This is a genomic window from Streptomyces specialis (genome assembly GCF_001493375.1).
In the GTDB taxonomy this organism is placed as follows: domain Bacteria; phylum Actinomycetota; class Actinomycetes; order Streptomycetales; family Streptomycetaceae; genus Streptomyces; species Streptomyces specialis.
Genome location: NZ_LN929897.1, coordinates 55,697 through 165,077, shown reverse-complemented (window position 1 = coordinate 165,077; position 109,381 = coordinate 55,697). Strand labels below are relative to the sequence as shown.

Sequence of the window (109,381 nt, the reverse complement as noted above, 5' to 3'; positions counted from 1 at the left end):
GTTGTTAGTGTTGGTGTGGTGAGTGGGTGGTTCGAAATAACATTGTTGGGTTAGTAAATTAATGAATGTGCCGACACGTCATAAATCTATACAAGCCACTTCGGGGTGAGCGTCAGATGTTGATAAGAGACTCGCAGCGACCAGCGGGCCGCGGCGGCCAGCGCCCCCAGCACCATCACGGAGAACCAGGTGCCCGCGCCCTGGTTGCCCAGCGACGCCAGCAGCAGTCCGCAGCCCGCCACGATGAACAGCAGCGCCGTCAGCCCCGGCCCCTCCACCCGCCCGGACAGCAGCCGGCGGCCCTCGTTCTCCTCCTCGCCCTCGAAGGGGATGAGCAGCCAGGCCAGACCGTAGGCGACGAACCCGAGACCGCCGATGACGGACAGCACCGCGAGCGGGACCCGGAAGATCACCGGGTCGAGGTTGCAGTACCGGCCGAATCCGCCGCAGACACCACCGATCACCTTGTGGCGCCGGCTGCGGGTCGGCCCGGCCCCGGACGGCGCCCGCCGCTCCGCGACGGGCTCGGTGGTGAGGTCGTCGGTCATGCCCCCCATGGTGACGCAGCTGCGCCGCGCGGGAATCGGGGTCCGACCCCGACCGTTCCCTGAGCCCGCCGTCAGGGAACAACCCTGATGTGCCGCGCCGGGCCCGCGTGTGACGATCGGGGGCATGACCACCGCCACTCCGGCCGGCGCCGTCCTGGACGAGGCGCCGCCGCGCAAGCTGTACCGCAGCGCCGACGGCCGCTGGCTCGGCGGCGTGGCGCGCGGCCTGGCCGGGCATCTGGCGCTGCCGGTGTCGTGGGTGCGGATCGTGTTCTTCGCGCTGCTGCTGGCCAACGGCCTGGGCGTGCTGCTGTACGGCATCTTCTGGTTCGTCGTCCCGCTCGGCGCCCCCCGGCGGACCGACGCCGCGCCGGTTGCGCGGCCGTGGCGCGGCCGGCTGCTGCGGCGCCCGCACAAGCGGCGGCTGTTCGCGTTCCTGGTGCTGGCCTGCGCCCTGGGCGTGCTCGGCGCCAACGTCCAGTTCCCCATCAGCGACGGGTACTTGTGGCCGCTGCTGATCATCGGCGTCGGCGCGGCCGTCGTCTGGCGGCAGGCGGACAACTCGCGCCGCGCCCACTGGGCCGCGGCCACCCGCGACAGCCGCTGGCTGCCGCTGCTGCGCAGCGCGGCCGGCGCGGTGCTGGTCTGCCTGGGCGTGGGCAGCTTCGTGGTCGGTCAGCACCCGGACGAGGCGACGCAGAGCCTCAGCCTGGTCTTCCAGGCGTCGGTCGCCGTCGTGGTGGGCATCGCGCTGCTGGCCGGCCCGTATCTGGTGCGGATCGTGCAGGACCTGTCCGAGGAGCGCACCATGCGCATCCGCGCCCAGGAGCGCGCCGAGGTGGCGGCCCACATCCACGACTCGGTGCTGCACACCCTCACCCTGATCCAGCGCAACGCGGAGAGCCCGCGCGAGGTCGCCCGGCTGGCCCGCGCGCAGGAACGCGACTTGCGGGCCTGGCTGTACAAGCCGGCCGAGACCCCGGGTGACGCCGAGGAGGACGACAAACCGGCGACGCTCGCGGACTCCGTCCGCGCCACGGCCGCCGAGGTCGAGGACCACCACGGCGTCCCGATCGAGGTGGTGTGCGTGGGCGACTGCCCGCTCGACGAGCGCCTGGCGGCGCAGCTCCAGGCGGCCCGCGAGGCGATGGTGAACGCGGCCAAGTACGGTGGCGAGGGCGGACCGGTGCGGGTCTTCGCCGAAGTCGAGGGGCGGACCGTCTTCGTGTCGGTCCGCGACCGCGGCCCGGGCTTCGACCCGGAGGCGGTACCGGCGGACCGGATGGGCGTGCGGGAGTCCATCATCGGCCGCATGCAGCGCAACGGCGGCTCCGCGCGGGTACGGTCGGCGTCGGGTGAGGGCACAGAGGTGGAGCTGACGATGGAGCGAACCGAATGAACGCGATCGGGACCGGGGAACTGCCGGGCGGACGCGGGGCCCGCGTCGTCCTGGTCGACGACCACCGCATGTTCCGCGCCGGGGTGCGGGCGGAGATCGGCCGCACCGAGGAGACGGGCGTGGAGGTCGTCGGCGAGGCGGGCGACGCGGACCAGGCGGTGAGCGTGATCAAGTCCGTCCGGCCCGATGTGGTCCTGCTCGACGTGCACCTGCCGGGCGGCGGCGGGGTGGAGGTGCTGCGCCGCTGCGCGGAGCTGCTCTCCGCGCCGGAGCGGCCGGTGCGTTTCCTGGCCCTGTCGGTGTCGGACGCCGCCGAGGACGTGATCGGCGTGATCCGGGGCGGCGCCCGCGGCTATGTCACCAAGACGATCACCGGCGCCGATCTGGTGGACGCGATCTTCCGGGTCGCGGACGGCGACGCGGTGTTCTCGCCGCGGCTGGCCGGGTTCGTGCTCGACGCCTTCGCCTCCTCCGAGGCGGCGCCGGTGGACGAGGACCTGGACCGGCTCACCCAGCGGGAGCGCGAGGTGCTGCGCCTGATCGCGCGCGGGTACGCGTACAAGGAGGTCGGCAAGGAGCTGTTCATCTCGGTCAAGACGGTCGAGAGCCATGTCTCGGCGGTCCTGCGCAAGCTCCAGCTCTCCAACCGCCACGAACTGACCCGCTGGGCCACGGCCCGCCGCCTGGTCTGACCCGGCCGCCGCCAGCAGACTGGCGGAATGTTCGGATTCGCGGTGCTTGCCGCCCAGCTCGTGGCCGCCGTGCGCCGGGCGTGGCGGGACGCGGCGTTCCGGGGCCTCGCGGTGTCCCTGGTGGTGACCGTGGTCACGGCCGTCGTCTTCTACCGGCTGCACGAGGGATGGACCTGGCTGGACAGCGTGTACTTCTCGGTGACGACGGGGCTGACCATCGGCTACGGCGACCTGGCCCCGAGCACGGCCCTGTCCAAGATGTTCACCATGGCGTACGCGCTGAGCGCCGTCAGCCTCTTCGTCTCCGTCGCCGGACTGCTGACCGAGGCCGCCGGCCGGTCGCGGCGGGAGCGGCCACGGCGGTAGGCCACCGGGGCATCCGCTCGTCGCGCTCCGCCCCGAGGGTGACGAGCCGCATGACGACCGCCAAGGACGGACCGGCACGGCCGGTCGGGCTCCGCGCCGCCCTCGCCGCGTCCGGCGAGGTCCAGGCCCCGCGCGGCGCCGCCCGCGTCAACGCCTACGGCGCCCGCGTCGCCACGGTGCGCGGCGACTTCGTGCGGCACACCCACGACCGCGCCGACGACGGCGAGCCGGCGATCGCGCCGCGCGAGAACGGCGCCGAGCGCACCGTGCCCCTCCCGCGCGGCGCGGTGTTCACCGTGCCGCGCGGAACGGAGCACAAGCCGTCCTCGGACGGCGGCGCCGCCATCCTGATGTTCGAACCGACCGGCACGGTGAACACCGGCAACGGCCCCGACCGGGCGGCCCTCCCCGACCACATCACCTCGACCACCGGCCACGCCTTGGACCAGGGCCGGAAGCGGTGCGTCACTCCCACTCGATGGTCCCCGGCGGCTTGCTCGTGATGTCCAGCGTCACGCGGTTGACGTCGGGGACCTCGTTGGTGATCCGGGTCGAGATCCGCGCCAGCAGGTCGTACGGCAGCCGGGACCAGTCCGCCGTCATGGCGTCCTCGGAGGAGACCGGGCGCAGCACGATCGGGTGGCCGTAGGTGCGGCCGTCGCCCTGGACACCGACGCTGCGGACGTCGGCCAGCAGCACCACCGGGCACTGCCAGATGTCCCGGTCCAGCCCCGCGGCCGTCAGCTCCTCGCGGACGATCGCGTCGGCCTCGCGCAGGATGTCCAGCCGCTCGCGGGTGACCTCGCCGACGATCCGGATGCCGAGCCCGGGGCCGGGGAACGGCTGCCGCTGGACGATCTCCTCGGGCAGGCCCAGCTCCTGCCCGACCATCCGGACCTCGTCCTTGAACAGCTTCCGCAGCGGCTCGACCAGCTCGAACTCCAGGTCCTCCGGGAGCCCGCCCACGTTGTGGTGCGACTTGATGTTGGCCGTCCCGGTGCCGCCGCCGGACTCGACCACGTCCGGGTAGAGGGTGCCCTGCACCAGGAACGCCACGTCCTCGCCCGCGGCGCCCGCCGCGGCCACCAGCTCGGCCTGGGCCTGCTCGAAGACCCGGATGAACTCCCGGCCGATGATCTTCCGCTTCTGCTCGGGGTCGCTGACCCCGGCCAGCGCCTCCAGGAAACGGTCGGCGGCGTCCACGACCTTCAGCCGCACGCCGGTCGCGGCCACGAAGTCCTTCTCGACCTGCTCGGTCTCGCCCTTGCGCATCAGCCCGTGGTCCACGTACACGCAGGTGAGCTGGTCACCGATGGCGCGGTTCACCAGCGCCGCGGCCACCGCCGAGTCCACCCCGCCGGAGAGCGCGCAGATCGCGCGCCGGCCGCCGACCTGGGCGCGGATCGCGGCGACCTGCTCCTCGACGATGCTGCCGGCCGTCCAGGACGGGCTGATGCCCGCGCCCCGGTACAGGAAGTGCTCCATCACCTGCTGCCCGTAGGTGGAGTGCATGACCTCCGGGTGGTGCTGGACGCCGTAGAGCCGCCGCTCGTCGTTCTCGAACGCGGCCACCGGGACGGTGCCGGTCGAGGCGGTGACGGTGAAGCCCTCGGGGGCGGCGGAGCAGGCGTCGCCGTGCGACATCCACACCTGCTGCTCGTCCGGCGTGCCCTCGAAGAGGGTGGAGCCGGACCGGCTGACGGTCAGCGCCGTCCGCCCGTACTCGCGGGCGCCGGTGTTGTCGACCCGTCCGCCGAGGGCCTGCGCCATGAGCTGGAAGCCGTAGCACATCCCGAGGACGGGCACCCCGGCCTCGAAGACGGCGGGGTCTATCCCGGGCGCGTCCTCGGCGTAGACCGAGGAGGGCCCGCCGGAGAGGATGATCGCGCGCGGCTTTCTGGCGAGCATCTCGGCCACCGGCATGGTGGAGGGGACGACCTCGCTGTAGACCCGCGCCTCGCGCACGCGACGGGCGATGAGCTGCGCGTACTGGGCGCCGAAGTCCACCACGAGGACGGTGTCGGTGTCCGTGTCTGCCACGAAGTTGCTGCCTTTCTCGCCTTCCCCCCGAATGCCCCCGAGTCTACCGACGGGCCGCGCCCGCCGGATCCGGTACGGGGTTGGCCCGCGCGGGAGAGGCTGGCATACTCGCGGACGTGCTTCGCTTCGCGCGCTTCCGCTCCTTTACCTATGGCACCGGCCCGGCCGGACGCCACGAGGAGCGCTGCGCACAGCACTGACAGTCTGACAGCGACGTCCTTCGCGCCCCGGGCCCATCAACGGCGGTCCGGGGCGTTCTCGTCGGCCGGGCGGCGGCCGGGAAGGAACCGGGGTCCCGACCTCACCGATCGAGGAGACCCCATGAACAGCACCGACAGCGGCACCACCGACCTCGTCGCCGAGGGGCGCGAGCGCCTCGACGCGCTCGACGCCGGCATCATCGCGCTCGTCAAGGAGCGCGTCACCGTCTCCGAACAGGTCCAGGCGGCCCGTATCGCCGCGGGCGAGCGGCGGGTGAACCTGACCCGCGAGATGGAGATCCTGCGCCGCTACCGCGACGAACTCGGCCGCCAGGGCACGCAGCTCGCGATGACCCTCCTCGAACTGAGCCGCGGCCGGGCCTGAACGTCCGGGCGAGCGAGTCACCCGTACGGAGCGTGACCGGCCCGGTCCGGGGGTCGTTGAACGGTTCGTTCCCGGGGCGATGAGACGCCCTGGCCCCCGCGGTGTGGCGGGGGCCGCGCGTCGTGGGCCCTCGCTCCGGGGCGGTGGCCGGGCAGCAGGGGACAGCAGACCGGTCACGTCCTCGGGCGGCCGGCTTCCGGGACGCCGGGAGCCGGCCGCCCGCTCCGTGCCGGCACCGGCGCCGCCCTGTCGCCCGTGCTGGCCGAGGGGCCCCGGCGCGCGAGCGCGGGGTCCCTCGCCCCGCGCCAGGGCGGCGGTTATAATGCCATGTTCTGGTTGTCTCGTCTGATTTGGTGGATAGCTCCGACTTTTTGTTTGTTTTTGATCTTTTTTTTTTTTTCAAGAAAAAGACGGCATCCGATTTTTCTGCCTGTCTCGTGGGCTCGGAGATGTGTATAAGAGCCATCTTTGTGCGCCCGCCTCGCCCCCGGGGGCCGGGTCACGCCCCGGCCGTGTGCGGCTCTTCCCGGGGCTCGGGGGACTCCCGCGGCGCGGTACGGGCCGGGGGGATGGCCGGGACCGGCAGGATCACCGGGGGCCGCAGCGCCGCGAAGGCCGACTCGGGGACCGCGGGGCGCACCGGCGGCACCGCCGGGAGGGACTCGTACGCCGCGCCCTGGGCGGGGCGGATGTCCGGCTCGCCCTTGTTCGGCCACAGCGACATGGCGCGCTCGGCCTGGGCGGTGATCGTCAGGGACGGGTTCACGCCGAGGTTGGCCGAGACCGCCGAGCCGTCCACGACCGAGATGCCGGGGTGGCCGTAGAGCCGGTGGTACGGGTCCACCACGCCCTGCTCGGGGTCCGCGCCGATCGGGCAGCCGCCGAGGAAGTGCGCGGTCAGCGGGGTGCCGATCAGCTCGCCGACGTTGGTGCCCGCGAAGCCGTTGATGTCGTCCGCGATCCGCCGGGCCGCCTCGGCGCCCTCCGGGATGTGCTCCGGGTTCGGCGCGCCGTGGCCCTGCTCGGCGCTCAGCAGGCCCTTGCCGAGGCCCTTGCGCTTGCGGAACGTCGTCAGCGAGTTGTCGTGGGTCTGCATCACCAGGCCGATGATCGTGCGCTCGGACCACTTCCGGTTCGACATCGAGATCAGGAAGAGGAGCGGGTGGCGCACGGTGGTGGCCGCGAACGCCAGCAGCTTCGGCATCCGGCCGTCCTGGCGGAACTGCTTGATGGACAGGAAGCCCATCGCGTTCGAGCCCTTGCCGTAGCGGACCGGCTCGATGTGGGTGTGCTCGTCCGGGTGGATGGACGAGGTGATCGCGACGCCCTTGGTGAAGTCCAGCACGGCGTCCTTGCCGTGCTTGGCGCGGTAGCGGCGCGGGTTGGTCCGCGCGCCGACCAGGGCCTCCGAGTTGGTCCGGGTCAGGGTGCCGAGCCGGTCGGAGATACGCGGCAGCGCGCCGGTGTCCCGCATCCGGTGCAGCAGGGTCTGGGTGCCGTAGGTGCCGGCGGCCAGCACGACCTTGCGCGCGACCAGGGTCCGCTCGCGGCGGCGCCGGTTGCGCGGCGAGGCGTCGGTCGGCACCACGGTGATCCGGAAGCCCTCGCCGTCCTCCAGTTCGGTGACCCGGGTGACGGTGGTCAGCGGGTGCACCTCGGCGCCCGCGCGCTCGGCGAGGTACAGGTAGTTCTCGTTGAGGGTGTTCTTCGCGCCGTGCCGGCAGCCGGTCATGCACTCGCCGCACTCGGTACAGGCGCGGCGGGACGGGCCGACACCGCCGAAGTACGGGTCGGGCACCTCCTCGCCCGGCCGGGCGGTGCTGCCGCCGTCGGCGTCCTGCGCGTCACCGAAGAAGACGCCCACCGGCGCCATGTGGAACGTGTCCCCCACGCCCATCTGCTCGGCCGCCGCCTTCAGGTGCACGTCGGACGGGGTCGTGGTGGGGTTGAGCCGGACGCCGAGCATGCGCTTGGCCTGGTCGTAGTACGGCGCCAGCTCCCGCTGCCAGTCGGTGATGTCGCGCCACTGCCGGTCCTGGAAGAAGGCGGGCGGCGGCACGTACAGGGTGTTGGCGTAGTTCAGCGAACCGCCGCCGACGCCGGCGCCCGCCAGGATCATGACGTTGCTGAGCAGGTGGATGCGCTGGATGCCGTACAGGCCCAGCCGCGGCGCCCACAGGTAGTTCTTCAGGTCCCAGGAGTTCTTGGGCAGGTCGGTGCGGGCGAAGCGGCGGCCCGCCTCCAGGACACCGACCTTGTAGCCCTTCTCGGTCAGGCGCAGGGCGGACACGGAGCCACCGAAGCCGGAGCCGACGATCACCACGTCGTAGTCGTAGGCGTTGTCTCGCATCAGCGGAACCTCAGAGTCTTGAGGGCTTTCAGGGATTGCGTCAGCAGGGCCGCGTACCGGCGGTCGTCCAGGCCGAACGACGGCTCCATCGGCACGAGCCGCTGGTGGGCGATGGTCTGCGCCTCGGTGTACTTGAGGATGCCCTCCGAGCCGTGGCGGCGGCCGAGGCCCGAGTCGCCCATGCCGCCCATCGGGGACTGCACGCTGCCGTACGCGGCGGCGTAGCCCTCGTTGATGTTGACGGTGCCGGTGCGCAGTTGGGCGGCGATACGGCGGGCGCGGCGGGCGTTGCCCGACCAGACGCTGGAGTTGAGGCCGTACGGGGTGGCGTTGGCGCGCGCGACGGCCTCGGCGTCGTCGTCGAAGCGGTAGACGGAGACGACCGGCCCGAAGGTCTCCTGCTCGCACACCAGCATCGAGGGCTGGACGTTGTCGAGGATCGTCGGCTCGTGGAAGAACGGGCCGAGGTCCGGGCGCGGCTTGCCGCCCGCGAGGATCGTCGCGCCCTGCGCGGCGGCGTCCTCGACATGCCGGGTGACCGCGTCGAGCTGGGCCTGCGAGGCGAGCGAGCCGACGTCCGTTCCGTAGTCCAGCGGGGCGCCCAGGCGCAGGGCGCGGGTCCGCTCGGTGAACCGGCGCAGGAACTCGTCGGCGACCGACGAGTGCACGTACAGCCGCTCCACCGAGATGCAGAGCTGCCCGGCCGAGGAGAAGCAGGCGCGCACCGCGCCGGACGCCGCCCGGTCGAGGTCGGCGTCGTCGAGCACCAGCATCGCGTTCTTGCCGCCGAGTTCGAGGCTGACGCCGACCAGCCGCGCCGCGGCGCCCGCGGCGACCTGGCGGCCGGTGCGGGTGGAGCCGGTGAACGTCACGTAGTCGGCGTGCCGGACGACCTCGGGGCCGACGACCGGGCCCTCGCCGAGGACGACCTGCCAGACCTCTTCGGGCAGCCCGGCCTCGATCAGCAGCCGCCGCGCCCACAGGGCGGTCAGGGCGGTCTCGGTGTCGGGCTTCATGACCACGGCGTTGCCGGCCGCGAAGGCGGGCATGGCGTCGCCCACCGAGAGTTCGAGGGGGTAGTTCCACGGGGAGATCTGGCCGACGACACCGCGCGGGTGCCGCAGCTCGCGCACCTGGGTGAGGACCGGGAAGACGCCGGTGTGGCGCTTGGGCCGCAGGTAGGCGGGCGCCTTGCGGCCGTAGTGGCGCGCGGCGACGGCGACGGCCTGCACCTCTTCGTGGGCGTGCAGCCGGGCCTTGCCGGTCTCCAGTTGGATGATGTCCAGGATCTCGTCCTGGCGGCGCAGCAGGAGGTCGTGGAAGCGCAGCAGCACGGCGGCGCGCTGGCGCGGCGACCTCGCCGCCCAGGCCGGCTGGGCGGCCCTGGCCCGCTCGAAGGCCGCGGCGACCTCGTCCGGCGTCGCCTCGGGCAGCTCCGCGAGACGCTCGCCCGTCAACGGGCTGTGGCAGGCGGTGCGCCCGCTGCCCACGACGCCCCGGGTCAGCAGGTCCACCAACTCGCTCGTGACCACCCGGGCGGCCTGCGCCCGGGGATCTGACTGCGCTGTCGTCATAGGCGGAGGGTACGACCGTGCGCACGCCGGTGGCTACCCATTGGTAACCAAAATTTTCGCCAGTGATCGCTGGCAGAGTCGTCCGGTCAGTCCGTCAGACGGTAGCTCCCCGCCGTGACGTCGTAGATCGCGTCGATCTGGTCCCGCTGCTCGGCCGGGCCGCGGACCATCACAATGTGATAAGCCCCGTCCAGCAGCACCACTTGGTTGAAGGCCACCCGGGCGCCGTCGTCCTGCCAGCCGAAGACGCCCTCGACCATGGCCGCGTTCCCCACCGAGGACGTCCGCAGGTCACTGACCGAGCGGTACTGGTAGTTCCGGTAGTCCGCCAGCTCCGGCTGCTGGTCGAGCTGATAGTCCATCGGGTCGTCGCCGTACTGCTGGGCGCTGTCCCGCCCCGGCACGACCACGATGTCGATGCCGTCCCCGCGGTAGACGACCTGGCCCTCGCTGTTGAGACCCTGCCGCTCCCAGCCCTCCGGCACGGTCAGCGCGAACCCCTCGGGGTCCTCGCGGACCTCGTAGCCCTCCGGCGGCCGGGCCGGTTCCTGGCCGTCCTCGGCCGGTGAGGTGTTGGTCGGGTCGTCGGTCTCCTCCGGGTCGGGCTCGGCCGGCCCGGTGGTGGGAGCGGCCGGCTCGTCGTCCGGCGGCGTCTCCGGCTCCGCGGGCTCCCGCGAGCCCGGCGGCCCCTCGCCCGCCTCGCGGCGCGGCGGGTCGTCCCCGGACATGAAGGCCAGCACATAGGCGACGGCCCCGGCCAGCCCGAACAGCACCAGCGTCAGCAGGACCTGGCCCATCCGGCGCGGGCCACCGGCGCCGCGCAGCCGCGGGCGGCGGCGCGGACCGACCAGCTCGCCGCGCAGCCGCAGGATCGGCAGCCGCCGGGGGTCGGAGGGACGGCCGGGCTCCAGGGCGGGCGGCGGCGCGGTGACCGTATGACGGCCCACCTCGGGCTCGGGCGCCCCGCGCAGCAACGACCGCAGCCAGCCGCGCAGTTCCTCCGCGCTCGGGCGCTCGGTCGGGTCCTGCCGCAGCAGGGACTCGATGATGGGCCGCAGCGCGCCGCAGTCCTCGGCGAACGCCGGCTGCTCGGCGCAGACCGCCTGGGTCAGCTCGGCCGCGCTCTCCTCGGGGTAGGGCGGATAGCCCTGCACGACGCGGAACAGCAGCGCGCCCAGCGCCCAGAAATCCGCGGGCGGGCCGACCGGCGGGGCCAGCCGCCAGTTCTCGTAGACCGGGCCCGCCTGCTCCGGCGCCCAGCGCTCGGTGACGGCGCCGACGGTGGTGATCCGCGCCTGCCGGGCCCGCTCGGCCGTCCGCGCGGTGTCGGGCCCCCGGTAACGGGCCCGCCCCGCCGCTCCGGCGCCGCCCGGCTGCGCCGGACCCCGATCCACACCGCCCGGCTGCGCCGGACCCCGATCCACACTGCCCGGCTGCGCCGGACCCCGATCCACACCGCCCGGCTGCGCCGGGACCTGCCCCCGGGCGGGGGCCTGGTGGCCCGCCGCCGCCTCCCTCCCGGTGCGCACCGGGTGGCTCGGCCGTACGGCACCGGGCAGCTCGGTCGGGCCGGTGGCCCCCGAGCGCCGGGCCGCGCCGGCCCGGGTGCCCGCCCGGTAGGCCGCGATGGGGCCGCTGCGCGCCGCGCGCTCGGCGGCGGTGGGCGGCGGGCCCTCCTCCGCCCCGCGGGCGGCGGGCGGCACCGGCCCCGAGCCGCCCTCGAAGTCCCAGGACACCGGCAGGCCCTCGCCGCCGGGCGGGTCCGGCTCGCGCGGGGGGCCGCCCTGCTGCCGCACCCGGGCCACCAGATCGGCCGCGCCGCCGGGCGGCGTGGGCAGCGAGGCGGTGGACTCGTCGTCTCCCACCACGCCCCGCACACCACCGGTCTCCCAGCGCCGGTACGCGTCGGGCAGCGCGCCGCCGCCGGGCGGGCGCGGTGTGAAGCCGGGCGGCGTGCCGCCCCGCTCCAGCACCCGGGCCGCCGTGTCGTCCGGCTCAGGCAGCGCGGGCGGGCCACCGGCCGGAGGCCCGGCGGGGCCGGGCGGCAACGACTCGCGTCCGGCCGGGGGTTCCACGCGCGGAACGGCGGCGAACGTGTCCGGCACGCCGGGCGGCGGCGGCAACGGGTCGTACCCGCACAGCACTTCCTCCGCCGCCCCGGCCGCCAGGCCGGTCAGCATCGCGCGCCCGTCCTCGCAGATCATGACCGTGCGGACGGTGACGTTGCGGTGGACCCAGCCGTGCGCGTGGACGATCCGCAGGGCGGCGAGCAGGTCCGCCGCCACCTCGGCCGCCCGGTACGGGCCGAGGCGCTCCTCGGCCAGCACGGCGGCCAGCGGCCTGCCGGGCACCAGTTCGCTGACGATCCACAGGCCGTCGCCCTGCACGAAGACGTCGAAGACCTGGTCGAGCCGCGGATGGTCGGGCAGCCGGGCAGCGGCGGCGGCGGCCTCGACCGCGCGACGCACCACCGGATCGTCCGGGGGGCGCGTGGCCCGGTCGCCGTAGTCGCGGCCCATCGGGGCGCGCGGCCTGCGGCCGTCCGCGTCCAGCTCTTCCGCGTCCACGATCTCGGGCAACGGGACCTGACGGACCAGGACCTCCTGCCCGCTCGCCGTGTCGAAGGCCCGTGACTCGATGAGCTCGAACTCCTCGGAAGGAGTCCTCGGCAGCCGATAGCGGTCGGCCAGCAGCCGACCCGCGTAAGTGTCCACGATGCCTCCCCACCGCGTGCGAACCCCCGCCGGGCACGGGCTCTCACGATACGCGCCGTGGACGGACCACGGCTACGATCCGTCAACTCTTGTTACAGCTCTTGCTACAGCTCAGTCCCAGGGCTCGAACGTCTCGAAAGCGGTCTCGCGGAGAGTGGCGCAGGCATCGCCGTCCCATTCGTCCACCGGGCAGGTGATCATGATCGCGTAGCCGTGCTCGTCGTCCACGCGGAAGCCCCGGTTGAGCACCCGGACGCGTTCCCCGTCCACCGTGCGCTCGAACTCCCAGTCGGCGACGGTCGGATAGCCGCGCCACTCGATCTCCTCGATGCCGATCAGCTCGTAGTCGTCGCTGTTCCGGGCCGTCGAGGGCTCCAGCTCGCGCCAGGCCGCCTCGGCGTCGTCGCCGGGGCTGGAGTTGAAGTCGACCTGGACCGTGGGCGGTCCGCCGTCCGCCGCGCTGTACACGCCGCCCGAGTTCTGCCCGGCGATGCGGGTGCGCTCCCAGCCCCGGGGCAGGGACATCCGGAAGTGGAACCGGTCGTCGGAGATCTGCGCGTACCCCGCGGGGGTCTCGGGCAGCGAGACGTCCGGATCGGTCTCCGGCTCGGTCCCGGGCGGGCCGCCGTCCTCGTCGTCCGGGGCGGACCCCTCGTCGTTCGAGCCGTCATCCGTCGCGGTGCCGTCGGGGTCCTGGGTCTCGCCGCCCGCGTCCTCGGTCGCCTCCTGCGACGGGTCCCCGGCGCCCTCGGCGTCCGGGTCGGGATCAGGCTGCGGGTCGGCGCTCTGCTCGCCGGTCCGCTCCCCGGTCCGCGCGTCGGTGCCGCCGTCGTCGTCGTCCCCCAGGGCGGAGGCCAGCGCGGCGCCGAGCAGCGCGAGCAGCACGGCCACCACTCCGGCCACGATCATCAGGCGTCTGCGTCTGGCGCCGTCGGGCGGTGGCGTCACCGGGCCGGTGGTCGCCGGGTCGGCGGGCCCGGTTTTTATACACATCCCCGAACCCAAGAGCCAGGCAAAAATTTCGCATGCCGTCTTTTTCTTTAATAAAAAAAAGAATTATAGGGGTGGTGGCGTTAACATCGCTTTTTTCTAAGCAGGTTAGCGCGGAGGCGCCCGGGCGTCTCCCTCCCCTCTTCGTCGGCGCCGTCAGATGGGTATAGGAGACAGGGGCCGCGGCGGGCAGGGCCGCCACCGGCCGGGGCGGCGTGACGCGCGGGTCGGGCACCGCGTCGCGCGGCGGGAGCGTGCCGACCACCACGGTCCTGTCGGCGGGGTCGGCGTCCGGCGTACGGGCCACCACCGAGGCGAGCAGCTCGCGGGTGCGCTCCACGTCCAGCCGCCCGGCCGGGTCCTTCACCAGCAGCCCGGTGATGACCTCGGTCAACGGACCGGCCTGGCGCGGCGCGGGCACCGGGTCGTACATGACGGCGGCCAGGGTGGCGATGGCGCCGCCCTCGTCGTAGGGCGGGCGGCCGTCGACGCAGCAGAACAGCAGGGCGCCCAGCGACCACAGGTCGGCGGGCGGGCCGGGGGCCTCGCCGCGGGCCCGCTCCGGCGAGATGTACGAGGGCGCGCCGACCAGCATGCCGGTGGAGGTGATCGACGGGTCGCCCTCGACCTTGGCGATGCCGAAGTCGGTGAGGACGACGCGGCCGTCCTCGTCGGCGATGAGCACGTTGGACGGCTTGACGTCGCGGTGCAGCACCCCGGCGGCGTGCGTGGCGCGCAGCACGTCGAGGATGGCGAGCCCGATCGACGCGGCGCGCTCGGGGCGCATCGGCCCGTCGCTCTTGATGATGTCGGCCAGCGACCGGCCCTCGATCAGCTCCATCACGATCCAGGGCCGCGACCCCTCGTCCACCACGTCGTAGATGGTGACGACGCCCTGGCTGCGGATGGTCGCGATCGCCTTGGCCTCGCGCAGGGTGCGCGTGATCATGCGCTTGCGCTCGCCGTCGTCGACGCCGGGCGGCAGCCGAAGCTCCTTCACCGCCACGGAACGGGCCAGGACTTCGTCCCTGGCCTGCCAGACCGTGCCCATGCCACCGCGCCCGACGATCGTGCCGAGCCGGTACCGCCCGTTGAGCAGGCGGCCCTTGGCGCCCTGGTCCTCGCTGTCCGGCGCCTGCGCGGCACGACCGGAGGCGTCCTTGTCGTCCCTGTCGTCCGGCGTCGTTCCCGGCGTGGCGTCCTGCGCCTCGATGTCCCCGCTGTCTTGGCCCATGCGTCGCGTCCCCTCCGGCTTCCCCGGCCATTGTCACCCATTCCGCCGACAGCCGGGGGGCGGGGCGCACGGTCGGCCGGCGCGGTCTCAGAGCGGCACGGTGTCAGGAGCGCCCAGCCTGGCGGCGTCGGCGGTCCGGTCGTCGGGCTGGACCTGGGACTGGCGTTCCGCCTCCACGCGCTTGAGGTAGTGCTCGATCTCACGCTCGATCTGAGCGTCCGTCCAGCCCAGCACCCCCGCCATCAGCGTGGCGCACTCGCGCGCGCTGCGCGTTCCCCGGTCGAACGTCTCGATGGAGATACGCGTCCTGCGGGTCAGCACGTCCTCCAGGTGACGGGCCCCCTCGTGCGAACAGGCGTACACGATCTCGGCCTTCAGATAGTCGTCGGCGGCCGGCAGCGGTTCGCCGAGCCGGGGGTCGGCGGCGATCAGCTCCAGCAGCTCCTCCGTCAGGGAGCCGTACCGGTTGAGGAGATGTTCGATCCGCGCCTCGTGCAGTCCGGCCCGGGACGCGAGCCGGGCCCGGGCGTTCCACAGCGCGTGGTAGCCCTCGGCACCGGCCAGCCGCACCTCCTCGGTGCAGCAGGCGGCGACCCGCCGGTCGAGACCGTGGACCGCCGCGTCCACCGCGTCCTTGGCCATCACCCGGTAGGTGGTGTACTTCCCGCCCGCGATCACCACCAGACCTGGCACCGGGTGGGCGACGGTGTGCTCGCGCGACAGTTTGCTGGTGGCGTCGGACTCCCCGGCGAGCAGCGGGCGCAGCCCGGCGTAGACGCCCTCCACGTCGTCCCGGGTGAGGGGGACGGCGAGCACGGAGTTGACGTGGTCGAGCAGGTAGTCGATGTCGGCACCGGACGCCGCCGGGTGGGCCTTGTCCAGGTTCCAGGCGGTGTCCGTGGTGCCCACGATCCAGTGCCGTCCCCAGGGGATGACGAACAGGACGCTGGTCTCGGTGCGCAGGATCAGCCCGGTCGAGGAGTGGATGCGGTCCTTGGGCACCACGAGGTGGATGCCCTTGGAGGCCCGGACGTGGAACTGGCCGCGCTCGGCGATCATCGCCTGCGTGTCGTCGGTCCACACACCGGTGGCGTTGACGACCTGACGGGCCCTGATCTCGTACGAGCCGCCCTCCTCCAGGTCCGACACCCGCACCCCGACGACGCGTTCGCCCTCGCGCAGGAACTCGGTGACGCGCGCCCGGTTGGCGACCCGCGCGCCGTAGCCCGCGGCCGTACGGACCAGGGTGGCGACGAACCGGGCGTCGTCCACCTGCGCGTCGTAGTACTGGAGGGCGCCGACCAGCGCCTCCTTCTTCAGGCACGGCGCGGTCCGCAGCGCGTGGCGCCGCGTCAGGTGCCGGTGGCGGGGCAGCCCGCGGCCGTGCCCGGAGGAGAGCGCCATGGCGTCGTACAGGGCGACCCCGCTCCCCGCGTACCACCGCTCCCAGCCGCGGTGCCGGAGGGGATAGAGGAACGGGACGGGCTTGACGAGGTGCGGCGCGATCCGTTCCAGCAGCAGACCGCGCTCCTTCAGCGCCTCCCGGACGAGGCCGAAGTCGAGCATCTCCAGGTAGCGCAGCCCGCCGTGGATGAGCTTGCTGGACCGGCTCGACGTGCCGGAGGCCCAGTCCCTGGCCTCGACCAGCCCGGTGGCCAGGCCCCTGGTGACGGCGTCGAGCGCGGTGCCCGCGCCGACCACGCCCCCGCCGACGACCAGCACGTCCAGCTCCCGCTCGGCCATCCGGGCGAGCGCCTCGGCCCGCTGCGCCGGCCCCAGTTCGGCTGTCCTCACGTGTGCTCCCTCGCTCGCTTCTCCGTACCGATGCTTCCCCATTTCCGCCGCTTTGGCGCGCCATCGGACCGGCCGGGCGGTCCATCGGGGAACATCTGTCATATATGCCCCTAAGCAGACCGCGCGGGGGAGAAGGGAGCGGTACCGCGAATGCCCGCTGATCTCGCCGTTCTCGGCCTGGGGCAGTTGGGGCTGCCCACCGCCCAGGCCGCCACCGCCGCCGGCATCGGCACCGTCGGTTTCGTCCCCGACCCCGCGAGCGCGGCCGGGCTCAACGCGGGCCGCCCGCCCGCCGACGGTTCGCTGTCCGCGGCCGAACTGCGCCGGATGCTCTCCGCGGGTTTCCGCGCCACCAGCGACCCGGAGGTGCTGGGCCGGGTGCGCACCGCCCTGATCTGCGCGCCGACCCCGCCCGGCGCGGGCCGCGCGCTCGACGTGGGCGGCGTCCGCGAGGCCGCCGCCGCCCTCGCGCCCCGGCTCCGCCCGCGCACCCTCGTCGTCCTGGAGTCCGCGGTGCCCCCCGGCACCACCCGCGACGTGCTGCGCCCGGCGCTGGAACGCGGCTCCGGCCTGCGCGCCGGACGGGACTTCCACCTCGCCTGCGCCCCGGGCCGCCTCGACCCCGGCAGCCGGACCTTCGGCTACGCGGGCACCCCCCGCGTCATCGGCGGCCTGACGCCCGCCTGCACGGAGGCCGCCGCCGCGTTCTACGGGCGGCTGACGGACAAGGTGGTGCGGGCCAAGGGCGTGATGGAGGCCGAGACGGTGAAGGTCCTGGAGACCAACTTCCGGCACGTCAACATCGCCCTGGTGAACGAGATGGCCGTTCTCTGCCACGAGCTGGGCATCGACATCTGGGACGTGGTCCGCTGCGCGGAGAGCAAACCGTTCGGCTTCCACGCCTTCCGGCCGGGCCCCGGCGTGGGCGGCCACGGCGCGCCCGTCGATCCGGGCGGCCGGCTGCGGATCGTCCAGCTCGCCCGCGACGTCAACGAACGGATGCCCGGATACGTGACCCAGCGCGCCGCCACCCTGCTGAACGAGCACGGCAAGTCGGCGCGCGACGCCCGCGTCCTGCTGCTGGGCGTCACCTACCGGCCCGACCTGCCCGACCAGGAGGGCGCGCCGGCCCGCGAGATCGCCTCCCGGCTGCTGGCCCTGGGCGCCAGGCTCAGCTTCCACGACCCGTTCGTGACGGAGTGGCAGGTGGGGGGGCACCCGGTCCGCCGCGCCGACTCGCTCTACGAGGCCGCCGCCGCCGCGGATCTGACGCTGCTGCTCCAGCACCACGCCACCTATGACCTCCAGGGCCTGGCGGCGAAGGCACAGCTCCTGCTCGACACCCGCGGCGCCACCCCGGCCGGGGCGGCCCACCGCCTGTGAGGGCCGCCGGCCGGGAACGCGGGCTCAGCGCGAGACCGTGACCTCGACCCGCTGGAACTCCTTCAGCTCCGAGTAGCCCGTCGTCGCCATCGCGCGGCGCAGCGCCCCGAAGAAGTTCATCGAGCCGTCGGGGATGTGCGAGGGACCGGTGAGGACCTCCTCGGTCGTCCCGACCGTGCCCAGGTGGACCTTCTTGCCGCGCGGCACGTCCTCATGGACGGCCTCCATGCCCCAGTGGTGTCCCCGGCCCGGCGCGTCGGTGGCGCGGGCCAGCGGAGAGCCCATCATCACGGCGTCCGCGCCGCACGCGACCGCCTTCGGCAGGTCGCCCGACCAGCCCACCCCGCCGTCCGCGATGACGTGCACATACCGGCCGCCGGACTCGTCCATGTAGTCCCGCCGGGCCGCCGCCACATCGGCCACCGCGGTGGCCATCGGGACCTGGATGCCCAGCACGTTCCGCGTGGTGTGCGCCGCGCCGCCACCGAAGCCGACCAGCACGCCGGCCGCGCCGGTCCGCATCAGGTGCAGGGCGGCGGTGTACGTGGCGCAGCCGCCGACGATCACCGGCACGTCCAGCTCGTAGATGAACTGCTTGAGGTTGAGCGGCTCGGCCGCCCCGGACACGTGCTCCGCCGAGACGGTGGTGCCGCGGATGACGAAGATGTCCACGCCCGCGTCCAGCACCGCCTTGGAGAACTGGGCGGTCCGCTGCGGGGACAGCGCGGCGGCGGTGACCACGCCCGCGTCCCTGACCTCCTTGATCCGGCGGAAGATCAGCTCCTCCCGGATGGGAGCGGCGTAGATCTCCTGGAGGCGCCGGTTGGCCGACTCCTCGTCCAGCTCGGTGATCTCGGTCAGCAGCGGCTCGGGGTCCTCGTACCGCGTCCAGAGCCCTTCGAGGTTCAGCACGCCCAGGCCGCCCATCTCGCCGATGCGGATGGCGGTGGCGGGCGAGACGATCGAGTCCATCGGCGCGGCCAGGAACGGCAGCTCGAACCGGTAGGCGTCGATCTGCCAGGCGATCGAGACCTCTTTCGGGTCACGGGTGCGCCGGCTGGGCACCACGGCGATGTCGTCGAAGGCGTACGCCCGCCGTCCGCGCTTGCCGCGCCCGATCTCGATCTCAGTCACGAAAGAACCTTTCCGTACGGTCTGCCTCCCCCAGTATCCCCGACCGGAGTAAGGCACACCCCCCGGCGGGTCACTCCTCCAGGAGTACGTGGGTGAAGTCCACGACATGGACGACCAGGACCAGCAGCAGACCCTCGCCGACGACGTACTCGATGGCGATGTTCGGGGTCAGGGCCAGCGACCGGGTGGACTCGTCGCCGGAGATCGGGATCGACATCTTCGGCTCGGGGTCCTGGGCCAGCACGGCCAGGCCCCGTTCCAGCAGCGACTTGCGGTCGGCGGGGAGGCCGTCCCGCACCCGGGCGGCCTCCTCGCTGAACTTGACCGCGTACAGCACGCTTCCGCCGTCCGGCTCAGCGCCGCGAGTAGTTCGGCGCCTCGGTCGTCATCTGGATGTCGTGCGGGTGGCTCTCCTTCAGCCCGGCCGCGGTGATCCGGACGAACCGGCCGCGCTCCTTGATCTCCGGGATGGTCCGGCCGCCCAGGTAGTACATCGACTGGTGCAGACCGCCGATCAACTGGTGCACGACGGAGGCGAGCGGGCCGCGGTAGGGCACCTGGCCCTCGACGCCCTCGGGGATCAGCTTGTCGTCGTCGCCGATCTCGTCCTGGAAATACCGGTCCTTGGAGTACGAGCGCCGCTCGCCGCGCGACTGCATCGCGCCGAGCGAGCCCATGCCCCGGTACGACTTGAACTGCTTGCCGTTGATGAACAGCAGCTCGCCGGGGGACTCCTCGCAGCCGGCCAGCAGGCTGCCCAGCATCACGGTGTCGGCGCCGGCCACCAGCGCCTTGGCGATGTCGCCGCTGTACTGGAGGCCGCCGTCCCCGATGACCGGGATACCGGCCTCGCGGGCGGCGAGCGCCGCCTCGTGGATCGCGGTGACCTGCGGCACGCCGATCCCGGCGACGACCCGCGTGGTGCAGATCGAGCCGGGGCCGACCCCGACCTTGATGCCGTCCACCCCGGCGTCCACCAGCGCCTGGGCGCCGTCGCGCGTCGCGACGTTCCCCGCGACGACGTCGACCCGGTCGGAGTTGGACTTGATCTTGGCGGCCATGTCGGCGACCAGCCGGGAGTGCCCGTGCGCGGTGTCGACCACGATGAAGTCCACCCCGGCCTCGATCAGCGCCTGGGCCCGCTCGAACGCGTCCCCGGCCACGCCGACCGCGGCGCCGACGATCAGCCGGCCCTCGCCGTCCTTGGCCGCCTTGGGGTACTTCTCCGCCTTGACGAAGTCCTTGACGGTGATCAGGCCCTTGAGCAGGCCGTCGCCGTCGACCAGCGGCAGCTTCTCGATCTTGTGACGGCGCAGCAGCTCCATGGCGTCCTCGCCGGAGATGCCCACATGGCCGGTCACCAGCGGCATCGGCGTCATGACCTCGCGCACCTGACGGCCGCGGTCCGGCTCGAACGCCATGTCCCGGTTGGTGACGATGCCCAGCAGCTTCCCGGCCGCATCCGTCACCGGCACGCCGCTGATCCGGAACCGCGCGCACAGCTCGTCGGCCTGGCGCAGCGTGGCGTCGGGGCGGGTGGTGATCGGGTCGGTCACCATGCCGGACTCCGAGCGCTTGACCCGGTCCACCTGCGCGGCCTGCTCCTCGATCGACAGGTTGCGGTGGAGGACGCCGACGCCGCCCTGCCGGGCCATGGCGATGGCCATCCGGGCCTCGGTGACCTTGTCCATCGCGGCCGACATCAGCGGAACGTTCACCCGGACGTTGCGGGAGACGCGGGACGAGGTGTCGATGTCCTGGGGTGCCAGGTCGGCGGCGCCGGGCAGCAGCAGCACATCGTCGAAGGTCAGCCCCAGCGCCGCGAACTTGTCCGGCAGCTCACCCGCGTAATCAGTCATGACACCCTTCCGCTCACCCGCTTGCCCGCCGCCGTTTACGCTCCATGGACCCATGGGTTCACCCGGCCGGGGACTCCATGCTACGGCCCTCGCGGGAAACGTTCAGCGCCCGGCCAGCGCGCGCAGCCGGCTCAGGGCCCGGTGCTGCGCGACGCGGACGGCGCCGGGCGACATGCCCAGCTTCGCGCCGGTCTCCTCGGCCGTCAGCCCGACCGCGACCCGCAGCAGCACCAGCTCGCGCAGGTGGTCCGGCAGATTCGCCAGGAGCTTCCTGGCCCACTCCGCGTCGCTGCTGAGCAGCGCGCGCTCCTCGGGGCCCAGGGAGTCGTCCGGCCGCTCGGGCATCTCGTCCGACGGCACGGCGGTCGATCCGGGCCGGCGCAGGGCGGCCCGCTGGAGATCCGCGACCTTGTGCTGGGCGATCCCGACGACGAACGCGTCGAACGGGCGGCCCGTGTCGCGGTAGCGCGGCAGGGCGCACAGCACCGCCAGGCAGACCTCCTGCGCGAGGTCGTCCACGAAGTGCCGGGCCTCGCCCGGCAGCCGCGCCAGCCGCGTCCGGCAGTAGCGCAGGGCCAGTGGGTGCACGTGGGCCAGCAGGTCGTGCGTGGCCTGGGCGTCGCCCTCGGCGGCACGGTGGACGAGAGCGCCGATCGCCGTGGTCTCGTCATCGCGCATCGGTCCATGGTGCACTGTGGCCGCGGGGTCCGGATCACCGCCTGCCGGGTTGTGCACCGAAGCGTTATGTGCGGGAGCGGTGAGCGTCATGTCCCGAACCCTCCCCTCCCGCGTGGCCGACTCGTCCCCAAGGAGCGTCATGCATTCAAGGATGCGTCACCCGGGAAGCTTTTGAGCCCCGCCTCCTGCCGGACGGGGTGACAGCCTCGGCCGCGCTCCCCGTCCGGTCCCGTCGATCAGCGGACCAGTCCCCAGCGGAACCCCAGCGCCACGGCGTGCGCGCGGTCCGAGGCGCCGAGCTTCTTGAACAGCCGGCGGGCGTGCGTCTTGACCGTGTCCTCGGAGAGGAAGAGCTCCCGCCCGATCTCCGCGTTGGACCGGCCGTGGCTCATGCCCTCCAGCACCTGGATCTCCCGCGCGGTCAGGGTGGGAGCGGCGCCCATGTCGGAGGAACGCAGCCGGCGCGGCGCGAGCCGCCAGGTGGGGTCCGCCAGCGCCTGCGTGACCGTGGCGCGCAGCTCGGCGCGGGAGGCGTCCTTGTGGAGATAGCCGCGGGCACCCGCCGCGACGGCCAGCGCCACGCCGTCCAGATCCTCGGCGACGGTGAGCATGATGATGCGCGCGCCGGGGTCGGCGGAAAGAAGCCGCCGGACGGTTTCCACTCCCCCGAGCCCGGGCATTCGGACGTCCATCAGAATCAGGTCGGAACGGTCGGCACCCCAACGGCGCAGGACTTCCTCACCGTTGGCGGCCGTAGTGACCCGCTCAACACCGGGCACGGTCGCGACCGCGCGGCGGAGAGCCTCCCGGGCGAGCGGGGAGTCGTCGCAGACAAGGACGGAAGTCATGGTCGCCCTCCGGAGCTGATGCGCATCACCTTGAGCCTCCAGGCAGTCGTGTGTCGTCACCTGTGCGATTGACAAGCCGTGTCAACCGCCTCAGCCCTCTCAACGACGGTCACCCGAAAGAGTTACGGCCTCCAACTGCACAGCATCAGCACTGTACGTGGCGGCCCGATCACGCGACAGTCGCGCTCCGGCAAACACGCCGAACATTCGTTTTTGCCCCGAAGAGACCTTTTTGTTCCTATCAGCGTGTTTACAGCTATATTCGGCTGGTAGTCATATTTACATCTACTTTTGAGCCTCGATGACGATGGGACACTGTCATGGCAGATTTCTCCCGCCTTCCGGGCCCCAACGCGGACTTGTGGGACTGGCAGTTGCTCGCGGCCTGCCGCGGGGTGGACAGCTCGCTGTTCTTCCACCCCGAGGGCGAGCGCGGGGCCGCCCGCAGCGCCCGCGAGGAGGCGGCCAAGGAGGTGTGCATGCGCTGCCCGGTCCGCTCCGAGTGCGCGGCGCACGCGCTGTCGGTCCGTGAGCCCTACGGCGTCTGGGGCGGGCTGACGGAGGACGAGCGCGAGGAGTTGCTCGGCCGCGCCCGCCGCGACCTCGTGGACGCCAACTCGGCGCACACGCGCCGCTGAAGACCACTACCGTCTTCGTATGACAACTGCATTGGTGACCGGGGCGACGGCGGGTATCGGCGCCGCCTTCGCCCGACGGCTGGCCCGCGACCGGCACGACGTGGTGCTCGTCGCCCGGGACCTGGAGGCGCTGCGCCGCCAGGCCGCCGAGCTGCACGACCGGCACGGCGTCGAGGCGGCGGTGCTCGCCGCCGACCTCTCGACCGACGACGGCATCGCGGCGGTCGAGGCGCGCCTGTCCGACCCGGAGAGCCCCGTCGACCTGCTGGTCAACAACGCCGGCTTCGGCCTCAAGGGCGCCTATCTCGACGCGCCGCTGGCGGACGAGCTGACCATGCTGAAGGTGCACTGCGAGGCGGTGCTGCGACTGACGACGGCCGCCGCGGAACCCATGCGGCGGCGCGGGCGCGGCGGCGTGGTGAACGTCGCCTCGGTGGCCGCGTTCCTGCCGCGCGGCACCTACGGCGCGTCCAAGGCGTGGGTGGTGCAGTTCACCGAGGGCGCGGCGCGCGACCTCGCGGCCACGGGCGTGCGGCTGATGGCGCTGTGCCCGGGATTCGTGCGCACCGAGTTCCACCGGCGGGCGGGGATGGCCACGGACAACATCCCCGGCTGGATGTGGCTGGACGCCGACCGCGTGGTGGACACGGCCCTGAAGGATCTGGCCCGCGGCCGGACGGTCTCCGTGCCCGACGCGCGCTACAAGGTGCTGATGGGCGCGGCCCGGCTGGCCCCGCGCGGCGCGGTGGGTGGGCTGTCGTCCCGCGCCGGCCGGAAGTACGGACCCCGCCGAGAGGGGTAAATCGGGCATAAGGTGTGAGTCGGGATTAGGCTGGACGTGTCACAAGCACCGCTCACGGAGACGGACACGGACACGCCATGACTTTCGTACAGGTAATCGACTGCCGGACCAGCAGGGTCGATGAACTGAACCGGCTCATGGACGCCTGGATCGAGCGGACCCGGGGCCGGCGCACCGCGACGCACTCGATCGTGGGCCGGGACCGGGACGACAGCACGCACATCGTGGAGATCGTCGAGTTCCCCTCCTGGGAGGACGCCCGGCGCAACGCCGAACTCCCGGAGACGGACCGGATCTTCCGGGAGATGACGGCGCTCTGCGAGGAGACCCCGAGGTTCACCGACCTGGACGTGGTGCGGGACGAGCAGCTCAACAAGGACGCCGTCCTGCGCTTCTTCGACCGAGCCGTGAACTGCGGCGACGTGGACGCCGTGGACGGCCTGTGCGTGGACGACTACCGGGAGCACGATCCGGGCAGCTCGCTCGATCCGCTGGGGCTGGCGGAGTCCAAGGAGGACGCCGCCAAGTACATCAGGGCGTTCCGGCCGACGTTCATCGTCGAGAGCCAGGTCGCCGAGGGGGATCTGGTGATCACCCGGTTCACCGCCACCGGTACCCACGCGGCCGAGTTCATGGGGCTGGCCCCGACCGGCCGCCCGGTGCGGATCTCCGGGCACGTCACCCACCGGTTCCGGGACGGAAAGATCGCCGAGGCCTGGTGGAACTGGGATCAGTTGGGGCTGCTCGCCCAGGTGGGCCTGGTCGAGCTGTAGCCGTCGCCCCCGGCGGACAGGACGAACCCGCCGGGGGGCGACGGCGCGCGCTCAGTGCGAGTGGCCGTGGCCGTGCCCGGCCGGCTCCGGCTCCTCTTCCTTCTTCTCCACCACCAGGGTCTCGGTGGTGAGGAGCAGGGAGGCGATGGAGGCGGCGTTCTGCAGCGCGGAACGGGTCACCTTGACCGGGTCGATGACGCCGTCCTTGACCAGGTCGCCGTAGGCGCCGGTGGCCGCGTTGAAACCCTGGCCCTTGTCGAGCTCGGCCACCTTGGAGGTGATCACGTAGCCCTCCAGGCCGGCGTTCTCCGCGATCCAGCGCAGCGGCTCGACCACGGCGCGGCGGACGATCGCCACGCCGGTGGCCTCGTCGCCGGTCTTGCCGAGGTCGCCGTCCAGGACCTTGGCGGAGTGCACCAGGGAGGCGCCGCCGCCGGGGACGATGCCCTCCTCGACCGCCGCGCGGGTCGCCGAGATGGCGTCCTCCAGGCGGTGCTTCTTCTCCTTCAGCTCCACCTCGGTCGCCGCGCCGACGCGGATCACGCAGACACCGCCGGCCAGCTTGGCGAGCCGCTCCTGGAGCTTCTCGCGGTCCCAGTCGGAGTCGGTGGTCTCGATCTCGGCCTTGATCTGGGCGACGCGGCCCTCGATGTCCTCGGACCGGCCGGCGCCGTCGACGATCGTGGTGTCGTCCTTGGTGATGGTGACGCGGCGGGCGGTGCCCAGCACGTCCAGGCCGACCTGGTCGAGCTTGAGGCCGACCTCCTCGGAGATCACGGTGGCGCCGGTGAGGGCGGCCATGTCGCCGAGCATCGCCTTGCGGCGGTCACCGAAGCCGGGAGCCTTGACGGCCGCCGAGTTGAACGTGCCGCGGATCTTGTTGACGACGAGCGTGGACAGCGCCTCGCCCTCGACGTCCTCGGCGATGATCAGCAGCGGGCGGGAGCCGCCGGCCTGCATGATCTTCTCCAGCAGCGGGAGCAGGTCCTGGATGGACGTGATCTTGCCCTGGTTGATCAGGATGTAGGGGTCGTCGAGGACGGCCTCCATGCGCTCCTGGTCGGTCACGAAGTAGTGCGACAGGTAGCCCTTGTCGAAGGCCATGCCCTCGGTGAAGTCGAGGTCGAGGCCGAAGGTCTGGGACTCCTCGACGGTGATCACACCGTCCTTGCCGACCTTGTCCATCGCCTCGGCGATCAGCGCGCCGACCTGCTTGTCCTGGGCGGACAGCGCGGCCACGGCGGCGATGTCCTCCTTGGAGTCGATCGGCCGGGCGCTGGCGAGCAGGTCCTCGGCCACGGCCGCGACGGCCGCGTCGATGCCGCGCTTGAGGCCGGACGGGGACGCGCCGGCCGCGACGTTGCGCAGACCCTCGCGGACGAGCGCCTGCGCCAGCACGGTGGCGGTGGTGGTGCCGTCACCCGCGATGTCGTTGGTCTTGGTCGCCACCTCCTTCACGAGCTGGGCGCCGAGGTTCTCGTACGGGTCCTCGGCCTCGACCTCGCGGGCGATGGTGACGCCGTCGTTGGTGATGGTGGGCGCGCCGAACTTCTTGTCGATGACGACGTTGCGGCCCTTGGGACCGATGGTGACCTTGACGGCGTCGGCGAGCTGGTTCACTCCGCGCTCGAGGGCGCGGCGGGCGTCCTCGTCGAATTTAAGGATCTTCGCCATGGGTGTGGGTGTCCCTCGTGTGTTCTTCGGTAAGCGAACCGCGCCCCGGCCCCGGCAGACTCGGATGAGCGCGGGTCCCGGGGCGCGGATTGAAGCGTCGGTGCGATTACTTCTCGATGATCGCGAGCACGTCGCGAGCCGAGAGCACGAGGTACTCCTCGTTGTTGTACTTGACCTCGGTGCCGCCGTACTTGCTGTAGAGAACGATGTCGCCGACCTTGACGTCGAGCGGCAGACGGTTCCCGTCCTCGAAGCGGCCCGGGCCCACGGCCAGGACGGTGCCCTCCTGGGGCTTCTCCTTGGCCGTGTCCGGAATGACCAGGCCCGAGGCCGTGGTCTGCTCGGCGTCGAGCGGCTGGACCACGATGCGGTCCTCGAGCGGCTTGATGGCAACCTTGGAGCTGACGGTCGTCACGATCCGACCTCCCCCTTCGGAGATCTCACGGGGTTATCAATGGCTGGACGGCGACTGGGTGGACCCGTCGTCGCGGGTGCCGGATCCGCCTGTCGCGCGGTTGGCACTCACCGATGGAGAGTGCCAGGTCGAGACTAGGCCGCCGTTAGCACTCAGTCAACTAGAGTGCCAATCTGCCGGGAGCGCGCGTCGCGCGGGGGGCGGGCGCGCGCCGGGCTACACGTAGTCCTCCAACCGCGCGACGGCGAAACCCTGTTCGGTCGCGGCGTCCAGCACACGGCGGATCATGTCCGCCATGTCGCCGTCCCACACGTCGTCACCGCGGTAATGGGTCAGGATGATGTCCCCGGGGTGGAACTTGCCGTCGCCGCGCCCGTAGTCGATCCGGTCGGGGAACGCCTCCTCCGCCCACAGCGGGATCACCCGGATGCCGCAGGACTTCGCCGCGCGCAGCGTGTCGCGGTCGTAGGCGCCGTACGGGGGCCGGAAGAGCGTGGGGCGTTCGCCGATCTCCTTCTCCAGGGTGTCCTGCTGGCGGCAGATCTCCTCGCGCTGCTCGTCGTAGTCGAGGGTCGGCATCTCCGGGTGGTTGACGGAGTGGTTGTGCATCGCGGCCCCCAGGTCGGCGGCCTCGCGGAAGTAGCCGTAGTCGTCGCGTGAGACGTAGTCGGTGAGGAAGCCGCTGTAGGGCACGTCGAGTTCGCGCATCATCCGCAGCAGCTCGGGGTCCTTCTCGGCGCCGTCGTCGATGGTGAGGAAGACGACCTTCTCGTCGGTGGGGACGCTGACGATCACCGGGGGCAGCCCGGAGCCGGTGAGGTGGCCCGGTTCGCTGGTCAGCGCGGGCTTCTTCGCGGGCGGCGCGGGCGCGCGCAGCGGGACGCGGCGCAGCCCCCACCGTTTGGCGGCGGCGACGCGGCGCGCCTCGGCGCGTTCCAGCTTCTTGGCGTACGTGCCCAGCGCGTCCGCGACGGCTCGCGCCTGTACGTGCTGCGACGCGCCGCGGGGCAGCCCGGCCACGCCGGGCGGGGCGGCGTCGACCACGGAGAGCAGGCCGTACTCACCGCCCCCGGCGCCCGCGGGCAGGAATTCCGGCGGGACGCCGGCGCCCGAACAGACGAGGGCGAGTATGGTCGCGCCTCCCAGCGCCGCGCACCGTCTGACCCGCCGCCTCCCCCGGCAATCATTTAGTCCTACTTGTCTGATAATCCACATGTTTGGGGATGGTGCCATCGCGGTTCCCCCGCCCCCGGGCGCCCTTCCGGGCCGCCGGGGAGAATGACCCGTGTGGCCGTACGCACCCCAGACCCCGACGCCCCCGCCGCCTCCGACACGCCCGGTGCCCTGGACGCCTTCCGGTCCCTGCTGACCGGGCCGGGCCGGCGGCTGCTGGCCGGGCTGCGCGACATCGCCCCCGCCGAGGAGCTGGCCGTGGCCACCCGGCTGCGCCGCGACCACCCGCCGGAGCTGGTCGCCGCGGCCATCGGCCAGGCGAGGCTGAGGCAGCGCGCCGCCGCGAAGTTCGGCGCCGACGCCGAGCGGATGTACTTCACGCCCGACGGCGTCGAACAGGCGACCAGGGCCCCGGTCGCCGCCTGGCGCGCCCGGCGCTTCGCCGCGCTCGGCGTCACCCGCGTCGCGGACCTGTGCTGCGGCGTCGGCGGCGACGCCCTCGCGCTCGCCCGGGCGGGCCTCACGGTCCTGGCCGTGGACCGTTCCCCGCTCGCCTGCGCGGTCACCGAGGCCAACGCGGCGGCCCTCGGCCTGGCCGACCGCGTCACCGTGCGGTGCGCGGCGGTGGAGGACACCGATGTGCGGGGCTTCGACGCGGTCTTCGCCGACCCGGCCCGGCGCGGCACGGGCGGCGGCGGCCGGCGGATCTTCGACCCCGAGGCGTACTCGCCGCCGCTGTCCTGGGCGGTCGCGCTGGCCGGGCGGGTGCCGTACGCGGCGCTGAAGATCGCCCCCGGCGTGCCGCACGAGGCGGTGCCGGAGGAGGCGGAGGCGGAGTGGGTGTCGGACCGGGGGGACGTGAAGGAGGCCGTGCTGTGGTTCGGCACCGGCGCGGCGGCCCCGCGCCGCGCGACCCTGCTCCCCGGCGGCCACACCCTGACCGGCACCGCCCGCCAGGCCCCGGCCGGACCGCCGGGCCGCTACCTGTACGAGCCGGACGGCGCGGTCATCCGCGCCTCGCTCGTCGCGGACGTCGCCGAGCGCGTCGAGGGCCACCTGCTGGACCCGGCCATCGCCTACATCACCGGCGACGTGCTGCGGCCCACCCCGTACGCCACGGCGTACGAGATCACGGACGTGCTGCCGTTCGGCGTGAAACGCCTGCGGGCCCTGCTGCGCGAGCGCGGGGTCGGCACCGTGACGATCAAGAAGCGCGGCTCGGCGGTCACCCCCGAGGAGCTGCGCTCCCGGCTGCGCCCCTCGGGCCCGCACGCCGCGACGCTCTTCCTGACCCGTGTCGGCACCGCCCCCACGGTCCTGATCGGCCACCCGGCCTGACGCCCCGGCAGGGGTGCCGGATCAGCCGGGAACGGGCTCGAAACGCCACCGGTGCACGTCCCGGTGCACCAACTCCCCCGGCGGGTCCGGAAGTTCGGGAAGAACGGCGGAGAACTCCGCGTCCCACCACGTGATCACCAGCACCCGGTCCACCGGCGCGGTGAACGTCTCCCTGCGCACCGGCGCCGGGTCCAGCGCGCACGCCCGCGCCCACGCCAGCAGCTCACCGCCCCGCCCCGCCGCCGCCCGCGCCTCCCACATCAGCGCCACCGCCATCAGCGGTGCTCGCCCGGCACGTGCGGCTCGGTCACCGGCAGCGAGGAGTCGGCCGACAGGTCAAGCGCGGACGGGGCCCGGCCCCGGGCCACCATCTCGGCGCCCAGCGCGGCGACCATCGCGCCGTTGTCCGTGCACAGGCCGGGGCGCGGCACCCGCAGTTGGATGCCGGCCGCCGCGCACCGTTCCTCCGCCATCGCCCGCAGCCGCGAGTTCGCGGCCACGCCGCCGCTGATCATCAGATGGTCCACGCCCTCGTCCCGGCAGGCGCGGACCGCCTTCCGCGTCAGGACGTCCGTCACCGCCTCCTGGAAGGACGCGGCGACATCGGCGACCGGCACCTCCTCACCGGCGGCGCGTCGCGCCTCCACCCACCGGGCCACGGCCGTCTTCAGGCCGGAGAACGAGAAGTCGTACGGCGCGTCCCGCGGCCCGGTCAGGCCGCGCGGGAACGCGATGGCCCGCGGGTCGCCCTCGCGCGCCAGCCGGTCCACCCCCGGGCCGCCCGGGAAACCGAGCCCCAGCACCCGCGCCCCCTTGTCGAACGCCTCGCCCGCCGCGTCGTCGATCGTCGCGCCCAGCGGCCGGACGTCCGCCGTGATGTCGGGCGCCAGCAGCAGCGACGAGTGGCCGCCGGAGACCAGCAGCGCCATCGTCGGCTCCGGCAGCGGCCCGTGCTCCAACTGGTCCACGCAGATGTGCGAGGCGAGGTGGTTCACGCCGTACAGCGGCTTGCCCAGCGCGTAGGCGTACGCCTTGGCGGCCGAGACGCCCACCAGCAGCGCGCCCGCCAGCCCCGGGCCGGCCGTGACGGCGACCGCGTCCAGGTCCGTGGCCGCGACCCCGGCCTCCTTCAGCGCCCGCTCGATCGTGGGCACCATCGCCTCCAGGTGCGCCCGGCTGGCGATCTCCGGGACGACGCCGCCGTACCGGGCGTGGTCGTCCACGCTGGAGGCCACGGCGTCCGCGAGCAGCGTGTGCCCCCGGACGATTCCGACGCCGGTCTCGTCGCAGGAGGTCTCGATGCCGAGGACCAGGGGTTCGTCAGCCATGTTCCGCTTCCGTCGATCCGTCAGGGTTCGCCAGCTCCCGCCGCATGACCAGAGCGTCGAAGTTGCCCGGCTGGTAGTAGCCGCGGCGCACGCCGATCCGCCGGAAGCCGAAGCGGGTGTAGAGCCGCTGCGCCCGCACGTTGTCCACGCGCACCTCCAGCAGCACCTCGCGGCAGCCCAGCCGTTCCGCGTCGGCCAGCAGCGCGGCCAGCAGCCGGCCGCCGAGTCCGGTGCCCTGGTGGGAGCCGGTCACGCCGATCGTCATCACGTCACCGGTCTCGCCGGACACGGACAGACCGGCGTACCCGGCGAGCTTCCCGTCGGGGTCCTCGGCCACCACGTAACCGCGCGTGCGGCGCGGGCCGCCCGCCCCGGCCAGCTCCGACCAGTACATGCCCTCCGACCAGGCGTCCAGGGGGAACAGCTCCGACTCCAGGGCGAGCACCGGCTCGATGTCCCACCAGCGCATCTCCCGCAGCACGACCTCGCGCGTCATGCCCGGCTGACCGCCTTGTACCCGGCCGGGACGCGGGCGTCCGGGCGGCGCAGGTACTCCGGCCGCGGCTCGGGCAGCGTCTCCCCCGCGGCCAGCCGCGCCGCCGCCAGCGCGGCGAGCGCCGCCGCCGAGGCGTGCTCGGGCCCCGGGCCGTGCGGCAGGGGGAACGCCTCCGGGTACAGCCGCGCGCCCGCGCCCACGGCGGGCAGCCCGGCCACGCGGGCGGCGATGTCGTCCGGGCGGTCCACGGCCGGGCCCTCGACCCGGGTCGCGGCGTCGGCGTAGCGCGCCCAGTAGACCTCCTTGCGCCGGGCGTCGGTGGCCACGACGAACGGCTCGTCCAGGCCCGACGCCCACGCCAGAGAGTCCAGGCTGCACAGGCCGTGCACCGGGACGGACAGGGCCGCGCCCAGCGCGACCGCGGTGGCCAGACCGACCCGCAGCCCGGTGTACGGCCCGGGGCCGGTGCCGACGACCAGCGCCGTCACGTCGCCGGCGGAACGGGACGCCTCCGCCAGCACCCGGTCCACCGCGGGCAGCAGCAACTCCCCGTGCCGGCGGGCGTCCACCTCGTCGGAGGAGGCGAGAACGCCCGCGCCGTCGTGGAGGGCGACGGTGACGGACGGGGTGGCGGTGTCCAGGGCGAGCAGCAGCACGGGAGCAAGGGTACGGCTCCGGAAGCGGCTTCCGGACGCCTGGTAGCGTCGGCCCCCCCGCCCCCGCCGTGCCCAGGGGCACGGCCCCCCGCGAAAGGCGGCAGACCCGTGGCACGCCCTCCCTCGGCCCCCGGCTCCGGCGCCGTCGTCACCGGACTGACCGTCGCCGCGCTCGCCGTCGTCGCCTTCTTCGCGTACCAGGCGTCGGCCGCCGACGACCACCCGGTCGCCGCGCCGCCCGCGAAGTCCTCGCCCACCGGCGACGACGGCGGAACGGGCGGCGCCGCGACCGAGGGTCCGCCCGCCGTGCCCGCCGAGTCGGGCCGGGGCAAGCGCGTCGTCTACTCCCTCGAACAGCGGGGGGTTTGGCTGGTGGACACCGCCGACGACGGTCCGGGCGAGGTGGTGACCGACACCTACGAGGTCTTCCCCAGCGAGGTGAGCCCGCCGGCCGGCGAGTACGCCGTCACCTCACGGGCCGAGCAGGGCACCGGCTCGGACGGCGTCGCCATCGAGCACACGGTCGTCTTCCACGTGGCGGCCGACGGCACGGTGTTCGGCTTCTCCGCCGCCCTGGACGGCTCCACCCCCGACCCGGACGGGACCGCGCGGGGCACGGGCGGCATCCGGCAGACCCGTGAGGACGGCGACGCGATGTGGCGGTTCGCCGCGGCGGGCGTCCCGGTGGTGGTCGTCCCGTAACGGGCCGGGGCCGGGATCTACGCCGCGCCGAGGACCGACAGATCGACGCCCGCCCAGCGGGGGCCGACGCCGGTCGCCGTCACCTCGCGGGTGTCGTCGGCCGCCTCGTCGTCGGCCCCGGCGCCCCGGGACCGGTGGATCACCACGTGCAGCCGCTGTTCCGACAGCTCCTCGACCCGGCCCTCGCCCCACTCCACGACGACCACCGACTCCGGCAGCGCCACGTCGAGGTCCAGGTCCTCCATCTCCTCCAGCCCTCCCCCGAGCCGGTAGGCGTCCACGTGCACCAGCGGCGGCCCGCCGGCCAGGGACGGGTGGACGCGGGCGATCACGAACGTCGGGGACGTCACCGCGCCCCGCACGCCGAGACCCTCGCCGATGCCCCGGGTGAGCGTGGTCTTGCCCGCGCCCAGCTCGCCGGTGAGCAGCACCAGATCGCCCGGCCGCAGCAGCGCGGCCAGCCGCCGGCCCACCTCCCGCATCCGTTCGGCCCCGGTGACGGTGAACGACGCCGAGGACACCGGCGCCTCAGAGAGCTGGCTCATGGCTCTGGATGCTACGCGCCAGCAGCCGGGCGAGCCGCTCGTTCACCTCGTGCGGCGCCTCCAGCAGCACCAGATGCCCGGCGCCCGGCAACAGCGCCAGCTCAGCCCCGGGCAGCGCGGCGGCGATGCGCTCGCTGTGCGCGGCGGGCGTGATCTCGTCCCGTTCCCCGGCCAGCACCAGCACCGGCGGCGCGGCGGGCCCGCCGAACGCGGCCAGCGCCCGCGCCTTGTCGTGCGGGCCGAACGCCGGGTAGAACTCGGCGACCACGTCCACCGGCACCGACTCGATCAGCCGCTCGGCGAAGCGCGTCACCCCCGGGTCGACGTCGCCCGGCGCGCCGAACGAGTACCGCCGCACCAGCCCCGCGTACAGGTCGCCCGCCGCCCGCCGCCCGAGATCCACCAGCCCGGGCCGGGACCCCAGCAGCCGCAGCACGTCGGGCAGCACCCGGCGCACCGCGCGGACGGCGGGGGCGGGGAAGCCGTAGGTGACGTCCGCCAGGTTCCCCGCCGAGGTGGACAGGAACGCCGCCCCGGCCACCCGCTCGGCCACGTACGCGGGGAACTGCTCGGCCAGCGCCATCATCGTCATCCCGCCCATGGAGTGCCCCACCAGCACCACGGGCCCCTCGGGCACGGCGGCGTCCAGCACGGCCTTCAGGTCGCGGCCCAGCTCCTCGATGGTGACCGGCCGCCCCGACTCCCGCTGCGCGCGCCCGCGCCGGGAACGGCCGTGGCTGCGCTGGTCCCAGTACACCGCGCGGACCACGCCGCGCAGGGCCGCCCGCTGGAAGTGCCACACGTCCTGGTGCAGGCAGTACCCGTGGCTGAAGACGACGGTGACGGCGGGCGCCGGCACATCCACGGGCGGTACGTCCACGGGCCGGGGCACCGGGCCGCCCGCCTTGTCGTCGGCCGGGCGGGCGGGCCCGTCCGCCGCCGCGTCGATCTCGTCGGTCTCGAAGTACAGGCCGGTGCCGTCCTCCGCGACGGCGGTCCCGGGCGTGCCGCGCAGCGAGCCGTACGGACCGGCGGCGTCCAGCGCGAGCCGCGCCTGGCGCCGCACCGCGCGGCTGACGGGCAGCCGGTCCACGGAGACGGGCGCCGCCACCGCGCCCAGCGCGAGACCCGCCACGCCCACCCGGCGCGACCGGCTCACGACGGGGACTCCGCCCGCCCGGCGCGTTCCCCGTGGTAGACGCGCGGCACGCGGGGCCCGATCCGGGTGACGATCTCGTAGCCGATGGTCCCGGCCGCGCGGGCCCAGTCCTCGGCGGTCGGCTCGCCCCGGTCCCCGGGCCCGAACAGCACGGCCTCGTCTCCGGCCGACGCCGTGTCGCCGCCGAGGTCCACCACGAACTGGTCCATCGCCACCCGGCCGGCGACCGTCCGCCACTTCCCGGCCACCAGCACCGGGCCGCCGCCCGAGGCGTGCCGGGGGATGCCGTCGGCGTACCCGGCCGGGACCAGGGCCAGCGTGGTGGCGCCCGGGGTGGTGTACGCGTGGCCGTAGCTCACGCCGTGGCCGCCCGGGACGCGCTTGACCGACGCCAGCGTCGCCCGCAGCGTCATCACCGGCCGCAGCCCGAAGTCCTCGGGGACGCCGATCTCGGGCGACGGCGACAGCCCGTAGACCGCGACGCCCGGGCGGACCAGGTCGTAGTGGGCGGCGGGCAGGGTGAGCGTCGCCGGGGAGTTCGCCAAGTGCCGCACCTCGGGGTCGAGTCCGGCCCGCGCGGCGGTCGCCAGCGCCTCGGCGAACGCGGCCTGCTGGGCGGCGATCGACGGGTGGCCCGGCTCGTCGGCGCGGGCGAAGTGCGACCACAGGCCGGTGACCGCCACCGCGCCCGCCGCCTCGGCGGCCCGCGCCGAGGCGACCAGGGCGGGCCAGTCGGCGGGCTGGCAGCCGTTGCGGCCCAGGCCGGTGTCGGCCTTCAGGTGCACACGGGCGATACGGCCCGCCGCGCGGGCCGCCGCCGTCACCTTCTCCAGCGCCCATCCGGCGCTGACCGAGATGTCGATGTCCGCCTCGACGGCCCGCCGCCACGGCCCGTCCGGGGTCCACAGCCAGCACAGCAGCCGCCCGGTGTCGCCCGCCGCGCGCAGCGCCAGCGCCTCGTCCGGCGTCGCCGTGCCCAGCCAGGCCGCGCCCGCCTCCCGCGCCGCGCGGGCGCACGGCACCATGCCGTGCCCGTACGCGTCGGCCTTCACCACGGCCATCAACGCCGCGCCGCCGCTCGCCCGTTCGCGGAGCGCGCGGACGTTGGCGCGCAGCGCGCCGAGATCGATGTCGGCGCGCAGCCGTCTGCCGTCCGCGGGTGAGTGGTCGTTCATCATCCTCCAGTGTCGCAGGTGGACCCCGGGCGGACGGGACAGACTTGTGCCATGAGGACCGCATACCGAGTGGAGACCGTCCGGGCCGCCGAACGGGCGCTGATGGCCCGGCTGCCGGAGGGCACGCTGATGGCCAGGGCCGCGGCCGGGCTGGCGGCGGCCTGCGCGGAGCTGCTGGGACCGCGCCGGTACGGGGCCCGCGTGGTGCTGCTGGTCGGCAGCGGCGACAACGGCGGCGACGCCCTGTACGCGGGCGCCCGGCTGGCGCGGCGCGGCGTCGCGGTGACGGCCGTGACGGTGAACCCGGACCGGGCGCACCCCGGCGGCCTGGCCGCGCTGCGGGCGGCGGGCGGGCGGGTGACCGGCCCGGCGGACGCCGGGCGGGTGATCGCGCGGGGCCGGGGGGGGGGGGGGGGGCGCGGGGGGGTGGGGGGGGGGGGGGGGCGGGGGCGGGGCGGGCCGGGGGCGGGGGACTTGTGATATGGGCGGTGGAGCAGTGAAGGGCATGTAGAAAGCAATTCGGGTGCATGTACAGTTACACATGCAGAACAAGGGGGGATGTGATCTATCCGCTTCGTCGGCAGCGTCAGAGGGGTATAAGAGACAGGGGCGGGTGATCGCGCGGGCCCGGCTGGTGGTGGACGGCATCACCGGCATCGGCGGGCGCGGCGGCCTGCGCCCCGAGGCCGGGGAACCGGCGCGGCTGGCGGCCGGGGCCGGGGTGCCGGTGGTGGCGGTGGACCTGCCCAGCGGCGTGGACGCCGACACCGGCGAGGTGGCGGGCCCGGCGGTACGGGCGGCGCTGACCGTGACGTTCGGCACCCACAAGCCGGGGCTGCTGATCGACCCGGCGCGGGAGTACGCGGGCGAGGTGCGGCTGGTGGACATCGGGCTCGGCCCCGAGCTGCCGCCCGAGCCGGAGGCGGAGGCGCTGGAGGACGCCGACGTCGCCGCGCTGCTGCCGCGCCCGGCCGCCGAGTCCGACAAGTACCGGCGGGGCGTGGTCGGCGTGGCGGCCGGGTCGGCCCGTTACCCGGGCGCCGCGGTGCTCGCCGTGGGCGGCGCGCTGCGCGGCGGCGCCGGGGCCGTCCGGTATGTGGGCCGGTCCCCCGCCGACACGATGGTCCTCGCCCGGTACCCGGAGACGCTGGTGTCGTCCGGCCCGCCGCACAAGGCGGGCCGGGTGCAGGCGTGGGTCGTCGGCCCGGGCCTGGGCGACGGGCCCGAGGCGCGGGAGGCGGTCGCGGACGTGCTGGCGTCCGGGATGCCGGTCCTGGTCGACGCGGACGGCCTGCGGCTGCTCGACGCGGAACGGGTCCGCGCCCGCCGCGCGCCGACCCTGCTCACGCCGCACGCCGGGGAGGCCGCCGCGCTGCTGGGCACCGACCGGCGGCGCGTGGAGGAGTCCCGGCTCGCGTCGGTCCGCGAACTGGCCGCGCGGTACGGCGCGACCGTGCTCCTCAAGGGGTCCACGACGGTGATCGCCGACCCGGGCGGCGGCCCGGTCCGGGTCAATCCGACGGGCACCCCCTGGCTGGCGACGGCCGGCAGCGGCGACGTCCTGTCCGGCCTCACCGGGGCGCTGCTGGCGGCCGGGCTGTCCGCGCTGGACGCGGCCTCGGCCGGCGCGTACCTCCACGGCCGGGCGGGCCGTCTGGCCCCGGCGCCCGCGATGGCCTCGACGGTGACGGGGGCGCTGCCGGAGGCGTGGGCCGGGCTGCTGGAGGAGGCGACCGAGGCCGGGAACCCGGCGCTCAGCCCTCGGCGATGACCACGGCCGAGGCCACGCCCGCGTCGTGACTGAGCGACAGGTGCCAGGCCGTCACGCCCAGTTCCGCCGCGCGGGCGGCCACCGTGCCGCGCACCTCCAGGCGCGGAGGCCCGTCGTCCGTCCGGATCACCTCGGCGTCCGTCCAGCGCAGTCCGGGCGGCGCGCCCAGCGCCTTGGCCAGCGCCTCCTTCGCCGCGAACCGGGCGGCCAGCGAGGCGACACCGCGCCGCTCGCCGCTGGGCAGCCACAGCTCGCCCGGCACGAACAGCCGGTCCGCCAGCTCGGGCGTCCGCTCCAGCGACCGGCCGAACCGTTCGATCTCGGCCACGTCGATCCCCACCCCGACGATCACGCGGCCACCACGCCCCCGTCCGCGTCGGTGATCTCGTACCGCGCCTCGTCGGCGTCCCGGCGCACCACCACGACCTGGGCGCCGTCGCCGGACCGCAGCTCCCGCACGTCACGCGTCGCCCGCCCGCCGAAGGCCGCCGCGTCGGAGGCGAGGAACGACTCCCCGTCGCCGAGCCCCACCACCAGCGGCAGCTCCCGGCACGCGCCCACCACCGTGTCCGGGTCGTCGGCGTGCACGGCCAGCAGCGCGTAGGCGCCGCGCAGCGACCGGCACACCTGCCGCATCGCCTCGCCCAGGTCGGCGCAGGAGGAGAACGCCCCGGCCAGCAGGCGCGCCACCTCCTGGCCGTCGGCCCCGGGCCCGCCGGCGCGCACCACGGCGACCCGGCCGGCGGGGTCGAGCCGCGGGGGCGCGGGCCCCTCGGCGGCGAGCCGCACCTGCCCGATCGCGCTGCCGCCGGCCGGCAGCGGCCCCCGGTCCAGCACGCGGCGCAGCGCGGGCAGATCCCCGGCCGTGCCCGCCGCCGCCAGGCCGCCGTCGGCGAGCACGGCGACCCCCGAGCAGACCCCGGAGCAGACCCCCGAGCGGACTTCCGCGGCGCTGCCTGGCGTCCCGATCCGGCCCAGCCCGGCGAGGACCACGTCCAGGGCGGAGCCCGCCCCTGTGTAACCGACCATCCCGCACATGCGGGCAGAGTAGCCGGACCTGGACAATGGGCGCGTGACAACCTCGCTCCAGCAGCAGACTCCCTTCGTCGACCTCAGCCGCACGGAGTGGAGCGCGCTGCGCGAACGCACGCCCCTGCCGTTGACGGCCGACGAGGTCGAGCGGATGCGCGGCCTCGGTGACGTCATCGACCTGACGGAGGTCGTGGAGGTCTACCTGCCGCTGTCCCGGCTGCTCAACCTGTACGTGGGCGCGACGGAGGGCCTGCGGGCCGCCGTCAGCACCTTCCTGGGCGGCGCCCAGCCCACGACCCCGTTCGTCATCGGCGTCGCGGGCAGCGTGGCGGTCGGCAAGTCCACGGTGGCCCGCCTGCTGCGGGCGCTGCTGGCCCGCTGGCCCGAGCACCCGAGGGTCGAACTGGTCACCACGGACGGATTCCTGCTGCCCAACGCCGAGTTGACGCGGCGTGGGCTGATGGCGCGCAAGGGCTTCCCCGAGTCGTACGACCGGCGGGCGCTGACCCGGTTCGTGGCGGACGTGAAGGCGGGCAAGGAGGAGGTGAGCGCGCCGGTGTACTCCCACCTCACCTACGACATCGTCCCGGGCGAACGGCTGACCGTGCGCCGCCCGGACATCCTGATCCTGGAGGGCCTCAACGTGCTCCAGCCCACGCAGGTGGGACGCGTGGGGCTGGCCGACTACTTCGACTTCTCGGTGTACGTGGACGCCAGGCCGGAGGACATCGGCGGCTGGTACCTGGACCGCTTCCGCAAGCTGCGGGACACGGCGTTCCAGGACCGGGCGTCGTACTTCCGGCGGTACGCCGAGGCCACCGAGGAGGAGGCGATGGCGTACGCGCGGAACCAGTGGCGCAGCATCAACGAGCCGAACCTCCGCGAGAACATAGCCCCGACCCGCTCCCGCGCCACCCTGGTCCTCCAGAAGGGCTTCGATCACAAGGTCCGCCGCCTGCGCCTGCGCAAGCTCTGAGCGGTCACCCCAGGGCGGACTTCACCACGTCGGCCAGGCCCGCCGCCACCGCGCGGGCCTGGGCGGCGTCGGCCGCCTCGACCATCACGCGCACCAGCGGCTCGGTCCCGGAGGGGCGCAGCAGGACACGGCCCGTCTCGCCGAGCTGCCGCTCCGCCTCGGCGACCGCCTCGGCGAGTTCGCGGCAGTCCGCGACCCGGGAGCGGTCCACGTCCGGGACGTTGATCAGCACCTGCGGCAGCCGTTCCATCACCCCGGCCAGCTCGCCCAGCGACCGGCCCGTCGCCGCCACCCGGGCGGCCAGCAGCAGGCCGGTGAGGGTGCCGTCGCCGGTCGTCGCGTGGTCCAGCACGATCACGTGCCCGGACTGCTCGCCGCCGAGCGAGAAGCCGCCGCGCTTCATCTCCTCCAGCACGTAACGGTCCCCGACCGCCGTCTGCCGCAGCCGCAGCCCCTCCCGTTCCATCGCCAGGGTGAAGCCGAGGTTCGACATCACCGTGGCGACGACCGTGTCGTGCCGCAGCGTGCCCGCCTCCCGCATGGCGACGCCCAGCACGGCGAGGATCTGGTCGCCGTCCACCGGCGTGCCCGCCGCGTCGACGGCCAGGCAGCGGTCCGCGTCGCCGTCCACCGCGATGCCCAGGTGGGCGCCGTGTTCGCGCACGGCGGCGCACAGCGGGCCGAGGTGGGTGGAGCCGTAGCCGTCGTTGATGTTGAGGCCGTCGGGCTCGGCGCCGATGGTGACGACCTCCGCGCCGGCCCGCGCGAACACCTCGGGCGCGACCCGCGACGCCGCGCCGTGCGCCGCGTCGATGACGACCTTGACGCCGTCCAGCCGGTTGGGCAGCACCCGCACCAGGTGCGCCACGTACGCGTCGAAGCCCGCGCCGTACTCGGTGACCCGGCCGACGCCCGCGCCCACCGGGCGCCGCCACGGCTGGCCGGCCGCGTGCTCCCCGTACACGGTCTCGATGCGGTCCTCCAGCTCGTCGGCCAGCTTGTGGCCGCCCGCCGCGAAGAACTTGATGCCGTTGTCGGGCATGGGGTTGTGGCTGGCGGAGAGCATCACGCCGAAGTCCGCGGCGAGGGAGCCGGTCAGGTACGCGACGGCCGGCGTCGGCAGCACACCGACCCGCAGGACGTCCACGCCCGCGCTGGCCAGCCCGGCCACCACCGCCGCCTCCAGGAACTCCCCGGACGCCCGCGGGTCCCGCCCGACGACCGCCAGCGGACGCGTGCGGGAGGCGCGCCCCGCCCCGGACAGGTCGCCCGCCTCGACGAGCACACTCGCCGCGGCGACCGACAGGCCGAGCGCCATCTCGGCGGTGAGATCCGCGTTGGCGACGCCGCGCACGCCGTCCGTGCCGAAGAGTCGTCCCACAGTGTTCCCTCCGAAGTTTCCGACGAGCGGCTCATGCGTCAACCGTAGGCAGCGCTGACCTTATGTGGCGGTAACCCTATAAAAGGAACGCCCCGACAGCACGGATCCGCTGTCGGGGCGTTGACCGGTGAAGGGTTAGCGCTTGCTGTACTGCGTCCCCTTGCGGGCCTTCTTCAGACCGGCCTTCTTCCGCTCCACCGCACGGGCGTCACGGGTCAGGAAGCCGGCCTTCTTCAGGGGGCCGCGGTTGTTGTCCACGTCCGCCTCGTTGAGCGCGCGGGCCACGCCGAGGCGCAGGGCGCCCGCCTGGCCGGAGACGCCGCCGCCGGAGATGCGGGCGACGACGTCGTAGCGCTCGTCGAGTTCGAGCACCTTGAAGGGCTCGTTCACGGACTGCTGGTGCACCTTGTTGGGGAAGTAGCCCTCCAGGGTGCGGCCGTTGATCTTCCACTTGCCGCTGCCGGGAACGATCCGCACGCGGGCGATCGCGTTCTTCCGGCGGCCGGTGCCGGCGCCGGGCAGCGGGTCGCCGAAGCGGGCTGAGGACGTCTCGGCGCCGGCGAACTCCTCCGGCGTGCTCTCGGTCGTGTACTCCTCGACCTCGGGGACCTCGGCGTCAAGGGTTTCGGTGGTGGGCTCGGCCACGGTTCTCCTCAGATTCTCTCTCGTGTACTACGTGGCCGGACTACTGCGCGACCTGGGTGATCTCGAACGCGACCGGCTGCTGCGCGGCGTGCGGGTGCTCGGGACCCGCGTACACCTTGAGCTTGGAGAACATCTGGCGGCCGAGGGTGTTCTTCGGCAGCATGCCCTTGACGGCCTTCTCGACGGCCTTCTCGGGGTTGTTCTTCAGCAGGTCCTCGTAACGGACGGACCGCAGACCGCCCGGGTATCCGGAGTGCCGGTAGGCCATCTTCTGGGTCCGCTTGTTGCCGGAGAGGTGCACCTTGTCGGCGTTGACGATGATGACGAAGTCACCCGTGTCAACGTGCGGCGCGTACACCGGCTTGTGCTTGCCCCGCAGAAGGGTGGCGGCCTGGGCGGCCAGGCGGCCCAGGACGACATCGGCGGCGTCGATGACGTGCCATTGACGCTGGATGTCGGTGGGCTTGGGGCTGAACGTACGCACGGTCGTAGCCTTCGCTTCTTCAGTGGTGAGACTCTGACAAGGCCACCCGGCGATCACGGCAGAAAGAGCCGCACTCCGGTGACGCAAACCGGGTGGCGACCGCTGGCAACCGTCCTGGTGGACCGGCGCAAGGCCCCTCACGTGAGATCGAGCAAGCCATACGCATTATCGACCAGGCAGAGTACCGCTCTCGCGCGGGCCGGGTCAAAACGAGGCCCCGCGCGCTCGCCACACGGCGCCGCCGGGAAGTACTTTCCGGTCAGCCTACTCCGGCCGGCCGGCGCGCGGGCAGCCGCTCCCGCCCGTTCCCTCCGGCGCCCCCACGCTCCCGGCGCGGAGCGCACCACTAAACTTCGCCCATGAGTTACGGGCAGGGGGGACCGGCGTGGGTCCCCGGGGGATCGAACACTCCGGACTGGGACGCGCTCGCCGCAGACGCCGAGCGGCGGCGCGGGCGCCGGAGGCTGACCCCGATCGGCGGCTCGGCGGGGGCCGCCCCGGCCATCAGCACCGTGGTCGCGCTCGCCATCGTCAACCAGAGCGACGACGAGCGCGCCGACGCCTCCGACGGCCCGTCCGCGACCCTCCCCGACCCCTCCGACCTGCCCTCCGGCAGCGACGACGCCGAACCCAGCTTCGAGGAGACGACGCTCCCGCCCCTGCCGCAGCCGCGCGAGTTCATCTCCGACGCCGACAAGGACCTCGCCCCCTTCGAGCCCGGCACGTTCTGGGCCGGGGACACCATGGAGATCGACGGCCGGACCTACACCGAGGCCGCCACCGACGGCGCCACCGACTGTGCCCAGGGCACCAGCGCCGACCTCGGCGCGGTCCTCGCGGACCACGGCTGCACCGGCCTGGTGCGCGCCACCTACACCGCCGACGGCGTCGCGGTGACCGTGGGCGTCGCCCAGTTCCCCTCCGAGGAGGACGCCGCCGCCGCCCGCGAGGAGGCCGGCGGCGCCGGGATGTACCTGCTGGCGCTGACCGGCGGCGACGCGCCCGTCTTCTGCCAGCTCGGCGGCTGCCGCACCACCAGCAACCAGGTCGGCCGCTACGCCTACTTCACCCTCGCGGGCAACAGCGACGGCACCCCCGACAGCGGCGACGGCACCCCGGCCCAGCAGGCGGCCAGGGACGGCAACGACCACGCCTTCGCCAGCATCATCCAGCGCGGCGAGGCCCAGGCGTCGGCCTCCGCCAGCGCGATCGTCGAGGAGCGGCGGCGCAACGAGGACGGCTGAGCCGGCGCCCAGGTCACGGCCCGGTCAGCCTTCAGGACCGGCGGCGAGCGTCCGGAGGTTGCGGGCCTCGGCGTTGCGGGCCGCGAGGGCGTCGTCCGGCGGATAGGCGACCTTCTCCAGGGTCAGCCCGTGCGGCCGGACCACATGCACCGCGGAGTCCCGCGTCCGGGCCGCCAGCACCGCCGCCGGCCACTCCGGCGCCCGGTGCCCGTCCCCGACGAACAGCAGCGCGCCCACCAGCGAACGCACCATGTTGTGGCAGAACGCGTCCGCCTCGACCGTTCCCTCCACGATGCCGTCGGGCCGCCGTTCCCAGCGCAGGTCCCGCAGCGCCCGGATCGTCGTCGCGCCCTCGCGCCGCTTGCAGAACGCGGCGAAGTCGTGCTCGCCCAGCAGCCGCCGTGACGCCTCGTTCATCGCCGCCACGTCCAGCGGCCAGTTGTGCCACAGCACGTGCCCGCGCAGCAGCGGATCGACCCCGCCCGGCTGGTCGCTCACGCGGTAGGCGTAGCGCCGCCAGATCGCCGAGAACCGGGCGTTGAAGAACTCCGGCGCCCGCGCCGCCCGCCACACCCGCACGTCCTGCGGCAGCCGTCCCGCCAGCCTGCGCACGAGCCGGTCGTGCTGCTCGGCCCAGACCTCCTCCGGCAGGTCCACGTGGGCGACCTGGCCCCGGGCGTGCACCCCCGCGTCCGTACGGCCGGCCACGGTCAGCTCGTACCGTTCGGCGCGCGAGCGGGTCACCACGCGCAGCGCCTCCTCGATCTCCGCCTGGACCGTGCGCCGTCCCTCCTGCCGGGCCCAGCCGGAGAACCCCCGCCCGTCGTAGGACAGGTCCAGGCGCACCCGGACCAGGCCGGGCGGGACCCGGTCCCGCTCGTCGCTCATGGCCCGCTTTCCCCTCGCTTACCCTTCGCCGCCGTACGACGGAACGCCGCTGGGCCCGCTCCCACAAGGGGAACAGGCCCAGCGGACCAGGACAGGACGCGGACGGTCAGGCGTCCTTCTCGGCCTGCTCGTCCTTGGACTGCTCGGCGGCCTCCGCGGCCTCGGCGGTTTGCTCCGCCTCGGTGCCCTCGGTGGTCTCGGTCGCCTTGGCGGCCTCGGCCTCCTTCACCGCGCGGGTGGTGGCGGCCTCGGCCTCGCCGACCGCCTCCTGCTGCACGGTGAGGGCCTCCACCAGCTCGATGACCGCCATCGGGGCGTTGTCGCCACGACGCGGGCCGACCTTGGTGATCCGGGTGTAGCCACCGGGACGGTTGGCGAACTTCGGACCGATCTCCGTGAACAGCGTGTGGACCACGCTCTTGTCGCGGATGGTCTGCATCACCTGGCGACGGTTGTGCAGGTCGCCCTTCTTCGCCTTGGTGATGAGCCGCTCGGCGACCGGACGCAGCCGCCGGGCCTTGGCCTCGGTGGTCTTGATGCGGCCGTGCTCGAACAGCGCGGTGGCGAGGTTCGCCAGAATCAGACGCTCGTGGGCGGGGCTGCCGCCCAGCCTGCGGCCCTTGGTGGGCGTCGGCATGGTTCTCTCCTGTCGGTGTCTGCACCGGCCGTGTCAGGTACCGGTGTCAGCTTCCCCCGGGCGGGCGGACGCCCGCCCGGGAAGATCAGTACTGCTCGGTCTCGGCGAACCCGGTGTCGCCGTCGTCCTCCGCGCCGAACGCGTCGGCGGCGGTGGTCGGGTCGAATCCGGGCGGGCTGTCCTTCAGGGCCAGGCCCATGCCGGCCAGCTTCGCCTTGACCTCGTCGATCGACTTCGCGCCGAAGTTGCGGATGTCGAGGAGGTCCGCCTCGGAGCGGGCCACCAGCTCGCCCACCGAGTGGATGCCCTCGCGCTTGAGGCAGTTGTAGGAGCGGACGGTCAGCTCCAGCTCCTCGATCGGCAGCGCCAGATCGGCGGCGAGCGCGGCGTCCGTCGGGGACGGGCCCATGTCGATGCCCTCGGCGTCGACGTTCAGCTCGCGCGCCAGGCCGAACAGCTCGACCAGCGTCTTGCCGGCCGACGCCATCGCGTCACGCGGACGCATGGCCTCCTTGGTCTCGACGTCGACGATCAGCTTGTCGAAGTCGGTGCGCTGCTCGACACGGGTGGCCTCCACCTTGTAGGTGACCTTCAGCACGGGGCTGTAGATGGAGTCCACGGGGATGCGGCCGATCTCCTGACCGGCCTGCTTGTTCTGCACCGCCGAGACGTAGCCGCGACCGCGCTCGACGGTCAGCTCCATCTCCAGCTTCCCCTTGTTGTTCAGGGTCGCGAGCACCAGGTCGGGGTTGTGCACCTCGACACCGGCCGGCGGGGCGATGTCCGCGGCGGTCACCAGACCGGGGCCCTGCTTGCGCAGGTACATCACCACGGGCTCGTCGTGCTCGGAGGAGACGACGAGCTGCTTGATGTTGAGGATCAGGTCGGTGACGTCCTCCTTGACGCCCGGCACGGTGGTGAACTCGTGCAGCACGCCGTCGACGCGGATGCTGGTGACGGCCGCGCCGGGGATGGAGGAGAGCAGCGTGCGCCGCAGGGAGTTGCCGAGGGTGTAGCCGAAGCCCGGCTCCAGCGGCTCGATCACGAACCGGGAGCGGAACTCGTCGACGACCTCTTCGGTCAGGGAGGGACGCTGAGCGATCAGCATGGTGAGGCTCCAGTCTTCGGCACCCGCTATTTGATGCCGAGCCAGACGATGTGTGCGACAAGGATACGGGTGGAGCCGCGCGTGTCACACGGCTCCACCCGCGTCCGGAGGATCGGGCTCGCGCTCGGTTACTTCGAGTAGAGCTCGACGATGAGCTGCTCCTGCACCTGGGTGTCGATCACCTGGCGCTCGGGCAGCGAGTGGACGAGGATCCGCAGCCGCGACGGGATGGACTCCAGCCACGCCGGAACCGTCTTGTCCCCGGCCTCGGCCTGCGCCACCTGGAAGGGGGTCAGGACGCGGGAGGACTCACGGACCTCGATGATGTCGTTCGGCGAGACACGCGCCGAGGGGATGTCGGTCTTCCGGCCGTTGACCACGATGTGGCCGTGCCGGACGAGCTGACGGGCGTGGTCGCGGGACTTGGCGAAGCCGGCCCGGTAGACCACGTTGTCGAGACGGGACTCCAGGATGCGGAGCAGGTTCTCACCCGTCTTGCCCGACTGACGGTTCGCCTCGTTGTAGTACCCCCGGAACTGCTTCTCCAGGACGCCGTAGATGCGCGCGCACTTCTGCTTCTCGCGCTTCTGCAGCAGGTACTCGCTGTCCTTGGTGCGCCCGCGTCCGTGCTCACCCGGGGGGTAAGGACGGATCTCGATCGGGCACTTAGCGCTTTCGCACTTGGCTCCCTTGAGGAAGAGCTTCTGCTTCTCCCGACGGCAACGCTTGCAGTCGGCCCCGGTGTAACGCGCCATGTTCTCTCAGTCTCCTACTTCACCTGGTCAGACGCGCCGGCGCTTGGGCGGGCGGCAGCCGTTGTGCGGGGTCGGGGTGACGTCCTGGATCGAGCCGACCTCCAGGCCGGTGGCCTGGAGGGAGCGGATCGCGGTCTCGCGGCCGGAGCCGGGTCCCTTGACGAAGACGTCGACCTTGCGCATCCCGTGCTCCTGCGCCCGGCGCGCCGCGTTCTCCGCGGCCATCTGCGCCGCGAACGGCGTCGACTTCCGGGAGCCCTTGAAGCCGACGTGACCGGCGGAGGCCCAGGAGATCACGTTGCCCGTCGGGTCGGTGATCGAGACGATGGTGTTGTTGAACGTGCTCTTGATGTGGGCGTGCCCGTGAGCGACGTTCTTCTTTTCCTTGCGGCGCACTTTCTTGGCGCCGGCGGAACGGCCCTTTGGAGGCATGTGGTGTTAACTCCCGTGGAGGTGGTCGGTCCTGCTGCCGGACCGCTTGCGGCGTCCGGTCGGACTACTTCTTGCCCGGCTTCTTCTTGCCGGCGATCGCGCGACGCGGGCCCTTGCGGGTGCGGGCGTTGGTCTTGGTCCGCTGGCCGTGAACGGGCAGGCCACGGCGGTGACGGATGCCCTCGTAGCACTGGATCTCGACCTTGCGGCGGATGTCGGCCTGGATCTCGCGACGGAGGTCACCCTCGGTGCGGATGTTGTTGTCCACGTACTCGCGGATCTTGACGAGGTCTTCCTCGACCAGATCACGCACGCGCGTGTCCGGGTTCACCCCGGTGTTGGCGAGCGTCTCCTTGGCAAGGGTGCGCCCGATGCCGAAGACGTAGGTGAGAGCGACCTCGACGCGCTTGTCACGCGGAAGGTCGACGCCTGCGAGGCGTGCCATGTGGTGTGGCTCCTGATGTGGTGTCGTCGGAGGTCTGACGCAGCACCGTTCCCTGACCGTCGAGGTCCCGGGTCCCCGGCCTCCGACCGGGGGTGTCGTCCCCGCGCAGAGCGAGGGGTCGGGTATCTGCTGTGAGCTGTTGTCGCGTGCGTCCGCGAAGCGGCTGCGAAAAGTACGGTGCGGTCAGCCCTGGCGCTGCTTGTGGCGCAGGTTCTCGCAGATGACCATGACGCGCCCGTGGCGGCGGATCACCTTGCACTTGTCGCAGATCTTCTTGACGCTCGGCCTGACCTTCATGAGTTGAGGCTCTCCGGGTCTTGATCTGCTGTGTCTACGTGGTGCTACTTGTAGCGGTAGACGATCCGCCCGCGCGTCAGGTCGTAGGGAGACAGCTCCACCACGACCCGGTCGTCGGGCAGGATACGGATGTAGTGCATCCGCATCTTGCCGCTGATGTGCGCGAGAACCTGGTGTCCGTTCTGGAGCTCCACCTTGAACATCGCGTTCGGCAGAGACTCGACGACGGTGCCCTCGATCTCGATGGCCCCTTGTTTTTTGGCCATGCTTGAGCGCTTCACCTTCCGGGATCGGCTACCTGGATGGCCCTGGACAGACGGGTGCACCAGGACCGACTGACCAGTCTACGGCACCCCTTGGGAAAAAACGAATCGGTGATCTTTCCCACCGAACAAGATCGTTAAGCCAGCGGATCAGGTGCGGCCGTGACGCCCAGCTCCGCGAGCTTGGCCCGGCCGCCGTCCACGGCGGTGAGCACGAGCGGGCCCTCCTCCAGCAGCGCCACCGAGTGCTCCCAGTGCGCGGCCCAGGTGCCGTCGTTCGTCTTCACGGTCCACTCGTCGGCCAGCACGTGCGTCTTGGGGGTGCCCAGCGAGAGCATCGGCTCGATCGCCAGGCAGAACCCGGGCACCAGGCGCGGGCCGCGCCCGCGCCGGCGGTCCACGTAGTTCAGCAGGTGCGGGTCCATGTGCATCTCGCTGCCGATGCCGTGGCCGCCGTAGTTCTCCACGATGCCGTACTTGCCGGACGGCGGGAGCGGCTGGCGGCGGATGTAGGTCTCGATGGCCTTGGAGATGTCCACCAGCCGGTTGCCCTTGCGCATCGCGGCGATGCCGGCCCACAGCGACTCCTCGGTCACCCGGCTCAACTCGTGGAGCGAGGACGCGTGCCCCTCCCCCACGAAGACCGTCAGCGCCGCGTCCGCGTGCCAGCCGTCGACGATCGCGCCGGCGTCGATCGAGATGATGTCGCCCGCCTTGAGCACGGTCTCCCGGTCCGGGATGCCGTGCACCACGACGTCGTTCACCGACGTGCAGATGCTGGCCGGGAAGCCGCCGTAGCCGAGGAAGTTCGGCTTGGCGTCCCGCTCGGCCAGCACCTGTGCCGCGATGTCGTCCAGCTCCTTGGTGGTGGCGCCGGGCACCGCCGCCTGGGCACAGCGGCGGTGTATCTCGGCGACGACAAGACCGGCCGCGCGCATTTTCGCGATCTGCTCGGGGGTCTTGATTTCCACCATGGGTGATATTCCTCTCGGGCGCCGGATCAGGCGGCGCGTTCCGGCAGGGCGTCCAGCGCCCGCTGGGTGACGTCGGAAACCGGGGCGAGGGCCGGGATCGTGGAGACCAGGCCCTGCGCGCGGTAGTAGTCGATGATGGGCTCGGTCTCCTGGTGGTAGACCGAGAGCCGCTTGCGGACGGTGTCCTCGCGGTCGTCCTCGCGCTGGTACAGCTCGCCGCCACAGACGTCGCAGACGCCGTCCTTCAGCGGGGGCCGGTACGTCGAGTGGAACGCGTGGCTGCTGTCCTTGCGACAGGTGCGGCGGCCGGCGATGCGCTTGACCACCTCGTCCTCGGGGACCTCCAGGTCCAGCACCGCGTCGAGCTTGTGCCCGGCCTCCACCAGCATCCCGTCCAGGGCCTTGGCCTGGGCGATGTTGCGGGGGAAGCCGTCGAGCAGGAAACCGTCCCCGGCGTCCGGCTGGGCGAGCCGGTTCGCGGCCATCGCCACAGTGATCTCGTCCGGTACGAGTCCGCCCTCACGCAGGATGGACTCGACCTGGCGGCCGAGGTCCGTGCCCTGACTGATGTTGGCGCGGAACAGATCGCCGGTGGAGATGTGCGGAATGGCGAGGCGCTCGGCGAGCAACGCGGCTTGCGTGCCCTTACCCGCGCCCGGCGGTCCGACGAGGACGATTCGCATCAGCGTAGGAACCCTTCGTAATTGCGCTGGTGGAGCTGACTCTCAATCTGCCGCACCGTTTCCAGGCCGACACCCACGATGATCAGAATGGATGTCCCACCGAATGGGAAGTCCTGCTCTGCGTTGAACATCACCAGCGCCACGGTAGGCACCAAGGCGATCAGACCCAGATAGAGCGACCCCGGCCACGTGATGCGGTTCAGCACGTAGCTCAGGTACTCGACCGTGGGACGGCCCGCCCGGATACCCGGGATGAACCCACCATACTTCTTCATGTTTTCGGCTACGTCTTCGGGGTTGAAGGTGATGGCCACGTAGAAGAAGGCGAAGAAGACGATGAGCAGGAAGTACGTAGTGATGTAGTACGGGTGGTCACCGCCGGTGAAATGCCGGGTCACCCAGTCCGTCCAGCCGCCGGAATCGGACCCGGCGAACTGCACGAGGAGCTGCGGAATGTAGAGCAGCGACGAGGCGAAGATGACAGGAATCACACCCGCCTGATTGACCTTGAGCGGGATGTACGTCGAGGTGCCACCGTAGGAACGGCGCCCGATCATCCGCTTGGCGTACTGCACGGGGATGCGGCGCTGCGCCAGCTCGACGAAGACCACCAGCCCGACCATGGCGAGACCGCACGCGACGACGGTGCCGAATTCGATCCAGCCGTCGGCCAGGCTGCCCTGCTGCTTGATCTGCCACAGCGAAGCCGGGAACCCGGCGGCGATGGAGACGAACATCAGCATGGACATGCCGTTACCGATACCCCGGTCGGTAATCAGTTCACCCATCCACATGATGAGTGCGGTGGCGGATGTGAGGGCAATCACCATGACCAGCGTCGTGAAGACGGAGTCGTCGGGGATGATGTCGTTACGCACCGTGCACTGGGGGAAGAGGGTGCCACTGCGGGCGGTCGCCACCAGACCCGTCGCCTGGAGCACGGCGAGAGCCATGGTGAGATACCGCGTGTACTGGGTGATCTTCGCCTGGCCGGCCTGTCCCTCCTTCTTGAGGGCCTCCAGCCGGGGGATCACGACCACGAGCAACTGAAGGATGATGCTCGCGGTGATGTAGGGCATGATGCCGAGGGCGAACACGGTGAGCTGCAGCAACGCCCCGCCGCTGAACATGTTCACCAGACCGAACAGACTCGAACCCCCTCCGAGGTCCTCGGCCTCCTTCACACACTGATCGACGTTCTGGAAGCTGACCCCGGGCACCGGGACGTGCTGGCCGAGCCGGAACAGCACGACGATGCCAAGTGTGAAGACCAGCTTCTTACGCAGGTCGGGCGTCTGGAACGCCCGTGCGAACGCGGTGAGCACGGCTCCTCCTGCGCCCCCCGCGGTGAGCGCGAGAGGTTCGGTCTTAGAAGTCCAATGAATATGACAGAACGGGTGACGACAACGGACGCCACCTTACCGGCGCGGGCCCCGGGCCGGAACGACTGACCGGGGACGCCCATGCGCGGACGTCCCCGGTCAGTCTTACCTTTTCGGCCGTGCGTCCACCGACTCAGGAACCGTCGGTGACGGTGCCACCGGCCGCGGTGATCTTCTCCTTCGCCGAGGCGGAGACGGCGTCGACCGTCACCGTCAGGGCCACGGAGATCTCACCGGAACCCAGCACCTTCACGAGCTCGTTCTTGCGCACCGCGCCCTTGGCGACCAGGTCCTCGACGGTCACCTCTCCACCCTCCGGGTAGAGGGCGGCGAGACGGTCGAGGTTGACGACCTGGAACTGCTTGTGGGCGGGGTTGCGGAAGCCCTTGAGCTTCGGCAGCCGCTGGATCAGCGGGAGCTGACCGCCCTCGAAGCCCGCCCTGACCTGGTACCGGGCCTTGGTGCCCTTGGTGCCGCGGCCCGCGGTCTTGCCCTTGGACGCCTCACCACGACCCACCCGGATCTTGGCCTTCTTGGCGCCCGGCGCGGGACGCAGGTCGTGGAGCTTCAGGGGGCCGCTCGTGGCGGTCTCCTTCTTGGCGAGGTCCGCCATCTCAGTCCACCTCCTCGACCGTCACCAGATGCCGCACGGTCGTGGCCATGCCGCGGATCTCCGGGCGGTCTTCCTTGACGACCACGTCGTTGATACGCCGCAGCCCGAGCGAGCGCAGCGTCTCCCGGTGGTTCTGCTTGCTCCCGATGCGGGACTTGACCTGAGTGATCTTCAGCCGGGCCATCACGCACCCACCCCGGCGCGCGCCCGCAGCAGAGCGGCGGGAGCGACGTCCTCGAGCGGCAGACCACGGCGGGCGGCGATCTCCTCGGGGCGCTGAAGGCCCTTCAGAGCGGCCACCGTGGCGTGCACGATGTTGATCGGGTTGGACGAGCCGAGCGACTTGCTCAGCACGTCGTGGATGCCCGCGCACTCCAGCACGGCGCGCACCGGGCCGCCGGCGATCACGCCGGTACCCGGCGAGGCCGGCTTGAGCAGCACGACACCCGCGGCTTCCTCACCCTGGAACGGGTGCGGGATGGTGCCCTGGATGCGGGGGACCTTGAAGAAGTGCTTCTTGGCCTCCTCGACACCCTTGGCGATGGCGGCCGGCACCTCCTTGGCCTTGCCGTACCCGACACCGACGGTGCCGTCGCCGTCGCCCACCACGACCAGCGCGGTGAAGCTGAAGCGGCGACCACCCTTCACTACCTTGGCGACACGGTTGATCGCGACGACACGCTCGACGTACGCGGTCTTCTCGGCGGCGGCGCCGCCGTCCCGGCCCTTACGGTCCCGCCGCTCGCCGCCCCCCGCGCCACCACCGCGGCGCTGTGGTCCAGCCATTGGAATTACCTCTCTCGATTCAGTCGACGGGACCGGCTCAGAACTTGAGCCCCGCCTCGCGGGCGGCGTCCGCCAGCGCGGCGACGCGCCCGGCGTACCTGTTACCCCCGCGGTCGAACACCACGGCCTCGACGCCCGCGGCCCTGGCCCGCTCGGCCACCAGCGCGCCGACGCGCTTGGCCTTGTCGCTCTTGTCGCCCTCGGCGCCACGGATGGACACGTCGAGAGACGAGGCGGAGGCGAGCGTGTGCCCGACGGTGTCGTCCACGACCTGCGCCACCATGTGGCGGTTGGAACGAGTCACCACCAGGCGCGGACGCTCGGTCGTGCCGGAGATCTTCTTGCGGATGCGCACGTGGCGGCGCTTGTTCGCGACACGCTTGCGCGCGTCGCCCTTGGCGATCTTGATGCCGTATGCCATGGCTACTTACCAGCCTTTCCGACCTTGCGGCGGATGACTTCGCCCTCGTACTTCACGCCCTTGGCCTTGTACGGGTCGGGCTTCCGCAGCTTGCGGATGTTGGCCGCGACCTCGCCGACCTTCTGCTTGTCGATCCCCTCGACGCTGAACCGGGTCGGGGTCTCGACCTTGAACGCGATGCCCTCCGGGGGCTCGACGAGAATCGGGTGGCTGTAGCCCAGCGAGAACTCGAGGCTGGTGCCCTTGGCCTGGACGCGGTAACCGACGCCGCTGATCTCGAGCTTCTTGATGTAGCCCTGAGTGACACCGGTGATCATGTTGGCCACCAGCGTGCGCGACAGGCCGTGCAGAGCACGGTAGCGGTTCTCGTCGTTGGGACGGCTCACCAGGATGGCACCGTCCTCGCCACGGGACACCTCGATCGGCGCGACGACGGTGTGCGACAGGGCGCCCTTGGGGCCCTTCACCTCGACCTTGCGCCCCTCGATGGTGACGTCCACACCGGCGGGAATCTGGATCGGCTGCTTGCCAATACGCGACATGGCTCTCCTCCGTTCCCTTCCGTCACCAGACGTAGGCGAGGACTTCCCCACCCACGCCCTTCTTCTGCGCCTGCTTGTCGGTGAGCAGCCCGTGCGACGTGGAGATGATCGCCACGCCCAGGCCGCCGAGCACCTTCGGCAGACTCGTGGACTTCGCGTAGACCCGAAGGCCCGGCTTGGAGATCCGCTTGATGCCGGCGATCGAGCGCTCGCGGTTCGGGCCGTACTTCAGCTCGAGCACGAGGGCCTTGCCCACCTGGGCTTCCTCGGTCTTCCAGCCGGTGATGTAGCCCTCCTGCTGGAGGATCTCCGCGATGTGCGACTTGATCTTGCTGTGCGGCATCACGACGGAGTCGTGGTACGCCGAGTTCGCGTTCCGCAGACGGGTCAGCATGTCTGCGATCGGATCGGTCATGGTCATGTAACGGCCTTGGGCCTCTCTCGCCGGGGTTTCCTCGCCCGCGCGGTGACGCGCGGACACGGGACCTACGGCGTAGTCGGTGTTACCAGGAGCTCTTGGTGACGCCCGGCAGCTCGCCGCGGTGCGCCATCTCACGGAGGCACACACGGCACAGGCCGAACTTGCGGTACACGGAGTGCGGCCGGCCGCAGCGCTGGCAGCGCGTGTAGCCACGCACGGCGAACTTCGGCTTGCGGCTGGCCTTGGCGATCAGAGCCTTCTTCGCCACGGTCACGCCTCCTTGAAGGGGAATCCGAGGAGGCGCAGCAGGCTGCGGCCCTCGTCGTCGGTCGTGGCCGTGGTGACCACGGTGATGTCCATGCCCCGCACCCGGTCGATGCGGTCGGGGTCGATCTCGTGGAACATGACCTGCTCCGTGAGACCGAACGTGTAGTTCCCCCGCCCGTCGAACTGCTTGGGGGACAGGCCGCGGAAGTCGCGGATGCGCGGCAGCGCCAGCGACAGCAGCCGGTCGAGGAACTCCCACATCCGGTCGCCGCGCAGCGTCACGTGCGCGCCGATCGGCTGCCCCTCGCGCAGCTTGAACTGCGCGATGGACTTGCGGGCCTTGGTCACGGTCGGCTTCTGACCGGTGATCGTGGCGAGGTCGCGCACGGCGCCCTCGATCAGCTTGGAGTCGCGGGCGGCGTCGCCCACACCCATGTTGACCACGATCTTGGTCAGGCCCGGCACCTGCATGATGTTCGGGTACTGGAACTCGTCACGCAGCTTGCCGATGATCTCTTCGCGGTACCGCGTCTTCAGACGCGGCACGGCGTTGGCGGTGGCAGTGGTCATCAGATGTCCTCACCGGTCCGGCGCGCAACGCGGATCTTGTTGCCGTCCTCGTCGAAGCGGTAGCCGATCCGGGTGGTGACCTTCTTGCCGTCCTTCTCCACCACCAGCGCGACATTGCTCACGTGGATGGGGGCCTCGGTCGTGATGATGCCACCGGTCTTGGACCCGCGGGCGGTCGCGCCGGCCTTCGTGTGCTTCTTGACCCGGTTGACACCCTCGACCAGGACGCGGTCCTCGCGGGGGAAGGCCACGATGACCTTGCCCTGCTTGCCCTTGTCCTTACCGGTGATGACCTGGACCAGGTCGCCCTTCTTGATCTTCATGCTCACAGCACCTCCGGCGCGAGCGAGATGATCTTCATGAACTTCTTCTCGCGCAGCTCACGGCCCACCGGGCCGAAGATACGGGTGCCACGGGGGTCGCCGTCGTTCTTGAGGATGACGGCGGCGTTCTCGTCGAAGCGGATGTACGAGCCGTCCGGCCGCCGGCGCTCCTTGACGGCGCGCACGACGACAGCCTTGACGACGTCGCCCTTCTTCACATTGCCACCGGGGATAGCGTCCTTGACGGTGGCCACGATGACGTCACCGATGCCCGCGTAGCGGCGCCCGGATCCACCGAGAACGCGGATGCAGAGGATCTCCTTGGCACCCGTGTTGTCGGCGACGCGCAGTCGCGACTCCTGCTGGATCATTGGTTACTTCGCCTTCTCCAGAATCTCCACGACGCGCCAGCGCTTGGTCGCGGACAGCGGACGGGTCTCCATCAGAAGAACGCGGTCACCGATACCGGCGACGTTCTGCTCGTCGTGGGCCTTGAGCTTGCTCGTCCGGCGAATGATCTTGCCGTACAGGGCGTGCTTGACCCGGTCCTCGACAGCGACAACGACGGTCTTGTCCATCTTGTCGCTGACGACCAGACCCTCACGGGTCTTCCGTCGGCCGCGCTCAGTCGTCTCAGTCACAGTCTTCTCACTCATCAGGCGTTCTCCACCGCCCCGGCGGGCTCCACCGACTCGATACCGAGCTCGCGCTCGCGCATCAGCGTGTAGATCCGGGCGATGTCCTTGCGGACGGCCCTGAGCCGGCTGTTGTTCTCGAGCTGGCCGGTCGCCGCCTGGAAGCGGAGCCGGAACAGCTCCTCCTTCGCCTCGCGCAGCTTCACGACGAGCTCCTCGTCGTTCAGCTCCCGGAGCTCCGCTGCCTTGGTACCGGCTGCCATCACGCCTCACCTGCCTCGCGCCGGACGATCCGGCACTTCATCGGAAGCTTGTGCGCGGCGCGGATCAGCGCCTCACGAGCGATCTTCTCGTTGGGGTAGGAGAGCTCGAACATCACGCGCCCCGGCTTGACGTTCGCGATCCACCACTCCGGCGAACCCTTGCCGGAACCCATGCGGGTCTCGGCCGGCTTCTTGGTCAGCGGACGGTCGGGGTAGATGTTGATCCACACCTTGCCGCCACGCTTGATGTGCCGGGTCATCGAGATACGGGCGGCCTCGATCTGCCGGTTCGTCACGTAGGCGCCGGTGACGGCCTGGATGCCGTACTCACCGAAGGCGACCTCGGTACCACCCTTGGCAGCACCCTTGCGCTTGGGGTGGTGCTGCTTGCGGTACTTGACCTTGCGAGGGATCAGCATGGTCTCAGCTCTCCGTTCCCGTGCTCTCGGCGGCGGGGGCGGCGGGCGCCTCGGCCTTGGGAGCCTCGGCGGCGGGCGCGCCCTGCTGCTGCGGCCTGCGTCCGCGGCCACCGCGCTCGCCACGACCACGGGCGGGGCGGTCGCCACCGGGACCACCGGGACCGCGGGCCGGACGGTTCCCGGCGCGGGCGGCGGCGTTCTCGGCGCGGACCTCGGCGATGTTCTTCACGTCGCCCTTGTAGATCCAGACCTTGACCCCGATGCGGCCGAAGGTGGTGCGGGCCTCGAAGAAGCCGTAGTCCACGTTGGCGCGCAGGGTGTGCAGGGGCACGCGGCCCTCGCGGTAGAACTCGGAGCGGGACATCTCGGCGCCGCCGAGACGGCCGCCGCACTGGATCTTGATGCCCTTGGCGCCGGCCTTCATCGTGCTCTGCATCGACTTGCGCATGGCACGGCGGAAGGAGACGCGGGAGGAGAGCTGCTCGGCGACCGCCTGGGCGACGAGCTGCGCGTCCAGCTCGGGGTTTTTGACCTCGAGGATGTTGAACTGGATCTGCTTGCCGGTCAGCTTCTCCAGGTTGCCCCGGAGCCGGTCGGCCTCCGCGCCGCGGCGGCCGATGACGATGCCCGGCCGGGCGGTGTGGACGTCGACGCGGACGCGGTCGCGGGTGCGCTCGATCTCCACCTTGGAGATACCGGCGCGCTCCATGCCCTGCGTGAGCATGCGGCGGATCGCGACGTCTTCCTTGACGTAGTCCTTGTACAGCTTGTCGGCGTACCAGCGCGACTTGAAGTCGGTGGTGATGCCGAGCCGGAACCCGTGCGGGTTTACCTTCTGCCCCATTACCGGGTCCCTTCCTTGCTGCTGACGACCACCGTGATGTGGCTGGTCCGCTTACGGATCCGGTAGGCGCGGCCCTGGGCACGCGGCCGGAACCGCTTCAGGGTCGGGCCCTCGTCGACGTACGCCTCACTCACGTAAAGGCTGGCGACGTCCGTGTGGTTGTAGTTGTGCGCGGCGTTGGCGATGGCGCTGTCGAGCACCTTGCCCACCGGCTCACTGGCGGCCTGCGGGGCGAAGCGCAGGACCGCCTGGGCCTCCGCGGCGTCCTTGCCGCGAATGAGGTCCACCACACGGCGGGCCTTCATGGGCGTGACGCGGATGTACCGCGCGATAGCCCTGGCTTCCATGGTTGTCCCTTCGGTGTCGGTCATGATCTGCACACCCCGCTCAGCGGCGCCGCGACTTGCGGTCGTCCTTCACGTGGCCGCGGAAGGTGCGGGTCGGCGCGAACTCGCCGAGCTTGTGGCCGACCATCGACTCGGTGACGAACACCGGGACGTGCTTACGGCCGTCGTGCACCGCGATCGTGTGGCCCAGCATCGCCGGGACGATCATCGAGCGGCGCGACCAGGTCTTGATGACGTTCTTGGTACCGGCTTCGTTCTGCGTGTCCACCTTCTTGATCAGGTGGTCGTCGACGAAGGGTCCCTTCTTCAGACTGCGCGGCATCGCAACCTGCTCCTAGCGCTTCTTGTTCGTCTTGCGGCGGCGGACGATGTACTTGTTGCTGGCCTTCTTCGGCGAGCGCGTACGGCCTTCCTTCTTGCCCCAGGGCGAGACGGGGTGACGGCCACCCGAGGTACGGCCCTCACCACCACCGTGGGGGTGGTCGACGGGGTTCATCACGACGCCGCGGACGCTCGGCCGGACGCCCTTCCAGCGCATCCGGCCGGCCTTGCCCCAGTTGATGTTCGACTGCTCGGCGTTGCCGACCTCGCCGACAGTGGCGCGGCAGCGGACGTCGACCAGGCGGATCTCGCCCGAGGGCATGCGCAGGTGGGCCATGCGGCCCTCCTTGGCCAGGAGCTGCACGGAGGCACCGGCGGAGCGGGCGAACTTGGCGCCGCCGCCCGGCTGGAGCTCGATCGCGTGGATCACGGTACCGACCGGGATGTTGCGCAGCGGCAGGTTGTTGCCGGGCTTGATGTCGGCCCCGGCCCCGTTCTCCACCCGGTCACCCTGCTTGAGGTGGGCCGGGGCGATGATGTACCGCTTCTCGCCGTCCGCGTAGTGCAGCAGCGCGATGCGGGCGGTGCGGTTGGGGTCGTACTCGATGTGCGCGACCTTGGCGGGCACGCCGTCCTTGTCGTGCCGGCGGAAGTCGATCACACGGTAGGCGCGCTTGTGGCCACCGCCCTGGTGGCGGACGGCTACGCGACCGGCGTTGTCCCGGCCACCCTTGCTGTGCAGGGGGCGGACCAGCGACTTCTCCGGCGTGGACCGCGTGATCTCGACGAAGTCGGCGACGCTGGAGCCACGACGGCCCGGAGTCGTCGGCTTGTACTTGCGGATTCCCATTTCTTAGTCCTCGTCCGGTATCGGACGGACCGGCTCCCCTAGGAGACCGGACCGCCGAAGATGTCGATGCTGTCGCCCTCGGCGAGGGTCACGATGGCTCGCTTGGTGCTGGCACGCCGGCCGAAACCGGTGCGGGTGCGCTTGCGCTTGCCCTGCCGGTTGATCGTGTGGACCGAGGTGACCTTGACCGAGAAGACCGCCTGGACGGCCTGCTTGATCTGGGTCTTGTTCGCCCGCGGGTCGACGATGAACGTGTACTTGTTCTCGTCGAGCAGCGCGTAGCTCTTCTCGGACACGACCGGCTTGATCAGGATGTCGTGCGGGTGCGTGATCTCCTTGCTGGAGACCTCGGCGACGGTTCCCTCACTCATCAGGCGTCGCTCCCTTCGGACTTGGCCGGGCCCGCCACGAAGCGGTCGAAGGCGGCCTTGGTGAACACCACGTCGTCGGAGTCGATGACGTCGTAGGTGTTGAGCTGGCCCGGGTCGATCAGGTGCACCTGGGGCAGGTTGCGGGCCGAGAGCCACGAGGTCTCGTCCTTGCGGTCGGCGACCAGCAGGACCTTCTTGCGGTCGCTGATCTTGCCGAGCAGCGTGCGGGCCGCGCGGGTGGAGACCTCGCCGTCCACGACGCCGGTGACGATGTGGATGCGGTCGTTCCTGGCCCGGTCGGTGAGGGCACCGCGCAGGGCGGCGGCCTTCATCTTCTTCGGGGTCCGCTGGCTGTAGTCACGCGGCACGGGACCGTGCACGACGCCACCGCCGGTGAACTGCGGGGCGCGGACGGAGCCCTGACGGGCGCGGCCGGTGCCCTTCTGGCGGTACGGCTTCTTGCCACCGCCGCGGACCTCGCCGCGGTTCTTGGCCTTGTGCGTGCCCTGGCGGGCGGCGGCGAGCTGGGCCACGACGACCTGGTGGATCAGCGGAACGCTGACCCGGGCGTCGAAGATCTCGGCGGGCAGCTCGACGGTGCCGGTCTTCTCACCGGCGGGCGAAAGGATGTCTACGGTGCTCATGGCTAACTCAGGCCCCCTTGGCCGCGGTGCGGACCAGGACGAGGCCGCCGTTGGGGCCGGGCACCGCGCCCTTGATGAGCAGCAGGCCCTTCTCCGCGTCAACGGCGTGGACGGTCAGGTTCTGGGTGGTCACGCGCTCGTTGCCCATCCGGCCGGCCATGCGCAGGCCCTTGAACACGCGGCCCGGGGTGGCGCAGCCACCGATGGAGCCCGGCGAGCGGTGCTTGCGCTGGGTGCCGTGCGAGGCGCCGAGACCGGCGAAGCCGTGGCGCTTCATGACACCGGCGGTGCCCTTGCCCTTGCTGGTGCCGGTCACATCGACCTTGACGCCGGACTCGAACACCTCGGCGGTGATCTCCTGCCCGAGGGTGTACTCGGCGGCGTCGGCGGTCCGCAGCTCGACCAGGTGGCGGCGCGGGGTGACGTCGGCCTTGGTGAAGTGGCCCTTGAGGGGCTTGTTCACCTTGCGGGGGTCGATCTCGCCGAACGCGATCTGGACGGCCTCGTAGCCGTCCCTGTCATTGGTGCGCACCTGGGTCACGACACAGGGCCCGGCCTTGACCACGGTCACCGGGACGACACGGTTGTTGTCGTCCCAGACCTGGGTCATGCCGAGCTTCTCGCCCAGGACGCCCTTGATCTGCTTCGTCATCTCTCTTCCGCGCCTCTCAGAGCTTGATCTCGATGTCGACGCCGGCCGGGAGGTCCAGGCGCATCAGCGAGTCAACGGTCTTGGGGGTCGGGTCGAGGATGTCGATCAGCCGCTTGTGGGTGCGCATCTCGAAGTGCTCGCGCGAGTCCTTGTACTTGTGCGGCGACTTGATGACGCAGTACACGTTCTTCTCAGTGGGCAGCGGCACCGGGCCCGCGACCGACGCACCCGTGCGGGTCACCGTCTCGACGATCTTCTTCGCCGAGTTGTCGATGACCTCGTGGTCGTAGGCCTTGAGCCGGATGCGGATCTTCTGTCCCGCCATGGCTACTTCGTCGTCCTGTCTCTTCGTCAACGCTCTGGAACCCGGTACTCCCCCGCCGACCCACGCGGTCGGGCGTGTCGCACTCATTCTCAGATTCCGCCCCCGAGGGGGCGCCCTCCGGCCGCGAGGCCGTCGGGAGGTTTCCTCTGTGAGGAGTGGGGGAAGATCTCCACCGGGTGCCTGGCTGATGCCCCGCCCACGCTTCCCGGAAGATCCCGGTATTTCCGCTGCTACCCCGTTGACCAGGGCATATATGCAGCGACGAATACAGTGGGACTCGCTTCCGGTCCTCCCGGCGGGAGGCGCGCAGCATCGGCTGTCAACCGAGCAACCTGGTCAGTGTGCCATATCGCCCACCGACAGTGCCAATCGGGCGAGAAGCATGGTTCCCGGCGGTCCCGGACGGGCGCCGGCCCGGCCGGGACCGCCGCCGGTCACCCCTCCTCCGCGGCCTTCTTGGCGCGCTCGCGCTCCTCCACCTCGGCCAGCGGCGGGTGCAACTGCATCGGCCCGTAGGGGTCCTGGTCGCTGGGGCGCGGCGGCTCCGGCCCGTCGGGGCCGATCCGCACCAGCCGCTCCACCCGGATCACCCGGAAGCGCCGCCCCAGGACCCGGAGTTCGTCGCGCGGCGGCCCCGCGCGGTAGACCTCGGCGGCCCTGGCGTACGTGGCGGCGTCGGCTGCCGAGACGCCCTGCTCCAGCTTCGGCAGGAACTCGGCCAGGTAGTTGTACAGCGTCGCGCGGGCCTCGTGCGGGCTGCCCTGGAGGGCGGCCATCGGCTCCCAGGACTTGGTCTTCCGCTCGGCGAACGTGAACGCCGCCGGCAGCAGCACCACCCCGGGGTGGGAGATCAGCGCGCGGCGGGAGTCCTCCCGGACGTCCCTGGGGATGCGCGGCGCCTCGTAGTGCAGCGAGAGCAGTTCCATCCGCTGGATGCTCTCCATGATCCCGGTCGGGTTCGCGTGGTCGATGACGAAGCCCCGGGTCCGGCTCGGCGCGTTACGGCGGGCCCGGTCGCCCAGGTCGCGCGAGGGGTCGTCGGGGTCGGTCGGCCTCGGCCCCTCGATGCCGTCGGGTCCGGTGCGGGCGAACTCGTCGCCGCGCACGACACGGTAGCGGGTGTCGCCGACGGCGACCTCGTCGACCGGCTCCCGTTCCAGCAGGGCGACCGCGGCGAGCAGACGCTCCCGCAGCGGGTCGCCGGGCGCCGTCTCCTCCTTCGCCTTGAACCACAGGTGGGAGTTGAGCCCGTCCCTGGAGTGCTGCGCGAAGCCGTCCCCCACGTCGCTGAGCAGGCGCCAGCTCTCCCCGTCCTCGGGCCGCTGCTCGGCGAACCCGAAGACCGGCCCTCTGATGACGACATGGGGATACCGCTCGGCGGCCTTGATCGTGTCCTGCTCCGTGACCTCGGAGACCGGGTCGTCCCGGTGGGTGACGCGGAAGGTCAGGTGACGCGGTGGACTGTTCCCGTGATCCTTCATGCGCCCAGCGTGACAGCCGTACCGGTACGCGGTCAGGTGATTACGGGAAGTGCCCCACTTCGGGGGCTACCTTGCCCCCGTGTTCACGCCTTTCACGCCTCTCGCTCCCCGTGGGCGACCGTGAACCGCTCCCCGAGGTGGCGCGGCTTCTCGATCTCGTCGACCAGCGCGACCGCGTAGTCCTCCAGGGAGATCGCGCTCTGTCCCCGCGCGTCGGTGACCAGTTCGTCCAGCCCGGTCTCGTACCGCCCGGTCCGGCGGCCCGGCCGGACGCAGGCGGCGGGGCTGAGGCAGGTCCAGCGGATCTCGCCGGCGACCCGGCGCAGGTACGCCAGGGCGTCGGCGTGCGCCCGCATGATGAGCAGCACGTCCTCCGGGACCCCGGGGGTGTCCTGGAGGAGGCCGCCGCCCGGGACGCGCAGCGACCCGGCGCCGCCGACCACGATCAGCCGGGGTGCCCCGGCCCCCAGCGTGTGCAGGCCGGCCACCAGCGACTCGGCCGCGGGCCGCAGGAGAGCCCGGTGCCCCGGCCCGTCGCCGCCGCCGACGGCGCTGACCAGGACGTCCTGGTCACGGGCCGCCAGGCTGACGGACGCCGGGTCGAGGACGTCACCGGTGACGACCGTCAGGTTCCGGTGGGTCCTGCTGACCGACGCGGGGTCGCGGACCACGGCCGTGATCGTGTGACCGCGGTCGAGGGCCTCGCTGACGACGCGGTGACCGATGGCGCCATTCGCCCCGAAGTTCGCGATCCTGGCCATGAGGTGCTCCCTGTGGTGTTTCGCGGCTGTCCGCCGCCAGGGTGCCACCGGTGCGGGCCCGAGTCATGGAGGCGCCCGCTGGGCGCGGAAAAGCGGACGGGCCCCGTTCCGCATGGATTCCATGCGGAACGGGGCCCGTCGTGCCGTTGCCCGAGCCGGGCGTCAGATCACTTGATGATCTTGGTGACCTGGCCGGCGCCCACGGTCCGGCCACCCTCGCGGATGGCGAACTTCAGGCCCTCCTCCATGGCGATCGGCTGGATCAGCTCGACCTTCATGTCGGTGTTGTCGCCGGGCATGACCATCTCGGTGCCCTCGGGGAGGTGCACCACGCCGGTCACGTCCGTCGTCCGGAAGTAGAACTGCGGGCGGTAGTTGTTGAAGAAGGGGGTGTGACGGCCACCCTCGTCCTTCGACAGGATGTACGCGGTCGCCTCGAAGTCGGTGTGCGGGGTGACCGAACCCGGCTTGATGACGACCTGGCCGCGCTCGACGTCCTCGCGCTTGATGCCGCGGAGGAGCAGACCGACGTTCTCACCGGCCCGGCCCTCGTCCAGCAGCTTCCGGAACATCTCGATACCGGTGACGGTGGTGGTGGCCTTCGTCTCCTTGATACCGATGATGTCGACGGTCTCGTTGACCTTGAGGATGCCGCGCTCGATACGACCGGTCACGACGGTGCCGCGGCCGGTGATCGTGAAGACGTCCTCGATCGGCATCAGGAACGGCTTGTCGACGTCGCGCTCCGGCTGCGGGATGGCCTCGTCCACGGCCTTCATCAGCTCGAGAACGGTCTTGGCCCACTCGGGGTCACCCTCGAGCGCCTTCAGCGCGGAGACCTTGACGACCGGCACGTCGTCGCCCGGGAACTCGTACTCGGTGAGGAGTTCACGGACCTCGAGCTCGACGAGCTCCATGATCTCCTCGTCGTCCACCATGTCCGCCTTGTTCAGGGCGACCACGATGTACGGCACGCCGACCTGGCGGGCCAGGAGCACGTGCTCCTTGGTCTGCGGCATCGGGCCGTCGGTGGCGGCGACCACCAGGATGGCGCCGTCCATCTGGGCGGCACCGGTGATCATGTTCTTGATGTAGTCCGCGTGCCCCGGGCAGTCGACGTGGGCGTAGTGCCGGCTCTCGGTCTGGTACTCGACGTGCGCGATGGAGATGGTGATACCGCGCTGGCGCTCCTCGGGCGCCTTGTCGATGTTCTCAAACGCGAAAGTCTCGTTCAGGTCCGGGAACTCGTCGTGCAGCACCTTGGTAATCGCCGCGGTAAGCGTCGTCTTGCCGTGGTCGATGTGACCGATGGTGCCAATGTTGACGTGCGGCTTAGTCCGCTCGAACTTCGCCTTCGCCACTGGGGTCCTCCTGTGGACTGGTGCTGTACGCCCCCCGCACCTTGCGGAAGGTTTTCAGATGGTCGACCGAACCGGCCAGGACCCCGAGGGGGACGCCCTTGACCGCTTCGTTGAAGGGCTGGGCTCCGGGGGCGAAACGCCCCCGAACGCCCCTTGCTCCAGCTTAAGGGTTACTCGCCCTTGGCCTTCGCGATGATCTCCTCGGCGACGTTCCGCGGAACCTCTCCGTAGGAATCGAACTGCATGCTGTAGCTCGCACGACCCGAGGTCTTGCTGCGCAGGTCACCCACGTAACCGAACATCTCGGAGAGCGGCACGAGCGCCTTGACGACCTTGGCGCCGCTCCGGTCCTCCATGGCCTGGATCTGGCCACGGCGGGAGTTGATGTCACCGATCACGTCACCCATGTAGTCCTCGGGCGTGGTGACCTCGACGGCCATCAGCGGCTCCAGGAGAACCGGCCCGGCCTTGCGGGCGGCCTCCTTGAACGCCATGGAACCGGCGATCTTGAACGCCATCTCGGACGAGTCGACGTCGTGGAACGCGCCGTCGAGCAGGGTCACCTTGACACCGGTCAGCGGGTAGCCGGCGAGCACGCCGAACTCCATCGCCTCCTGGCATCCCGCGTCCACCGAGGGGATGTACTCCTTGGGGATGCGGCCACCGGTGACCTTGTTCTCGAACTCGTACCCGTCGCCCTCGAGCGGCTCCAGCGCGATCTGCACCTTGGCGAACTGACCGGAACCACCGGTCTGCTTCTTGTGCGTGTAGTCGTGCTTCTCGACCGTCTTCCGCAGCGTCTCCCGGTAGGCGACCTGCGGCTTGCCGACGTTGGCCTCGACCTTGAACTCGCGCTTCATCCGGTCGACCAGCACATCGAGGTGCAGCTCGCCCATGCCGGAGATGATCGTCTGACCGGTCTCCTGGTCGGCCTTGACCTGGAAGGACGGGTCCTCCTCGGCCAGACGCTGGATCGCGATGCCCAGCTTCTCCTGGTCGCCCTTCGACTTGGGCTCGATGGCGACCTCGATGACCGGGGCCGGGAAGTCCATCGACTCCAGGATCACCGGGTTGCCCGGGTCGCACAGCGTCTCGCCCGTGGTCGTCTGCTTCAGACCCATGACGGCGACGATGTCGCCCGCGCCCACACGGTCGATCTCCTCACGCTTGTTCGCGTGCATGCGGTAGATCTTGCCGATGCGCTCCTTGCGGTCCTTCACCGAGTTCTGCACCTGCGCGCCGGCCTGCAGCACACCGGAGTAGATCCGGATGAAGGTGAGCTTGCCCAGGTGGGGGTCGCTCATGATCTTGAACGCGAGCGCCGCGAGCGGCTCCTCCTCGGACGGCTTGCGCGTGAGGACCTGCTCGGGGTCGCGCGGGGAGTGCCCCTCGACCGCCTCGATGTCCAGCGGCGACGGCAGGTACCGGATGACCGCGTCGAGCAGGGGCTGCACGCCCTTGTTCTTGAACGCGGTGCCGCAGAACACCGGGGTGACGGTCATGGAGCCCTCGTTGCCCGTGGAGGCGAGGGTGACGCGGCGGACGGCCGCGTAGAGCTGGTCCACGGAGGGCTCCTCGCCCTCCAGGTACAGCTCCATCATCTCCTCGTCGTTCTCCGCGACGGCCTCGACCAGCTTGGCGTGCCACTCCTCCGCCTGGTCCTGGAGGTCCGCGGGGATGTCGACGACGTCGTACATCTCGCCGAGCTTGGTCTCCTCCGACCACACCAGGGCCTTCATGCGGACGAGGTCCACCACGCCCTTGAAGTCGGCCTCGGCGCCGATCGGGAGCTGCATGACCAGCGGGGTCGCGTTCAGCCGGTCGACGATCATGTCGACGCAGCGGAAGAAGTCGGCCCCCGTGCGGTCCAGCTTGTTCACGAAGCAGATGCGCGGCACGCCGTAACGGTCCGCCTGGCGCCAGACCGTCTCGGACTGCGGCTCGACACCGGCCACGCCGTCGAACACCGTGACGGCACCGTCGAGGACGCGCAGCGAGCGCTCCACCTCGACCGTGAAGTCGACGTGTCCCGGGGTGTCGATGATGTTGATGGTGTGATCGACGTCGTCCAGCGCCCAGTGACAGGTGGTCGCGGCGGACGTGATCGTGATGCCGCGTTCCTGCTCCTGGGCCATCCAGTCCATGGTGGCGGCGCCGTCGTGAACCTCACCGATCTTGTAGCTCACGCCGGTGTAGTACAGGATCCGCTCGGTGGTCGTCGTCTTGCCCGCGTCGATGTGGGCCATGATCCCGATGTTCCGGACCCTGGCCAGGTCAAGTGAAGTGGTAGCCATATGGCTTCGGTCTTCTCTCGGTCTCGATGGGGTAGCGACTACCAGCGGTAGTGCGCGAAGGCCTTGTTGGACTCGGCCATCTTGTGGGTGTCCTCGCGCTTCTTCACGGAGGCACCGAGCCCATTGGACGCGTCGAGCAGCTCGTTCATCAGCCGCTCGGTCATGGTCTTCTCGCGACGGGCGCGGGAGTACCCGACCAGCCAGCGCAGCGCGAGCGTCGACGAACGGCCGGGACGGACCTCGACCGGCACCTGGTAGGTGGCACCGCCGACGCGGCGGGAGCGGACCTCGAGGGTCGGCTTCACGTTCTCCAGCGCGCGCTTCAGCGTGATGACCGGGTCGTTGCCGGTCTTGTCCCGCAGTCCCTCCATCGCGCCGTACACGATGCGCTCGGCGGTGGAGCGCTTCCCGTTCAGGAGCACCTTGTTGATGAGGGAGGTCACCAGAGGAGAACCGTAGACCGGGTCGATGTGGACCGGGCGCTTCGGGGCAGGGCCCTTACGAGGCATGCTTACTTCTCCTTCTTGGCGCCGTAGCGGCTGCGGGCCTGCTTGCGGTTCTTGACACCCTGGGTGTCCAGGGAGCCGCGGATGATCTTGTAACGAACACCCGGCAGGTCCTTCACACGGCCACCGCGCACCAGCACGATGGAGTGCTCCTGAAGGTTGTGGTTCTCACCCGGAATGTAGGCGGTGACCTCGATTCCGTTGCTCAGTCGCACACGGGCGACCTTGCGCAGGGCCGAGTTCGGCTTCTTCGGGGTGGTCGTGAACACACGCGTGCAGACGCCGCGCCGCTGGGGCGAACCCTCCAGGGCGGGCGTCTTGTTCTTCTCGACCTTGTCCTGCCGGCCCTTGCGGACCAGCTGCTGGATCGTTGGCACCGTATCTCCGGTTTCTCTGTGCCGATCTCGATGAAGCTAACCCGGAACACCGCACCGACCCACGCGGTCGGGCGTGTCGAAGACTGCAGGAGCCATTCCTCGCTAGGCTGCGGGGAGCGGATGCAGATCCCGGAGTTCCAATGCGGACTGAAAAAACGCAGGGAACACCCCAGGCACAAGGTCAGAGCGTACCTACCCCACGGGCTGCGGTCAAAACAAGCGCCTGAGAACAGCACAATGACCGTATGAACACTGGAGGGGACGAGAGTATGACGACCGCGCTGCCGCCGGACGCCGCGGACCACGGGTCCGCGGCCGGGGGGAACACCGGGGACTCGGCCGGGGAAAGCCCGGCAGGGAAGAACGTGGCCGGGGAAGACCCAGCCCGGAGGGAGGGCCCCGGGGCGGCGCCCGGCGGGCCGCCGCCCCGGCGAAGACGCCGCTGGCCGCGCGTCCTGCTCGCCTCGCTCGCCGCGATAGCCGTGCTCCTGCTGGCCGGGGCCGGGTACGCCTACTGGCGCACCGACCAGGCGCTCGACTCCATCGACCGCATCCCGGACGCGCTGCCCGACCTCCCCGAGGAGGAGCAGCCGCCGGCCGCGGCGGGGGACGCCGAGGTCTACCTGCTGGTCGGCCTCGACGCCGACGAGACACCCGAGGAGGGCCCGGTCTGGGAGGCGGGCGCGGCGCGCAGCGACACGATGATGCTGCTCCAGCTCTCCGGTGACCGCCGGACCGCCTCGGTGGTGTCGCTCCCCCGGGACACCTGGGTGGACATCCCCGGCCACGGCGAGGCCAAGCTCAACGCGGCCTACTCATGGGGCGGCCCGCCGCTGATGGTCCAGACCGTGCAGAACCTCACCGGCATCCGCGTCGATCACGTTGCCGTCGTGGACTGGTCGGGGTTCCGGGCGCTGACGGACGCGGTGGGCGGCGTCACCGTGGACGGGCAGCGGATGAACGGCGAGGACGCGCTGACCTACGTGCGCGAGCGGGAGTCGCTGCCCGGCGGCGACTTCGACCGCACCCGGCGCCAGCAGAACTTCCTGCGCGCCCTGATGACCCAGACCCTGAGCGCCGACACGCTCACCGACCCGGGCCGGCTGAACGGACTGCTCAACACGGTCGGCGATGTGGTGAGCGTGGACGACCAGCTCAGCAACAGCGACCTGCGCGGCCTGCTCTGGGGGCTGCGCGACATCCGCGCCTCGGACGTGCACTTCATGAACGCCCCGGTGACGGGCACCGACACCATCGCCGGCCAGTCGGTCGTCCTGCTGGACCACGAGGCGGCCCGGCCGCTGTGGCAGGCGATGCTCGACGACGAGATGGCGGCCTACCTGGCCTCCGGCCAGGCCCCGGCGGAGCTGGGCGAGACCGTGCGCTGACACGCCGATGGGCGGCTTCCCCGCTCGGGGAAGCCGCCCATCGCGCTGTTCCGGTACCGGACTCAGCCCTGGTAGGGGCCGTAGTCGTAGTCCTCCAGCGGGACCGCCTGCCCGGAGCCGCCGCCGAAGGGCGAGTAGTCGATGTCGTCGTAGCCGACAGCCGAGTACATCGCGGCCTTCGCCTCCTCGGTGGGCTCGACCCGGATGTTCCGGTAACGGGACAGGCCCGTGCCGGCCGGGATGAGCTTACCGATGATCACGTTCTCCTTGAGGCCGATCAGGGAGTCCGACTTGGCGTTGATCGCCGCGTCGGTGAGCACCCGGGTCGTCTCCTGAAAGGAGGCCGCCGACAGCCACGACTCGGTGGCCAGCGACGCCTTGGTGATGCCCATGAGCTGCGGACGGCCGGAGGCCGGGTGGCCGCCTTCCGCCACGACCCGGCGGTTCTCCGACTCGAACTTCGAGCGCTCGACCAGCTCGCCCGGCAGCAGCTCCGCGTCGCCGGACTCGATGATCGTCACCCGGCGCAGCATCTGCCGGACGATGATCTCGATGTGCTTGTCGTGGATCGCCACACCCTGGGAGTTGTAGACCTTCTGGACCTCGCCCACCAGGTAGATCTGCACAGCCCGCTGGCCGAGGATCCGCAGCACGTCGTGCGGGTTGGCCGCGCCGACCGTCAGCGGCTGGCCGACGGTGACGTGCTCGCCCTCGCTGACCAGCAGCCTGGCGCGCTTGGAGACCGGGTAGGAGGTCTCGTCCGAACCGTCGTCCGGCGTGACGATGACCTTCTTGGTCTTCTCGGTCTCCTCGATCCGCACCCGGCCGGCCGACTCGGAGATCGGCGCGACACCCTTGGGCTGACGGGCCTCGAAGAGCTCGACCACACGCGGCAGACCCTGCGTGATGTCGTCACCGGCGACACCGCCGGTGTGGAACGTGCGCATGGTGAGCTGCGTGCCGGGCTCACCGATGGACTGGGCGGCGATGATGCCGACCGCCTCACCGATGTCGACCAGCTTGCCGGTCGCCAGCGAACGCCCGTAGCACATGGCGCAGGTGCCGACGGCGGACTCGCAGGTGAGGACGGACCGGGTCTTGACGGTCTCGACGCCGTGGCTGACGAGTTCGTCGATCAGCACGTCGCCGAGGTCGGTGCCGGCCGGGGCCAGCACCTTGCCGTCGACCACGATGTCCTCGGCCAGGCAGCGGGCGTAGACGCTGGACTCGACGTCGTCCGCCTTGCGGAGCACGCCGTCGGCGCCCTTGGCCGCGATCGCCAGCTTCAGGCCGCGCTCGGTGCCGCAGTCCTCCTCGCGGATGATGACGTCCTGGGAGACGTCCACCAGACGCCGGGTGAGGTACCCGGAGTCGGCGGTCCGCAGGGCGGTGTCGGCGAGGCCCTTGCGGGCGCCGTGCGTGGAGATGAAGTACTCCAGCACGGAGAGGCCCTCGCGGAACGACGCCTTGATCGGCCGCGGGATGGTCTCGTTCTTCGCGTTGGACACCAGGCCGCGCATACCCGCGATCTGACGCATCTGCATCATGTTTCCGCGGGCGCCCGAGTCGACCATCATGAAGATCGGGTTGGTCTTCGGGAAGTTGTCGCTCATGGCCTCGGCGACCTCGTTGGTCGCCTTCGTCCAGATCGCGATCAGTTCCTGGGTCCGCTCGTCCTTGGTGATCAGGCCGCGCTCGTACTGCTTCTGGACCTTCTCGTCCTGCGCCTCGTAGTTGGCCAGGATGTTCTTCTTGGCCTCGGGCACGACGATGTCGGAGACGGCGACGGTGACACCGGACCGGGTGGCCCAGAAGTAACCGGCGGCCTTCAGGTTGTCCAGGGCGGCGGCGACGACGACCTTGGGGTACCGCTCGGCCAGGTCGTTGACGATGCCGGAGAGCTGCTTCTTGCCCACGGACTGGTCCACGAAGGGGTAGTCCTCGGGCAGCAGCTCGTTGAACAGCGCCCGGCCCAGCGTGGTGCGCAGGCGGAAGCTGTCACCCGGCTGCCACTCGCCCTCGCCCTCGGCGGGCTCCGGCGGGGTCCAGCCGCGCGGCGGGACCGAGCCGACCGGGAAGCGGATGTCGACCTTCGCCTGGAGCGACAGGCCCCCGGCGTCGAACGCCATGATCGCCTCGGCGGTGGACGCGAAGGACCGGCCCTCGCCCTTGACCTCGCGCTCCTCCTCGTCGGTGGTGAGGAAGAACAGGCCCAGCACCATGTCCTGCGTCGGCATGGTGACGGGACGGCCGTCGGCCGGCTTCAGGATGTTGTTCGAGGACAGCATCAGGATGCGGGCCTCGGCCTGCGCCTCCGCCGACAGCGGCAGGTGCACGGCCATCTGGTCGCCGTCGAAGTCCGCGTTGAAGGCGGTGCACACCAGCGGGTGGATCTGGATGGCCTTGCCCTCGACGAGCTGCGGCTCGAACGCCTGGATGCCGAGCCGGTGCAGGGTCGGGGCGCGGTTCAGCAGGACCGGGTGCTCGGCGATGACCTCTTCGAGGACGTCGTACACCACGGTCCGCTGGCGCTCGACCATGCGCTTGGCCGACTTGATGTTCTGCGCGTGGTTGAGATCGACCAGGCGCTTCATCACGAACGGCTTGAACAGCTCCAGGGCCATCGCCTTCGGCAGACCGCACTGGTGCAGCTTGAGCTGCGGGCCGACGACGATCACCGAACGCGCGGAGTAGTCCACGCGCTTGCCGAGCAGGTTCTGCCGGAAGCGGCCCTGCTTGCCCTTGAGCATGTCGGACAGGGACTTCAGCGGCCGGTTGCCAGGACCGGTGACCGGACGGCCGCGGCGGCCGTTGTCGAACAGCGCGTCCACGGCCTCCTGGAGCATGCGCTTCTCGTTGTTCACGATGATCTCGGGCGCGCCGAGGTCGAGAAGCCGCTTCAGGCGGTTGTTCCGGTTGATGACGCGGCGGTACAGGTCGTTCAGGTCGGAGGTCGCGAAGCGGCCACCGTCGAGCTGCACCATCGGGCGCAGGTCCGGCGGGATGACCGGGACGCAGTCCAGGACCATGCCCTTGGGGCTGTTGGACGTCTGGAGGAACGCGGAGACGACCTTGAGCCGCTTCAGGGCGCGGGTCTTCTTCTGGCCCTTGCCGGTGCGGATGATCTCGCGGAGGCGCTCGGCCTCCTCGTCGAGGTCGAAGGTCTCCAGCCGCTTCTGGAGCGCGGCGGCGCCCATCGACCCGTCGAAGTAGGTCCCGAAGCGGTCGCGCAGCTCGCGGTAGAGCAGCTCGTCGCCCTCCAGGTCCTGCACCTTGAGGTTCTTGAAGCGGTTCCACACCTCGTCCAGGCGGTCCAGCTCGCGCTGGGCCCGGTCGCGGAGCTGCTTCATCTCGCGCTCGGCACCCTCGCGCACCTTGCGGCGCACGTCGGCCTTGGCGCCCTCGGCCTCCAGCTCGGCCAGGTCGGACTCCTGCTTCTTGGCCCTGGCCTCCAGGTCCGCGTCGCGGCGCTGCTCGATCTGCTGGCGCTCGACGGAGATGTGGGCCTCCAGCGACGGCAGGTCGCGCGTGCGGCGCTCCTCGTCCACGTACGTGATCATGTACGCGGCGAAGTAGATGACCTTTTCGAGGTCCTTGGGGGCCAGGTCCAGCAGGTAGCCCAGCCGGGACGGAACGCCCTTGAAGTACCAGATGTGGGTCACGGGAGCGGCCAGCTCGATGTGACCCATCCGCTCGCGGCGCACCTTGGCACGGGTCACCTCGACGCCGCAGCGCTCACAGATGATGCCCTTGAAACGGACGCGCTTGTACTTGCCGCAGTAGCACTCCCAGTCCCGGGTCGGACCGAAGATCTTCTCGCAGAAGAGTCCGTCCTTCTCGGGCTTGAGGGTGCGGTAGTTGATGGTCTCCGGCTTCTTGACCTCGCCGTGTGACCACTGACGGATGTCGTCAGCGGTGGCCAGGCCGATCCGCAGTTCGTCGAAGAAGTTGACGTCGAGCACTCTCGTCAATCCCTCTCAGGGTCGTGTCAGTCAATGGTCTGTCGGGGTCCGGGTGGGGAGGCCGGGGAGGGAGAACGGGCTCTCTCCCCCGGCCCGACCCGTCAGACCTCTTCGACGCTGCTCGGCTCGCGCCGGGACAGGTCGATGCCGAGCTCTTCCGCGGCGCGGAAGACGTCCTCGTCGGTGTCGCGCATCTCGATGGACATGCCGTCCGAGGACAGCACCTCCACGTTGAGGCAGAGCGACTGCATTTCCTTGATGAGCACCTTGAAGGACTCCGGAATGCCGGGCTCAGGGATGTTCTCGCCCTTGACGATGGCCTCGTAGACCTTCACGCGGCCGGTCACGTCGTCGGACTTGATGGTCAGCAGCTCCTGGAGGGCGTAGGCGGCGCCGTACGCCTCCAGCGCCCACACCTCCATCTCACCGAAGCGCTGGCCGCCGAACTGGGCCTTACCACCCAGCGGTTGCTGGGTGATCATGGAGTACGGACCGGTCGAACGGGCGTGCAGCTTGTCGTCGACCAGGTGGTGCAGCTTCAGGATGTACATGTACCCGACCGAGATCGGGTCCGGGAACGGCTCGCCGGACCGGCCGTCGAACAGCCGGGCCTTCCCGGAGGGCAGCACCAGCCGGTCGCCGTCCCGGTTGGGGATGGTGGACTCGAACAGGCCGGCCATCTCGTCCTCGCGGGCGCCGTCGAAGACCGGGGTGGCGACGTTGGTGCCGGGCGCGACCTCGTCGGCGCCGATGGCCCGCAGCCGCTCCTTCCAGTCCGCGTCCGCGCCCTCGACCTTCCAGCCCTGGGAGGCGAGCCAGCCGAGGTGGATCTCCAGGACCTGGCCCGGGTTCATCCGGGACGGGACGCCCAGCGGGTTGAGGATGATGTCGACCGGGGTGCCGTCCTCCATGAACGGCATGTCCTCCACGGGCAGGATCTTGGAGATCACGCCCTTGTTGCCGTGGCGGCCGGCCAGCTTGTCACCGTCGGTGATCTTGCGCTTCTGGGCCACGTAGACGCGGACGAGCTGGTTCACGCCCGGGGGCAGCTCGTCGCCCTCCTCGCGGTCGAAGACGCGCACGCCGATGACCTTGCCGGTCTCGCCGTGCGGCACCTTCAGCGAGGTGTCGCGGACCTCACGGGCCTTCTCGCCGAAGATCGCGCGCAGCAGGCGCTCCTCCGGGGTCAGCTCGGTCTCGCCCTTCGGGGTGACCTTGCCGACCAGGATGTCGCCGGCCTCGACCTCGGCGCCGATGCGGATGATGCCGCGGTCGTCCAGGTCGGCCAGGACCTCCTCCGAGACGTTCGGGATGTCCCGGGTGATCTCCTCGGGGCCCAGCTTGGTGTCGCGGGCGTCGACCTCGTGCTCCTCGATGTGGATCGAGGAGAGGACGTCGTCCTGCACCAGACGCTGGGAGAGGATGATCGCGTCCTCGTAGTTGTAGCCCTCCCACGGCATGAACGCGACCAGCAGGTTCTTGCCCAGGGCCATCTCGCCGCGCTGGGTGGAGGGGCCGTCGGCGATGACCTGCCCGGCCACCACGCGCTCGCCCTCCTCGACCATGACCTTCTGGTTGTAGGAGGTGCCCTGGTTGGAGCGGTGGAACTTGGCGAGGCGGTGCGTGACGTGCGTGCCGTCGTCGTTCTGGATGGTGACGTAGTCCGCGGAGACGTCGGTGATGACGCCGTCCTGCTCGGCCTTGATCACGTCGCCCGCGTCGACGGCGGAGCGGTACTCCATGCCGGTGCCGACCAGCGGCGACTCGGCCTGGATCAGCGGCACGGCCTGGCGCATCATGTTCGAGCCCATGAGCGCGCGGTTGGCGTCGTCGTGCTCCAGGAACGGGATCATGGCGGTCGCGACCGACACCATCTGGCGCGGCGAGACGTCCATGTAGTGGACCTCGGTGCCGGTGACGTAGTCGATCTCGCCGCCGCGGCGGCGCACCAGGACGCGGGACTCGGCGAAGTGGTAGTCGTCGGTCAGCTTGGCGTTCGCCTGGGCGATGACGTACCGGTCCTCCTCGTCCGCGGTCAGGTAGTGCACCTCGTCGGTGACCACACCGTCGGTGACCTTGCGGTACGGGGTCTCGACGAAGCCGAACGCGTTCACCCGGCCGAAGGCGGCGAGCGAGCCGATCAGGCCGATGTTCGGCCCTTCCGGCGTCTCGATCGGGCACATGCGGCCGTAGTGCGAGGGGTGCACGTCACGGACTTCCAGACCCGCCCGCTCACGGCTCAGACCGCCGGGGCCCAGCGCCGACAGGCGGCGCTTGTGGGTGAGCCCGGACAGCGGGTTCGTCTGGTCCATGAACTGGGAGAGCTGGCTGGTGCCGAAGAACTCCTTGATGGAGGCGACGACCGGCCGGATGTTGATCAGCGTCTGCGGGGTGATCGCCTCGACATCCTGCGTGGTCATGCGCTCGCGGACGACGCGCTCCATACGGGCCAGACCGGTGCGGACCTGGTTCTGGATCAGCTCGCCGACGTTGCGCAGGCGGCGGTTGCCGAAGTGGTCGATGTCGTCGGTCTCGACGACCAGCGTCCGGCCGTCCGGCAGCGCGGTCTCGGTCTCGCCTGCGTGCAGGCGGACCAGGTACTTGATCGTGGCGACGATGTCCTCGACGGTGAGCACGCCGGCGTCCAGCGGCTCGTCCCCGCCGAGCTTCTTGTTGATCTTGTACCGGCCGACCTTGGCCAGGTCGTACCGCTTCGGGTTGAAGTACAGGTTCTCCAGCAGGGTCTGCGCGGCCTCGCGGGTCGGCGGCTCGCCCGGGCGCAGCTTGCGGTAGATGTCGAGCAGAGCGTCGTCCTGCCCCTGAGTGTGGTCCTTCTCCAGGGTGGCGCGCATCGACTCGTAGTCGCCGAACTCCTCCAGGATCTGGTCGGAGGTCCAGCCCAGGGCCTTCAGCAGCACGGTGACGGACTGCTTGCGCTTGCGGTCGATGCGGACGCCGACCATGTCGCGCTTGTCGATCTCCATCTCCAGCCAGGCACCCCGGGACGGGATGATCTTGGCGGAGAAGAGGTCCTTGTCGGACGTCTTGTCGATGCTGCTGTCGAAGTACACGCCCGGCGACCGGACGAGCTGCGACACGACGACGCGCTCGGTACCGTTGATGACGAAGGTGCCCTTGTTGGTCATCAGCGGGAAGTCGCCCATGAAGACCGTCTGGGACTTGATCTCACCGGTCTCGTTGTTGGTGAACTCGGCGGTGACGAAGAGCGGCGCCGCGTAGGTGAAGTCGCGCTCCTTGCACTCGTCGATCGAGTTCTTGGGGGGCTCGAAGCGGTGATCGCGGAACGTCAGGGACATCGACCCGGAGAAGTCCTCGATCGGGGAGATCTCCTCGAAGATCTCCTCGAGCCCCGACTTCCTGGGGACGTCCTGTCCACTGTCCAGCGCGGCCTCGACGCGGGCTTTCCAGGCGTCGTTACCGAGGAGCCAGTCGAAGCTCTCGGTCTGCAGCGCAAGGAGATTCGGAACCTCCAGCGGTTCCTTGATCTTCGCAAAAGAGACACGCAGTGGTGCGGTGCTGGTGCCGTTGTACGTACTGTTGGTCGAGGCGTTGCGCGAGGCGGCCAAGAGGGGGTCCTTCCGAGGGCTCGGACTCTCTGCGCGCGTACCGGCCCCCCTGGTGACGGGCAAGGGGCATCCAGGCAGCGCAAAGGGTCAGTGTAGCCACAAGACCCACTGATGTCCAATGCCCGTACCGACCATCGAGGTGCCACCCTCGGTGTTCTTCACGCTGTGCCCTCCAGGCAGGTCTGCTCCCGATCGCCTCGATCACCGGGTGCTGACCCGTCTGCCGCATCACTTCCCGCTCCGCCGGGGATCCATGCCTCGGAACACGGATCGATCTGGCGGCGCGAGAGGAGAATCGCGCGCCTGCCGCGGTTCGTCAAGGCCCCTGCTCCCTCACCACCCGTCTCGGACGGGACCCGGGGAGCGACCGTGGTTCACCTTACCCGCACCGGCCCCGGGGGCAAGGAGCCCGCTGCCACAACGCCGAGGGGCGACCACCCGAGTGGGTGATCGCCCCTGGCAGGAGCCACGCGGTCAGCGTGAGATCACTTGACCTCGACGCCGGCGCCGGCGGCGGCGAGGGCCTCGCGCGCCTTCTCGGCGGCCTCCTTGTTCACCTTCTCCAGGACGGGCTTCGGCGTGTTGTCCACCAGCTCCTTGGCCTCCTTCAGGCCGAGGGAGGTGAGCTCACGCACGACCTTGATGACCTGGATCTTCTTGTCGCCCGGGCCGGTGAGGACGACGTCGAACTCGTCCTTCTCCTCCTCGGCCTCGGCGGCGCCACCGGCACCACCGGGGGCGGCGACGGCGACGGCGGCCGGGGCGGCGGCCTTGACGTCGAACTTCTCCTCGAACGCCTTGACGAACTCGGACAGCTCGAGCAGGGTCATGCCCGCGAAGTGGTCGAGCAGCTCGTCGTGGGTCAGCGCCATGATGGCGGTCCTTCCATGTCAGTCGGCTGGTGCCGGATTTCGTTGGCTGGGGGCGGGTGTTCGCCTACTCGGCAGGAGCCGGCTCGCCGGCACCGCCCTGCTCCTCGAGCTTGGCCCGCAGCGCGTCCGCGGTGCGGACGAACTCCGTGAGCGGGGCCTGGAAGGTCGCCGCGGCCTTCGCCATGGACGCCTTCATGCCACCGGCCAGCTTGGAGAGGAGCACCTCGCGGGACTCGAGGTCCGCGAGCTTGGTGATCTCTTCGGCGCTCAGCGCCTTGCCGTCGAGGACACCGCCCTTGATGACGAGAGCGGGGTTCTCCTTGGCGAAGTCACGCAGACCCTTGGCCGTCTCGACCGGGTCTCCGGTCACGAAGGCGACGGCCGTCGAGCCCTTGAAGAACTCGTCGAGCCCGGTGACCCCGGCCTCGTTGGCCGCGATCTTGGTCAGCGTGTTCTTCGCCACGCGGTACTGGGCGTTCTCACCGAGCGAGCGGCGCAGCTTCTTGAGCTGAGCCACGGTGAGCCCGGTGTACGCGGTGACGACGGCCGCGTTGGAGTTCTCGAACTTCTCCTTGATCTCCGCGACGACCGCGCCCTTGTCAGGACTCGCCATAACCTCGGCCCTCCTTCCGGGTCTTTCCGGGTGCTGTTTTCCCAAGTCGGGGACCGCACGGAAGGGGCCGTACAACAACGAAACGCCCCGAGCGCAGGCGCTCAGGGCGGACACGCGACCGCGTTCAACACCACGGTCGGACAGAGTCTTCCACGATCACCTGCGCGGGCCGTCCGCATCATCAGCGGAACCTTCGGTCTCCCCGGGCTCCGAGCGGAGCCCGGGGCGACAACCTGCGGTCTTTGGCTACCGTGCGAGAGTAGAGGAACGGCCGGGCGTCAGGCAAATCAGCCCAGATCCGCGCCGAGCCCCGTCCCCTCCCCCAGCTCCCGGAGAAGCTCCCCGAAGTCGACCACGGAACCGGCCGGCGGCGCGGCCACCTCCACGTCGGTGCCGAAGTCGCTGTACCGGACCTCGTACTCCACCGGTCCCGCGCTGGTGTCGTAGGTCTGGTGGATGCGGACCGGGAAGTCGTTGTCGTCGACCCAGACGTCGATGTCGTAGCTCTCGATGCCCTGCTGCTCCATGACGTCGATGAGTTCCTCGCGTTCCTCCTCGGTGAGGAAGTCGGCGCTGCCGTTGCGCTCCATCGCGTCCTCGACGGAGATGGTGCCCTGGTAGTGGGTGACCTCGACGCCGTCCAGCGACTCCTCGCCGACGACCTCGATCTCCGGCGACTGGAGCAGCAGGGCGAGCTGCTGGGCCGGGTCCTGGCCGGCCTCGTCCAGGCCGAACGACAGGGCGTCCGCGGCGGCCTCGTCGCCGGACTCCTCGGCGAGGGCCGTCAGGTCCAGGGCGAGCCAGTCGCGGCCCTGGAAGTCACCGCCGAAGCCGGCGCCCATGTTCATGTACATCACGTCGTCCACCCAGACGACCGCGATCTCCTCGGGGATCGCCGGGTCGGCCGCGAGGCCCTCGCCGGTCATGGTGATGTCCATGGCCAGTTCGGGGTCCCACGACATGGCGCCCGACATCTCCAGCTCGCCGCCGGCCGACTGCGGGGAGCGCATCACCGCCTCGAACCTGGCGGACGTCGTCTCCCGCGTGGTCTCCGCCGCCGCGGCCACGGCGTCGAAGGCGGCCCGGACGGAGGTCCCGTCCCCCTGGCCCGAACTGTCCGTCGATGTGCTGCCGGATCCGGAATCGCTGCAGGCGGCCGTGGCCGCCAGCAGGGCGACACCGGCGGCTCCGAGCGCGGCTGTGCGTATGGGACGCATGGTTCCCCCGGTCCTTCCGTGGTGTGCGGACGTCTGGCTCTGTGACCCGTGCCTTCCGTTTCACGCTAACCCAGCGCCCCGGCGACGAAAATGCCCGCCCCCGCTCTGTAACAGAACGGGGACGGGCAACTGTCGGGCGCGTCACGCCACATGCGACCGGGAAGGTCAGACGGCGGCTTCCTCCGCGAGGAGGTCACGGGTGCGGTTGGTGTCGATCGGCACGCCCGGACCCATCGTGGTGGAGATGGTCGCCTTCTTCAGGTAACGGCCCTTGGCCGCCGAGGGCTTGAGGCGGAGGATCTCGTCCAGGGCCGCCGCGTAGTTCTCCACGAGGAGGCGCTCGTCGAAGGACACCTTGCCGATGATGAAGTGGAGGTTCGCGTGCTTGTCCACGCGGAACTCGATCTTGCCGCCCTTGATCTCGGTGACGGCCTTGGCCACGTCGGGGGTGACGGTGCCGGTCTTCGGGTTCGGCATCAGACCGCGCGGGCCGAGGACGCGGCCGAGGCGGCCGACCTTGCCCATGAGGTCCGGGGTCGCGACGACGGCGTCGAAGTCCAGACGGCCGCCGGCGACCTCGTCGATCAGTTCGTCGGAGCCGACGATGTCGGCCCCCGCGGCCTCCGCCGCCGCGGCACGCTCACCGGTCGCGAAGACCAGGACCCGGGCGGTCTTGCCGGTGCCGTGCGGAAGGTTGACGGTGCCGCGGACCATCTGGTCGGCCTTGCGCGGGTCGACACCCAGGCGCATGGCGACCTCGACGGTCGCGTCGAACTTGGCCGTGTTGGTGTCCTTGGCGAGACGGACGGCCTCGAGGGGGGCGTAGACGCGGGTGCGGTCGACCTTGGCGTCCGCGCCGCGGAGGTTCTTGCTGCGCTTCACTGCTGCTCCTGCTGGTAGTGAGGGGAGTCGTGGTCCGGGCCAGCGCGGGCCCTGCCACGGCGGGCGGATCAGCCCTCGACGGTGACACCCATGGAACGGGCGGTGCCGGCGATGATCTTCTCGGCGGCGTCCAGGTCGTTGGCGTTGAGGTCGGGGAGCTTGGTGGTGGCGATCTCCCGGACCTGGGCGCGCGTGATCTTGGCGACCTTGGTCTTGTGGGGCTCGCCGGAGCCCTTCTCCACGCCCGCGGCCTTGAGGATCATCTTCGCGGCCGGCGGGGTCTTGGTGATGAAGGTGAAGGAGCGGTCCTCGTAGACCGTGATCTCCACCGGGATGACCCAGCCGCGCTGCGACTCGGTCGCCGCGTTGTAGGCCTTGCAGAACTCCATGATGTTCACGCCGTGCTGGCCCAGCGCCGGACCGACGGGCGGCGCGGGGTTGGCCGCGCCGGCCTGGATCTGGAGCTTGATCAGCCCAGTGACTTTCTTCCTTGGAGCCATTCGCTCTCTCCGGGTCCTTGATGAGAAGGCGCGCGGCGATCATCCGCGCGCAGGCATACCGCCCCACGGTAACGGGTACGGTCGTACGGCCAAAATCGAGGGCCGGGCGGCACCAACGCCCGCCCGGCCCCGGAGCGCTCCTTTCGAGGAGCGCGGGCCTCAGTTCTTCTGGATCTGGTCGAAGCTCAGCTCGACCGGGGTCTCCCGGCCGAAGATCTCGACCAGGCCCTTGACCTTCTTCGAGTCCGGGTTGATCTCGTTGATCGTCGCCTGGAGCGTGGCGAACGGGCCGTCGGTGACGGTGACCGAGTCGCCGACTTCGAAGTCCAGCACCTGGACCTCGACCTTGCGGCCCCCGGCCGCGCCGCCCTCGGCGGCGGCCTCCGCCGCGGCCTTCTGCTCGGCTTCGGGCGCGAGCATCTTGACGATCTCGTCCAGCGTCAGCGGGTACGGGTCGTAGGCGTTGCCGACGAAGCCCGTGACGCCCGGGGTGTTCCGCACCACGCCCCAGGACTCGTTGGTCAGGTCCATCCGCACCAGCACGTAGCTGGGAAGCTTGTTCTGCTTGATCGTCCGGCGGTCGCCGTTCTTGATCTGGACGACCTCTTCCTGCGGCACCTCGACCTGGAAGATGTAGTCCTCGACGTTGAGCGAGACGGCCCGCTGCTCCAGGTTCGTCTTCACGCGGTTCTCGTATCCCGCGTACGTGTGCACGACGTACCACTCACCCGGCAGGACGCGCAGCTCCTCGCGGAGCTGGGCGACAGGGTCGACGGGCTCCTCGGCCACGGGCTCCTCCGCGGCCGGCGCCTCTTCGTCCGCGGCCGGCACCTCTTCGACGATGTCGTCGCGCTCGGTGTCCTCGCTCTCGGCGTCGGGCGCGGCGTCGTTCGGGATCGGGTCAGACACGGTGACTGCTTCTTCCTGACTTTCGGACGAGGGCAAATACATCAGCCGAAGACATACTCGACGGCTCGGCTGAATCCCCAGTCAAGCACGGTCAGCAGGCAGATGACGACGATGACGAAGAAGATCACCGCCGAAGCGTAGGTCGACAACTGGCGCCGGGAAGGCCAGACGACCTTGCGCAGCTCGGCGATGACCTGCCGGTAGAACAGCACGAGCCTGGCCAGCGGCCCCTTCTTGGCGCGCTTGCCGCGTCGGCCGGTTTTGCCCTCGCCCCGGGGCTCCCGGGGCTCTGGCGTCTCCACGGAGTCCGTGATCCCAGCCACTCGTCCTCACCTGATCCCGGTCATGGTCAAAAGCCGCCCGGCCACCCGGACGGCTGTTCACTTCGTGTAGCAGGGCCGGAGGGACTTGAACCCCCAACCGCTGGTTTTGGAGACCAGTGCTCTACCAATTGAGCTACGACCCTTTGCCGTGTGGTCCCGACAACCTACCGCATCGAGCGCCACCGCTGAGGAGTGTACGTGGTGAAGCGCCCGCCGTCGAACGGCTACTGGCGTGCCCGGTGGGGCGTTCCCGTCGCACCTCGGCAACCCGGGTGTCACCGCCCGGGGTCGTCTGGAACGATGCCTCCCATGACCCTCGCTTCCTCCTCTCCCGCAGCGCGCCGGGTCTCGGCGCGGATCGGCGCTATCTCCGAGTCGGCGACGCTGGCCGTCGACGCCAAGGCCAAGGCACTCAAGGCCGCCGGGCGCCCGGTGATCGGTTTCGGCGCCGGTGAGCCGGACTTCCCGACGCCCGACTACATCGTCGAGGCGGCGGTGGCGGCCTGCCGCAACCCCAAGTACCACCGCTACACCCCGCCCGGCGGCCTCCCCGAGCTGAAGGAGGCCATCGCCGCCAAGACGCTGCGCGACTCCGGCTACCAGGTGGACGCCGCGCAGATCCTGGTGACCAACGGCGGCAAGCAGGCGATCTACGAGGCGTTCGCCGCGATGCTCGACCCGGGCGACGAGGTCATCGTGCCCGCGCCGTACTGGACCACCTACCCGGAGTCGATCCGGCTGGCCGGCGGCGTGCCGGTCGAGGTGACCGCCGACGAGACGACCGGCTACCGGGTCTCCGTCGAGCAGTTGGAGGCGGCCCGCACCGAGCGGACGAAGGTGCTGCTCTTCGTCTCGCCGTCCAACCCGACCGGCGCGGTCTACTCGCGTGAGCAGACCGAGGAGATCGGCCGCTGGGCCGCGGAGCACGGGCTGTGGGTGATGACGGACGAGATCTACGAGCACCTGGTCTACGGCGACGCCCGCTTCACCTCGCTGCCGGTGGTCGTGCCGGAGCTGGCCGACCGCTGCGTCGTCGTCAACGGCGTCGCCAAGACGTACGCGATGACCGGCTGGCGGGTGGGCTGGGTGGTCGGCCCGAAGGACATCGTCAAGGCGGCGACGAACCTCCAGTCGCACGCGACGTCCAACGTCAGCAACGTCGCCCAGGCCGCGGCCCTCACCGCCGTCGCCGGCGACCTGACCGCGGTGGAGCGGATGCGCGAGGCGTTCGACCGCCGGCGCCGCACCATCGTGCGGATGCTGAACGAGATCGAGGGCGTCACCTGCCCCGAGCCGGAGGGCGCGTTCTACGCGTACCCGTCGGTGAAGGCGCTGCTGGGCAAGGAGATCCGCGGCAGGCGTCCGGCGAGCAGCCTGGAGCTGGCCGGGGTGCTGCTGGAGGAGGCCGAGGTGGCGGTCGTGCCGGGCGAGGCGTTCGGCACCCCCGGCTATCTGCGGCTGTCCTACGCGCTGGGCGACGACGACCTGGTCGAGGGCGTCTCCCGGCTCCAGAAGCTGCTGGCCGAGGCCGCGGACTGATCCGTGTCCCCGGGCGTGCGCCCGCCCGCCAGTTCGGTCGGGCGCACGTCCGGGGCACGTGACTACCGGCCTTCCGCGCGGATACGGCAAGATCTTGGGATGGATCGTGTTCGTGACGTCCGCACCTTGCCGAAAGCCCACCTTCACCTGCACTTCACCGGCTCGATGCGCCCCGGCACCCTGATAGAGCTGGCCGACAAGTACGGCGTGCACCTGCCGGAGGCCCTCAGAAGCGGCCGGCCGCCCCGGCTGCGGGCCACGGACGAGCGCGGGTGGTTCCGTTTCCAGCGGCTGTACGACATCGCGCGCTCCTGCCTGCGCGGTCCCGAGGACATCCAGCGGCTGGTGCGCGAGGCGGCGGAGGAGGATCTGCGCGACGGGGCGCGGTGGCTGGAGATCCAGGTGGACCCCACCTCGTACGCGCCCCGGCTGGGCGGGCTGAGTCCCGCGCTGGAGATCATCCTGGACGCGGTGGAGACGACCTCGCGCGAGACCGGCCTCGGCATGCGGGTGCTGGTCGCGGCGAACCGTGTCAAGCATCCGCTGGAGGCCAGGACCCTGGCCCGGCTCGCGGTCCGTTACCGGGACCGGGGCATCGTCGGGTTCGGCCTGTCCAACGACGAACGCCACGGGTTCGCGCGGGACTTCGACCGGGCGTTCGCCATCGCCCGGGACGGCGGGCTGCTGGCGGCGCCGCACGGCGGGGAGTTGTCGGGCCCGGCGAGCGTGCGGGACTGCCTGGACGACCTGCGGGCGGCCCGGATCGGGCACGGGGTGCGGGCGGCGGAGGATCCGCGGCTGCTGGAGCGGCTGGCGCGGGCGCGGGTGACGTGCGAGGTGTGCCCGGCGTCGAACGTGGCGCTCGGCGTGTACGAGACGCTGGCCGACGTGCCGCTGCGGACGCTGTGGCGGGCGGGTGAGCCGATGGCGCTGGGCGCGGACGACCCGCTGCTGTTCGGCTCGCGGCTGGCGGCGCAGTACGGGATCGCGCGGGAGCACCACGGGTTCACGGACGCGGAACTGGCGGAGCTGGCGCGGCAGTCGGTGCGGGCCTCGGCGGCGCCGGAGGACGTGCGGGCCAAGATCCTGCTGGAGATCGACGAGTGGCTGGCGCTGTGACGGCCTCCGGCTCTCCTACAGGGCGGCGCCCACCATCACCGGCTCGTTGACCAGGGTGACGCCGAACGCCGCCCGCACGCCGTCCCTGACCTCGCGGGCCAGGGCGAGCAGGTCGGCGGTGGTGGCGCCGCCGCGGTTGGTGAGCGCGAGGGTGTGCTTGCCGGAGATGCGGGCGGGGCCGGTGCCGTAGCCCTTGGTGAAGCCGGCCCGGTCGATCAGCCAGGCCGCCGAGGTCTTGGTGCGGCCCTCGCCGGCCGGGTAGGCGGGCGGGGCGGCGTCGAGGCCGAGGCGTTCGGCGACGCGGGCGCGGAAGGCGGCGAACTCGGCGTCGTCCAGGACGGGGTTGGTGAAGAAGGAGCCGGCCGACCAGGTGTCGTGGTCCTCGGGGTCGAGGACCATGCCCTTGCCGGTGCGCAGCTTGAGGACCGCGTCGCGGGCGTCGGCGGCGGGCACGCGGTCGCCGGGCTCGACGCCGAGCAGGCGGGCGGTCTCCGCGTACCGGATGGGCGCGGAGAGCCCGCCGGCGTCCTGGAGCGCGAAGCGGACGCGGAGCACGGCGAACCGGCCGGGGTCGGCCTTGAAGCGGCTGTGCCGGTAGGCGAATCCGCACGCGGCGTTGGGCAGGGTGACGACGGCGCGGGCGGCGCGGTCGTAGGCGACGACCTCGGTCAGGACGGTGGAGACCTCCTGGCCGTAGGCGCCGACGTTCTGGATGGGGGTGGCGCCGGCCGAGCCGGGGATGCCGGCCAGGCACTCGACGCCGGCGAGCCCGGCCTCGACGGTGCGGGTGACGGCGTCGGACCAGACCTCCCCGGCGGCCAGCTCCAGATGGGTGCCGTCCAGGCGGAAACCGGTGGTGGCGACGCGCAGGGCGGTGCCGTCGAAGCCCTCGTCGGCGACGACGAGGTTGCTGCCGCCGCCGATGATCAGCAGCGGCGCTCCGGCGGCGTCGGCCGCGCGGACGGCCTCCACGACCTCGTCGTCGGTCTCGGCGACGACCAGCCGCGCGGCCGGCCCGCCGAGGCGGAGGGTGGTCAGCGGGGCGAGCGGCGCGTTGGGGATCTCCTGCACCCCGCCAGAATACGGCGGGGTCCGGGCCGGGCGTGCCGTGCCGTCAGGCGAGGCGGACCACCGCGCGGGCCATGCCGAGGACCTTCTGCCCCGCGCTGCGCGCGATCAGGTCGACGCGGACCGTCCGGGCCTCGTCGTCCAGCTTGGCGGCGACCGTCGCGGAGACCTCGATCCGGGCGCCGGTGTCGTCGTCGGGCACCACGACCGGCTTGGTGAACCGCACGCCGTACTCCACCACGGCCGCCGGGTCGCCGGCCCAGTCGGTGACCACCCGGATCGCCGCGGCCATGGTGAACATGCCGTGCGCGATCACGTCCGGCAGGCCGACCTCCTTGGCGAACCGCTCGTTCCAGTGGATCGGGTTGAAGTCCCCCGAGGCGCCCGCGTAGCGCACCAGCGTCTCGCGGGTGACCGGGAAGACGGCCGAGGGCAATTCGTCGCCGGTCGCGACCTCGGCGTAGGCGATCTGGGCCGTCATGCCCGGTCCTCCCCGTCGTCCTTCTGGCGCGCCACCAGCTTGGTGTACGCGGTGACCACGTGCTCCCCGGCGGCGTCGTGGACCTCGCCGCGGACGTCGAGGATCTCGTTGCCCGCCATGGACCTGACCGTCTCGATGACCGAGGTGACCGTGAGCCGGTCCCCCGCCCGCACCGGCCGGGTGTAGACGAACCGCTGGTCGCCGTGGACCACGCGGGCGTAGTCCAGGCCCAGCTTGGGGTCCTGGATGACCTGCCCGGCGGCCTGGAAGGTGATCGCGAAGACGAACGTCGGCGGCGCGATCACGTCCTCGTGTCCGAGCGCCCTCGCCGCTTCCGGGTCCGTGTACGCCGGGTTCGGGTCCCCGATCGCCTCGGCGAACTCGCGGATCTTCTCCCGGCCGACCTCGTACGGCTCGGTGGGCGGATAGCTCCGCCCGGCGAAGGACTGATCAAGGGGCATGGGCGGAAATCCTCATCCCGGGCTGTCGGCCTGTCATTTCCCCGCCGCCGCGCGCGACGACAGAAGCGTCGAGGCCGCCCCCGGTGCGGGGGCGGCCTCGACGTCGAACCATGGTTCGGCTCTCTGGACGGTCAGCGCGTCTCGCGGTGAGCCGTGTGCGAGTTGCAACGCGGGCAGTGCTTCTTCATCTCCAGGCGATCCGGGTCGTTGCGCCGGTTCTTCTTGGTGATGTAGTTCCGCTCCTTGCACTCCACGCAGGCCAGCGTGATCTTCGGGCGGACGTCGGTGGCAGCCACGTGAGTGCTCCTTGACGGATGGACGGGTTTAACACTGGTTGAACACAGAGAGAGTAGCCGATCAGAGGGCCAACCCTGTAATCGGCTACGTGACGTAGCGGCGACCGGACTTGAACCGGTGACACAACGATTATGAGCCGTTTGCTCTACCGACTGAGCTACGCCGCCACGAGGTGGGCGGTCCCCGCGATCACACGAGGGAGACCTCACACCTCAGAGCCCCAAAACGGAATCGAACCGTTGACCTTCTCCTTACCATGGAGACGCTCTGCCGACTGAGCTATTGGGGCGAGCGCTCAAGAGATTACACGCTCTGACCCGTAAGGCGAAATCCGTAAAGGCCGGGACAAGCGCCCTCTAGGCTCGCACGCGATGCCAGAGCGCCTCGTACTCAGTGGACCACGGCTCGTCGACGGCCGGACCGTCGACGTGCGGCTGAGCGGCGGCCGGATCGAGGCGGTGGGCACCCCCGGCAGCCTGTCCCCGCCGGACGGGGACGGCGGGGCGCGCCTCGACCTCACCGGCTACCTGCTGCTGCCCGCGCCCGTCGAGCCGCACGCCCATCACGACACGGCCCTGACCGCCGCCGGGACGGGGACCGCGCCACCGCCCGACACCCCGGGCGACCTGCGCCGCCGCGTCACCGAGGCGGCGCTCGCCCAGCTCGGGCACGGCGCCACCGCCCAGCGCAGCCACGTCCGGGTCGGGGACGCGCTCGGGCTGACCGCGCTGGAGGCCGTCCTGGACGCCCGGCGCGCGCTGCGCGGCTTGGCGGACCTGTCCACCGTGGCCGCGCCCCGGCTGCTGACCGGCCTGGCCGGCGCCGACAACCGGGCCCAGACGCAGGACGCCGCCAAGCTGGGCGCCGACGCGCTCGGCGGCTGCCCCGACCTCGACCCCGACCCGGCCGGGTCCCTCGACGTCCTGCTGGACGTCGCCGGGGAGCACGGCCGCGCCGTGGACCTCCACACCGAGGGCGACGACCCGGCTCGGCTGGCCCGGCTGGCGTCCGCCGCCGCCGCGCACCGGCCCGGGGTGACGATCGGCCCCTGCACCGGCCTGTCGCTGCTGCCCCCGGCCGTGGCGGCCCGCGCCGCCGACCGGCTCGCGGCGGCCGGGATCACCGTGGTCTGCGTGCCGCAGGGCCCGTGCGCGCTCTCACCGGGCCACCGGCCGGTACGGGCGACGACGCCGGTGCGGCTGCTCACCGGTGCCGGGGTCCGCGTCGTGGCGGGCGGCGGGGCGTTGCGGGACGCGGCCAACCCGGTGGGGCGCGGCGATCCGCTGGAGGCCGCGTTCCTGCTGGCCCCGCGGGGCGGGGGCGGCGCGGGCGGGGCGCACGCGGCGGGCGGCGGGCGGGCGCGCGGCGCGCTGGGGCTGCCGGAGGTGCGGATCGACGCGGGGTTCCCCGCCGAACTGCTCGCGGTGCGCGGCGAGACGGTCGCGGAGGCGCTGTCCCTGGCGTACAGCCGGCTGGTGATCCACCGGGGCCGGATCGTGGCACGGCCGAGCGCGGTGCGGGAGTTCGGCGACCCGCCGCCCTCGCCGCCCGGCGGGCCGGCGCTGCCCCGTCAGGCGACCGGATAGGGCCGTCGGCGCGGGGCGGGCGTACGGTCGGGGCCATGCGCACAGTGATCGCTGGAGGACATGGCAAGATCGCCCGCCGCCTGGAACGGCTGCTCGCCGGGCGCGGGGATCAGGTGGCCGGGCTGATCCGCAGGCCGGACCAGGCCGGGGCCCTGCTCGCGGCCGGGGCCGAGCCCGTGGTCTGCGACCTGGAGTCGGCGGGCGTGGACGACGTGGCCCGGCACCTGGAGGGCGCCGACGCCGCCGTTTTCGCGGCGGGCGCGGGCCCGGGGAGCGGGGCGGCGCGGCAGGACACGGTGGACCGGGCGGCGGCCGTGCTGTTCGCGGACGCCGCCGAGCGGGTCGGGGTGCGGCGGCTCGTCGTGGTGTCGTCCATGAACGCGGACGGGGAGCCGCCTCCTGGCACCGACCCGGTGTTCGCGGCGTACCTGCGGGCCAAGAGCGCCGCGGACGCCGAGATCCGCGCCCGCTCCGGGCTGTACTGGACGATCCTGCGGCCCGGCCGCCTGACCGACGGGCACGGCACGGGCCGGGTGCACCTCGCGGAGAAGGCGCCGCGCGGGGACGTGACCCGGGACGACGTGGCGGCGGTGCTGATGGCGCTGCTGGACACGCCGGGCACGGCCGGGCTGACGCTGGACCTGACCAACGGCGGGACGCCGATCCCGCAGGCGGTGGCGGCGGTCCTGCCCCGCCCGCCGGGCTGAGGCCGCGCGGCTCGCCGGGTGCCCGTTGGTCCGTCTGGGCTAAGGTCCGGGCATGTTCCGCTCCTCCCGGGCCAGACGGGTACTCGTGGTGTCGGCGGCGGTGGCCGCGGTCGGTGTGACGGCGACGGTGGTGAGGGTGATGACGGATTCCGGGCCCGGCTCCTCCCGGGCGGCGTGCGTGTCGTCCGTGCCGTTCGCCGCGGGCGAGGGCGGCTACGACACGTACCGCATCCCGGCCGCGGTGACGACGCCGGACGGCACGCTGCTGGCGTTCGCCGAGGGCCGGGTCGGCGGCGCGGGCGACTCCGGGCACATCGACGTGGTGGTCCGGCGCTCGCTGGACGGCGGCTGCACGTGGGAGCCGCTGACCGTGGTGGCGGCGGGCGCGGGCGACACCCGGGGAAACCCGGCGCCCGTGGTCGATCCGGCGTCCGGACGGGTGGTGCTGCTGACGTCGTTCAACGGCGGCGGGGTGACCGAGGCCGACATCATGCGCGGCGCGACGGCGCCGGAGGACGGCCGCCGGGTCTTCACGCAGACGAGTGACGACGACGGCCGGACGTTCACCGCGCCGCGGGAGATCACGGCGGACGTGAAGCTTCCCGACTGGCGCTGGTACGCGACCGGTCCCGGCCACGGCGTGGCGCTGACGGCCGGGGAGCACGCGGGGCGGCTGGTGATCCCCGCCAACCACTCGGCGGCGCCGCCCGCCGGTTCGGACGACACGGGCGAGGAGCCGCGGTACTACGGGGCGCACGCGCTGTTGAGCGACGACGGCGGCGAGACCTGGCGGATCGGGTACGTGGACGGCTCGTACGACGGGACGATCAACGCCAACGAGTCGTCCGTCGCGGAACTCCCCGACGGGCGGCTGTACTTCAGCGCCCGCGACCAGAACGGCGCGGGTCCGGGGAACCGCGCGGGCGCGTACTCGGCGGACGGCGGCGAGACGCTGGAGGGCGGCGGGTACGCGGCGCAGGGCGACCTCGACGCCGTGCCGGTGGTGCAGGGCAGCGTGGTCCGGCCGGACGGCGGCCCGCTGCTGTTCACCGGCCCGTCGGACCCGGACGCGCGGGGGGCGCTGACGGTGTGGCGCAGCGACGACGGGGGCGGGACGTTCACCGAGGTCCTGACGCTGTCGTCCGACTCGGCGGCGTACTCGGAGCTGGTCGTGCTGGCCGACGGCACAACCGGCGTCCTCTTCGAGACGGGCACCGCCGGGCCGTACGAACGGATCGAGTTCCGCCGTATCGACATCTGACCGGACCCGGGAGCGGCGTGGGAACGCGGGGGGCGCTCCCCTGGTCCACCGCCGGGCCCACCGCCGAGGGGCCCGACCGGAGCCTTGAGGCCGTTCGTCCGTTGCCCGCTACCGGGCGCTGGGGGCGGGCGGGGTGCGCGGTCGCAGGCGTTCGCCCTGCGGCCCGAACATGATCAGGTACTCGACCGGGCCGCCGGAGCCGGCGTTCGCGAGCCCGTGGGGACTGCGGGTGTCGAACTCGGCGACGTCCCCGGCACTCAGGACCAGGTCCTGGTCGCCGAGTGCGAGCCACAGCCGTCCGTAGAGGACGCACAGCCATTCCCAGCCGTCGTGGGAGACCTGCCGGGGCCGCGCGGGCGGCTCCTGGACGGCGGGCAGGACGTGTTTGTGGGCGTGCAGGCCCCCGACGTACCGGGTCAGCGGCAGCACCGCCTTGTCGTCGCCGGAACGCCGGCGCGCGGGGGTGCGGGGCTCGGCGGCGGGGGCGGTGCCGGCCAGCTCGTCCAGGGAGACGCCGTACTCCTTCGCCAACCGCACCACCGCTTCCAGGGTGGGCTTGCGCCGGCCGGTCTCGATCCGCGACAGCGTGCTCGGGGAGAGACCGGTCGCGCGGCTGACGCCGGTGAGCGTGGAGCCGCGGCGTTCGCGCGCGGCCCGCAACCGGGGGCCCATCGCCGCCGGCGTGTCGGCCACGTCGTCGCCTGTCACCCGCTGCGCCCCCTTCCGGACGTGCCGCTCCACCATCCTCTGCTGCGAGTTTGCCAGAGTGGCAAGGGTGATCGCGGCGGACGGTCGCCGCGCCGCATCATCGGTGCGTACCCGCGTCCACCCGCGAGCCGAGGAGAAGCCCCCATGCACCTCGAACCTTCCGCCGCGCCCCGCCACCGCACCGTCGAGGCCCCGGCCGGGCGCCTGCACCTGGTCGAGCAGGGCACCGGCCCGCTGGTCCTGCTCGTGCACGGCTTCCCCGAGTCCTGGTACTCCTGGCGCCGCCAGCTCCCCGTCCTCGCCGCGGCCGGCTACCGGGCGGTGGCGATCGACGTGCGCGGCTACGGCCGCTCCTCCAAGCCCGCGGCGATCGACGCCTACCGGATGCTGGACCTGGTGGAGGACAACGTCGCCCTCGTGCGCGCCCTCGGTGAGGAGAACGCGGTGGTCGTCGGCCACGACTGGGGCTCCACCATCGCCGCCACCTCCGCCCTGCTCCACCCCGAGATCTTCCGGGCCGTCGCCCTGCTGAGCGTCCCGTACGCGCCGCCCGGCGGCCCCCGCCCCACCGACGTGTTCGGCCGGATCGGCGGCGCCGGGCAGGAGTTCTACGTCTCCTACTTCCAGGAACCCGGCCGCGCCGAGACGGAGATCGAGCCGGACGTGCGGGGCTGGCTCGCGGGCCTCTACGCCGCCCTGTCCGCCGACACCATGCCCGCCCGGGGCGAGCCCGACCCGCACTTCGTCGCCCACGGCGGCCGGCTGCGTGACCGTTTCCCCTCCGGCGTCCTCCCGGCCTGGCTGACCGAGGACGACCTCGACGTCTACGCCGGAGAGTTCGAGCGCACGGGCCTGACCGGCGCCCTCAACCGCTACCGCAACATGGACCGCGACTGGGAGGACCTCGCCCCCCACCGCGGCGCCCCGATCAAGCAGCCGTCCCTGTTCATCGGCGGCGCCCTGGACGCCTCCACCACCTGGATGGCCGACGCTGTCGACGCCTTCCCCACCACCCTCCCCGGCCTGACCGCCTCTCACCTCCTGGAGGGCTGCGGCCACTGGATCCAGCAGGAACGCCCCGAGGAGGTCAACCGTCTGCTGACCGGCTGGCTCAACACCCTCACGGGCTGAACCGGCAGGCGCGCCCGGCGGCTTCGCCCCATGACAAGAGGGCCCCTGACCTGCTGATTCGCAGGTCAGGGGCCCTCTTCGTCGGGTGGCGGCGCCAGGGTTCGAACCTGGGTAGGCTGAGCCGGCAGATTTACAGTCTGCTCCCTTTGGCCACTCGGGCACACCGCCTCGCAACGCGGTAAACGATACCTGATCGCGGGGGGTGGTCCGCCACTCGGTTGTGCGGGGTGGTTCGGGGTAGCGGGTGGCTAGGCTGTGCGCCGACCAGCCCGATGAGCCCGAGTACGAGGAGCCTGAAGACACCATGGCCGACTCCAGTTTCGACATCGTCTCGAAGGTCGACCGGCAGGAGGTCGACAACGCGCTCAACCAGGCGTCGAAGGAGATCTCCCAGCGCTACGACTTCCGCGGCGTCGGGGCGTCCATCGCGTGGTCCGGGGAGCGGATCGAGATCCGGGCCAACGCCGAGGAGCGGGCCCTGGCGGTGCTCGACATCTTCCAGTCGAAGCTCATCAAGCGCGGCATCTCGCTGAAGGCGCTCGACTCGGGCGAGCCGCAGGCGTCGGGGAAGGAGTACCGGCTGTACTCCACCGTCAAGGAGGGCATCTCCACCGAGGACGCCAAGAAGGTCACCAAGCTGATCAGGGACGAGGGCCCCAAGGGCGTCAAGGCGCAGGTGCAGGGCGACGAGCTGCGGGTCAGCTCCAAGAGCAGGGACGCGCTCCAGGAAGTGCAGCGGCTGGTGCGGGAGGCCGACTTCGACTTCGCCGTGCAGTTCGTCAACTACCGCTAGGCGCACCCCCGCCGCCGGGTCCGGCGGGGTGTCCGCCCCACCGGCGGGTGGGTACGGCTTCCCCGGGTGCGGGCAACGTCCGGCACATGGCCAGAGGGGAGCCGTGAGGAATGGACATCACGCTGGGGGAGCAGCTTCTGCTGCTGTCGCTGGACGACGAGTCGGGGGCCGAGCGGGAATCGACGCGGGTGGCGTGGGCCATCGCCGCCGCGTCGCTGGTGGAGCTGGCCCTCGCGGGGCGGATCGACATGACGGACGACGTGGTCGCCGTCCGGGACCCGTCCCCGGTCGGTGTCCCGGCTGTCGACGCGTGGCTCGCGGAGATCGCCGGCCAGGAGAAGCCGGAGCGGACCGAGCCGTGGATGCGCCGCCTGCTGAAGAGCGCGGTGGCCGGGGCGGGTGACGGCCTGAAGGAACGCGGGCTGGTGCGCGAGGAGGTCCGGAAGGTGTTGGGCCTGTTTCCGGTGCGACGGTATCCGGAGGCGGACGGATCGGTGGAGGCGGCGCTGCGGGAGCGGCTGACCGGTGTCGTGCTCGGCGGGCAGGTGCCCGACGAGCGCACGGCCGCGCTGATCGGGCTGCTCCACGGCGCGAGGCTGCACCGGCTGGCGTTCCCCGCTGCCGACCGGCGGGTGGTGGAGAAGTCCATGGCCGAGGTGGCGCGCGGGCAGTGGGCGCCGCCGGCGGTGCGCCGGGTGCTCGACGCGGCGGACGTGGCGCTGACGGTGATCATCACCGGCACGGTGGCGGGGACCACGATCGGCGGGACCTGATATCGGCACGGAAGGGGCATGAAGCGGCCTTCCCAGGTCAGACGCCGGAGCGCAGGCATTCATAGACTGGCGCTGATCTCAGGAGGTCCCCGTGTCCGTCATGCGCAACCTTCGCAAGGCCATTCAGCATCCCTTGGGGCGCCCGGAGAACGTGGCGGTCAGGAAGGTGGATCTGAGCCATCCGGCCCGGTCGCCCCTGGGGACCGCCGTCGTCAACTGCGCGGCCTACCGCCACGGGGTCCGCCAGGACGGCCACCGGTCGCCCGAGGAGGCGCTGGCCTACGTCCGCAGGCGGCCCGGGCGCGGGTTCGTGTGGATCGGGCTGCACGAGCCGGACGAGGCGGAGTTCGAGGGGATCGCGGACCTGTTCGGGCTGCACCCGCTGGCCGTGGAGGACGCGGTCCACGCGCACCAGCGGCCGAAGCTCGACCGGTACGACGACACGCTGTTCATGGTGCTGAAGACGGTCCGGTACGTGGAGCACGCGCAGCTCACCGCCACCAGCGAGGTGGTGGAGACCGGCGAGATCATGATCTTCATCGGCAAGGACTTCGTGGTCACCGTCCGGCACGGCGGCCACGGTTCGCTCGGGCCGCTGCGGGAGCAGTTGGAGGCGGATCCGGAGCATCTGGCCAAGGGGCCGTCCGCCGTGCTGCACGCCATCGCCGACCATGTCGTGGACCACTATCTCGACGTCTCCGAGGCGGTCCGGGACGACATCGACGAGGTGGAGCTGTCGGTCTTCGCCGACATCCCGGGGCGCGGCGGCGATCCGGGGCAGATCTACCAGTTGAAGCGCGAGCTGATGGAGCTGAAGCGGGCCGTGGCGCCGCTGGACCGGCCGCTCCAGCAGTTGTCGGAGAACGGGCTGCCGATCATCGACCCGGACATCCGGCGGTACTTCCGGGACGTCGCGGACCACCTGTCACGGGTGAGCGACCAGGTCACCGGCTACGACGCGCTCATCGACTCGATCCTCCAGGCCAACCTGGCGCAGGTGACGGTGGCGCAGAACGAGGACATGCGCAAGATCACGTCGTGGGCGGCGATCATCGCCGTGCCCACCATGGTCTGCGGCGTCTACGGCATGAACTTCGAGCACATGCCGGAACTGGGCTGGTCGTTCGGCTATCCGCTGGTGTGGGCCGTGATCCTGGTTTCGTGCTTTTTGCTCTACCGGGGCTTCCGGCGCAACGGATGGCTGTAGGGACCGGCGGTTTAGGCTGTGCCCGTGGACAACGCCATCCTCGACGCGATCGAAGGCTTCATCGCCACCCCGTGGGTGTATGTGGCTCTCTTCGCCGTCGCGAAACTCGACGGCTTCTTCCCCGTGGTGCCCAGCGAGACCCTGGTGGTCACGCTGGGGGTCTTCGCGGCGGCGGACGGCAATCCGAACCTGGCCCTCATCATCATCGTGGCGGCGCTCGGCGCCTTCGCCGGGGACCACATCTCCTACCTCATAGGCCGGAAATCGGGCGACCGCATCTACGCCCGGCTCAAACCCGAGGGGCGGACCCGGAAGGCGTACGACCACGTCGGGCACATGCTGGAGAAGCGCGGCGGCATCATGCTGATCATCGCGCGGTACATCCCCGGCGGCCGGACCGCCGCCACCCTGACGACCGGGGCCACCAAGTACCCGCTGCGCCTGTTCTCCGCCTACGACGCCATCGCGGCCGTGAGCTGGGCGGTCTACTCCGCGATGATCGGCTTCATCGGCGGCGCGGCGTTCGAGGAGAACCCGCTGCGCGGCGTCGTCCTCGGGCTCGGCCTGGCCCTGGCGCTCGCCGGCATTCACGAGGGCGTGCGGATCATCCGCGAGCGCCGGGCGGCGGCCAAGGCCGGCTGAGCGGCCGGGGGGCCGGGGGTTCAGGACCAGCGGTAGCGGGGGTAGGGGTCGCTCGTCGGCACGATCTCGCGGCCCAGCGGCATCAGCGAGACCGGCACCATCTTGAAGTGCGCGATGCCGAACGGGATGCCGATGAGGGTGACGCAGAACGCGATCCCGGCGACGATATGGCCGATAGTGATCCAGATACCGGCGACGATCAGCCAGATCACATTGCCCACGCCGGACGCCACGCCCGCGTCCCGGCGCTCGGTCACCGTGTAGCCGAAGGGCCACAGCGCATAGCCCGCGATGCGGAAGCAGGCGATGCCGAAGGGGATGGTGACGATCAGGACGAAGCAGATCAGCCCCGCCACGGCGTAACCGAGGGCTATCCACAGGCCGGAGAAGATGAGCCAGATCAGGTTCAGAAGAGTCTTCACGCCCACAGCATGGCGTCAGAACCGGCCGCCCGCCATGCGTTCCAGCCGGGCGACGCGCTCGGCCATCGGCGGGTGCGTCGAGAACATCCGGGCCAGGCCCTCGCCCCTGCGGAAGGGGTTGGCGATCATCATGTGGCTGGCCGTTTCGAGCTGGGGCTCGGGACGCAGCGGGCGGGCCTGGGTGCCCGCCTCCAGCTTGCGCAGGGCGCTGGCCAGACTCATCGGGTCGCCGGTGAGCCGGGCGCCGGAGGCGTCCGCCTCGAACTCGCGGGAGCGGCTGACGGCGAGCTGGATGAGCGAGGCGGCGACCGGGCCGAGGATCAGGACCAGCAGCATCCCGAAGATGCCGGGCCCGTCCTCGTCGTCGCGGCCGAAGGGGATCAGCCACGCGAAGTTGACCAGGAACATGATGACCGAGGCCATCGCGCCGGCGACCGACGCGATGAGGATGTCCCGGTTGTACACGTGGCTCAGCTCGTGGCCGATGACGCCGCGCAGCTCCCGCTCGTTCAGCAGGCGCAGGATGCCCTCGGTGCAGCAGACGGCCGCGTTGCGCGGGTTGCGGCCGGTGGCGAAGGCGTTGGGGGCCTCGGTCGGGGAGATGTAGAGCCGGGGCATCGGCTGCCTGGCCTGTCCGGCCAGCTCACGGACCATCCGGTACAGCTCGGGGGCCTCGAACTCGCTGACCGGGCGGGCGCGCATGGAGCGGAGGGCGAGCTTGTCGCTGTTCCAGTAGGCGTAGCCGTTCGTGCCCAGCGCGATCAGCAGGGCGATGACCAGTCCGGTCCGGCCGAAGAAGCTGCCGATGACCAGGATCAGCGCGGACATGCCGCCGAGCAGGGCGGCTGTCCTCAGTCCGTTGTGCCGGCGGTGCACGGTGTGCCCTCCAGGTAGCGCAGGCGGGGGTGTCCGGAAGGGAGCCGGATGTCGGAGTTCCTTCCACCAACAGTGGACACTCCCGATGGGCACAACGCCATACGGGGGAAATCCGTTCCCCTCACGCCCCGCACGCCTCGCCCCTAGAGCATCGCTCCCGAGGCGAACGTGAGGATGATCTGCGGGGCTCCGGACAGGACGACACCGACGAGCGCGGCGAGGACGATCGCGCCGGTCAGGGGCGCGGCGGGCCGTCCGGACCCGGCGGTCTCCCCCGGTCCGGCCTCGGTCGCGGCGGGCCCGCGGAACAGGTACGCCGTCCAGCGCAGGTAGTAGTACAGGGCGACGGCGACGTTGACCGCCATCACCACCGCCAGCACCCCGAGGTCGGCGTCGACGGCCGTCTCGAAGACCGCGACCTTCGCGAAGAGCCCGATGATCCCCGGCGGCAGCCCGGCCAGGCAGAGCAGGAAGAACGCCAGGGCGAGCGCGGCGGCCGGCTGCCGCGCGTACAGCCCCCGGTAGTCCGCGATCCGGTGCGCGGACCGCTGCCGCGCGACGTGCGCGGCCACGGCGAACGCGCCGAGGTTCACCACGCCGTACATCAGGGCGTACGCCACGGCCGTGCCGATCGTGTCCGTCGCGTACGCCGAGGCGGCGATCGGGACCAGCAGGTAACCGGCCTGCCCGATGGAGGACCAGGCCAGCAGCCGGACCGCGCTGTGCGGCGCCTCGGGGTCGGTGCGCAGCGCGGCGACGTTCCCGGCCGTCATGGTGAGCCCGGCCAGCACGCCCGCGACCGGCCCCCACAGGTCCCCGTAGCCGGGGAAGGCGAGGGTGGTGACCAGGACGAGACCGGCGACGCCCGCCATCTTGCCGACCACCGACAGATAGGCCGCCACCGGCAGCGGGGCGCCGACGTATGTCTCGGGCACCCAGAAGTGGAACGGCACCGCCGCCGCCTTGAACGCGAACGCGACCAGGGTCAGCGCCACCCCGGCGTCGACGAGCGTGGCGAGCCGGGGGTCGGCCGTCGGCAGGCCCGCCGCGATGCCCTCCAGGTAGAGGCTGCCGGCGCCCGCGTAGACGAAGCTGACGCCGAGCAGCCCGACGGCCGTGGCGGTGACGGACGACAGGAAGAACTTCAGCGCCGCCTCGGGCCCGGCCGAGCCGCCGCGCCGCAGCGCGACCAGCGCGTACGCCGGGAGCGTCGTGACCTCCAGGGCGATGATCAGGGTGGCCAGGTCGCGGGCGGCGGGCAGCAGCGCGGCACCGGCCGCCGAGGACAGCAGCAGGAACCAGAACTCACCGCCCGGCACCGCGCCGTCCTCCGTCTCCGGGATGGACAGCAGCGCGGCGAGGAAGGCGCCGCCCAGCACCAGCAACTGGACGGTGACGGCGAACCGGTCCGCCGCGTAGGAGCACAGGTCCGGGTCGCCGGGCAGGCAGAACGTGGCCCGGTCGCCGTCCCGCAGCGGCAGCAGGGCGAGCAGGGCCACCGCCAGCGCCGCCGCCGCGCCCCAGCCGAGGAGCGCCTTGCGGGCGGCGGGCAGGAACAGGTCGGCGACGAGCAGGGCGACCGCGGCGACGGCGGCGATCACCGGGGGCGCGATGACCGCCCAGTCGACGGTCTGGACGAGGTTCATGGAACGACTCCCGGCAGGAGGCTCTGCACGGCGGGATCGGTGAGGTCGAGCAGCACGGCGGGCCACAGCCCGGCGAGCACGGTGAGCGCGGCCAGCGGCACGAAGGCCGCGTACTCGTAGCCGCGCAGGTCGGGCAGGTCGGGTGGCGTGTCCGCGCCGGACGGGCGCTCGCCCATGCAGACGCGGCGGACGACGAGCAGCATGTACGCGGCCGTCAGCAGCGTGCCGAACGCGGCCACCGCCAGGTAGGTGAGGAACGCGGGCCGGCTGAGCCCGGCGGCCGGGTCGAACGCGCCGACCATCGCCAGCAGCTCGCCCCAGAACCCGGCCAGCCCCGGCAGCCCGAGGGAGGCGACGGCGGTGAACGCCAGCAGCCCGCCGAACCTCGGCGACCGCCCGTACAGCGCGGCGCCGTTCTCCCCGGCGAGCCGGTCCAGGTCGGTGGTCCCGGTCCGTTCCTTCAGGGCGCCGACCAGGAAGAACAGCAGCCCGGTGATCAGGCCGTGCGCGACGTTGGCGAAGAGCGCGCCGTTCACCCCGGTGGGGGTGAGGGTCGCGACGCCCAGCAGCACGAAGCCCATGTGGCCGATCGAGGAGTACGCCACCAGCCGCTTCAGGTCGCCGCCCGCGCCCCGGGAGCGGGGCAGGGCGGAGCCCTTCCGGCTGGGGTGGTCGGGCGACGGGCGGACCAGGGCCAGGCAGGCGAGCGAGCCGTAGACGATCCCGGCCACGGCGAAGGCGCCGAGGTACGGCGCGAAGGTCGCCATGCCCTCCGGCGCGATGGGCAGCGCGATACGCACCAGCCCGTAGGTGCCCATCTTCAGCAGCACCCCGGCCAGCAGCACGGAACCGGTGGTGGGGGCGGCCGTGTGCGCGTCGGGCAGCCAACTGTGCAGCGGCCACATCGGCGTCTTGACCGCGAACCCGATGCCGAGCGCCAGGACGGCGAGGAGCTGCGTGGTGTGCGTGAGCCCGTCGCCGTGCGCCTCGGCGAGGGCGACCATGTCGAACGTGCCGGCCCGCACGCCGATCAGCAGCAGACCGAGCAGCATCACCACCGAGCCGAGCACGGTGTACAGCACGAACTTCCAGGCCGCCGCCGTCCGTCCGGCGCCGCCCCAGCGGGCGATGAGGAAGTACATCGGGACGAGGACCGTCTCGAAGGCCAGGAAGAACAGCATCAGGTCGAGCACGGCGAACGTGGCGAGCGTCCCGGCCTCCAGCAGCAGCAGGAGCGCCACGAAGGCCGCCGGTCGCGGGCCGTCCGGCGGCCGGAAGTAGCTGTGCAGGGCGCACAGGAACGTCAGCAGCGCGGTCAGCACCAGCAGCGGCAGCGAGATGCCGTCCACGCCGAGGTGGAGCCGGATGCCGAGCGCCGGGATCCAGCTCCTGTCGGTCTCGGCCTGGATCGTTCCCGGGTCGTCGTGGTCGAACGCGGCGGCCAGCACCAGGGTCGCCACGAACACCAGCCCGGTGACGGTGACGCCGTGCCGCAGCACGTCGCGGTCCGGGCCGTGCCGGCCGCGCAGGCCGGGCGGCGCGGGCAGCAGCGCGGCCACCGCGCCCAGCAGCGGCAGGACGACGACGGCGACCAGGAGCAGCCGGGTCGCGGTCTCGTTCATGCTGATCATGGGCGGTCACTTCCCCGTGACGACGAGGACGGCGGCGACGGCCAGGACGAGGGCCCCGGCCACCAGGGCGGTGAGGTACGTCTGCACGTTGCCGGTCTGGGCGCGGCGGGTGAGGGTGCCGAGCAGGCCGGGCCCGGCGGCGGCGCCGCGTACGTAGGTGTCGACGACGGCCGCGTCGAGGAACCGCACCAGCCGGGCGGCGGCCAGCGCCGGCCGGACGAACGCCGCCGCGTACAGGGCGTCCACGTGGAATCCGGCGGCGGCGGGGCGGTGCAGCGGGCCGAGCAGCACGGGCCCCGGATCGACCGGCCCGTCGCCCTCGTACGCCCGCCGCCAGCCCGCCCAGGCGGCGAGCGCCCCGAGCAGCGCGGCGCCGGTGGCCAGCAGCGAGGTCAACGTGGTGGGCGCCAGGGAACCGCCGTCGAACCAGTCGGGCAGCTCGCGGTAGGCGAGGCCGAGTGCCAGGGCGGGCAGCGCGAGTGCCCACAGCACGGCGGTCATCGCCGGGCTCGCGCCCTCCCCCACCGGCACCGGCTCCTCGCGCGTCCCGGCCGGGTCGTGGAAGGCGACCAGCCACAGCCGGGCCGCGTAGGCCGCCGTGACCAGGGCCGTGGCCAGGCCCGCGACCAGCACGATCCAGCCGGCGGCGGCCGGCACGTTGTGGCCCGGATCGAGCGCGGCGTGCTCGGCGGCGCCCAGCACGGCCTCCTTGGAGAAGAAACCGGAGAACGGCGGCACGGCGGCCAGGGCGAGCAGCCCGATGGTCATCGTCCAGAACACGTCGGGCGCCTTCCGTTTCAGCGCCCGCAGGTGCGACATGGCGGCCAGCGACCCGGTGCCCGCGGTGTGGATGAGGACCCCGGCGGTGAGGAAGAGCAGGGCCTTGAACGCGCCGTGGGTCAGCAGGTGGAAGACGGCGGCGCCGCGGTCGGCGACGGCGAGGGCGCCGGTCATGTAGCCCAGTTGCCCGATGGTGGAGTACGCCAGTATCCGTTTGACGTCGTCCTGGGCGAGGGCGGCGAGCGCCGAGCCGAGCATGGTGACCGCCGAGACGACCGCGAGGACGGCCAGGGCGGCTGCCGAGGCGGTGAAGACGGGCAGCAGGCGGGCGATCAGGTAGACGCCCGCGGCGACCATGGTGGCGGCGTGGATGAGCGCCGACACGGGCGTCGGGCCGGCCATCGCGCCGGGCAGCCACGTGTGGAGCGGCACCTGCGCCGACTTGCCGGCCACCCCGGCGAGCAGCAGCAGCGCCACCAGCGTGGGGTGGTCCAGCTCCAGCGCCTGGGCCGCCGAGGACGGTGCCGTGAGGCGGGCCGCGATGGCGCTGATCCGGAACGTCTCCGCGTCGCCCGCCAGGGCCAGGATGCCGATGAGGAACGGCACGTCGCCGAGCTTGGTGACCAGGAACGCCTTCAGCGAGGCGGCGCGGGCGGCGGAGGTCTCCCAGTAGTGGCCGACCAGGAAGTACGACGCGATGCCCATGACCTCCCAGCCGGTCAGCAGCACGATCAGGTCGTCGGTGTAGACGACCAGCAGCATCGCGGCGGTGAAGAGGGAGACGAGGGCGGCGTACGACGGGTAGCGCGGGTCGCCGCGCATGTAGCCGGTGGAGTAGAGCTGGACGCAGGCCGCGACGACGGTGACCAGGACCGCCACCAGGACGGCGAACCCGTCGAGGTGCAGGGCCAGCTCGATGGGCAGCGCGTCGTTCCCGGTGCGGGTGAGGCGGGGGGCCGCGTCGATCGGCGCGCCGCCGCCCGGGCGCACCGCCACGAGGACGGCGAGCGCGGCGGCGAGGAGCGTCGGCAGCACGGCGAGCGGGCGCACGAACTCGGGGGCGCGCCGGCCGGTGAGCAGGATCAGGGCCGCGGCGGCGAAGGGCAGCAGCGGGACGAGGACGGCGGCGGTCGTGGTGTTCACGTGACGGGCTTCTTCTCCCGGAGCTCGGTGAGCCGGTCGACGGCCACCGTGCCGCGGCGGCGGTGGACGAGCAGCACGATGGCGAGGCCGATGCCGATCTCCGCGGCGGCGAGGGCGATGAGGAAGAGCGTGAGAACCTGCCCGGCGTGGGTGACGTCGCGGAGCCAGACGTCGAACGCGACGAGGTTGAGGCCGACGGCGGCGAGCATCAGCTCCACCGCCATCAGCACCAGGATGGCGTTCCGCCTGGCCAGGACGCCGTACAGGCCGACGCAGAACAGCAGCGCGGACAGCACGGCCGGGTAGACGAGGTGCATCAGCGACCGCCGCCCTTCGCGGGCCCGGTGCCGGTCGTGCCGGTCGTGCCGGGGGTGCCGGCCGGGTCGGGGGCGTCGGGGGTGTCCTTGCGGGACAGGACGATGGCGCCGACCAGCGCGGCGAGCAGCAGCACGGACAGCGCCTCGAACGGCAGCACCCAGACGCGGAACAGGCTGTCGCCGATCGGCCCGGACTCGCCGTGCGGGGTGTCGAGGTCGATCCAGGCGGTGCGGAACGCGTCGGCGACGAGGGTGACGAGGGTACCCGCCGCGGCGAGAGCGACGACGAGGGCGACCGGGCGGTTCCCCGAGTCGGCCTCGGCGCTCGGCCCGATGGGCGCCTTGGTGAGCATCAGCCCGAACAGCAGCAGCACGACGACCGAGCCGAGGTAGATCAGGACCTGCACCCAGGCCACGAACTCGGCGGTGAGCAGCAGGTACTGGACAGCGAGCCCGCCGAGGGCGACCACCAGCCAGAGCGCGGCGTGCACGAGCTGTTTCGTGGTGACGCAGAGCACGGCGGCGCCGAGGACGACGAGGCCGGTCAGGACGAAGACGATCTCCTGTCCGGACGGCGAGAGGTACCCGTTTCCGCCGCTCATGTCGCCTCCCCCGCGCGTTCCGCCGCCTTGCGGGCGGCGGCGATCTCCTTGGGCTCCTCGGCCGCCTGGTCGAGCGGCGGCGGCTCGGGAACGGTCCACATCCATTCGCGCAGCCGGTCGCGCTCGTGGGTCAGCTCGCGGATGTCGGTCTCGGCGTACTCGAACTCCGGGGACCAGAACAGCGCGTCGAACGGGCAGACCTCGACGCAGATCCCGCAGTACATGCAGAGCGAGAAGTCGATGGCGAACCGGTCGAGGACGTTGCGGCTGCGCTCCCGTCCGCCGGGGGCGGCGGCGGGGAGGGTCTCCTTGTGGGAGTCGATGTAGATGCACCAGTCGGGGCACTCGCGGGCGCAGAGCATGCAGACCGTGCAGTTCTCCTCGAACAGCGCGATCACGCCCCGGCTGCGGGGCGGCAGTTCGGGCTGCGTCTCGGGGTACTGCTGGGTGACGGCGCGCCGCGTCATCGTGCGCAGCGTCACGGCCAGGCCCTTGACGAGGCCGGATCCGAAGGTCATGCGATCACCACCCTGACGACTCCGGTGAGGGCGACCTGGGCGAGGGCGAGCGGCACCAGCACCGTCCAGGCGAACCGCTGGATCTGGTCGGCGCGCAGCCGTGGCCAGGCCACGCGGGCCCAGATGACGAGGAAGGCGAGAACGGCGGTCTTCAGCAGCATCCACAGCCAGCCGAGGCTGTCGGCGGCCGGGCCGTGCCAGCCGCCGAGGAACAGGACGGCGGTCAGGGCGCAGATGACGACGATGCCGGCGTACTCGGCGAGGAGGAAGAAGGCGAAGCGCAGGCCGGAGTACTCGGTGTAGGCGCCGAAGACGATCTCCTCGTTGGCGATCGGCGCGTCGAACGGCGGCCGTTGCAGCTCGGCGAGGCCGGCGGTGAAGAACACGAACGCGCCGGTGAGCTGCCAGGGCACCCACCACCACTCGAACTCGGCGAGGATGCCGGGGAGGCTGAGCGTTCCGGCGGCCATGGCGACGGAGGCGGCGGTGAGGAGGAGCGGCAGCTCGTAGGCCATGAGCTGGGCGGCGGTGCGCATGCCGCCCAGCAGCGAGTACTTGTTGGCGGACGCCCAGCCGGCCATGAGGGAGCCGAGGACGCCGACGCCGAGGACGGCCAGCACGAACAGGATGCCGGCGTCGAGGACCTGCCCGACCATCCCGTCGGGGCCGAACGGGATCGCGATGAGGACGATCAGGTACGGGATGAGCGCGACGGCGGGCGCGATCTGGAAGACGCGGCGGTCGGCCCCGGCCGGGACGATGTCTTCCTTCTGCGCGAACTTCACGCCGTCGGCGACGAGCTGGGCCCAGCCGTGGAACCCGCCCGCGTGCATCGGGCCGACGCGGCCCTGCATGTGGGCCATGACCTTGTGCTCACCCTGCCCGACGAGGAGCGGCAGGACGAGAAAGGCGAGCAGCACGGCGACCAGCCGCGCGGCGACGTCGAGAAGCTCCATCACGCACCGCCCTCGTCACCGTCGCCGGAAGCGCCCTGGTTCCACGGCACATCCGAAGCCCGCCGCCCCCGCCGCGCCCGCCGCACCGCGTCCGCCTCCGGCGGCACCGCCTCGGACGAGTCCGCCTCCGGCTGCGGGGTGACCCCGGCCGCCTCGGGCGTAGCCGCCTCCGGCTGCGGGGTGTCCCCGGCCGCCTCGGGCGTAGCCGCCTCCGGCGGGGTGGTCCCGGGCGTGGCCGACTCGGACGGAGACTCCTCCGGCGTGGCCCTCGTGGGCGAGGTCGCCTCCGGCGTGGCCGCCTTCGGCGGGGTGGTCCCGGGCGTGGGTGTCCCGTGCGGGTTCGTTCCCGGCGCGACCGAATCAGGCGCGTCCGCCTCCGGCGTGGCCGCGTCGGACGGAGCCGCCTTGGACGGAGACTCCTCCGGCACCGCCGCCTCGCGCTTGGCCGTCGTGGGTGGGGTCGCCTCCGGCGGGGTGGTCCCGGGCGTGGGTGTCCCGTGCGGGCTCGTTCCCGGCGCGACCGAATCAGGCGCGTCGGCCACCGACGTGGCCGCGTCGGACGGAGCTGCCTTGGAGGTGTCCGCCTCCGGCGGGGTGGTCGGGGACGTGGCCGACTCGGACGGAGACACCTCCGGCGCGGTCGCCTCGGACGTGGCCCTCGTGGGCGAGGTCGCCTCCGGCGGGGCCACGCGGGACGGAGCCGCCTTGGACGGAGACTCCTCCGGCACCGCCGCCTCGCGCTTGGCCGTCGTGGGTGGGGTCGCCTCCGGCGGGGTGGTCCCGGGCGTGGGTCCTTCAGGGGGCCCCACTCGTTCGGGTCGGGGACGCCGGGCGGGAGCATCTGGCGGCGCTTGGGGCCGCCGTGGGCCGGTTCGCCGGGCTCCTTCGCGCCGGGCCACGCCTTCGCGACGCGCGCCGCCAGGACGAAGTCCTTCCGCAGCGGGTGGCCTTCGAAGTTCTCCGGGAGCAGCAGCGGGGCCAGGCCGGGGTGGCCGGGGAAGTCGATGCCGAACATCTCGTGCGTCTCCCGCTCGTGCCACGAGGCGCCCGCGTACACGCCGGTCACGGTCGGCAGCGCGGCGTCCGCGTGCGGCACCGTGGTGCGCAGCAGCAGGCGGCGCGCCGGGGTGCCGAGGGCGACGACGTGGGCGCAGACGAGGAAGCCGGTGCCCGGCTCGTCCACCGCGCTCAGCCAGTCGAAGAACGCGCAGCCCAGCTCGTCCCGCGCGGTCCGCAGCGCCTCGGGCCAGGCGGCCGGGGGCACGTCCACGGTGAGCACCTCGTAGGCCACGGTCGCCTCGGCGCCCTCCCCGAAGAGCTCCGCCGCGGGACGCGGCAGCCAGTCGGCCGTCACCGGCCGGTTCCGTCCGGTGTGACGAGACCGCTGGTCAGGGCCGCCGGCGAGGCGGCGTACCGCTCGGTGGTCGACTCGGCCGCGATCTTCTCCTGGAGGGTGAGGATGCCCTGCATCAGCGCCTCGGGCCGGGGCGGGCAGCCGGGCACGTAGACGTCGACCGGGACGATCTGGTCGACGCCCTTGGTGACGGCGTACGAGTCCCAGTACGGGCCGCCGCAGTTGGCGCAGGCGCCGAACGAGATGACGTACTTGGGCTCCGGCATCTGCTCGTACAGCCGCTTCACGGCGGGCGCCATCTTGTCGGTGACCGTCCCGGCGACGACCATCAGGTCGGCCTGGCGCGGGCCGGGCGCGAACGGGATCACGCCGAGCCGGATGAAGTCGTGCCGCGCCATCGACGCGGCGATGAACTCGATGGCGCAGCAGGCGAGTCCGAAGTTGAACACCCACAGGCTGTAGCGGCGGCCCCAGTTGAGGACCACCTTCATCGGCTCGGGCGCCAGCCTGGCCAGCGGGCCGAGCGACGGCTTGACCGGGGTCAGGTCCACGTCAGAACCCCCTTCTTCCAGGCGTAGAGCAGCCCCACGCCGAGGAAGCCCAGGAAGATGAACATCTCCACGAGCGTGGTGCCGCCGAAACCGTCGGCGGCGAAGACCGTCGCCCACGGGAAGAGGAAGACGGAGTCGACGGCGAAGATCACGTACAGGAAGGCGTAGACGTAGAACCGGACCTGGGTGTGGGCCCAGCCCTCGCCGACCGGATCGACGCCGGACTCGTACGTCAGCAGCTTCTCGGGTGTCGGGACCACGGGCCGCAGCAGGTGGTTCGCGCCGAAGGCGACGGCGACGAACAGCACGCCGACGACCGCGACCAGACCGACGACCGAGTAGCCGTGGAAGTAGTCGGGCACGTTTCGGCCTCCGACCGGGGACAGGGGGACTGACAGCACGGGAGTCTAGGGGGTGGTGCCCGGCTTGTGACCACGGCGGTGGTGCCGGGGGGTGGGGATAGCCCCACCGTGGTTGACCGATCCACCCCATGGCGGCGGTATCCGCGGCCCGGCACTCTTGGGGCCATGACCAGCACCATCACCGAACCCGGGGCGCGGACATCGCTGCCGCCGCCGCGCGCCCCGCTGGGCCCGCAGACCTGGCGCGAGTGCGGATATCTCCTGTCGAGCTGGCCGCTCGACCTGATCGCGTTCTGCTACGTGGTGACGTGGATCTACGTCGGCGTCCTGCTGTCGGTGACGGTCATCGGCCTGCCGGTGCTGGCGGCGGGCCTGCTCGGGTGCCGCCGGTTCGGCGCCTGGGAGCGGTCACGGGCCAGGGCGCTGCTGCGGCTGGACATCGACGAGCCGAGCCCGCTGCCCGGCGCCGGGCGGGGCAACGGCTTCTTCGGGTGGGTGTGGGCCGGGCTGAAGGACCCGGTCGGCTGGCGGACGGCGCTGTTCTTCGTGGTGCGGCTGCCGTGGCCGACGCTGACCTGCTGGGTGACATTCGTCTCGCTGTTCGTGGCCTGGCCGGCGCTGCCGTGGCTGGCGCGCTGGATGACGGACGTGGACCGGGCGCTGGTGCGGGGCCTGTTGTCGCCGTCGGACGAGCTGGAGCGGCGTATCGCCGCGCTGGAGTCGGGCCGGGTGACGGTGACGGAGGCGGCCAGCGCCGATCTGCGGCGGATCGAGCGGGATTTGCACGACGGGGCGCAGGCGCGGCTGGTGGCGCTGGCGATGGATCTGGGGCTGGCGAAGGAGAAGCTGACCGAGGACCCGGAGACGGCGGCCCGGATGGTGGAGGAGGCCCACGGCGAGGTCAAGCTCGCCCTTCAGGAGCTGCGGGATCTGGCGCGCGGCATCCATCCGGCGATCCTGACCGACCGGGGACTGGGCCCGGCGCTGTCCGCCGTCGCCTCCCGCTGCACCGTCCCGGTCCGGGTGACGGTGGAGCTGGCCGCCCGGCCGGCCCCGGCCATCGAGGGCATCGCGTACTACACGGCCTCCGAGCTGCTGCAGAACGTCAGCAAGCACAGCGGCGCCGCGCACGCCTCGCTGGAGGTGTGGCGGGCCGGGGACCGTCTGATGCTCCAGGTCACCGACGACGGCCGCGGCGGCGCCGACGCCACGGCGGGCTCCGGCCTCGCGGGCCTGGCCGAACGGCTCGCCGCCGTGGACGGCCTGCTGGCCATCGCCTCCCCCACCGGCGGCCCGACCACCGTCACCGCCGAACTCCCCTGGCGGGACCGCCCGGCGCGGACCGCCGGCCCAGCGGAAGGAACCCTCCGGTGACCGTGCTGCGCATGCCTTTCACGGCCCGCTTCTGGCGGGAGGGCCTGTACGGGCTGCTGAACCTGCCGATGGCGCTGATCGGTTTCGTCTTCGCGGTGACCGGCCTGTCGGTCAGCGGCGGACTGCTGGTCACGTTCGTCGGGCTGCCGCTGATGGCCGTGGTGCTGCTGGGCCTGCGGCTGTTCGGGCGGCTGGAGCGGAGCCGGGCGCGGCTGCTGCTGCGGCACGAGGTGGCCGAGCCGGAGCCACTGCGGCTGCGTGAGGGGCGCCGGGGTCCGCTGGCGTGGACGGGCGCGCTGCTGCGCAGTGACGTGTCCTGGCGGTCGGCGGCGTACGCGCTGCTGCACCTGCCGTGGGGGGTGTTCACGTTCTCGGTGGTGACGGCGCTGTGGGCGGCGGGCTGGTCGATGCTGACGTATCCGCTGTGGTTCTGGACGATCCCCGCGTACACCGACGAGCCGGGCGTGGGGATCAACACGGACGGCGAGGGCGGCGGCTGGATCTGGAACGGGCCGCTGGAGGTGCTGATGGCCACGGTGCTGGGGATGCTGGTGCTGGTCGCCGCCGTCCCCCTGTTCCGGGGCATGGCGGCGGTGGACCGGGCGCTGGTGTCCGGTCTGCTGGGCCCGTCGGCCGCGGCGACGCGGGTGCGGCAGTTGGAGTCGGACCGGTCGGTCGTCGTGGATGCCTCGGCGGCGGATCTGCGGCGGATCGAGCGGGACTTGCACGACGGGGCGCAGGCGCGGCTGGTGGCGCTGGCGATGGATCTGGGGCTGGCGAAGGAGAAGCTGACCGAGGACCCGGAGACGGCGGCCCGGATGGTGGAGGAGGCCCACGGCGAGGTCAAGCTCGCCCTTCAGGAGCTGCGGGATCTGGCGCGCGGCATCCATCCGGCGATCCTGACCGACCGGGGACTGGGCCCGGCGCTGTCCGCCGTCGCCTCCCGCTGCACCGTCCCGGTGGTGGTGGAGGCGGAGCTGGATTCGCGTCCGGCGGAGGCGATCGAGGGCATCGCGTACTACACGGCCTCCGAGCTGCTGCAGAACGTCAGCAAGCACAGCGCGGCGCGGCGGGCGCAGGTCGATGTGTGGCGGGCCGGGGACCGTCTGATGCTCCAGGTCACCGACGACGGCCGCGGCGGCGCCGACGCCACGGCGGGCTCGGGCCTGGCGGGCCTGGCCGAACGGCTCGCCGCCGTGGACGGCCTCCTGGCCATCGCCTCCCCCACCGGCGGCCCGACCACCGTCACGGCGGCGCTGCCCTGGCGGGACCGCCCGGCTTCCTGAGCCTCCGGGGCCGCGCGAGGTGAGATCCTGCTCGGCGGGAGCTTGCCTTCGTGGACGGGGAGTGGAACGTGCGGGTGGTCATCGCCGAGGACTCGGTGCTGCTGCGGGAGGGGCTGACCCGGTTGCTCAACGACCGGGGGCACGACGTCGTCGCCGGGGTCGGTGACGGGGAGGCGCTGATCAGCGCGGTGCGGGAGCTGGCGGACGGGGGCGAGCCGCCGGATGTGGTGGTCGCGGACGTGCGGATGCCGCCGACACACACGGACGAGGGCGTGCGGGCGGCCGTGCGGCTGCGGGAGCGGTATCCGGACCTCGGCGTGCTGGTGCTCTCGCAGTACGTGGAGGAGCAGTACGCCACCGAGCTGATCGCCGGGTCCAGCCGGGGGGTGGGCTATCTGCTGAAGGACCGGGTCGCGGACGTCAGCGAGTTCGTCGAGGCGGTGACCCGGGTCGCTTCGGGCGGCACGGCGCTCGACCCGGAGGTCGTGGCGCAGTTGCTCGGACGCAGTCGCAAGCAGGACGTGGTCGCCGGGCTCACGCCGCGGGAAAGGGAAGTCCTAGGACTGATGGCGGAGGGCCGAACGAACTCGGCCATCGCTCAACAACTCGTTGTGAGCCATGGAGCGGTCGAAAAGCACGTAAGCAACATCTTCATGAAACTCGGGTTGGCACAGAGTGACACAG

The 109,381-nt window shown here is 71.7% G+C and carries 118 protein-coding genes, 4 tRNA genes and 4 pseudogenes (1 of these 126 only partly in view); 29 read left to right on the top strand and 97 right to left on the bottom strand.

Annotated features, from left to right (window positions below):
• Positions 1-86: 86 nt before the first annotated feature.
• Positions 87-548: a PspC domain-containing protein gene (locus tag BN2279_RS23435; protein WP_059012977.1), complete on the bottom strand. Its 462-nt coding sequence runs from the start codon at positions 546-548 to the stop codon at positions 87-89.
• 124 nt (positions 549-672) lie between these two features.
• On the opposite strand from BN2279_RS23435, the gene BN2279_RS23430 reads away from it, so the two are divergent.
• The 4 genes from BN2279_RS23430 to BN2279_RS23415 are packed head-to-tail and all read left to right on the top strand — an operon-like array spanning position 673 to position 3,508.
• Entirely contained in the window at positions 673-1,947 is a 1,275-nt protein-coding gene (locus BN2279_RS23430) for an ATP-binding protein (RefSeq protein WP_079032535.1), read from the top strand.
• The gene (locus tag BN2279_RS23425) at positions 1,944-2,639 is read left to right on the top strand and encodes a LuxR C-terminal-related transcriptional regulator (protein ID WP_059012973.1); all 696 of its coding nucleotides are present in this window, start codon (positions 1,944-1,946) and stop codon (positions 2,637-2,639) included. Before BN2279_RS23430 ends, BN2279_RS23425 begins: the two co-directional genes overlap by 4 nt.
• Before the next feature lie 27 nt (positions 2,640-2,666).
• Positions 2,667-3,005 (top strand): potassium channel family protein, encoded by a 339-nt coding sequence (locus tag BN2279_RS23420; RefSeq protein WP_059012971.1) that lies wholly within the window; start codon positions 2,667-2,669, stop codon positions 3,003-3,005.
• Positions 3,006-3,055: 50 nt separating this feature from the next.
• Positions 3,056-3,508, top strand: a complete 453-nt coding sequence (locus BN2279_RS23415) for a cupin domain-containing protein (protein ID WP_059012968.1) — start codon at positions 3,056-3,058, stop codon at positions 3,506-3,508.
• Here BN2279_RS23415 and guaA read toward each other — a convergent pair.
• Positions 3,471-5,045 (bottom strand): glutamine-hydrolyzing GMP synthase, encoded by a 1,575-nt coding sequence (gene guaA / locus BN2279_RS23410; protein ID WP_059012966.1) that lies wholly within the window; start codon positions 5,043-5,045, stop codon positions 3,471-3,473. The two genes, BN2279_RS23415 and guaA, sit on opposite strands and share 38 nt — an antisense overlap.
• 321 nt (positions 5,046-5,366) lie before the next feature.
• Here guaA and BN2279_RS31260 point away from each other — a divergent pair, with 321 nt between their 5' ends.
• Complete coding sequence (locus BN2279_RS31260; RefSeq protein WP_059012965.1) at positions 5,367-5,630, top strand: chorismate mutase; 264 nt, start codon at positions 5,367-5,369, stop codon at positions 5,628-5,630.
• A 499-nt stretch (positions 5,631-6,129) separates the two neighbouring features.
• On the opposite strand, the gene BN2279_RS23400 is transcribed toward BN2279_RS31260, so the two are convergent.
• From BN2279_RS23400 to BN2279_RS23375, 6 genes and pseudogenes are all read right to left on the bottom strand, one after another.
• On the bottom strand, positions 6,130-7,980 hold the full coding sequence (locus BN2279_RS23400; protein WP_079032442.1) for a GMC oxidoreductase: 1,851 nt from the start codon (positions 7,978-7,980) through the stop codon (positions 6,130-6,132).
• The gene (locus BN2279_RS23395; protein WP_059012963.1) at positions 7,980-9,554 is read right to left on the bottom strand and encodes a succinic semialdehyde dehydrogenase; all 1,575 of its coding nucleotides are present in this window, start codon (positions 9,552-9,554) and stop codon (positions 7,980-7,982) included. Before BN2279_RS23395 ends, BN2279_RS23400 begins: the two co-directional genes overlap by 1 nt.
• Before the next feature lie 86 nt (positions 9,555-9,640).
• Positions 9,641-12,268, bottom strand: a complete 2,628-nt coding sequence (locus BN2279_RS23390) for a protein kinase family protein (protein ID WP_059012961.1) — start codon at positions 12,266-12,268, stop codon at positions 9,641-9,643.
• A gap of 111 nt (positions 12,269-12,379) precedes the next feature.
• Positions 12,380-13,177 (bottom strand): hypothetical protein, encoded by a 798-nt coding sequence (locus BN2279_RS30815; protein ID WP_234348067.1) that lies wholly within the window; start codon positions 13,175-13,177, stop codon positions 12,380-12,382.
• A gap of 265 nt (positions 13,178-13,442) precedes the next feature.
• Positions 13,443-14,309 (bottom strand): annotated as a pseudogene (locus BN2279_RS30810) (serine/threonine-protein kinase); the annotation flags it as partial.
• A gap of 270 nt (positions 14,310-14,579) precedes the next feature.
• The gene (locus tag BN2279_RS23375) at positions 14,580-16,286 is read right to left on the bottom strand and encodes a glycerol-3-phosphate dehydrogenase/oxidase (protein ID WP_059012956.1); all 1,707 of its coding nucleotides are present in this window, start codon (positions 16,284-16,286) and stop codon (positions 14,580-14,582) included.
• A 150-nt stretch (positions 16,287-16,436) separates the two neighbouring features.
• Here BN2279_RS23375 and BN2279_RS23370 point away from each other — a divergent pair, with 150 nt between their 5' ends.
• The gene (locus BN2279_RS23370) at positions 16,437-17,669 is read left to right on the top strand and encodes a nucleotide sugar dehydrogenase (RefSeq protein ID WP_059012954.1); all 1,233 of its coding nucleotides are present in this window, start codon (positions 16,437-16,439) and stop codon (positions 17,667-17,669) included.
• 24 nt (positions 17,670-17,693) lie between these two features.
• Here BN2279_RS23370 and BN2279_RS23365 read toward each other — a convergent pair whose 3' ends face one another.
• The 5 genes from BN2279_RS23365 to BN2279_RS23345 all read right to left on the bottom strand — a co-directional run bounded on the left by BN2279_RS23365 (position 17,694) and on the right by BN2279_RS23345 (position 22,188).
• Complete coding sequence (locus BN2279_RS23365; RefSeq protein WP_059012952.1) at positions 17,694-18,803, bottom strand: GuaB3 family IMP dehydrogenase-related protein; 1,110 nt, start codon at positions 18,801-18,803, stop codon at positions 17,694-17,696.
• A 70-nt stretch (positions 18,804-18,873) separates the two neighbouring features.
• Positions 18,874-19,140, bottom strand: coding sequence for a hypothetical protein (locus BN2279_RS23360; protein ID WP_059012950.1), 267 nt, complete (start codon positions 19,138-19,140; stop codon positions 18,874-18,876).
• Between the two features lie 16 nt (positions 19,141-19,156).
• Complete coding sequence (guaB, locus tag BN2279_RS23355) at positions 19,157-20,662, bottom strand: IMP dehydrogenase (RefSeq protein WP_059012948.1); 1,506 nt, start codon at positions 20,660-20,662, stop codon at positions 19,157-19,159.
• Between the two features lie 102 nt (positions 20,663-20,764).
• A complete protein-coding gene (gene shbA / locus BN2279_RS23350) occupies positions 20,765-21,340 on the bottom strand; it encodes an RNA polymerase sigma factor ShbA (RefSeq protein WP_059012947.1) in 576 nt (191 codons plus the stop codon).
• 236 nt (positions 21,341-21,576) lie between these two features.
• The gene (locus tag BN2279_RS23345) at positions 21,577-22,188 is read right to left on the bottom strand and encodes a response regulator transcription factor (protein ID WP_019431595.1); all 612 of its coding nucleotides are present in this window, start codon (positions 22,186-22,188) and stop codon (positions 21,577-21,579) included.
• Between the two features lie 320 nt (positions 22,189-22,508).
• On the opposite strand from BN2279_RS23345, the gene BN2279_RS23340 reads away from it, so the two are divergent.
• The 3 genes from BN2279_RS23340 (at position 22,509) to BN2279_RS23330 (ending at position 24,401) form a co-directional block, all read left to right on the top strand.
• Positions 22,509-22,826: a WhiB family transcriptional regulator gene (locus BN2279_RS23340; protein WP_059012945.1), complete on the top strand. Its 318-nt coding sequence runs from the start codon at positions 22,509-22,511 to the stop codon at positions 22,824-22,826.
• A gap of 19 nt (positions 22,827-22,845) precedes the next feature.
• Complete coding sequence (locus BN2279_RS23335; protein WP_059012943.1) at positions 22,846-23,628, top strand: SDR family NAD(P)-dependent oxidoreductase; 783 nt, start codon at positions 22,846-22,848, stop codon at positions 23,626-23,628.
• A 77-nt stretch (positions 23,629-23,705) separates the two neighbouring features.
• A complete protein-coding gene (locus BN2279_RS23330; protein ID WP_059012942.1) occupies positions 23,706-24,401 on the top strand; it encodes an ester cyclase in 696 nt (231 codons plus the stop codon).
• 51 nt (positions 24,402-24,452) lie between these two features.
• Here BN2279_RS23330 and groL read toward each other — a convergent pair whose 3' ends face one another.
• From groL to BN2279_RS23315, 3 genes are all read right to left on the bottom strand, one after another.
• Positions 24,453-26,075: a chaperonin GroEL gene (groL, locus tag BN2279_RS23325; RefSeq protein ID WP_059012940.1), complete on the bottom strand. Its 1,623-nt coding sequence runs from the start codon at positions 26,073-26,075 to the stop codon at positions 24,453-24,455.
• A gap of 106 nt (positions 26,076-26,181) precedes the next feature.
• Positions 26,182-26,490 carry a co-chaperone GroES gene (gene groES, locus BN2279_RS23320; protein ID WP_049567300.1) on the bottom strand — a complete coding sequence of 103 codons (309 nt, stop codon included), beginning with the start codon at positions 26,488-26,490 and terminating at the stop codon, positions 26,182-26,184.
• Positions 26,491-26,706: 216 nt separating this feature from the next.
• Complete coding sequence (locus BN2279_RS23315) at positions 26,707-27,534, bottom strand: polysaccharide deacetylase family protein (protein ID WP_234348066.1); 828 nt, start codon at positions 27,532-27,534, stop codon at positions 26,707-26,709.
• Between the two features lie 234 nt (positions 27,535-27,768).
• On the opposite strand from BN2279_RS23315, the gene BN2279_RS23310 reads away from it, so the two are divergent.
• The gene (locus BN2279_RS23310; protein WP_079032438.1) at positions 27,769-29,001 is read left to right on the top strand and encodes a class I SAM-dependent methyltransferase; all 1,233 of its coding nucleotides are present in this window, start codon (positions 27,769-27,771) and stop codon (positions 28,999-29,001) included.
• A gap of 21 nt (positions 29,002-29,022) precedes the next feature.
• Here BN2279_RS23310 and BN2279_RS23305 read toward each other — a convergent pair whose 3' ends face one another.
• Genes BN2279_RS23305 through tsaB form a run of 4 tightly spaced genes read right to left on the bottom strand, consistent with a single transcriptional unit; the run spans position 29,023 to position 31,481 of the window.
• Positions 29,023-29,277: a hypothetical protein gene (locus BN2279_RS23305; RefSeq protein WP_059012938.1), complete on the bottom strand. Its 255-nt coding sequence runs from the start codon at positions 29,275-29,277 to the stop codon at positions 29,023-29,025.
• Positions 29,277-30,329, bottom strand: a complete 1,053-nt coding sequence (gene tsaD, locus BN2279_RS23300; protein ID WP_059012936.1) for a tRNA (adenosine(37)-N6)-threonylcarbamoyltransferase complex transferase subunit TsaD — start codon at positions 30,327-30,329, stop codon at positions 29,277-29,279. The genes BN2279_RS23305 and tsaD overlap by 1 nt, the downstream gene beginning before the upstream one ends.
• Positions 30,322-30,825: a ribosomal protein S18-alanine N-acetyltransferase gene (gene rimI, locus BN2279_RS23295; protein WP_059012933.1), complete on the bottom strand. Its 504-nt coding sequence runs from the start codon at positions 30,823-30,825 to the stop codon at positions 30,322-30,324. The genes tsaD and rimI overlap by 8 nt, the downstream gene beginning before the upstream one ends.
• On the bottom strand, positions 30,822-31,481 hold the full coding sequence (gene tsaB, locus BN2279_RS23290; protein WP_059012931.1) for a tRNA (adenosine(37)-N6)-threonylcarbamoyltransferase complex dimerization subunit type 1 TsaB: 660 nt from the start codon (positions 31,479-31,481) through the stop codon (positions 30,822-30,824). Before tsaB ends, rimI begins: the two co-directional genes overlap by 4 nt.
• 108 nt (positions 31,482-31,589) lie before the next feature.
• Here tsaB and BN2279_RS23285 point away from each other — a divergent pair, with 108 nt between their 5' ends.
• Complete coding sequence (locus tag BN2279_RS23285) at positions 31,590-32,183, top strand: hypothetical protein (RefSeq protein ID WP_059012929.1); 594 nt, start codon at positions 31,590-31,592, stop codon at positions 32,181-32,183.
• 17 nt (positions 32,184-32,200) lie between these two features.
• Here the strand turns inward: BN2279_RS23285 and tsaE are convergent, their stop codons facing one another.
• The 3 genes from tsaE to alr are packed head-to-tail and all read right to left on the bottom strand — an operon-like array spanning position 32,201 to position 35,062.
• Positions 32,201-32,728: a tRNA (adenosine(37)-N6)-threonylcarbamoyltransferase complex ATPase subunit type 1 TsaE gene (gene tsaE, locus BN2279_RS23280; protein ID WP_059012927.1), complete on the bottom strand. Its 528-nt coding sequence runs from the start codon at positions 32,726-32,728 to the stop codon at positions 32,201-32,203.
• Positions 32,712-33,887 (bottom strand): alpha/beta fold hydrolase, encoded by a 1,176-nt coding sequence (locus BN2279_RS30805; RefSeq protein WP_059012925.1) that lies wholly within the window; start codon positions 33,885-33,887, stop codon positions 32,712-32,714. The genes tsaE and BN2279_RS30805 overlap by 17 nt, the downstream gene beginning before the upstream one ends.
• Positions 33,884-35,062 (bottom strand): alanine racemase, encoded by a 1,179-nt coding sequence (gene alr / locus BN2279_RS30800; protein WP_059012923.1) that lies wholly within the window; start codon positions 35,060-35,062, stop codon positions 33,884-33,886. The genes BN2279_RS30805 and alr overlap by 4 nt, the downstream gene beginning before the upstream one ends.
• Before the next feature lie 129 nt (positions 35,063-35,191).
• Between alr and BN2279_RS31610 the strand changes: the two are divergent.
• Both BN2279_RS31610 and BN2279_RS23260 read left to right on the top strand, forming a co-directional pair.
• Positions 35,192-35,422 (top strand): annotated as a pseudogene (locus tag BN2279_RS31610) (NAD(P)H-hydrate epimerase); the annotation flags it as partial.
• Positions 35,423-35,675: 253 nt separating this feature from the next.
• Positions 35,676-36,833 carry an NAD(P)H-hydrate dehydratase gene (locus BN2279_RS23260; RefSeq protein ID WP_234348065.1) on the top strand — a complete coding sequence of 386 codons (1,158 nt, stop codon included), beginning with the start codon at positions 35,676-35,678 and terminating at the stop codon, positions 36,831-36,833.
• On the opposite strand, the gene BN2279_RS23255 is transcribed toward BN2279_RS23260, so the two are convergent.
• The gene (locus BN2279_RS23255) at positions 36,817-37,185 is read right to left on the bottom strand and encodes a holo-ACP synthase (RefSeq protein WP_059012920.1); all 369 of its coding nucleotides are present in this window, start codon (positions 37,183-37,185) and stop codon (positions 36,817-36,819) included. The genes BN2279_RS23260 and BN2279_RS23255 overlap by 17 nt on opposite strands.
• Entirely contained in the window at positions 37,182-37,871 is a 690-nt protein-coding gene (locus BN2279_RS23250) for a hypothetical protein (protein WP_079032435.1), read from the bottom strand. The genes BN2279_RS23255 and BN2279_RS23250 overlap by 4 nt, the downstream gene beginning before the upstream one ends.
• Before the next feature lie 34 nt (positions 37,872-37,905).
• On the opposite strand from BN2279_RS23250, the gene coaA reads away from it, so the two are divergent.
• Positions 37,906-38,841: a type I pantothenate kinase gene (gene coaA / locus BN2279_RS23245; protein ID WP_079032434.1), complete on the top strand. Its 936-nt coding sequence runs from the start codon at positions 37,906-37,908 to the stop codon at positions 38,839-38,841.
• Between the two features lie 4 nt (positions 38,842-38,845).
• On the opposite strand, the gene glmM is transcribed toward coaA, so the two are convergent.
• From glmM to rplM, 3 genes are all read right to left on the bottom strand, one after another.
• On the bottom strand, positions 38,846-40,222 hold the full coding sequence (gene glmM / locus BN2279_RS23240; protein ID WP_059012915.1) for a phosphoglucosamine mutase: 1,377 nt from the start codon (positions 40,220-40,222) through the stop codon (positions 38,846-38,848).
• A gap of 135 nt (positions 40,223-40,357) precedes the next feature.
• Positions 40,358-40,879 carry a 30S ribosomal protein S9 gene (rpsI, locus tag BN2279_RS23235; protein ID WP_407702313.1) on the bottom strand — a complete coding sequence of 174 codons (522 nt, stop codon included), beginning with the start codon at positions 40,877-40,879 and terminating at the stop codon, positions 40,358-40,360.
• Positions 40,880-40,907: 28 nt separating this feature from the next.
• Positions 40,908-41,351, bottom strand: coding sequence for a 50S ribosomal protein L13 (gene rplM / locus BN2279_RS23230; RefSeq protein ID WP_059012911.1), 444 nt, complete (start codon positions 41,349-41,351; stop codon positions 40,908-40,910).
• 359 nt (positions 41,352-41,710) lie between these two features.
• Between rplM and BN2279_RS23225 the strand changes: the two genes are divergently transcribed.
• The gene (locus BN2279_RS23225) at positions 41,711-42,595 is read left to right on the top strand and encodes a hypothetical protein (RefSeq protein WP_059012909.1); all 885 of its coding nucleotides are present in this window, start codon (positions 41,711-41,713) and stop codon (positions 42,593-42,595) included.
• Positions 42,596-42,619: 24 nt separating this feature from the next.
• On the opposite strand, the gene truA is transcribed toward BN2279_RS23225, so the two are convergent.
• The 38 genes from truA to rpsL form a co-directional block, all read right to left on the bottom strand.
• Positions 42,620-43,483: a tRNA pseudouridine(38-40) synthase TruA gene (gene truA, locus BN2279_RS23220; protein ID WP_059012907.1), complete on the bottom strand. Its 864-nt coding sequence runs from the start codon at positions 43,481-43,483 to the stop codon at positions 42,620-42,622.
• 106 nt (positions 43,484-43,589) lie between these two features.
• Positions 43,590-44,120, bottom strand: a complete 531-nt coding sequence (rplQ, locus tag BN2279_RS23215; RefSeq protein WP_059012905.1) for a 50S ribosomal protein L17 — start codon at positions 44,118-44,120, stop codon at positions 43,590-43,592.
• A gap of 85 nt (positions 44,121-44,205) precedes the next feature.
• Entirely contained in the window at positions 44,206-45,228 is a 1,023-nt protein-coding gene (locus BN2279_RS23210; protein WP_059012903.1) for a DNA-directed RNA polymerase subunit alpha, read from the bottom strand.
• Positions 45,229-45,356: 128 nt separating this feature from the next.
• On the bottom strand, positions 45,357-45,983 hold the full coding sequence (rpsD, locus tag BN2279_RS23205; protein WP_059012901.1) for a 30S ribosomal protein S4: 627 nt from the start codon (positions 45,981-45,983) through the stop codon (positions 45,357-45,359).
• Between the two features lie 27 nt (positions 45,984-46,010).
• On the bottom strand, positions 46,011-46,415 hold the full coding sequence (rpsK, locus tag BN2279_RS23200; RefSeq protein ID WP_059012899.1) for a 30S ribosomal protein S11: 405 nt from the start codon (positions 46,413-46,415) through the stop codon (positions 46,011-46,013).
• A gap of 64 nt (positions 46,416-46,479) precedes the next feature.
• A complete protein-coding gene (gene rpsM, locus BN2279_RS23195) occupies positions 46,480-46,860 on the bottom strand; it encodes a 30S ribosomal protein S13 (RefSeq protein ID WP_059012897.1) in 381 nt (126 codons plus the stop codon).
• Positions 46,861-47,043: 183 nt separating this feature from the next.
• Positions 47,044-47,157 (bottom strand): 50S ribosomal protein L36, encoded by a 114-nt coding sequence (rpmJ, locus tag BN2279_RS23190; RefSeq protein ID WP_049567412.1) that lies wholly within the window; start codon positions 47,155-47,157, stop codon positions 47,044-47,046.
• A 44-nt stretch (positions 47,158-47,201) separates the two neighbouring features.
• The gene (gene infA, locus BN2279_RS23185; protein ID WP_003948620.1) at positions 47,202-47,423 is read right to left on the bottom strand and encodes a translation initiation factor IF-1; all 222 of its coding nucleotides are present in this window, start codon (positions 47,421-47,423) and stop codon (positions 47,202-47,204) included.
• Between the two features lie 134 nt (positions 47,424-47,557).
• Positions 47,558-48,394, bottom strand: a complete 837-nt coding sequence (map, locus tag BN2279_RS23180) for a type I methionyl aminopeptidase (protein ID WP_059012895.1) — start codon at positions 48,392-48,394, stop codon at positions 47,558-47,560.
• A gap of 26 nt (positions 48,395-48,420) precedes the next feature.
• On the bottom strand, positions 48,421-49,077 hold the full coding sequence (locus BN2279_RS23175) for an adenylate kinase (protein WP_059012893.1): 657 nt from the start codon (positions 49,075-49,077) through the stop codon (positions 48,421-48,423).
• Positions 49,077-50,402 carry a preprotein translocase subunit SecY gene (secY, locus tag BN2279_RS23170; protein WP_059012891.1) on the bottom strand — a complete coding sequence of 442 codons (1,326 nt, stop codon included), beginning with the start codon at positions 50,400-50,402 and terminating at the stop codon, positions 49,077-49,079. Before secY ends, BN2279_RS23175 begins: the two co-directional genes overlap by 1 nt.
• A 190-nt stretch (positions 50,403-50,592) precedes the next feature.
• Positions 50,593-51,072 carry a 50S ribosomal protein L15 gene (rplO, locus tag BN2279_RS23165; RefSeq protein ID WP_059012889.1) on the bottom strand — a complete coding sequence of 160 codons (480 nt, stop codon included), beginning with the start codon at positions 51,070-51,072 and terminating at the stop codon, positions 50,593-50,595.
• A 1-nt stretch (position 51,073) separates the two neighbouring features.
• Complete coding sequence (gene rpmD / locus BN2279_RS23160; RefSeq protein WP_059012887.1) at positions 51,074-51,256, bottom strand: 50S ribosomal protein L30; 183 nt, start codon at positions 51,254-51,256, stop codon at positions 51,074-51,076.
• A complete protein-coding gene (gene rpsE, locus BN2279_RS23155) occupies positions 51,256-51,858 on the bottom strand; it encodes a 30S ribosomal protein S5 (protein WP_049567390.1) in 603 nt (200 codons plus the stop codon). Before rpsE ends, rpmD begins: the two co-directional genes overlap by 1 nt.
• 37 nt (positions 51,859-51,895) lie before the next feature.
• Positions 51,896-52,279, bottom strand: coding sequence for a 50S ribosomal protein L18 (gene rplR, locus BN2279_RS23150; protein ID WP_059012885.1), 384 nt, complete (start codon positions 52,277-52,279; stop codon positions 51,896-51,898).
• Between the two features lie 2 nt (positions 52,280-52,281).
• The gene (gene rplF / locus BN2279_RS23145) at positions 52,282-52,821 is read right to left on the bottom strand and encodes a 50S ribosomal protein L6 (RefSeq protein WP_059012884.1); all 540 of its coding nucleotides are present in this window, start codon (positions 52,819-52,821) and stop codon (positions 52,282-52,284) included.
• Positions 52,822-52,843: 22 nt separating this feature from the next.
• Entirely contained in the window at positions 52,844-53,242 is a 399-nt protein-coding gene (gene rpsH / locus BN2279_RS23140; RefSeq protein WP_059012882.1) for a 30S ribosomal protein S8, read from the bottom strand.
• 82 nt (positions 53,243-53,324) lie between these two features.
• On the bottom strand, positions 53,325-53,510 hold the full coding sequence (locus BN2279_RS23135) for a type Z 30S ribosomal protein S14 (RefSeq protein ID WP_059013617.1): 186 nt from the start codon (positions 53,508-53,510) through the stop codon (positions 53,325-53,327).
• A gap of 2 nt (positions 53,511-53,512) precedes the next feature.
• The gene (gene rplE / locus BN2279_RS23130) at positions 53,513-54,079 is read right to left on the bottom strand and encodes a 50S ribosomal protein L5 (protein ID WP_059012879.1); all 567 of its coding nucleotides are present in this window, start codon (positions 54,077-54,079) and stop codon (positions 53,513-53,515) included.
• Positions 54,079-54,402: a 50S ribosomal protein L24 gene (gene rplX / locus BN2279_RS23125; RefSeq protein WP_059012877.1), complete on the bottom strand. Its 324-nt coding sequence runs from the start codon at positions 54,400-54,402 to the stop codon at positions 54,079-54,081. Before rplX ends, rplE begins: the two co-directional genes overlap by 1 nt.
• A 2-nt stretch (positions 54,403-54,404) precedes the next feature.
• A complete protein-coding gene (rplN, locus tag BN2279_RS23120) occupies positions 54,405-54,773 on the bottom strand; it encodes a 50S ribosomal protein L14 (protein WP_059012876.1) in 369 nt (122 codons plus the stop codon).
• A 3-nt stretch (positions 54,774-54,776) separates the two neighbouring features.
• The gene (gene rpsQ, locus BN2279_RS23115; protein WP_059012874.1) at positions 54,777-55,058 is read right to left on the bottom strand and encodes a 30S ribosomal protein S17; all 282 of its coding nucleotides are present in this window, start codon (positions 55,056-55,058) and stop codon (positions 54,777-54,779) included.
• Positions 55,058-55,300 (bottom strand): 50S ribosomal protein L29, encoded by a 243-nt coding sequence (gene rpmC, locus BN2279_RS23110; protein ID WP_059012872.1) that lies wholly within the window; start codon positions 55,298-55,300, stop codon positions 55,058-55,060. The genes rpsQ and rpmC overlap by 1 nt, the downstream gene beginning before the upstream one ends.
• Positions 55,300-55,719, bottom strand: coding sequence for a 50S ribosomal protein L16 (gene rplP / locus BN2279_RS23105; RefSeq protein ID WP_059012870.1), 420 nt, complete (start codon positions 55,717-55,719; stop codon positions 55,300-55,302). The genes rpmC and rplP overlap by 1 nt, the downstream gene beginning before the upstream one ends.
• Positions 55,720-55,723: 4 nt before the next feature.
• The gene (rpsC, locus tag BN2279_RS23100) at positions 55,724-56,563 is read right to left on the bottom strand and encodes a 30S ribosomal protein S3 (protein WP_059012869.1); all 840 of its coding nucleotides are present in this window, start codon (positions 56,561-56,563) and stop codon (positions 55,724-55,726) included.
• A complete protein-coding gene (gene rplV, locus BN2279_RS23095; protein ID WP_059013616.1) occupies positions 56,563-56,910 on the bottom strand; it encodes a 50S ribosomal protein L22 in 348 nt (115 codons plus the stop codon). Before rplV ends, rpsC begins: the two co-directional genes overlap by 1 nt.
• 40 nt (positions 56,911-56,950) lie before the next feature.
• Entirely contained in the window at positions 56,951-57,232 is a 282-nt protein-coding gene (gene rpsS / locus BN2279_RS23090; RefSeq protein ID WP_059012867.1) for a 30S ribosomal protein S19, read from the bottom strand.
• 12 nt (positions 57,233-57,244) lie between these two features.
• Complete coding sequence (gene rplB / locus BN2279_RS23085; RefSeq protein ID WP_059012865.1) at positions 57,245-58,081, bottom strand: 50S ribosomal protein L2; 837 nt, start codon at positions 58,079-58,081, stop codon at positions 57,245-57,247.
• A 38-nt stretch (positions 58,082-58,119) separates the two neighbouring features.
• The gene (rplW, locus tag BN2279_RS23080) at positions 58,120-58,452 is read right to left on the bottom strand and encodes a 50S ribosomal protein L23 (protein WP_059012863.1); all 333 of its coding nucleotides are present in this window, start codon (positions 58,450-58,452) and stop codon (positions 58,120-58,122) included.
• Complete coding sequence (gene rplD / locus BN2279_RS23075) at positions 58,452-59,096, bottom strand: 50S ribosomal protein L4 (protein ID WP_059012862.1); 645 nt, start codon at positions 59,094-59,096, stop codon at positions 58,452-58,454. The genes rplW and rplD overlap by 1 nt, the downstream gene beginning before the upstream one ends.
• Before the next feature lie 7 nt (positions 59,097-59,103).
• Positions 59,104-59,748, bottom strand: a complete 645-nt coding sequence (gene rplC, locus BN2279_RS23070) for a 50S ribosomal protein L3 (protein WP_059012860.1) — start codon at positions 59,746-59,748, stop codon at positions 59,104-59,106.
• 16 nt (positions 59,749-59,764) lie between these two features.
• The gene (gene rpsJ / locus BN2279_RS23065) at positions 59,765-60,073 is read right to left on the bottom strand and encodes a 30S ribosomal protein S10 (protein ID WP_016473429.1); all 309 of its coding nucleotides are present in this window, start codon (positions 60,071-60,073) and stop codon (positions 59,765-59,767) included.
• A 434-nt stretch (positions 60,074-60,507) separates the two neighbouring features.
• Positions 60,508-61,554, bottom strand: coding sequence for a DUF5954 family protein (locus BN2279_RS23060; protein WP_059012858.1), 1,047 nt, complete (start codon positions 61,552-61,554; stop codon positions 60,508-60,510).
• Positions 61,555-61,646: 92 nt separating this feature from the next.
• A complete protein-coding gene (locus tag BN2279_RS23055) occupies positions 61,647-62,315 on the bottom strand; it encodes an NAD(P)-dependent oxidoreductase (RefSeq protein ID WP_059012856.1) in 669 nt (222 codons plus the stop codon).
• A 167-nt stretch (positions 62,316-62,482) separates the two neighbouring features.
• Positions 62,483-63,676 (bottom strand): elongation factor Tu, encoded by a 1,194-nt coding sequence (gene tuf / locus BN2279_RS23050; RefSeq protein ID WP_059012854.1) that lies wholly within the window; start codon positions 63,674-63,676, stop codon positions 62,483-62,485.
• Positions 63,677-63,846: 170 nt separating this feature from the next.
• Positions 63,847-65,970 (bottom strand): elongation factor G, encoded by a 2,124-nt coding sequence (fusA, locus tag BN2279_RS23045; protein ID WP_059012852.1) that lies wholly within the window; start codon positions 65,968-65,970, stop codon positions 63,847-63,849.
• A 38-nt stretch (positions 65,971-66,008) separates the two neighbouring features.
• Complete coding sequence (gene rpsG, locus BN2279_RS23040; RefSeq protein ID WP_049572475.1) at positions 66,009-66,479, bottom strand: 30S ribosomal protein S7; 471 nt, start codon at positions 66,477-66,479, stop codon at positions 66,009-66,011.
• Positions 66,480-66,481: 2 nt separating this feature from the next.
• A complete protein-coding gene (gene rpsL / locus BN2279_RS23035; RefSeq protein WP_049572471.1) occupies positions 66,482-66,853 on the bottom strand; it encodes a 30S ribosomal protein S12 in 372 nt (123 codons plus the stop codon).
• A gap of 245 nt (positions 66,854-67,098) precedes the next feature.
• Here rpsL and BN2279_RS23030 point away from each other — a divergent pair, with 245 nt between their 5' ends.
• On the top strand, positions 67,099-68,241 hold the full coding sequence (locus BN2279_RS23030; protein WP_234348064.1) for an LCP family protein: 1,143 nt from the start codon (positions 67,099-67,101) through the stop codon (positions 68,239-68,241).
• 62 nt (positions 68,242-68,303) lie between these two features.
• Here BN2279_RS23030 and BN2279_RS23025 read toward each other — a convergent pair whose 3' ends face one another.
• From BN2279_RS23025 to BN2279_RS22980, 10 genes are all read right to left on the bottom strand, one after another.
• Positions 68,304-72,203, bottom strand: a complete 3,900-nt coding sequence (locus BN2279_RS23025; RefSeq protein ID WP_059012850.1) for a DNA-directed RNA polymerase subunit beta' — start codon at positions 72,201-72,203, stop codon at positions 68,304-68,306.
• Positions 72,204-72,304: 101 nt separating this feature from the next.
• Positions 72,305-75,790, bottom strand: a complete 3,486-nt coding sequence (rpoB, locus tag BN2279_RS23020; protein ID WP_059012848.1) for a DNA-directed RNA polymerase subunit beta — start codon at positions 75,788-75,790, stop codon at positions 72,305-72,307.
• 485 nt (positions 75,791-76,275) lie between these two features.
• On the bottom strand, positions 76,276-76,662 hold the full coding sequence (rplL, locus tag BN2279_RS23015) for a 50S ribosomal protein L7/L12 (protein WP_059012846.1): 387 nt from the start codon (positions 76,660-76,662) through the stop codon (positions 76,276-76,278).
• 64 nt (positions 76,663-76,726) lie between these two features.
• On the bottom strand, positions 76,727-77,275 hold the full coding sequence (gene rplJ, locus BN2279_RS23010; RefSeq protein ID WP_059012844.1) for a 50S ribosomal protein L10: 549 nt from the start codon (positions 77,273-77,275) through the stop codon (positions 76,727-76,729).
• A gap of 287 nt (positions 77,276-77,562) precedes the next feature.
• Positions 77,563-78,492, bottom strand: coding sequence for an SCO4651 family lipoprotein (locus BN2279_RS23005; protein WP_059012842.1), 930 nt, complete (start codon positions 78,490-78,492; stop codon positions 77,563-77,565).
• 165 nt (positions 78,493-78,657) lie between these two features.
• Positions 78,658-79,374: a 50S ribosomal protein L1 gene (gene rplA / locus BN2279_RS23000; RefSeq protein WP_059012840.1), complete on the bottom strand. Its 717-nt coding sequence runs from the start codon at positions 79,372-79,374 to the stop codon at positions 78,658-78,660.
• Between the two features lie 68 nt (positions 79,375-79,442).
• Positions 79,443-79,874, bottom strand: a complete 432-nt coding sequence (rplK, locus tag BN2279_RS22995; protein WP_059012838.1) for a 50S ribosomal protein L11 — start codon at positions 79,872-79,874, stop codon at positions 79,443-79,445.
• A gap of 159 nt (positions 79,875-80,033) precedes the next feature.
• Positions 80,034-80,825 carry a transcription termination/antitermination protein NusG gene (gene nusG / locus BN2279_RS22990; RefSeq protein ID WP_059012836.1) on the bottom strand — a complete coding sequence of 264 codons (792 nt, stop codon included), beginning with the start codon at positions 80,823-80,825 and terminating at the stop codon, positions 80,034-80,036.
• Positions 80,825-81,097 carry a preprotein translocase subunit SecE gene (gene secE, locus BN2279_RS22985; protein WP_059013614.1) on the bottom strand — a complete coding sequence of 91 codons (273 nt, stop codon included), beginning with the start codon at positions 81,095-81,097 and terminating at the stop codon, positions 80,825-80,827. The genes nusG and secE overlap by 1 nt, the downstream gene beginning before the upstream one ends.
• A 79-nt stretch (positions 81,098-81,176) precedes the next feature.
• Positions 81,177-81,249: transfer RNA gene (locus BN2279_RS22980), tRNA-Trp, on the bottom strand.
• A gap of 166 nt (positions 81,250-81,415) precedes the next feature.
• Between BN2279_RS22980 and BN2279_RS22975 the strand changes: the two genes are divergently transcribed.
• Together BN2279_RS22975 and BN2279_RS22970 are read left to right on the top strand one after the other, a co-directional pair.
• Positions 81,416-82,645, top strand: coding sequence for a pyridoxal phosphate-dependent aminotransferase (locus BN2279_RS22975; protein ID WP_059012834.1), 1,230 nt, complete (start codon positions 81,416-81,418; stop codon positions 82,643-82,645).
• Positions 82,646-82,744: 99 nt separating this feature from the next.
• Positions 82,745-83,764, top strand: coding sequence for an adenosine deaminase (locus BN2279_RS22970; protein WP_059012831.1), 1,020 nt, complete (start codon positions 82,745-82,747; stop codon positions 83,762-83,764).
• Between the two features lie 15 nt (positions 83,765-83,779).
• Here BN2279_RS22970 and BN2279_RS22965 read toward each other — a convergent pair whose 3' ends face one another.
• The 6 genes from BN2279_RS22965 to BN2279_RS22940 all read right to left on the bottom strand — a co-directional run bounded on the left by BN2279_RS22965 (position 83,780) and on the right by BN2279_RS22940 (position 86,360).
• Positions 83,780-84,835 (bottom strand): UDP-N-acetylmuramate dehydrogenase, encoded by a 1,056-nt coding sequence (locus BN2279_RS22965; RefSeq protein ID WP_059012830.1) that lies wholly within the window; start codon positions 84,833-84,835, stop codon positions 83,780-83,782.
• 43 nt (positions 84,836-84,878) lie between these two features.
• The gene (locus tag BN2279_RS22960; RefSeq protein ID WP_059012827.1) at positions 84,879-85,313 is read right to left on the bottom strand and encodes a MaoC family dehydratase; all 435 of its coding nucleotides are present in this window, start codon (positions 85,311-85,313) and stop codon (positions 84,879-84,881) included.
• Positions 85,310-85,774: a MaoC family dehydratase N-terminal domain-containing protein gene (locus BN2279_RS22955; RefSeq protein WP_059012826.1), complete on the bottom strand. Its 465-nt coding sequence runs from the start codon at positions 85,772-85,774 to the stop codon at positions 85,310-85,312. The genes BN2279_RS22960 and BN2279_RS22955 overlap by 4 nt, the downstream gene beginning before the upstream one ends.
• A 131-nt stretch (positions 85,775-85,905) precedes the next feature.
• The gene (gene rpmG / locus BN2279_RS22950; RefSeq protein WP_006604855.1) at positions 85,906-86,070 is read right to left on the bottom strand and encodes a 50S ribosomal protein L33; all 165 of its coding nucleotides are present in this window, start codon (positions 86,068-86,070) and stop codon (positions 85,906-85,908) included.
• 95 nt (positions 86,071-86,165) lie between these two features.
• Positions 86,166-86,238 (bottom strand) — tRNA-Met (locus tag BN2279_RS22945).
• A 49-nt stretch (positions 86,239-86,287) separates the two neighbouring features.
• Positions 86,288-86,360, bottom strand: a tRNA-Thr gene (locus BN2279_RS22940).
• An 82-nt stretch (positions 86,361-86,442) separates the two neighbouring features.
• Here BN2279_RS22940 and BN2279_RS22935 point away from each other — a divergent pair.
• The 3 genes and pseudogenes from BN2279_RS22935 to BN2279_RS22925 all read left to right on the top strand — a co-directional run.
• Positions 86,443-87,673 (top strand): annotated as a pseudogene (locus BN2279_RS22935) (amidohydrolase family protein); the annotation flags it as partial.
• A 19-nt stretch (positions 87,674-87,692) separates the two neighbouring features.
• Positions 87,693-88,364, top strand: coding sequence for an NAD(P)H-binding protein (locus tag BN2279_RS22930; protein WP_059012821.1), 672 nt, complete (start codon positions 87,693-87,695; stop codon positions 88,362-88,364).
• A gap of 139 nt (positions 88,365-88,503) precedes the next feature.
• Positions 88,504-89,625 carry a sialidase family protein gene (locus tag BN2279_RS22925; protein ID WP_234348095.1) on the top strand — a complete coding sequence of 374 codons (1,122 nt, stop codon included), beginning with the start codon at positions 88,504-88,506 and terminating at the stop codon, positions 89,623-89,625.
• A gap of 108 nt (positions 89,626-89,733) precedes the next feature.
• On the opposite strand, the gene BN2279_RS22920 is transcribed toward BN2279_RS22925, so the two are convergent.
• Complete coding sequence (locus BN2279_RS22920; protein ID WP_104531125.1) at positions 89,734-90,333, bottom strand: helix-turn-helix domain-containing protein; 600 nt, start codon at positions 90,331-90,333, stop codon at positions 89,734-89,736.
• A 144-nt stretch (positions 90,334-90,477) separates the two neighbouring features.
• Between BN2279_RS22920 and BN2279_RS22915 the strand changes: the two genes are divergently transcribed.
• Positions 90,478-91,464 carry an alpha/beta fold hydrolase gene (locus BN2279_RS22915; protein WP_059012815.1) on the top strand — a complete coding sequence of 329 codons (987 nt, stop codon included), beginning with the start codon at positions 90,478-90,480 and terminating at the stop codon, positions 91,462-91,464.
• Positions 91,465-91,550: 86 nt separating this feature from the next.
• On the opposite strand, the gene BN2279_RS22910 is transcribed toward BN2279_RS22915, so the two are convergent.
• Positions 91,551-91,632, bottom strand: a tRNA-Tyr gene (locus BN2279_RS22910).
• A gap of 136 nt (positions 91,633-91,768) precedes the next feature.
• On the opposite strand from BN2279_RS22910, the gene BN2279_RS22905 reads away from it, so the two are divergent.
• The 4 genes from BN2279_RS22905 (at position 91,769) to BN2279_RS22890 (ending at position 94,879) form a co-directional block, all read left to right on the top strand.
• Complete coding sequence (locus tag BN2279_RS22905; protein ID WP_059012813.1) at positions 91,769-92,257, top strand: YajQ family cyclic di-GMP-binding protein; 489 nt, start codon at positions 91,769-91,771, stop codon at positions 92,255-92,257.
• Positions 92,258-92,367: 110 nt separating this feature from the next.
• Positions 92,368-93,030, top strand: a complete 663-nt coding sequence (locus BN2279_RS22900) for a GOLPH3/VPS74 family protein (RefSeq protein WP_059012811.1) — start codon at positions 92,368-92,370, stop codon at positions 93,028-93,030.
• 100 nt (positions 93,031-93,130) lie between these two features.
• On the top strand, positions 93,131-94,237 hold the full coding sequence (gene corA / locus BN2279_RS22895; protein WP_059013613.1) for a magnesium/cobalt transporter CorA: 1,107 nt from the start codon (positions 93,131-93,133) through the stop codon (positions 94,235-94,237).
• 24 nt (positions 94,238-94,261) lie between these two features.
• Positions 94,262-94,879, top strand: a complete 618-nt coding sequence (locus BN2279_RS22890) for a DedA family protein (RefSeq protein WP_059013612.1) — start codon at positions 94,262-94,264, stop codon at positions 94,877-94,879.
• A gap of 20 nt (positions 94,880-94,899) precedes the next feature.
• Here BN2279_RS22890 and BN2279_RS22885 read toward each other — a convergent pair whose 3' ends face one another.
• The 13 genes and pseudogenes from BN2279_RS22885 to BN2279_RS22825 form a co-directional block, all read right to left on the bottom strand.
• Positions 94,900-95,301, bottom strand: coding sequence for a YccF domain-containing protein (locus BN2279_RS22885; protein WP_059013611.1), 402 nt, complete (start codon positions 95,299-95,301; stop codon positions 94,900-94,902).
• A 15-nt stretch (positions 95,302-95,316) separates the two neighbouring features.
• Complete coding sequence (gene htpX, locus BN2279_RS22880; protein ID WP_059012809.1) at positions 95,317-96,177, bottom strand: zinc metalloprotease HtpX; 861 nt, start codon at positions 96,175-96,177, stop codon at positions 95,317-95,319.
• 143 nt (positions 96,178-96,320) lie between these two features.
• The gene (locus BN2279_RS22875; protein WP_059012807.1) at positions 96,321-97,823 is read right to left on the bottom strand and encodes an NADH-quinone oxidoreductase subunit N; all 1,503 of its coding nucleotides are present in this window, start codon (positions 97,821-97,823) and stop codon (positions 96,321-96,323) included.
• Positions 97,820-99,454, bottom strand: coding sequence for a complex I subunit 4 family protein (locus tag BN2279_RS22870; RefSeq protein ID WP_059012805.1), 1,635 nt, complete (start codon positions 99,452-99,454; stop codon positions 97,820-97,822). Before BN2279_RS22870 ends, BN2279_RS22875 begins: the two co-directional genes overlap by 4 nt.
• Positions 99,455-99,460: 6 nt before the next feature.
• Entirely contained in the window at positions 99,461-101,377 is a 1,917-nt protein-coding gene (locus tag BN2279_RS22865; protein WP_059012803.1) for an NADH-quinone oxidoreductase subunit 5 family protein, read from the bottom strand.
• Entirely contained in the window at positions 101,374-101,694 is a 321-nt protein-coding gene (gene nuoK, locus BN2279_RS22860) for an NADH-quinone oxidoreductase subunit NuoK (RefSeq protein WP_059012800.1), read from the bottom strand. Before nuoK ends, BN2279_RS22865 begins: the two co-directional genes overlap by 4 nt.
• On the bottom strand, positions 101,694-102,296 hold the full coding sequence (locus BN2279_RS22855; protein ID WP_059012798.1) for an NADH-quinone oxidoreductase subunit J family protein: 603 nt from the start codon (positions 102,294-102,296) through the stop codon (positions 101,694-101,696). Before BN2279_RS22855 ends, nuoK begins: the two co-directional genes overlap by 1 nt.
• Entirely contained in the window at positions 102,293-102,814 is a 522-nt protein-coding gene (locus BN2279_RS22850; RefSeq protein WP_059012797.1) for a NuoI/complex I 23 kDa subunit family protein, read from the bottom strand. The genes BN2279_RS22855 and BN2279_RS22850 overlap by 4 nt, the downstream gene beginning before the upstream one ends.
• Positions 102,811-103,770 carry a complex I subunit 1/NuoH family protein gene (locus tag BN2279_RS22845; RefSeq protein WP_199827783.1) on the bottom strand — a complete coding sequence of 320 codons (960 nt, stop codon included), beginning with the start codon at positions 103,768-103,770 and terminating at the stop codon, positions 102,811-102,813. Before BN2279_RS22845 ends, BN2279_RS22850 begins: the two co-directional genes overlap by 4 nt.
• On the bottom strand, positions 103,770-104,399 hold the full coding sequence (locus tag BN2279_RS30040) for a hypothetical protein (RefSeq protein ID WP_199827782.1): 630 nt from the start codon (positions 104,397-104,399) through the stop codon (positions 103,770-103,772). The genes BN2279_RS22845 and BN2279_RS30040 overlap by 1 nt, the downstream gene beginning before the upstream one ends.
• A gap of 341 nt (positions 104,400-104,740) precedes the next feature.
• Positions 104,741-105,034: pseudogene (locus BN2279_RS31255) on the bottom strand (NADH-quinone oxidoreductase subunit C); the annotation flags it as partial.
• Between the two features lie 86 nt (positions 105,035-105,120).
• Complete coding sequence (locus tag BN2279_RS22830) at positions 105,121-105,615, bottom strand: NADH-quinone oxidoreductase subunit B (RefSeq protein WP_234348094.1); 495 nt, start codon at positions 105,613-105,615, stop codon at positions 105,121-105,123.
• 50 nt (positions 105,616-105,665) lie between these two features.
• Positions 105,666-106,037, bottom strand: a complete 372-nt coding sequence (locus BN2279_RS22825) for an NADH-quinone oxidoreductase subunit A (protein WP_234348062.1) — start codon at positions 106,035-106,037, stop codon at positions 105,666-105,668.
• A gap of 165 nt (positions 106,038-106,202) precedes the next feature.
• On the opposite strand from BN2279_RS22825, the gene BN2279_RS22820 reads away from it, so the two are divergent.
• The 3 genes from BN2279_RS22820 to BN2279_RS22810 all read left to right on the top strand — a co-directional run.
• Positions 106,203-107,411, top strand: coding sequence for a sensor histidine kinase (locus tag BN2279_RS22820; RefSeq protein ID WP_059012787.1), 1,209 nt, complete (start codon positions 106,203-106,205; stop codon positions 107,409-107,411).
• Between the two features lie 11 nt (positions 107,412-107,422).
• Entirely contained in the window at positions 107,423-108,697 is a 1,275-nt protein-coding gene (locus BN2279_RS22815; protein WP_059013609.1) for a sensor histidine kinase, read from the top strand.
• Between the two features lie 68 nt (positions 108,698-108,765).
• Positions 108,766-109,381, top strand: the 5' portion of a protein-coding gene (locus BN2279_RS22810; protein ID WP_059013608.1) for a response regulator transcription factor. Its footprint extends 44 nt past the window's final position; 616 of the gene's 660 nt are visible here — the first part of the coding sequence; the start codon lies at positions 108,766-108,768; its stop codon lies beyond the right edge, outside the window.

Bases quoted from the DNA above. Each gene is read 5' to 3' on its own strand.
- BN2279_RS23435 (WP_059012977.1), bottom strand. From the start codon at position 548: ATGACCGACGACCTCACCACCGAGCCCGTCGCGGAGCGGCGGGCGCCG.
- BN2279_RS23430 (WP_079032535.1), top strand. From the start codon at position 673: ATGACCACCGCCACTCCGGCCGGCGCCGTCCTGGACGAGGCGCCGCCG.
- BN2279_RS23425 (WP_059012973.1), top strand. From the start codon at position 1,944: ATGAACGCGATCGGGACCGGGGAACTGCCGGGCGGACGCGGGGCCCGC.
- BN2279_RS23420 (WP_059012971.1), top strand. From the start codon at position 2,667: ATGTTCGGATTCGCGGTGCTTGCCGCCCAGCTCGTGGCCGCCGTGCGC.
- BN2279_RS23415 (WP_059012968.1), top strand. From the start codon at position 3,056: ATGACGACCGCCAAGGACGGACCGGCACGGCCGGTCGGGCTCCGCGCC.
- BN2279_RS31260 (WP_059012965.1), top strand. From the start codon at position 5,367: ATGAACAGCACCGACAGCGGCACCACCGACCTCGTCGCCGAGGGGCGC.
- BN2279_RS23400 (WP_079032442.1), bottom strand. From the start codon at position 7,980: ATGCGAGACAACGCCTACGACTACGACGTGGTGATCGTCGGCTCCGGC.
- BN2279_RS23395 (WP_059012963.1), bottom strand. From the start codon at position 9,554: ATGACGACAGCGCAGTCAGATCCCCGGGCGCAGGCCGCCCGGGTGGTC.
- BN2279_RS30815 (WP_234348067.1), bottom strand. From the start codon at position 13,177: ATGATCGTGGCCGGAGTGGTGGCCGTGCTGCTCGCGCTGCTCGGCGCC.
- BN2279_RS23370 (WP_059012954.1), top strand. From the start codon at position 16,437: ATGCCCGCTGATCTCGCCGTTCTCGGCCTGGGGCAGTTGGGGCTGCCC.
- guaB (WP_059012948.1), bottom strand. From the start codon at position 20,662: ATGACTGATTACGCGGGTGAGCTGCCGGACAAGTTCGCGGCGCTGGGG.
- shbA (WP_059012947.1), bottom strand. From the start codon at position 21,340: ATGCGCGATGACGAGACCACGGCGATCGGCGCTCTCGTCCACCGTGCC.
- BN2279_RS23345 (WP_019431595.1), bottom strand. From the start codon at position 22,188: ATGACTTCCGTCCTTGTCTGCGACGACTCCCCGCTCGCCCGGGAGGCT.
- BN2279_RS23340 (WP_059012945.1), top strand. From the start codon at position 22,509: ATGGCAGATTTCTCCCGCCTTCCGGGCCCCAACGCGGACTTGTGGGAC.
- BN2279_RS23335 (WP_059012943.1), top strand. From the start codon at position 22,846: ATGACAACTGCATTGGTGACCGGGGCGACGGCGGGTATCGGCGCCGCC.
- BN2279_RS23330 (WP_059012942.1), top strand. From the start codon at position 23,706: ATGACTTTCGTACAGGTAATCGACTGCCGGACCAGCAGGGTCGATGAA.
- groL (WP_059012940.1), bottom strand. From the start codon at position 26,075: ATGGCGAAGATCCTTAAATTCGACGAGGACGCCCGCCGCGCCCTCGAG.
- BN2279_RS23310 (WP_079032438.1), top strand. From the start codon at position 27,769: ATGACCCGTGTGGCCGTACGCACCCCAGACCCCGACGCCCCCGCCGCC.
- BN2279_RS23305 (WP_059012938.1), bottom strand. From the start codon at position 29,277: ATGGCGGTGGCGCTGATGTGGGAGGCGCGGGCGGCGGCGGGGCGGGGC.
- tsaD (WP_059012936.1), bottom strand. From the start codon at position 30,329: ATGGCTGACGAACCCCTGGTCCTCGGCATCGAGACCTCCTGCGACGAG.
- rimI (WP_059012933.1), bottom strand. From the start codon at position 30,825: ATGACGCGCGAGGTCGTGCTGCGGGAGATGCGCTGGTGGGACATCGAG.
- tsaE (WP_059012927.1), bottom strand. From the start codon at position 32,728: ATGAGCCAGCTCTCTGAGGCGCCGGTGTCCTCGGCGTCGTTCACCGTC.
- alr (WP_059012923.1), bottom strand. From the start codon at position 35,062: ATGAACGACCACTCACCCGCGGACGGCAGACGGCTGCGCGCCGACATC.
- BN2279_RS23250 (WP_079032435.1), bottom strand. From the start codon at position 37,871: ATGTGCGGGATGGTCGGTTACACAGGGGCGGGCTCCGCCCTGGACGTG.
- BN2279_RS23225 (WP_059012909.1), top strand. From the start codon at position 41,711: ATGAGTTACGGGCAGGGGGGACCGGCGTGGGTCCCCGGGGGATCGAAC.
- truA (WP_059012907.1), bottom strand. From the start codon at position 43,483: ATGAGCGACGAGCGGGACCGGGTCCCGCCCGGCCTGGTCCGGGTGCGC.
- rplQ (WP_059012905.1), bottom strand. From the start codon at position 44,120: ATGCCGACGCCCACCAAGGGCCGCAGGCTGGGCGGCAGCCCCGCCCAC.
- BN2279_RS23210 (WP_059012903.1), bottom strand. From the start codon at position 45,228: ATGCTGATCGCTCAGCGTCCCTCCCTGACCGAAGAGGTCGTCGACGAG.
- rpsD (WP_059012901.1), bottom strand. From the start codon at position 45,983: ATGGCGCGTTACACCGGGGCCGACTGCAAGCGTTGCCGTCGGGAGAAG.
- rpsK (WP_059012899.1), bottom strand. From the start codon at position 46,415: ATGCCTCCAAAGGGCCGTTCCGCCGGCGCCAAGAAAGTGCGCCGCAAG.
- rpsM (WP_059012897.1), bottom strand. From the start codon at position 46,860: ATGGCACGCCTCGCAGGCGTCGACCTTCCGCGTGACAAGCGCGTCGAG.
- rpmJ (WP_049567412.1), bottom strand. From the start codon at position 47,157: ATGAAGGTCAGGCCGAGCGTCAAGAAGATCTGCGACAAGTGCAAGGTG.
- infA (WP_003948620.1), bottom strand. From the start codon at position 47,423: ATGGCCAAAAAACAAGGGGCCATCGAGATCGAGGGCACCGTCGTCGAG.
- map (WP_059012895.1), bottom strand. From the start codon at position 48,394: ATGGTGGAAATCAAGACCCCCGAGCAGATCGCGAAAATGCGCGCGGCC.
- BN2279_RS23175 (WP_059012893.1), bottom strand. From the start codon at position 49,077: ATGCGAATCGTCCTCGTCGGACCGCCGGGCGCGGGTAAGGGCACGCAA.
- rplO (WP_059012889.1), bottom strand. From the start codon at position 51,072: ATGGCGGACCTCGCCAAGAAGGAGACCGCCACGAGCGGCCCCCTGAAG.
- rpmD (WP_059012887.1), bottom strand. From the start codon at position 51,256: ATGGCCCGGCTGAAGATCACTCAGGTCAAGTCCCGCATCGGGAGCAAG.
- rpsE (WP_049567390.1), bottom strand. From the start codon at position 51,858: ATGGCTGGACCACAGCGCCGCGGTGGTGGCGCGGGGGGCGGCGAGCGG.
- rplR (WP_059012885.1), bottom strand. From the start codon at position 52,279: ATGGCATACGGCATCAAGATCGCCAAGGGCGACGCGCGCAAGCGTGTC.
- rplF (WP_059012884.1), bottom strand. From the start codon at position 52,821: ATGTCGCGTATTGGCAAGCAGCCGATCCAGATTCCCGCCGGTGTGGAC.
- rpsH (WP_059012882.1), bottom strand. From the start codon at position 53,242: ATGACCATGACCGATCCGATCGCAGACATGCTGACCCGTCTGCGGAAC.
- rplE (WP_059012879.1), bottom strand. From the start codon at position 54,079: ATGACCACTGCCACCGCCAACGCCGTGCCGCGTCTGAAGACGCGGTAC.
- rplX (WP_059012877.1), bottom strand. From the start codon at position 54,402: ATGAAGATCAAGAAGGGCGACCTGGTCCAGGTCATCACCGGTAAGGAC.
- rplN (WP_059012876.1), bottom strand. From the start codon at position 54,773: ATGATCCAGCAGGAGTCGCGACTGCGCGTCGCCGACAACACGGGTGCC.
- rpsQ (WP_059012874.1), bottom strand. From the start codon at position 55,058: ATGAGTGAGAAGACTGTGACTGAGACGACTGAGCGCGGCCGACGGAAG.
- rpmC (WP_059012872.1), bottom strand. From the start codon at position 55,300: ATGGCAGCCGGTACCAAGGCAGCGGAGCTCCGGGAGCTGAACGACGAG.
- rplP (WP_059012870.1), bottom strand. From the start codon at position 55,719: ATGCTGATCCCTCGCAAGGTCAAGTACCGCAAGCAGCACCACCCCAAG.
- rpsC (WP_059012869.1), bottom strand. From the start codon at position 56,563: ATGGGGCAGAAGGTAAACCCGCACGGGTTCCGGCTCGGCATCACCACC.
- rplV (WP_059013616.1), bottom strand. From the start codon at position 56,910: ATGGAAGCCAGGGCTATCGCGCGGTACATCCGCGTCACGCCCATGAAG.
- rpsS (WP_059012867.1), bottom strand. From the start codon at position 57,232: ATGCCGCGCAGTCTGAAGAAGGGACCCTTCGTCGACGACCACCTGATC.
- rplB (WP_059012865.1), bottom strand. From the start codon at position 58,081: ATGGGAATCCGCAAGTACAAGCCGACGACTCCGGGCCGTCGTGGCTCC.
- rplW (WP_059012863.1), bottom strand. From the start codon at position 58,452: ATGAGTGAGGGAACCGTCGCCGAGGTCTCCAGCAAGGAGATCACGCAC.
- rplD (WP_059012862.1), bottom strand. From the start codon at position 59,096: ATGAGCACCGTAGACATCCTTTCGCCCGCCGGTGAGAAGACCGGCACC.
- rplC (WP_059012860.1), bottom strand. From the start codon at position 59,748: ATGACGAAGCAGATCAAGGGCGTCCTGGGCGAGAAGCTCGGCATGACC.
- rpsJ (WP_016473429.1), bottom strand. From the start codon at position 60,073: ATGGCGGGACAGAAGATCCGCATCCGGCTCAAGGCCTACGACCACGAG.
- BN2279_RS23060 (WP_059012858.1), bottom strand. From the start codon at position 61,554: ATGAAGGATCACGGGAACAGTCCACCGCGTCACCTGACCTTCCGCGTC.
- BN2279_RS23055 (WP_059012856.1), bottom strand. From the start codon at position 62,315: ATGGCCAGGATCGCGAACTTCGGGGCGAATGGCGCCATCGGTCACCGC.
- fusA (WP_059012852.1), bottom strand. From the start codon at position 65,970: ATGGCTACCACTTCACTTGACCTGGCCAGGGTCCGGAACATCGGGATC.
- rpsG (WP_049572475.1), bottom strand. From the start codon at position 66,479: ATGCCTCGTAAGGGCCCTGCCCCGAAGCGCCCGGTCCACATCGACCCG.
- BN2279_RS23030 (WP_234348064.1), top strand. From the start codon at position 67,099: ATGAACACTGGAGGGGACGAGAGTATGACGACCGCGCTGCCGCCGGAC.
- rplL (WP_059012846.1), bottom strand. From the start codon at position 76,662: ATGGCGCTGACCCACGACGAGCTGCTCGACCACTTCGCGGGCATGACC.
- rplJ (WP_059012844.1), bottom strand. From the start codon at position 77,275: ATGGCGAGTCCTGACAAGGGCGCGGTCGTCGCGGAGATCAAGGAGAAG.
- BN2279_RS23005 (WP_059012842.1), bottom strand. From the start codon at position 78,492: ATGCGTCCCATACGCACAGCCGCGCTCGGAGCCGCCGGTGTCGCCCTG.
- rplK (WP_059012838.1), bottom strand. From the start codon at position 79,874: ATGGCTCCAAGGAAGAAAGTCACTGGGCTGATCAAGCTCCAGATCCAG.
- nusG (WP_059012836.1), bottom strand. From the start codon at position 80,825: ATGTATTTGCCCTCGTCCGAAAGTCAGGAAGAAGCAGTCACCGTGTCT.
- BN2279_RS22975 (WP_059012834.1), top strand. From the start codon at position 81,416: ATGACCCTCGCTTCCTCCTCTCCCGCAGCGCGCCGGGTCTCGGCGCGG.
- BN2279_RS22970 (WP_059012831.1), top strand. From the start codon at position 82,745: ATGGATCGTGTTCGTGACGTCCGCACCTTGCCGAAAGCCCACCTTCAC.
- BN2279_RS22960 (WP_059012827.1), bottom strand. From the start codon at position 85,313: ATGACGGCCCAGATCGCCTACGCCGAGGTCGCGACCGGCGACGAATTG.
- BN2279_RS22955 (WP_059012826.1), bottom strand. From the start codon at position 85,774: ATGCCCCTTGATCAGTCCTTCGCCGGGCGGAGCTATCCGCCCACCGAG.
- BN2279_RS22930 (WP_059012821.1), top strand. From the start codon at position 87,693: ATGCGCACAGTGATCGCTGGAGGACATGGCAAGATCGCCCGCCGCCTG.
- BN2279_RS22925 (WP_234348095.1), top strand. From the start codon at position 88,504: ATGACGGATTCCGGGCCCGGCTCCTCCCGGGCGGCGTGCGTGTCGTCC.
- BN2279_RS22915 (WP_059012815.1), top strand. From the start codon at position 90,478: ATGCACCTCGAACCTTCCGCCGCGCCCCGCCACCGCACCGTCGAGGCC.
- BN2279_RS22905 (WP_059012813.1), top strand. From the start codon at position 91,769: ATGGCCGACTCCAGTTTCGACATCGTCTCGAAGGTCGACCGGCAGGAG.
- BN2279_RS22900 (WP_059012811.1), top strand. From the start codon at position 92,368: ATGGACATCACGCTGGGGGAGCAGCTTCTGCTGCTGTCGCTGGACGAC.
- corA (WP_059013613.1), top strand. From the start codon at position 93,131: ATGCGCAACCTTCGCAAGGCCATTCAGCATCCCTTGGGGCGCCCGGAG.
- BN2279_RS22875 (WP_059012807.1), bottom strand. From the start codon at position 97,823: ATGAACCTCGTCCAGACCGTCGACTGGGCGGTCATCGCGCCCCCGGTG.
- BN2279_RS22870 (WP_059012805.1), bottom strand. From the start codon at position 99,454: ATGATCAGCATGAACGAGACCGCGACCCGGCTGCTCCTGGTCGCCGTC.
- nuoK (WP_059012800.1), bottom strand. From the start codon at position 101,694: ATGCACCTCGTCTACCCGGCCGTGCTGTCCGCGCTGCTGTTCTGCGTC.
- BN2279_RS22855 (WP_059012798.1), bottom strand. From the start codon at position 102,296: ATGAGCGGCGGAAACGGGTACCTCTCGCCGTCCGGACAGGAGATCGTC.
- BN2279_RS22850 (WP_059012797.1), bottom strand. From the start codon at position 102,814: ATGACCTTCGGATCCGGCCTCGTCAAGGGCCTGGCCGTGACGCTGCGC.
- BN2279_RS22845 (WP_199827783.1), bottom strand. From the start codon at position 103,770: ATGGAGCTTCTCGACGTCGCCGCGCGGCTGGTCGCCGTGCTGCTCGCC.
- BN2279_RS22830 (WP_234348094.1), bottom strand. From the start codon at position 105,615: ATGAAGGTGGTCCTCAACTGGGGCCGCCGCTACAGCCTGTGGGTGTTC.
- BN2279_RS22820 (WP_059012787.1), top strand. From the start codon at position 106,203: ATGACCAGCACCATCACCGAACCCGGGGCGCGGACATCGCTGCCGCCG.
- BN2279_RS22815 (WP_059013609.1), top strand. From the start codon at position 107,423: ATGCCTTTCACGGCCCGCTTCTGGCGGGAGGGCCTGTACGGGCTGCTG.